At 60.4% G+C, this 115,343-nt stretch carries 100 protein-coding genes, 9 tRNA genes and 1 pseudogene (2 of these 110 running past the window's edge); 57 read left to right on the forward strand and 53 right to left on the reverse strand.

The annotated features are described in order from the left end of the window. A protein-coding gene (locus BN1137_RS15465; RefSeq protein ID WP_050719458.1) for a LysR family transcriptional regulator crosses the window boundary here: on the reverse strand, positions 1-655 show its 5' portion. Its footprint begins 254 nt before the window's first position; the window shows 655 of its 909 coding nt (coding positions 1-655); its start codon is at positions 653-655; the stop codon falls past the left edge of the window. A 169-nt stretch (positions 656-824) separates the two neighbouring features. On the opposite strand from BN1137_RS15465, the gene BN1137_RS15470 reads away from it, so the two are divergent. From BN1137_RS15470 to ygjK, 4 genes are all read left to right on the forward strand, one after another. Next, on the forward strand, positions 825-2,081 hold the full coding sequence (locus BN1137_RS15470) for an adenylosuccinate synthetase (protein ID WP_050719459.1): 1,257 nt from the start codon (positions 825-827) through the stop codon (positions 2,079-2,081). A gap of 237 nt (positions 2,082-2,318) precedes the next feature. Beyond that, positions 2,319-2,864: a YbhB/YbcL family Raf kinase inhibitor-like protein gene (locus BN1137_RS15475; protein ID WP_050719460.1), complete on the forward strand. Its 546-nt coding sequence runs from the start codon at positions 2,319-2,321 to the stop codon at positions 2,862-2,864. A 4-nt stretch (positions 2,865-2,868) separates the two neighbouring features. After that, positions 2,869-3,672 (forward strand): helix-turn-helix transcriptional regulator, encoded by an 804-nt coding sequence (locus BN1137_RS15480; protein WP_050719461.1) that lies wholly within the window; start codon positions 2,869-2,871, stop codon positions 3,670-3,672. A 183-nt stretch (positions 3,673-3,855) separates the two neighbouring features. Continuing rightward, entirely contained in the window at positions 3,856-6,333 is a 2,478-nt protein-coding gene (gene ygjK / locus BN1137_RS15485; protein ID WP_050719462.1) for an alpha-glucosidase, read from the forward strand. A gap of 90 nt (positions 6,334-6,423) precedes the next feature. On the opposite strand, the gene tyrS is transcribed toward ygjK, so the two are convergent. Further along, the gene (gene tyrS / locus BN1137_RS15490) at positions 6,424-7,623 is read right to left on the reverse strand and encodes a tyrosine--tRNA ligase (RefSeq protein WP_050719463.1); all 1,200 of its coding nucleotides are present in this window, start codon (positions 7,621-7,623) and stop codon (positions 6,424-6,426) included. A gap of 113 nt (positions 7,624-7,736) precedes the next feature. Between tyrS and BN1137_RS15495 the strand changes: the two genes are divergently transcribed. Further along, on the forward strand, positions 7,737-9,044 hold the full coding sequence (locus tag BN1137_RS15495; protein WP_050719464.1) for a peptidoglycan DD-metalloendopeptidase family protein: 1,308 nt from the start codon (positions 7,737-7,739) through the stop codon (positions 9,042-9,044). Between the two features lie 139 nt (positions 9,045-9,183). Continuing rightward, positions 9,184-10,293: an anhydro-N-acetylmuramic acid kinase gene (locus BN1137_RS15500; RefSeq protein WP_050719465.1), complete on the forward strand. Its 1,110-nt coding sequence runs from the start codon at positions 9,184-9,186 to the stop codon at positions 10,291-10,293. A 224-nt stretch (positions 10,294-10,517) separates the two neighbouring features. On the opposite strand, the gene BN1137_RS15505 is transcribed toward BN1137_RS15500, so the two are convergent. From BN1137_RS15505 to BN1137_RS15520, 4 genes are all read right to left on the reverse strand, one after another. Continuing rightward, a complete protein-coding gene (locus tag BN1137_RS15505) occupies positions 10,518-10,925 on the reverse strand; it encodes a hypothetical protein (RefSeq protein ID WP_198150655.1) in 408 nt (135 codons plus the stop codon). Positions 10,926-11,337: 412 nt separating this feature from the next. Continuing rightward, a complete protein-coding gene (locus BN1137_RS15510) occupies positions 11,338-12,210 on the reverse strand; it encodes a hypothetical protein (protein ID WP_050719466.1) in 873 nt (290 codons plus the stop codon). 271 nt (positions 12,211-12,481) lie between these two features. Continuing rightward, positions 12,482-12,847: a hypothetical protein gene (locus tag BN1137_RS15515; RefSeq protein ID WP_050719467.1), complete on the reverse strand. Its 366-nt coding sequence runs from the start codon at positions 12,845-12,847 to the stop codon at positions 12,482-12,484. Between the two features lie 75 nt (positions 12,848-12,922). Next, positions 12,923-13,384, reverse strand: coding sequence for a GNAT family N-acetyltransferase (locus BN1137_RS15520; protein ID WP_050719468.1), 462 nt, complete (start codon positions 13,382-13,384; stop codon positions 12,923-12,925). Between the two features lie 864 nt (positions 13,385-14,248). Between BN1137_RS15520 and BN1137_RS15530 the strand changes: the two genes are divergently transcribed. Next, on the forward strand, positions 14,249-15,514 hold the full coding sequence (locus BN1137_RS15530) for a RidA family protein (RefSeq protein WP_050719470.1): 1,266 nt from the start codon (positions 14,249-14,251) through the stop codon (positions 15,512-15,514). Between the two features lie 194 nt (positions 15,515-15,708). Here the strand turns inward: BN1137_RS15530 and BN1137_RS22515 are convergent, their stop codons facing one another. Together BN1137_RS22515 and tkt are read right to left on the reverse strand one after the other, a co-directional pair. Next, positions 15,709-16,155, reverse strand: a complete 447-nt coding sequence (locus BN1137_RS22515; RefSeq protein ID WP_157433788.1) for a hypothetical protein — start codon at positions 16,153-16,155, stop codon at positions 15,709-15,711. 355 nt (positions 16,156-16,510) lie between these two features. Further along, complete coding sequence (gene tkt, locus BN1137_RS15535) at positions 16,511-18,502, reverse strand: transketolase (protein WP_050719471.1); 1,992 nt, start codon at positions 18,500-18,502, stop codon at positions 16,511-16,513. Between the two features lie 340 nt (positions 18,503-18,842). On the opposite strand from tkt, the gene metK reads away from it, so the two are divergent. The 7 genes from metK to ruvX all read left to right on the forward strand — a co-directional run bounded on the left by metK (position 18,843) and on the right by ruvX (position 24,665). Next, a complete protein-coding gene (gene metK / locus BN1137_RS15540; RefSeq protein WP_050719472.1) occupies positions 18,843-19,994 on the forward strand; it encodes a methionine adenosyltransferase in 1,152 nt (383 codons plus the stop codon). Positions 19,995-20,072: 78 nt separating this feature from the next. Beyond that, on the forward strand, positions 20,073-20,591 hold the full coding sequence (locus tag BN1137_RS15545) for a SprT family zinc-dependent metalloprotease (protein ID WP_050719473.1): 519 nt from the start codon (positions 20,073-20,075) through the stop codon (positions 20,589-20,591). A 73-nt stretch (positions 20,592-20,664) separates the two neighbouring features. Continuing rightward, a complete protein-coding gene (locus BN1137_RS15550) occupies positions 20,665-21,378 on the forward strand; it encodes an endonuclease (protein ID WP_050719474.1) in 714 nt (237 codons plus the stop codon). A 209-nt stretch (positions 21,379-21,587) separates the two neighbouring features. Further along, positions 21,588-22,319 carry a 16S rRNA (uracil(1498)-N(3))-methyltransferase gene (gene rsmE, locus BN1137_RS15555; RefSeq protein WP_050719475.1) on the forward strand — a complete coding sequence of 244 codons (732 nt, stop codon included), beginning with the start codon at positions 21,588-21,590 and terminating at the stop codon, positions 22,317-22,319. 115 nt (positions 22,320-22,434) lie between these two features. Beyond that, positions 22,435-23,385: a glutathione synthase gene (gene gshB, locus BN1137_RS15560; RefSeq protein ID WP_050719476.1), complete on the forward strand. Its 951-nt coding sequence runs from the start codon at positions 22,435-22,437 to the stop codon at positions 23,383-23,385. A 142-nt stretch (positions 23,386-23,527) separates the two neighbouring features. Then, on the forward strand, positions 23,528-24,082 hold the full coding sequence (locus BN1137_RS15565) for a YqgE/AlgH family protein (protein WP_050719477.1): 555 nt from the start codon (positions 23,528-23,530) through the stop codon (positions 24,080-24,082). 160 nt (positions 24,083-24,242) lie between these two features. After that, the gene (gene ruvX / locus BN1137_RS15570; RefSeq protein ID WP_050719478.1) at positions 24,243-24,665 is read left to right on the forward strand and encodes a Holliday junction resolvase RuvX; all 423 of its coding nucleotides are present in this window, start codon (positions 24,243-24,245) and stop codon (positions 24,663-24,665) included. Between the two features lie 81 nt (positions 24,666-24,746). Here ruvX and ampC read toward each other — a convergent pair whose 3' ends face one another. Further along, entirely contained in the window at positions 24,747-25,895 is a 1,149-nt protein-coding gene (ampC, locus tag BN1137_RS15575) for a class C beta-lactamase (RefSeq protein ID WP_050719479.1), read from the reverse strand. Between the two features lie 242 nt (positions 25,896-26,137). Next, positions 26,138-27,577: an alanine/glycine:cation symporter family protein gene (locus BN1137_RS15580; RefSeq protein ID WP_050719480.1), complete on the reverse strand. Its 1,440-nt coding sequence runs from the start codon at positions 27,575-27,577 to the stop codon at positions 26,138-26,140. A 725-nt stretch (positions 27,578-28,302) separates the two neighbouring features. Between BN1137_RS15580 and tal the strand changes: the two genes are divergently transcribed. Together tal and BN1137_RS15590 are read left to right on the forward strand one after the other, a co-directional pair. Further along, complete coding sequence (gene tal / locus BN1137_RS15585; protein WP_050719481.1) at positions 28,303-29,253, forward strand: transaldolase; 951 nt, start codon at positions 28,303-28,305, stop codon at positions 29,251-29,253. Positions 29,254-29,476: 223 nt separating this feature from the next. After that, complete coding sequence (locus BN1137_RS15590) at positions 29,477-29,656, forward strand: DUF3545 family protein (protein ID WP_050719482.1); 180 nt, start codon at positions 29,477-29,479, stop codon at positions 29,654-29,656. Positions 29,657-29,765: 109 nt separating this feature from the next. On the opposite strand, the gene BN1137_RS15595 is transcribed toward BN1137_RS15590, so the two are convergent. Next, positions 29,766-30,314 (reverse strand): hemerythrin domain-containing protein, encoded by a 549-nt coding sequence (locus BN1137_RS15595; RefSeq protein ID WP_050719483.1) that lies wholly within the window; start codon positions 30,312-30,314, stop codon positions 29,766-29,768. Positions 30,315-30,524: 210 nt separating this feature from the next. Then, positions 30,525-31,193 carry a uracil-DNA glycosylase gene (gene ung / locus BN1137_RS15600; protein ID WP_050719484.1) on the reverse strand — a complete coding sequence of 223 codons (669 nt, stop codon included), beginning with the start codon at positions 31,191-31,193 and terminating at the stop codon, positions 30,525-30,527. Between the two features lie 634 nt (positions 31,194-31,827). Here ung and grcA point away from each other — a divergent pair. Further along, a complete protein-coding gene (gene grcA, locus BN1137_RS15605; RefSeq protein ID WP_050719485.1) occupies positions 31,828-32,208 on the forward strand; it encodes an autonomous glycyl radical cofactor GrcA in 381 nt (126 codons plus the stop codon). Between the two features lie 100 nt (positions 32,209-32,308). On the opposite strand, the gene BN1137_RS15610 is transcribed toward grcA, so the two are convergent. The 7 genes from BN1137_RS15610 to hemA form a co-directional block, all read right to left on the reverse strand. Then, the gene (locus BN1137_RS15610) at positions 32,309-33,592 is read right to left on the reverse strand and encodes a dicarboxylate/amino acid:cation symporter (RefSeq protein ID WP_050719486.1); all 1,284 of its coding nucleotides are present in this window, start codon (positions 33,590-33,592) and stop codon (positions 32,309-32,311) included. A 301-nt stretch (positions 33,593-33,893) separates the two neighbouring features. Further along, complete coding sequence (gene kdsA / locus BN1137_RS15615) at positions 33,894-34,748, reverse strand: 3-deoxy-8-phosphooctulonate synthase (protein ID WP_050719487.1); 855 nt, start codon at positions 34,746-34,748, stop codon at positions 33,894-33,896. 169 nt (positions 34,749-34,917) lie between these two features. Next, complete coding sequence (locus BN1137_RS15620; RefSeq protein ID WP_050719488.1) at positions 34,918-35,718, reverse strand: SirB1 family protein; 801 nt, start codon at positions 35,716-35,718, stop codon at positions 34,918-34,920. Positions 35,719-35,729: 11 nt separating this feature from the next. After that, positions 35,730-36,113 (reverse strand): SirB2 family protein, encoded by a 384-nt coding sequence (locus BN1137_RS15625; protein WP_050719489.1) that lies wholly within the window; start codon positions 36,111-36,113, stop codon positions 35,730-35,732. Positions 36,114-36,156: 43 nt separating this feature from the next. Beyond that, positions 36,157-36,993, reverse strand: a complete 837-nt coding sequence (prmC, locus tag BN1137_RS15630) for a peptide chain release factor N(5)-glutamine methyltransferase (RefSeq protein ID WP_050719490.1) — start codon at positions 36,991-36,993, stop codon at positions 36,157-36,159. Positions 36,994-37,048: 55 nt separating this feature from the next. Beyond that, the gene (prfA, locus tag BN1137_RS15635; protein ID WP_050719491.1) at positions 37,049-38,137 is read right to left on the reverse strand and encodes a peptide chain release factor 1; all 1,089 of its coding nucleotides are present in this window, start codon (positions 38,135-38,137) and stop codon (positions 37,049-37,051) included. 51 nt (positions 38,138-38,188) lie between these two features. Beyond that, the gene (hemA, locus tag BN1137_RS15640; RefSeq protein WP_050719492.1) at positions 38,189-39,448 is read right to left on the reverse strand and encodes a glutamyl-tRNA reductase; all 1,260 of its coding nucleotides are present in this window, start codon (positions 39,446-39,448) and stop codon (positions 38,189-38,191) included. 125 nt (positions 39,449-39,573) lie between these two features. Here hemA and lolB point away from each other — a divergent pair, with 125 nt between their 5' ends. The 15 genes from lolB (at position 39,574) to BN1137_RS15715 (ending at position 47,678) form a co-directional block, all read left to right on the forward strand. Beyond that, positions 39,574-40,152: a lipoprotein insertase outer membrane protein LolB gene (lolB, locus tag BN1137_RS15645; RefSeq protein WP_050719493.1), complete on the forward strand. Its 579-nt coding sequence runs from the start codon at positions 39,574-39,576 to the stop codon at positions 40,150-40,152. 26 nt (positions 40,153-40,178) lie between these two features. Then, positions 40,179-41,066, forward strand: a complete 888-nt coding sequence (gene ispE / locus BN1137_RS22070) for a 4-(cytidine 5'-diphospho)-2-C-methyl-D-erythritol kinase (RefSeq protein WP_083443473.1) — start codon at positions 40,179-40,181, stop codon at positions 41,064-41,066. Next, positions 41,046-41,120, forward strand: a tRNA-Gln gene (locus BN1137_RS15655). The genes ispE and BN1137_RS15655 overlap by 21 nt, the downstream gene beginning before the upstream one ends. A gap of 276 nt (positions 41,121-41,396) precedes the next feature. Then, positions 41,397-42,344, forward strand: a complete 948-nt coding sequence (locus BN1137_RS15660; RefSeq protein ID WP_050719495.1) for a ribose-phosphate pyrophosphokinase — start codon at positions 41,397-41,399, stop codon at positions 42,342-42,344. Between the two features lie 93 nt (positions 42,345-42,437). Further along, positions 42,438-44,444 (forward strand): bifunctional metallophosphatase/5'-nucleotidase, encoded by a 2,007-nt coding sequence (locus BN1137_RS15665; RefSeq protein ID WP_050719496.1) that lies wholly within the window; start codon positions 42,438-42,440, stop codon positions 44,442-44,444. A 192-nt stretch (positions 44,445-44,636) separates the two neighbouring features. Continuing rightward, the gene (gene pth / locus BN1137_RS15670; RefSeq protein WP_050719497.1) at positions 44,637-45,233 is read left to right on the forward strand and encodes an aminoacyl-tRNA hydrolase; all 597 of its coding nucleotides are present in this window, start codon (positions 44,637-44,639) and stop codon (positions 45,231-45,233) included. A gap of 91 nt (positions 45,234-45,324) precedes the next feature. Next, positions 45,325-46,416: a redox-regulated ATPase YchF gene (ychF, locus tag BN1137_RS15675; RefSeq protein WP_050719498.1), complete on the forward strand. Its 1,092-nt coding sequence runs from the start codon at positions 45,325-45,327 to the stop codon at positions 46,414-46,416. Between the two features lie 235 nt (positions 46,417-46,651). Further along, positions 46,652-46,728, forward strand: a tRNA-Met gene (locus tag BN1137_RS15680). 15 nt (positions 46,729-46,743) lie between these two features. Beyond that, positions 46,744-46,818 (forward strand) — tRNA-Gln (locus tag BN1137_RS15685). Positions 46,819-46,969: 151 nt separating this feature from the next. Continuing rightward, positions 46,970-47,044: transfer RNA gene (locus tag BN1137_RS15690), tRNA-Gln, on the forward strand. A 35-nt stretch (positions 47,045-47,079) separates the two neighbouring features. Beyond that, positions 47,080-47,156, forward strand: a tRNA-Met gene (locus BN1137_RS15695). Positions 47,157-47,173: 17 nt separating this feature from the next. Then, positions 47,174-47,248: transfer RNA gene (locus BN1137_RS15700), tRNA-Gln, on the forward strand. A 151-nt stretch (positions 47,249-47,399) separates the two neighbouring features. Further along, positions 47,400-47,474 (forward strand) — tRNA-Gln (locus tag BN1137_RS15705). Between the two features lie 35 nt (positions 47,475-47,509). After that, positions 47,510-47,586: transfer RNA gene (locus tag BN1137_RS15710), tRNA-Met, on the forward strand. Positions 47,587-47,594: 8 nt separating this feature from the next. Further along, positions 47,595-47,678 (forward strand) — tRNA-Leu (locus BN1137_RS15715). Positions 47,679-47,863: 185 nt separating this feature from the next. Here BN1137_RS15715 and BN1137_RS15720 read toward each other — a convergent pair. Next, positions 47,864-49,696 carry an SLC13 family permease gene (locus BN1137_RS15720; protein ID WP_050719499.1) on the reverse strand — a complete coding sequence of 611 codons (1,833 nt, stop codon included), beginning with the start codon at positions 49,694-49,696 and terminating at the stop codon, positions 47,864-47,866. A 282-nt stretch (positions 49,697-49,978) separates the two neighbouring features. Between BN1137_RS15720 and pnuC the strand changes: the two genes are divergently transcribed. The 7 genes and pseudogenes from pnuC (at position 49,979) to nifJ (ending at position 57,935) form a co-directional block, all read left to right on the forward strand. Next, complete coding sequence (gene pnuC, locus BN1137_RS15725; RefSeq protein WP_050719500.1) at positions 49,979-50,701, forward strand: nicotinamide riboside transporter PnuC; 723 nt, start codon at positions 49,979-49,981, stop codon at positions 50,699-50,701. Next, the gene (locus BN1137_RS15730) at positions 50,698-51,423 is read left to right on the forward strand and encodes a nucleoside phosphorylase (RefSeq protein ID WP_050719501.1); all 726 of its coding nucleotides are present in this window, start codon (positions 50,698-50,700) and stop codon (positions 51,421-51,423) included. Before pnuC ends, BN1137_RS15730 begins: the two co-directional genes overlap by 4 nt. 134 nt (positions 51,424-51,557) lie before the next feature. Continuing rightward, positions 51,558-52,229 carry a Crp/Fnr family transcriptional regulator gene (locus BN1137_RS15735; protein WP_050719502.1) on the forward strand — a complete coding sequence of 224 codons (672 nt, stop codon included), beginning with the start codon at positions 51,558-51,560 and terminating at the stop codon, positions 52,227-52,229. A 38-nt stretch (positions 52,230-52,267) separates the two neighbouring features. Next, positions 52,268-52,588, forward strand: a complete 321-nt coding sequence (gene yqfB, locus BN1137_RS15740) for a N(4)-acetylcytidine aminohydrolase (protein ID WP_050719765.1) — start codon at positions 52,268-52,270, stop codon at positions 52,586-52,588. A 97-nt stretch (positions 52,589-52,685) separates the two neighbouring features. Then, positions 52,686-53,605, forward strand: a pseudogene (locus BN1137_RS15745) (alpha/beta hydrolase). A gap of 60 nt (positions 53,606-53,665) precedes the next feature. Then, positions 53,666-54,025, forward strand: a complete 360-nt coding sequence (locus tag BN1137_RS15750; RefSeq protein WP_050719503.1) for a DUF1622 domain-containing protein — start codon at positions 53,666-53,668, stop codon at positions 54,023-54,025. A gap of 364 nt (positions 54,026-54,389) precedes the next feature. Further along, positions 54,390-57,935, forward strand: a complete 3,546-nt coding sequence (gene nifJ, locus BN1137_RS15755) for a pyruvate:ferredoxin (flavodoxin) oxidoreductase (protein WP_050719504.1) — start codon at positions 54,390-54,392, stop codon at positions 57,933-57,935. An 80-nt stretch (positions 57,936-58,015) separates the two neighbouring features. Here nifJ and BN1137_RS15760 read toward each other — a convergent pair whose 3' ends face one another. Further along, entirely contained in the window at positions 58,016-59,380 is a 1,365-nt protein-coding gene (locus BN1137_RS15760) for an MDR family MFS transporter (RefSeq protein WP_050719505.1), read from the reverse strand. 176 nt (positions 59,381-59,556) lie between these two features. Between BN1137_RS15760 and BN1137_RS15765 the strand changes: the two genes are divergently transcribed. Beyond that, entirely contained in the window at positions 59,557-60,153 is a 597-nt protein-coding gene (locus BN1137_RS15765; RefSeq protein WP_050719506.1) for an HAD family hydrolase, read from the forward strand. 59 nt (positions 60,154-60,212) lie between these two features. Here BN1137_RS15765 and BN1137_RS15770 read toward each other — a convergent pair whose 3' ends face one another. The 18 genes from BN1137_RS15770 to tapM all read right to left on the reverse strand — a co-directional run bounded on the left by BN1137_RS15770 (position 60,213) and on the right by tapM (position 78,150). Continuing rightward, a complete protein-coding gene (locus tag BN1137_RS15770; RefSeq protein WP_050719507.1) occupies positions 60,213-61,010 on the reverse strand; it encodes a DUF1338 domain-containing protein in 798 nt (265 codons plus the stop codon). Positions 61,011-61,204: 194 nt separating this feature from the next. Then, positions 61,205-62,674, reverse strand: a complete 1,470-nt coding sequence (astD, locus tag BN1137_RS15775; protein ID WP_157433789.1) for a succinylglutamate-semialdehyde dehydrogenase — start codon at positions 62,672-62,674, stop codon at positions 61,205-61,207. A gap of 71 nt (positions 62,675-62,745) precedes the next feature. Then, positions 62,746-63,765: an arginine N-succinyltransferase gene (gene astA, locus BN1137_RS15780; RefSeq protein ID WP_050719509.1), complete on the reverse strand. Its 1,020-nt coding sequence runs from the start codon at positions 63,763-63,765 to the stop codon at positions 62,746-62,748. 89 nt (positions 63,766-63,854) lie between these two features. Further along, the gene (locus tag BN1137_RS15785) at positions 63,855-65,072 is read right to left on the reverse strand and encodes an aspartate aminotransferase family protein (RefSeq protein WP_050719510.1); all 1,218 of its coding nucleotides are present in this window, start codon (positions 65,070-65,072) and stop codon (positions 63,855-63,857) included. Between the two features lie 277 nt (positions 65,073-65,349). After that, positions 65,350-65,931 carry an aminodeoxychorismate synthase component II gene (locus tag BN1137_RS15790; RefSeq protein ID WP_050719511.1) on the reverse strand — a complete coding sequence of 194 codons (582 nt, stop codon included), beginning with the start codon at positions 65,929-65,931 and terminating at the stop codon, positions 65,350-65,352. A 24-nt stretch (positions 65,932-65,955) separates the two neighbouring features. After that, entirely contained in the window at positions 65,956-66,171 is a 216-nt protein-coding gene (locus BN1137_RS15795; RefSeq protein WP_050719512.1) for a hypothetical protein, read from the reverse strand. Between the two features lie 123 nt (positions 66,172-66,294). Further along, positions 66,295-67,299 (reverse strand): tryptophan--tRNA ligase, encoded by a 1,005-nt coding sequence (gene trpS / locus BN1137_RS15800; RefSeq protein ID WP_050719513.1) that lies wholly within the window; start codon positions 67,297-67,299, stop codon positions 66,295-66,297. 17 nt (positions 67,300-67,316) lie between these two features. Then, positions 67,317-67,985, reverse strand: a complete 669-nt coding sequence (locus BN1137_RS15805; RefSeq protein WP_050719514.1) for a phosphoglycolate phosphatase — start codon at positions 67,983-67,985, stop codon at positions 67,317-67,319. After that, entirely contained in the window at positions 67,972-68,646 is a 675-nt protein-coding gene (rpe, locus tag BN1137_RS15810; protein ID WP_050719515.1) for a ribulose-phosphate 3-epimerase, read from the reverse strand. The genes BN1137_RS15805 and rpe overlap by 14 nt, the downstream gene beginning before the upstream one ends. A 243-nt stretch (positions 68,647-68,889) precedes the next feature. Further along, positions 68,890-69,762 carry a Dam family site-specific DNA-(adenine-N6)-methyltransferase gene (locus BN1137_RS15815; RefSeq protein WP_050719516.1) on the reverse strand — a complete coding sequence of 291 codons (873 nt, stop codon included), beginning with the start codon at positions 69,760-69,762 and terminating at the stop codon, positions 68,890-68,892. Between the two features lie 70 nt (positions 69,763-69,832). After that, positions 69,833-71,392: an SPOR domain-containing protein gene (locus BN1137_RS15820; protein WP_050719517.1), complete on the reverse strand. Its 1,560-nt coding sequence runs from the start codon at positions 71,390-71,392 to the stop codon at positions 69,833-69,835. Next, the gene (gene aroB, locus BN1137_RS15825; RefSeq protein ID WP_050719518.1) at positions 71,382-72,464 is read right to left on the reverse strand and encodes a 3-dehydroquinate synthase; all 1,083 of its coding nucleotides are present in this window, start codon (positions 72,462-72,464) and stop codon (positions 71,382-71,384) included. Before aroB ends, BN1137_RS15820 begins: the two co-directional genes overlap by 11 nt. Before the next feature lie 16 nt (positions 72,465-72,480). Next, entirely contained in the window at positions 72,481-72,999 is a 519-nt protein-coding gene (gene aroK, locus BN1137_RS15830) for a shikimate kinase AroK (RefSeq protein ID WP_050719519.1), read from the reverse strand. 191 nt (positions 73,000-73,190) lie between these two features. Beyond that, a complete protein-coding gene (locus BN1137_RS15835; RefSeq protein WP_050719520.1) occupies positions 73,191-75,392 on the reverse strand; it encodes a type IV pilus secretin PilQ in 2,202 nt (733 codons plus the stop codon). 16 nt (positions 75,393-75,408) lie between these two features. After that, positions 75,409-75,936 carry a pilus assembly protein PilP gene (locus tag BN1137_RS15840; protein ID WP_050719521.1) on the reverse strand — a complete coding sequence of 176 codons (528 nt, stop codon included), beginning with the start codon at positions 75,934-75,936 and terminating at the stop codon, positions 75,409-75,411. Positions 75,937-75,938: 2 nt separating this feature from the next. Then, positions 75,939-76,538, reverse strand: coding sequence for a PilO family type IV pilus biogenesis protein TapO (gene tapO / locus BN1137_RS15845; RefSeq protein WP_050719522.1), 600 nt, complete (start codon positions 76,536-76,538; stop codon positions 75,939-75,941). Beyond that, on the reverse strand, positions 76,535-77,101 hold the full coding sequence (gene tapN, locus BN1137_RS15850) for a PilN family type IV pilus biogenesis protein TapN (RefSeq protein WP_050719523.1): 567 nt from the start codon (positions 77,099-77,101) through the stop codon (positions 76,535-76,537). The genes tapO and tapN overlap by 4 nt, the downstream gene beginning before the upstream one ends. After that, positions 77,089-78,150 carry a PilM family type IVa pilus assembly protein TapM gene (tapM, locus tag BN1137_RS15855; RefSeq protein ID WP_050719524.1) on the reverse strand — a complete coding sequence of 354 codons (1,062 nt, stop codon included), beginning with the start codon at positions 78,148-78,150 and terminating at the stop codon, positions 77,089-77,091. Before tapM ends, tapN begins: the two co-directional genes overlap by 13 nt. 297 nt (positions 78,151-78,447) lie before the next feature. On the opposite strand from tapM, the gene BN1137_RS15860 reads away from it, so the two are divergent. Next, a complete protein-coding gene (locus tag BN1137_RS15860; protein ID WP_050719525.1) occupies positions 78,448-80,937 on the forward strand; it encodes a penicillin-binding protein 1A in 2,490 nt (829 codons plus the stop codon). A 64-nt stretch (positions 80,938-81,001) separates the two neighbouring features. Here the strand turns inward: BN1137_RS15860 and oxyR are convergent, their stop codons facing one another. The 4 genes from oxyR to BN1137_RS15880 all read right to left on the reverse strand — a co-directional run bounded on the left by oxyR (position 81,002) and on the right by BN1137_RS15880 (position 85,433). Then, a complete protein-coding gene (gene oxyR, locus BN1137_RS15865) occupies positions 81,002-81,898 on the reverse strand; it encodes a DNA-binding transcriptional regulator OxyR (RefSeq protein WP_050719526.1) in 897 nt (298 codons plus the stop codon). Between the two features lie 154 nt (positions 81,899-82,052). After that, a complete protein-coding gene (locus BN1137_RS15870; protein WP_050719527.1) occupies positions 82,053-83,687 on the reverse strand; it encodes a methyl-accepting chemotaxis protein in 1,635 nt (544 codons plus the stop codon). A 175-nt stretch (positions 83,688-83,862) separates the two neighbouring features. Next, positions 83,863-84,501 carry a DsbA family protein gene (locus tag BN1137_RS15875; RefSeq protein WP_050719528.1) on the reverse strand — a complete coding sequence of 213 codons (639 nt, stop codon included), beginning with the start codon at positions 84,499-84,501 and terminating at the stop codon, positions 83,863-83,865. Positions 84,502-84,575: 74 nt separating this feature from the next. Continuing rightward, the gene (locus tag BN1137_RS15880; RefSeq protein WP_050719529.1) at positions 84,576-85,433 is read right to left on the reverse strand and encodes a Vmh family MBL fold metallo-hydrolase; all 858 of its coding nucleotides are present in this window, start codon (positions 85,431-85,433) and stop codon (positions 84,576-84,578) included. Between the two features lie 121 nt (positions 85,434-85,554). On the opposite strand from BN1137_RS15880, the gene BN1137_RS15885 reads away from it, so the two are divergent. After that, entirely contained in the window at positions 85,555-86,460 is a 906-nt protein-coding gene (locus BN1137_RS15885) for a LysR family transcriptional regulator (protein WP_050719530.1), read from the forward strand. A 47-nt stretch (positions 86,461-86,507) separates the two neighbouring features. On the opposite strand, the gene BN1137_RS15890 is transcribed toward BN1137_RS15885, so the two are convergent. From BN1137_RS15890 to BN1137_RS15915, 6 genes are all read right to left on the reverse strand, one after another. Further along, entirely contained in the window at positions 86,508-87,290 is a 783-nt protein-coding gene (locus tag BN1137_RS15890) for a BPSS1780 family membrane protein (protein WP_050719531.1), read from the reverse strand. Positions 87,291-87,324: 34 nt separating this feature from the next. Continuing rightward, positions 87,325-88,371 carry a fimbrial protein gene (locus BN1137_RS15895; RefSeq protein ID WP_050719532.1) on the reverse strand — a complete coding sequence of 349 codons (1,047 nt, stop codon included), beginning with the start codon at positions 88,369-88,371 and terminating at the stop codon, positions 87,325-87,327. Next, entirely contained in the window at positions 88,364-89,095 is a 732-nt protein-coding gene (locus tag BN1137_RS15900) for a fimbrial biogenesis chaperone (protein ID WP_232306952.1), read from the reverse strand. Before BN1137_RS15900 ends, BN1137_RS15895 begins: the two co-directional genes overlap by 8 nt. Beyond that, the gene (locus BN1137_RS15905) at positions 89,092-91,563 is read right to left on the reverse strand and encodes a fimbria/pilus outer membrane usher protein (RefSeq protein ID WP_232306953.1); all 2,472 of its coding nucleotides are present in this window, start codon (positions 91,561-91,563) and stop codon (positions 89,092-89,094) included. The genes BN1137_RS15900 and BN1137_RS15905 overlap by 4 nt, the downstream gene beginning before the upstream one ends. Before the next feature lie 189 nt (positions 91,564-91,752). Then, entirely contained in the window at positions 91,753-92,508 is a 756-nt protein-coding gene (locus tag BN1137_RS15910; RefSeq protein ID WP_232306954.1) for a fimbria/pilus periplasmic chaperone, read from the reverse strand. 10 nt (positions 92,509-92,518) lie between these two features. Continuing rightward, positions 92,519-93,061, reverse strand: a complete 543-nt coding sequence (locus tag BN1137_RS15915; RefSeq protein ID WP_050719534.1) for a fimbrial protein — start codon at positions 93,059-93,061, stop codon at positions 92,519-92,521. 255 nt (positions 93,062-93,316) lie between these two features. Between BN1137_RS15915 and BN1137_RS15920 the strand changes: the two genes are divergently transcribed. Next, positions 93,317-94,144 (forward strand): peptidoglycan DD-metalloendopeptidase family protein, encoded by an 828-nt coding sequence (locus BN1137_RS15920; RefSeq protein ID WP_050719535.1) that lies wholly within the window; start codon positions 93,317-93,319, stop codon positions 94,142-94,144. A gap of 98 nt (positions 94,145-94,242) precedes the next feature. On the opposite strand, the gene BN1137_RS15925 is transcribed toward BN1137_RS15920, so the two are convergent. Then, positions 94,243-95,580, reverse strand: coding sequence for an MATE family efflux transporter (locus BN1137_RS15925; RefSeq protein ID WP_050719536.1), 1,338 nt, complete (start codon positions 95,578-95,580; stop codon positions 94,243-94,245). Between the two features lie 155 nt (positions 95,581-95,735). Here BN1137_RS15925 and mscM point away from each other — a divergent pair, with 155 nt between their 5' ends. The 10 genes from mscM to BN1137_RS15975 all read left to right on the forward strand — a co-directional run bounded on the left by mscM (position 95,736) and on the right by BN1137_RS15975 (position 108,243). After that, positions 95,736-99,008, forward strand: coding sequence for a miniconductance mechanosensitive channel MscM (mscM, locus tag BN1137_RS15930; protein ID WP_050719537.1), 3,273 nt, complete (start codon positions 95,736-95,738; stop codon positions 99,006-99,008). 26 nt (positions 99,009-99,034) lie between these two features. Next, positions 99,035-99,712 carry a glycerophosphodiester phosphodiesterase gene (locus BN1137_RS15935; RefSeq protein WP_050719538.1) on the forward strand — a complete coding sequence of 226 codons (678 nt, stop codon included), beginning with the start codon at positions 99,035-99,037 and terminating at the stop codon, positions 99,710-99,712. Between the two features lie 158 nt (positions 99,713-99,870). Then, entirely contained in the window at positions 99,871-101,748 is a 1,878-nt protein-coding gene (locus BN1137_RS15940) for a methyl-accepting chemotaxis protein (RefSeq protein WP_050719539.1), read from the forward strand. A 515-nt stretch (positions 101,749-102,263) separates the two neighbouring features. Beyond that, positions 102,264-104,123 (forward strand): fumarate reductase (quinol) flavoprotein subunit, encoded by a 1,860-nt coding sequence (gene frdA, locus BN1137_RS15945; RefSeq protein ID WP_232306955.1) that lies wholly within the window; start codon positions 102,264-102,266, stop codon positions 104,121-104,123. Further along, positions 104,116-104,850, forward strand: a complete 735-nt coding sequence (locus BN1137_RS15950; protein WP_050719540.1) for a succinate dehydrogenase/fumarate reductase iron-sulfur subunit — start codon at positions 104,116-104,118, stop codon at positions 104,848-104,850. The genes frdA and BN1137_RS15950 overlap by 8 nt, the downstream gene beginning before the upstream one ends. Positions 104,851-104,866: 16 nt before the next feature. Beyond that, positions 104,867-105,265, forward strand: coding sequence for a fumarate reductase subunit C (locus BN1137_RS15955; RefSeq protein WP_042652718.1), 399 nt, complete (start codon positions 104,867-104,869; stop codon positions 105,263-105,265). A 10-nt stretch (positions 105,266-105,275) separates the two neighbouring features. Continuing rightward, the gene (gene frdD, locus BN1137_RS15960; RefSeq protein WP_050719541.1) at positions 105,276-105,632 is read left to right on the forward strand and encodes a fumarate reductase subunit FrdD; all 357 of its coding nucleotides are present in this window, start codon (positions 105,276-105,278) and stop codon (positions 105,630-105,632) included. Between the two features lie 260 nt (positions 105,633-105,892). After that, positions 105,893-106,615: a nucleoside recognition domain-containing protein gene (locus tag BN1137_RS15965; RefSeq protein WP_050719542.1), complete on the forward strand. Its 723-nt coding sequence runs from the start codon at positions 105,893-105,895 to the stop codon at positions 106,613-106,615. Further along, positions 106,612-107,079, forward strand: coding sequence for a YjiG family protein (locus BN1137_RS15970; RefSeq protein ID WP_050719543.1), 468 nt, complete (start codon positions 106,612-106,614; stop codon positions 107,077-107,079). The genes BN1137_RS15965 and BN1137_RS15970 overlap by 4 nt, the downstream gene beginning before the upstream one ends. 39 nt (positions 107,080-107,118) lie before the next feature. After that, the gene (locus tag BN1137_RS15975) at positions 107,119-108,243 is read left to right on the forward strand and encodes a M20 family metallopeptidase (protein ID WP_050719544.1); all 1,125 of its coding nucleotides are present in this window, start codon (positions 107,119-107,121) and stop codon (positions 108,241-108,243) included. Between the two features lie 54 nt (positions 108,244-108,297). Here BN1137_RS15975 and BN1137_RS15980 read toward each other — a convergent pair whose 3' ends face one another. Both BN1137_RS15980 and BN1137_RS15985 read right to left on the reverse strand, forming a co-directional pair. After that, positions 108,298-109,524 carry a winged helix-turn-helix domain-containing protein gene (locus BN1137_RS15980; protein WP_050719545.1) on the reverse strand — a complete coding sequence of 409 codons (1,227 nt, stop codon included), beginning with the start codon at positions 109,522-109,524 and terminating at the stop codon, positions 108,298-108,300. A 66-nt stretch (positions 109,525-109,590) separates the two neighbouring features. Beyond that, positions 109,591-110,232: a class I SAM-dependent methyltransferase gene (locus tag BN1137_RS15985; RefSeq protein ID WP_050719546.1), complete on the reverse strand. Its 642-nt coding sequence runs from the start codon at positions 110,230-110,232 to the stop codon at positions 109,591-109,593. Between the two features lie 240 nt (positions 110,233-110,472). Between BN1137_RS15985 and BN1137_RS15990 the strand changes: the two genes are divergently transcribed. The 3 genes from BN1137_RS15990 to BN1137_RS16000 all read left to right on the forward strand — a co-directional run bounded on the left by BN1137_RS15990 (position 110,473) and on the right by BN1137_RS16000 (position 113,524). Next, positions 110,473-111,291 (forward strand): SDR family oxidoreductase, encoded by an 819-nt coding sequence (locus BN1137_RS15990; protein WP_050719547.1) that lies wholly within the window; start codon positions 110,473-110,475, stop codon positions 111,289-111,291. 86 nt (positions 111,292-111,377) lie between these two features. Next, positions 111,378-112,070, forward strand: coding sequence for a response regulator (locus BN1137_RS15995; protein WP_050719548.1), 693 nt, complete (start codon positions 111,378-111,380; stop codon positions 112,068-112,070). Next, complete coding sequence (locus BN1137_RS16000; RefSeq protein ID WP_050719549.1) at positions 112,067-113,524, forward strand: ATP-binding protein; 1,458 nt, start codon at positions 112,067-112,069, stop codon at positions 113,522-113,524. Before BN1137_RS15995 ends, BN1137_RS16000 begins: the two co-directional genes overlap by 4 nt. A gap of 69 nt (positions 113,525-113,593) precedes the next feature. Here BN1137_RS16000 and rloA3 read toward each other — a convergent pair whose 3' ends face one another. Beyond that, complete coding sequence (gene rloA3 / locus BN1137_RS16005) at positions 113,594-114,094, reverse strand: retropepsin-like aspartic peptidase RloA3 (protein WP_408605551.1); 501 nt, start codon at positions 114,092-114,094, stop codon at positions 113,594-113,596. Between the two features lie 403 nt (positions 114,095-114,497). On the opposite strand from rloA3, the gene BN1137_RS16010 reads away from it, so the two are divergent. Next, positions 114,498-115,343: the 5' portion of a GMP reductase gene (locus BN1137_RS16010; protein WP_050719551.1), read on the forward strand. Its footprint extends 198 nt past the window's final position; only the first 846 of its 1,044 coding nucleotides appear in the window; the start codon lies at positions 114,498-114,500; the stop codon falls past the right edge of the window.

The raw sequence follows: 115,343 nt of genomic DNA on the forward strand, positions 1-115,343 counted from the left end.
TGATGCGGCAAGGCGGTAATCCCAGGAGCGGCAAGGAGGGGTCGATCAGCGCCCGGGTGCGGGTGTCATGACCCAGCAAGATGAGGGTGGGCTCATCGAGGGGATCGCTCTCTCCCGCCTTGTGACGCGCCTGCCAACGTGCCAGCCCGTGGCCGAGGGTGCACCAGGTCACCTGCTGCAACTCGGTGTAGGACAAGGGCTCACTGCGCTTTTGCGCCATCACGAAGCCCAGATCCGCCCGCCCCGTCTTGACCAGTTCAGCCGCCTGATCCGAGGTGGTGTTGAACAGGGTGAGATCGATGCCCGGAAAGGCCTGCTTGAAGCGCTGGAACGGCTGGATCAGCAAGAGGCGCGACAAAATGTCACTGGCGGCGATGGCCAGGGTGCCCTGACTGTGCTGGTTCAGCGCATTGAGATCGGACTGGCACAGCTGCAGCTCCGCGATGGCGCGCTCGGCGCTTTGCAGCAGCCGCTCGCCGGCCTGGGTGAGCCGAAACGGGCTGCGCTCGATGAGCTTGACCCGGGTCGCCTGCTCCAGGTTCTTGAGGTGCAGGCTGACATTGGGCTGGGTCATGTGCAGCTCGGTGGCGGTCTGGCCGAAGTGCTGCAAACGGGCCAGAGTGACGAAGGTGTTTAACCAGTGAATATCCAACATGGGGTAACTCTCAGCCGCGGCAGACGCGGTATGGCGCGCCTTGGCGGGGGATTGCCGATAAATTGGCCATGATTATATGACTTCCTTATCGGAATTATAAAGATAATTAATTTTTCTAATCCACCCCAGCCTCCTAGGATGAACGCCTAACGTCTTAGGAGAATGAGTCATGTCGTCTATCGTAGTCGTAGGTGCTAACTGGGGTGATGAAGGCAAAGGCCGCATCGTCGATTATCTGGCAGGTGAATCCGCCGCCAGCATCCGCTTCCAGGGCGGCAACAACGCCGGCCACACCGTGGTCAACGATCTCGGCACCTTCAAGCTGCACCAGCTGCCGAGCGGCGTGTTCAACCCGGATTGCCTGGTTGTACTCGGCCCTGGCATGGTCATCAGCCCCGAGCCCCTCACCAAAGAGCTGGCCGAAGTGAAAGCCGCTGGCGTGACTCCCAAGCTCGCCATCTCCGACCGTGCCACCTTCTGCCTGCCGATCCACGCGCTGGAAGATACCCTGGAAGAAGTCCGTCTAGGCGACGGTGCCTACGGCTCCACCCGTCAGGGCATTGCCCCGGCTTACGGTGATCGGGTCATGAAAAAGGCCATCCTGGTGGGCTGGCTGAAACAGCCGGACGTGCTGGTCGAGCGCATTCAGTTCTTCCTCGACTGGAAACTGCCGCAGCTCAAAGCCCTCTACCCGAGCTTCGAGTTCAGCCAGACCGCCCAGGAAATGGCCGACTGGCTGCTGGAAGTCTCCACCCCGTGGCGTGATGCCATCTGCAACGTCAGCGAGCCCCTCAAGGCCATCCAGGCCCAGGGCGGCACTCTGCTGTTCGAAGCCCAGCTCGGCGCTGGTCGTGACCTCATCTACGGTGAGTACCCCTGGGTGACCTCCTCCCACGTCTCTGGCGCCTACGCCGGGATCGGTGGCGGCCTGCCGGCCCTGCGCCCTGAGCGCGTCATCGCCGTGGCCAAGGCGTTCAGTACCTCTGTGGGTACCGGCACCCTGATCACCGCCATGGAGAACCAGGAAGAGTTCCGCAAGTTTGCCAACGAGTTCGGCGCCACCACCGGCCGTCCCCGTGACATCGGCTACTTCGATGCGGTCGCCACCAAACAGGGTCTGGAAATCCAGGCTGCCAACGAGATCGCCCTGACCAAGCTGGACTGCCTGTCTGGCATGCCGGACTTGAAGATCTGCGTGGCCTACGAAGGCGCCAACACCGAGAACCCGATCTGGCCGCAGACCGCCGGTCTCAAGCCGGTGTACGAGTCCATGGAAGCCTGGAGCGAAGAGATCTCCCACATCCGCAAGTTTGAAGACTTGCCGACCGCTGCACAGCACTATGTGCTGCGTATCGAAGCCCTGCTGGGTGTTCCTGTGCCCATGGTCTCCGTTGGCCCGGGCCGCGATCAGATGATCCTGCGCTAAGCAGCAGAATCTTCTCGCAGCAAGATGTCAGAACCGGCCTCCTCGAGGCCGGTTTTTTTATGGGCTCCCGGTTGATGGACGCCCGGTATGCTCATTGACCCTCTTCCCCCTTCCTCAATAAAGTAGATACCTATCTGCTCACCATTTACCGCTAATGGCACAAGGTTGAGCAGTACTGTGAATTCCTGCCTGACTCCTCTCGCTAGACTGATCCCTCATCCATCGAAGAGCACCACCATGAAGATTGCCACCCGATCCACCCTGACAGCCCTGCTGTGCGCGGCCGCCCTACCCGCCGGCGCCATGACCCTCAGCAGCACCGACATCCACGAAGGCCAGCTGATGGACAAGTCCCTCAGCTTTAACGGCTTTGGCTGCAAGGGGGGGAATCGCTCGCCCCAGCTGAGCTGGCGGGATCTGCCAGCCGGCACCCAGAGCGTGGCCATCACCGCCTATGATCCCGATGCCCCCACCGGCAGCGGTTGGTGGCACTGGCTGGTGGTCAACCTGCCCGTCAGCCAGAATTCCCTCGCCAGCAATGCCTCCGGCACGCTCAAGCAAGGGTTAGAACTTAGGACCGACTTTGGCAACCAGGGCTATGGCGGCCCCTGCCCACCCGCCGGCCACGGCATGCATCGCTACCAGTTCACCGCCTGGGCCCTGCCCGAGGCGACCCTGGCGGTCAAGGCAGACACCCCGCCCGCCATGGTAGGCTACATGCTCAACGCCACGGCGCTCGGCAAGGCGACCCTGACCGCCACCTTCGTCACCCCCAAGGAGTAAGCCGATGAGCACCCCGTTGCTGCAACAGAGCCGTTATCTCGGGATCCGCCAGCAACCTCTTCACCGGGTGCTCATCTATGCGCCGACCGTCATCTGGGTACAGCAAGGGTACAAGCAGCTGTGGTGGCAGGAGCGGCGCCTGTCGTTTGACAAGGAGAGCTGGTTGCTGATCCCTGCCGGCCACCAGCTCACCTTCGTCAACCAGCCAGAGCAGGGCAAGTTCAGCTCCCACGCCCTGACCCTGCTGGCCCCGCCGCCGGCTGAGTGGCTGGCGGATACCGGCGCGCCCCTGCTCCCTGAGCCCAGACAAAGGGTCACTCCAGGACTCGCCTACTGCCACGAGCTCATCTGCGCCATGGGAGAACGCCGCCTAAGTAGCGCCGCCCAGATCCAACTGCTGCACGGCTTCTATGCAGAGCTTCGAGCGGAAGGCGCCCTTGGCCTGTTGTTTCCCGCCAGCACCATGAGCCTGGGGGAGCGGCTAGCCCGTTTTCTCAGCGTGGAGCCCGGCGCCGATCACAGCCTGGAGCGGTTGGCCCCCCACTTTGCCATGAGCCGCGCCTCCCTGGTGCGCAAGCTGGCCGCCGAGGGGCGCAGCTTCCGGCAGCTGCTGACCCAGGTACGCATGAGCCATGCCCTCACCCTGCTGCAGCGAGGACTGAGCCCGCTGGAGGCCGCCCTTGCCTGCGGTTACGATGCCCCCAGCCGCTTCGCCGCCCGTTTCAAGCAGGAGTTCGGCCTGACCCCTCATCAGTATCTACGTACCTGCCCCACGTCCGAGCCATCCCCACAAGTAAATAGTTACTAAAAATATACTCTAAGTAACATCATGTAACCTGGTGATCCACCTCACACACTCCCGTCTGAAGACTGTGATTCAGCTCCAATCTTTCCTGTCTTCTTGCCATACAATGGCATCCGCAAACGTTTTCACTAAAAAACAGATAAAAAATACTTACCTCAACCTACAAAACAGTAATTGGAGCGAGACATGTTTCGTAAAAGTTTACTTTCCGTCGCCCTCGGCGTCGCCCTGTTTGGCCTGACCGCCTGCAACGGCAATGATTCCAGCGCCCCGACCACAGTCACCCCGACCCTGGCGAGCCAGTATCAAGACGTGATCGATCGCAGCGGCACCCCGCTCCAGTTCCGAGATTTTGACAGCTACTCCAATCTCAAATACAACCCACTGCTGGATCTCGGTGCCTGGCACGGCTTCCTGCTGCCCGCCAGCGAGCACGAATGGGGTGGTTTCACCGGCCCCATGGTGATCGCCGAGGAGTACAGCCTGTTCTTCGCAAGCGAGCTGGACAAGCTGACCCTGAGCGACGAGAGCGGCCGTCAATACCCGCTCACCGCCGCCAGCAAGCACGATATCCATGCCATCCCGGGTGCGCTCATTCAGCGCTTCGAGTTCGAACCCTTCACCCTGGAGCTGGAGCTGCGCTACGGCGATGCCCGCACGGCGCTGGTTCGCACCCGCCTCATCAACAACCAGGACGCACCGCTGACCTTGAACCTCAGCTGGCAAGGTGAGCTGCTCAAGCAGTGGGATGCCAAGAAAACGGTGGCCGAACAGTACCCGGATTGGACTCGCACCATCAGCCAGAACGAGCAGGGCATAGAATTCCAGTTCGGCGAGCTGCGCAGCACCTGGAACATCATGCAAGGCGGCAGCGCCCGTTATCGTATCGATCGCACTCTGCCAACCCGCACCACCCTGGATGAGAAGGCGCTCGGCTATCTGAGCGAGGCCAGCCTCACCCTGGCAGCCAAAGGCCAGCAGGATCTGTTCACCCTGCAGAGCTATGTGCACTCGAGCGATGAGGCGAGCCGCTTCGAGCAGAGCCGCCAGGCCCTGCTGGCCAATCCCGCCAGCTATTTCGATGACTCCATTCGCCGCTGGGAAGGGTACCTCGAGCGCGGTCTCTCCAATCAGGGGATCGGCGAATCCGAGCGGCGCATCGCGGTCAAGGCGATGGAGACCCTCAACGGCAACTGGCGCTCGCCGGCCGGCGCCATCCTGCACGACGGGGTGACCCCGTCCAACACCGCCCGCTGGTTCGACGGCGTCTGGGCCTGGGACAGCTGGAAGCACGCCTACGCCATGGCCCACTTCAACCCGGAAGTGGCCAAGAACAACGTGCGTGCCATGTATGACTACCAAATTCAGCCAGACGATCCGGTGCGCCCCCAGGACGCCGGCATGGTGATCGACGCAGTCTTCTACAACAAGCTGTCCGATCGGGGCGGTGATGGCGGCAACTGGAACGAGCGCGACACCAAGCCACCCCTCTCCGCCTGGGCCATCTGGGAAATTTACAGCGCGACCAAGGACAAGGCCTTCATCGCCGAGATGTATCCGAAACTCCAGGCCTACCACGACTGGTGGTACCGAGCGCGGGACAACAACCGCAACGGCATCATCGAATACGGCGCAACCAAGCACGTCGAGCACAATGACGAGTTGGGCAATATCACCTTCAAGGTGCAGTACGCCAGCGTGCCGGCCGGGCTCGATCTCTCCAGCTGCACCACCGAGGGGGATGGTTGGTACGCCTGCGCGGGCATGCCGCTCTACCAGCAGGTACTCACCGTCGGCGGTTACAGCGACATGGACATCGGTGCCCAGCACGGCGCCGGCTGGGAGTCCGGCATGGACAACGCCGCCCGCTTCGGCTTTATCGAGCAAGATCAGCTGCAGCGCTACGCCGACAAGACCTATGGCGGTGACATTGCCAAGGCGCGCCAGGACTGGAACGTCGCCTTCTTCGAGAACCACGAGGACGACGGCAGCCTCATCGGCTTCTCCATCGATCAGGAGTCGGTGGAGCTGAACGCCTTCCTCGCCAAGGAGAAGCGCATACTGGCGGACATGGCAGATCTGCTCGGCAAGCTCGATGAGGCGAGCCGCTATCGCGAGGGAGCCACCCAGCTCGCCGGTTACATCAATACCTGCCTGTTCGATGAGGCCTCCGGCTTCTATTACGATCGCCAGATCCATCAGGGAGACGTGGCGGACGGCAACGGCTGCGTCGGCAAGCTGCTGACCGCCCGTGGCCGTGGCCCGGAAGGCTGGAGCCCGCTCTGGGCCGAGGTGGCGGATAAAGAAAAGGCCGCGCGGGTGCGCGAGGTGATGTTGAGCAGTCAGGAGTTCAACACCAAGGTGCCGCTCGGCACGGCGGCCCTGACCAACCCGGCCTATGACCCCAACATCTACTGGCGCGGCCGGGTCTGGCTGGATCAGTTCTACTTCGGGGTGAAGGGGCTGGAGAACTACGGCTATCGCAGCGATGCCCAGATGCTGGTCAACAAGCTGTTTGCCAATGCCGAGGGGCTGGCGGGCAGTGGCCCCATCCGCGAGAACTACAACCCGGAAACCGGTGCCATGCAGGGGGCCAGCAATTTCAGCTGGAGCTCGGCCCACCTCTATATGCTCTATCGCAACTTCCTTAAAAAGGAGGGTTAACACCTTCTCAGCGGTGATGAGCCAACAAAAAGGCCTCCATGATGGAGGCCTTTTTTATCAGCAGGCTTTGGCTTACTTGACCGTTACTGCTTATTTAACTGTCACTCTGGCAAACTTGCGCTTGCCGACCTGATAGACGGCGGTACCGGCACCGATGAGTGCCTTGCCATCGTCCAGCTTGTCGCCGTCAACTTTGACCGCGCCCTGCTTGATCATGCGCAGCGCTTCTGAGGTGGTATCAACCAAGCCGGCATCTTTGAGCAGATTGGCAATGGGCAGGCCTTCCCCTTCCAGCGCCAGCTCGACTTCCGGCATCTCATCCGGGATGGCGTTCTTGGAGAAGCGCTGGGTGAAGTCTTCGTGGGCCGCCTCGGCCGCAGCTTCGTCGTGGTAGCGGGTGATGATCTCTTTGGCCAGCCAGATCTTCACGTCGCGCGGGTTCAGGGTACCGGCGGCAATGCCAGCCTTGAAGCCTTCGATCTCGCTGAGGGGGCGGAAGGAGAGCAGCTCGTAGTAGTTCCACATCAGGTCATCGGTGATGGACATGATCTTGCCGAACATCTCGCCCGGGGCATCGTGCACGCCGATGTAGTTGGCGGCAGACTTGGACATCTTCTTGACGCCGTCCAGACCCACCAGCAGCGGCATCATCAGCACACACTGGGTCGCCATGCCGGCATCTTTTTGCAGCTCACGGCCCATCAGCAGGTTGAACTTCTGATCGGTACCGCCGAGCTCCACGTCCGCCTTCAGCGCGACCGAGTCATAGCCTTGCAGCAGCGGGTAGAGGAATTCGTGAATGGCGATGGACTGGCCGCCGGAGTAGCGCTTCTTGAAGTCGTCGCGCTCCATCATGCGGGCCACGGTCTGCTTGGCCGCCAGCTTGATCATGCCGGTCGCGCCCAGCTCTTTGAGCCAGGTGGAGTTGTACTCGATGCGGGTCTTGGCGGGATCCAAAATCTTGAACGCCTGCTCCGCATAGGTGAGGGCGTTGTGCTTGATGGCCTCTTCGGAGAGCGGCGGACGGGTGGCGTTCTTGCCGGAGGGATCACCCACCATGGCGGTGAAGTCACCGATCAGCAGGATGATCTCGTGCCCCAAATCCTGGAAGGTCTTCAGCTTGTTGAGGATCACGGTGTGGCCGAGGTGAATGTCGGGAGCCGTCGGGTCCATCCCCAGCTTGATGCGCAGGGGGCGCCCTTCCTTCAACTTAGCGACAAGTTCTTCTTCCACCAGAATTTCTTCCGCTCCGCGCTTGATCTCGGCTAGCGCCACCTCGAGCTGGGACATTTTTTGACTCTCCAATCACGATTCCACAGGGCCAAACATATTACTGGAATGGCGGGCCAATTGGAAAGGCTGTAAAATCCGACGTTCTTTCTCCTCTCGACCCGTCTGCCTCGATGATTATTTGGAACGCCTTCAACTCTCTTCCTACCTGGCACCGCAAGATGGTGCTGATCTTGAGCATCATGGTGATGATGCTGGCAGCCTGGCCCAGCGAGCAGGCGGTGGCCACTCGGGTCAATGATGACGAGCCCCTCGCCGATGCCTCGCCCCTCGATGACGGTGAGGCGCAGCCTCAGGCCCTGGCACAGAAGTCCGCCAAGCCGAGCTATGTCACCAAGCAGGTGAAGGTGCGCGCGGGTGACAACATGCAGGTCATCTTCCAGCGCCTTGGCCTTAGCGCCAGCGATCTCTACCTCATCGCCCAGCTCGAGGCCACCAACCCGCTGCGTACCCTGCAGCCGGGCCAGGAGCTCACCTTCAAGCTCACCAAGAGCGGCGATCTGCAGAGCCTCTATTACCCTCACAGCCTGGAGCAGGCGCTGAAGGTGAGTCGCAAGGCCGAGGGCTTCGTCGCCAAACCGGTCAAACTCGAACTCGACACCCGTGAGCAGGTGGCCAAAGGCGAAATTCGCTCCAGCTTCTGGGGCGCCGCCGCCGAAGCGGGCATGACCGAGGATCAGATCATGGATCTCGCCGCCATCTTCGGCTGGGACATCGACTTCGCCCAGGACTTGCAACCGGGAGACAGCTTCCGGGTGGTCTATCAGGACAAATATCAGGATGACGAGCGGGTCGCCTCCGGCGACATCCTGGCCGCCGAGTTCATCAACCAGGGCGCCATCTACCGCGCCGTGCTGAACGAGGATGGCAACTACTACACGCCGGAGGGCAAGGCGATGCGCAAGAGCTTCCTGCGCGCGCCGGTCAACTTCAAATACATCAGCTCCAACTTCAACCCGCGTCGCCTGCACCCGGTCACCGGCAAGGTGCGCCCCCACAACGGCATCGACTACGTGGCGCCGGTGGGCACCCCCATCATGGCCGCGGGCGGCGGCAGCGTGGTGGCGGCCGGTTACAACCAGTTCAACGGCAACTACGTCTTCATCAAGCACGCCGGCAACTTTGTGACCAAGTACCTGCACCTCTCCAAGCGCACGGTGAACAAGGGCCAGCGGGTCAAGCAGGGTCAGACCATAGGTCTGCTGGGCGGCACCGGCCGGGTCACGGGCCCGCACCTGCACTATGAATTTGTGGTGGGCGGCGTGCACAAGAACCCGCGTACCCTCAATCTGCCTCAGGCGGAGACCCTGAGCGGACGGGAGCTGGCGAACTTCAGGGCCATGGCCATGCCGCAGCTCGCGAAGCTCGGCAGCAGCGAGCTGCAGCTGGCGCAGCATAAACAGGACGGTGGCAACATCTAACTCGCCACCAGGGAGTGGGGAATGAAGGAGCGTGATATCGAGCTGATATCGGGCACTGGCATATGCTCTGGTATCGATGCAGGCCTCCTGCCTCTACCCTTGGTTTCGCACGCATGTTCTCAACAAGCAGGGGCATATCATGACTGAGCGATATATCGGATTGATGTCGGGGACCAGCCTCGATGGCATAGACGCCGTGCTGATCGAAACGGACGGGGATACGCTGCGGGTCGAGGCGGCCCTCTGTCACCCCTGGCCGAGCGACACCGCCCGCGAGCTGCACGCCCTCTGCACCCCAGGTGAGAACGAAATCGATCGCATGGGCGTGGCCGACAACCTGGTGGCACGGGAATTTGCCGCCGCCACTCAGGCCCTGCTCACCAAGGCCGGGCTTGGCCCCGCCGACATTCGCGCCATCGGCTCCCACGGCCAGACCATCCGTCATCGCCCCCACTTGGGCTTCACCCTGCAAATAGGTAATGCCGCCCTCTTGGCGGCGCTCACCGGCATCGACGTGATAGCCGATTTTCGCACCGCTGACATGGCCCTCGGCGGCCAGGGTGCCCCCCTGGTACCCGCCTTCCATCAGGCGCTGTTCGCCAAGCCGGGCGCCCTGCGGGTGGTGCTGAACCTCGGCGGCATCGCCAATATCTCGGTGCTGCCGGGCCACTCAGCTGGGGTTTATGGCTTCGACACCGGCCCCGCCAACACCCTGCTCGACGGCTGGTATCGCCGTCATCACCCCCAAGGTGGCGACTATGATACGGGCGGCCGCTGGGCGGCCAGCGGCGCCCCTATCCCTGAACTGCTTGCCAGACTGCTGGCCCATCCCTACTTCGCCGCCCCCTGGCCCAAGAGTACCGGGCGGGAGATGTTTACCCTCGAATGGCTGGGCGGCGAGCTGGCGGACAGTGCCTATGCCCCGGTGGATGTGCAACGCACCCTGCAGGCGCTGACTTGCCACAGCGTCGCTCGCCAGTTGCCAGCGCTGGACAAGACCCATGGCCAGGCAGAGCTCTTTGTCTGTGGTGGCGGCGCCCATAACGCCCCCCTGCTGGCAGAACTCGCTACTCTGCTGCCCCAGTGGAATATCGCCAGCACGGCAGAGCTGGGGCTCGCCCCCGACTGGGTGGAAGGGGCCGCCTTCGCCTGGCTGGCGCAGCGCTTTATTCGGCATGAACCGGGCAACTTGCCTGCGGTCACGGGCGCCAGTCGCCCAGCGGTTCTGGGTGCTCTCTATCCCGCTTGAGCAATAACGACCGCTGTATTAAGCAAGAAGGGCAACCTGCCCTCCGATACAGCGGCGCCAGCCGCCCAGCGGTTCTCGGCGCCCTCTATCCCGCCTGACGATTATCGAGACCCTATAATAAAGCCCGATCAGGCTGTGCCTGCTCGGGCTTTATATTGATGGCGGAATAAATACCGAACATCATCAGGTACTATCCCTATTTCCTATGCCTTATTCACCACCAGCTACTGGATATATTCCCCAAGCTCGGCCGCCCGCTCTTTAAACATCGAATAATCCGCAGCATGCCGGCTTTTTGCCACCGTAATCCACTGCACACCGGTCTCATCGGTGTGAGCGAACTCGACACGGAACTCATATTTCGCACTCGATATCAGTGCCATCAAGGCCCCCGCCAGGAAGCCGACCATGGGTAGAAAGAAGACGAGAAGAGCACTTTTTGCCTGCTCTTCAGTGGGGATGAAATAGAACAACACGCTGGAGGTTACCAGGCCCAGCAACATCATCTTGCGCAGGTGATCTTTCCAGGTCAGCGCCCTCACCTCTACACCCTTTATTTTATTCAGGTCATAGTCGTCATTGTTTATCTGCAATCTGTTATCCGACGGCCGGATGGAAATAGCACACGCCATTCTAATTACCCCTGAGCGCTGAACGCGCACACCTCAATATGTCTCTTGTCACAAGATGCCCACCACGCAGGCGCTGATTAACATGGGATTAGTGAGCCGTCGTATCGGTACTGAGTCGACAATCATTACCCATACGAGTCACACAGAGCGGATAGTACCGAATGGCGCCAAATTACCAAGCAGATTGAAGGGAAAAAGCGACCTGGATCAGATTAGTGGCGCCGCCCCCATACTGGCTTATCTCGCCCATCCAAGCGCATTCGCTGCGCCATAGCTTTATAGCAGTGTCCGATATGAAAACGCCTCCCCATTCACTGGCGGGAGGCGCGTTCCGTTCATATGACGGATGGCAAGCGCTGATGGCAAACCAGAGAGGCGTCTTCAGGCAGACGCCTTATTTGCCGCAGCGCCCCTAAAATGCGCCTCTCAGGAAGCGGATCACCTGCCGCTTGACCGGCGCACACAGGGGCGGCTTGGGGGGCACCAGGTTGATCTGGGAACGACCGACCCGGGCTTCGCAGCGCAGCAGGATCTGGATGTAGTGGGCGTTGTGACGATGAATAAACTGGGAGGCCTGATAGGCCCATGGCTTGGGAATGCCCCAGAGGGTGCTGGCGACGGCCCCGACGATGCAGAAGAAGGCAGGCTCGCGAATGCCCATCTTGACCCCGTTCTCCAATGCTTCCTTGAAGGAGTGGGAGTGCGCCAGGCAGGTCATGACGTTGACCATAAAGGCCACATAATCGTCCTCCCCACCGGTGCCTTCCCGCGCCAACAGTTCGGCACCGGGTTGATACCCAAACTGGTAGCCGATGTTTTCCAGCACGGCGTTGCGCTGGCGGATCACCTTGGCATAGAACATCAGCATGGCGGTGCAATCGAGCACCCGGCAGAGCACCTCGTGGTGCGGGTGGGCCTTGGTGGGACGGGGTACGGTCAGCAGCGCTATCTCCTCCGAGATAGCGAGCAAGCCAATTGGCACTGCGGTGCTGATAAATGACAAATCCACCGACAGCTCGACATCCTGGCTGCTCTCCAGCTGGGCGATGATGACGTGTTCGGCGAACAGGCGGCGCTGGCGGTCGATAAAGGCGCCATAGACCAGATCCCTGAACCTCTTCTGCGGATAGGGGGTATCGAGCAGGCTCTCGATTGTTATGATGGCAGCGGAGGCGCGACCACGCAGTTGATATTCGGGGGAGATGGGAAAGTGTTTACCCAGCCGGGGCGGTGGCCGGTACGAACCCAATCGACAATACATATCACCCAGTACGAAACCCAGCATAGATCCTCCATGGTCAGCTCATGATGATCGCATCGCGATCCTGCTTGCCACCTCTGGGTCGATCTACACCGGTGCACTCAGGTTAGCCGGCAAGGGCCCCTGGCGGCACAACTAATATTATGATTAATAACGAATTAAAAAAGCGACTCAGCTCCCATTCAAGTTTTTTATTAACTTTTTAGTCAAAAAGTGTGAGCTGGGTAGGCCATGGGCTGCTCCCGGCGTAGGGATCCCGTGAACGGCGTGCAGGGCGGCTGTCATGGCGAGTACGTCATCGTCGCAATAGGCGGACGAGAAAATAGGCCACCGCGAGCAGCGGCCAGAGGGAGAACCACTGCCCTGGCAGCAGCCACAGCAAGGAGAGGGAGGCTATCGCGCCGGCCAACAGCCCCGCCAGCGACCAACGGATATGTCCGAGGGGGGCGCCCAGCCGAAAGTGGCGGTCGAGACGGGAGAGCGTCAGCAAGCCAAGGCCACCGAGTAGTATGGAGGTGCCCAGCAGCAGGGAGATGGCTCCTCCCTCGCTTCCCATGCCCATCAGGGCGGCCAGCCCCAGCAGCAGAAAGATCGGGCTGAGCAGGGCCGTCGGCAACAACACCGACCACCAGAGGAGGCCGTAGAGAAAGTGGTGGTTCATATTGCTCCCTCTATCCCCACCAGATAGACACACTGCCTGCCATTGTCATAACAGTAGATATGACACGTATAACTGTCATTGATCGATAGTTAGCACCATAAAGAGGCTATTGGGGTCGGCCCGGTAATCCCCGAATGGCTCGCAATCGATAAAGCCGTGCTTCTGATAGAGGCCGTGGGCCGGCGTGAAGAAGGCCGTGGCGCCGGTCTCCAGCTTCAGGTAGCGATAGCCCCTGCCCCGCGCGATGGCAATCAGGTGGCGCAAGATGGCCGAGCCCACCCCCTTGCCTCTGGCGGCGCCGTGTACCCGCATGGATTTGATCTCCCCGCCATCGGGTGCAAGCTCTTTGATGGCGCCGCAACCCACCAGGGTCTGCTCGTCGTAGGCGGACCAGAAGGTGATCGCCGGTGCCTTGAGCCCCTCGAGATCCAGCGCATGTTTGCTCTCTGGTGGCGAGACGGCGCGCATATCATCCAGATGCGCCTGCAAAAAAGCGGCGATCTCGGGGCCATCGAGGGGGTCGGTAACGATCTTCATAGGGTGATCTCCTTATCAAGTGGGGGCGCCAGCGCCTTGATCAGGCGGCCAAGGCGATTTGGCAAGGGCAAGATGCCAGCCCTCATTGATAGCCGATTGATACAGCCAGATCCAGTCATCCCCACCGCCTGGCCGACGATCTGGCCGCCAGTCCCTTGCCGCCGCGCCTCTGCTCGCCTCTGGGTCAGAAAATATATGCCGAATTTCATGCCCCCTATTACGCCCCTGCGCCGCCCCTAAGGGCCACTTATGCAAAAGTGTTGAATCATATTTCAGGCACGGTGTTATCAGCGCCAACAGGGGCATCGGCTAGCATATTTTCAGGCGGCGAGATAGCCCCGCAACGGGCCTAAAAATACATATCTATGCACAATAAAATCGATTAGCTGCAAGATGGTGCATAGTGTTAACGCTTTATTCACAGCGAGGCTCATGGCTGTCGAGACGAAACCCCAGCACTGGCGGCCTTGCTGCGTCGAACATGCTGCTTTAGCAGGGCAGAGCCCTCTTTTATCGTGAATCGAATGGCATTTTAGCTATATTTCAGAGCGTTGAGCCATCTCATAGAAATGAGATCCCGGTTTGCATCCCGCCCATCACCACTCCTAGAATCCTCCTGTCTGAAATGCTTAACCCAAACCAGACCTCTCTTATCCAATCCTCTTCTTATATGGATTGACACAATAACCGAGGCAGCGGTTGTCGTTTCCTGTTGCGCTTATTTCTGTGCACAGGCAATGGGCTGGCGATTGGTAAATAGAACTGCCAATCAGCCGGGCTATTTCGACAGCGGGTCGACCGTCGTGTGGCCAGGGTTAACTGTACCCATATCAATAATTACTATTAAGAAGAGGAGTAACCACCATGAGTGGCACTATTATCAAGTCCGCCAGAAATACCGAACATGCCCCCCAACAGCTGGGTCCTTATACCCAGACCGTGGCCTTCTCTCACTACAACAATATTTCAGCGCAACTGCCCGTCGATCCCAAGACCGGCAAGATGATCGGCGGTGATATCAAGGATCAGGCCAGACAGTGCCTCACCAATATCAAGGCCATCATCGAGAGCATCGGCCACGTGATGGACGACACCGTTAAAATCACCGTCTTCCTCAAAGAGATCGCCGATCTGGACGCGGTCAATGCCGTGTACGCGGAATTCTTCCCAGGCTATGTGCCGACCCGCACCGTGCTCGCCGTGGCTGCCCTGCCAATGCATGCCCTGGTGCAGATGGACGCCATCATCTCCAACGGCGAAGGCACCTTCCCGCAGGCTCCTTGCGCCCTGGTGAAACTCGCCCGCAATAGCGACAAGGCTCCCCAGAGTCCGCTCTATACCCAAACTGTCGCGTTTTCCCACTACAACAATATCGCGGCGCAGCTGCCCATCGATGTGGCATCTGGCAAGCTGGTCGAGGGCGGCATCAAGGCGCAGGCGGCCCAGTGCCTGACCCATATCAAGGCCGTGCTTGAAGGCATCGACGTGCCCTTCGATGACATCGTCAAGGTCACCATCTATCTGCAGAACCTCGCCGATATCGACGCCGTCAACGAGGTCTACCGCACCTTCTTCCCGGACTCTGCCATCGCCCGCGCAGTCGCCTACCTGCCGGCCCGCTCGGTGATTGCCGCTTCCGCCCTGCCCATGGGCGCCCTGGTGCAGATGGATGCGGTGGTCTCCCACGGTGACGGCACCCCGCCGCAACTGGTGGAAGACAGACACGGCCTGGTGATCAGCGCCCGCAATACCGACAAGGCGCCGCCCAGCGCACTGCACACCCAGACCGTTGCCTTCTCCCACTACAACCATATCGCGGGCCAGCTGCCGCTGGATCTGGCCACCGGCAAGATCCTGACCGGTTGCGTCAAGGAGCAGACCGCCCAGTGCCTCAGTCATATCAAGGCCATCGTCGAGAGCATCAACCATGTGATGGACGACATCGTCAAGGTCAATATCCAGGTGAAGAACATCGAGGATCTGGACGCGGTCAACGCCATCTATAGCCAGTACTTCCCGAGCTACCATCCCGCCCGCACCGTGATTGGCGTGAGCGAGCTGCCCGCCGGCGCTCTGGTACAGATGGATGCAGTGATGTCCAATGCGGAAAGCACCCCGCCGCAGGTTTAAGACATTGCTCTAGCAATAAAAAGACACCGGCTTAGGCCGGTGTCTTTTTACATAATTTGAAGAGACACTATTTCTTAAAATCATTATATAAAACAATTTAATATCCGACTTGGTAATGCAATTACGTTATCTTCACGAAAATCAAATCACTTCCCACCAACCCAAAACATTAACAATCTACTTTTAAAAACCGATCATGGTACGTCGATACAATGTAAAGTATTTGGATCGATGTATTTTGTTTGCGTGTTGTATTCAAACTTTAAAAACCTATCCCAACTTTCCATTTGTGAATTATCTCCGTATGACCAAGTGCATTGCTTAACACTTGTTCCATCACAGTCTAGCCTCCCCCTCCCTTGATCTTGAAGAGACCATGCTAGATAAGATGTGATAAAGTCACTAACTAATGTTAAATCGCCACCGCCATTATCACGATTATATTTTTTACCTGTCAATTCACAGGCCACTGACTTTTCAGGAATATGCATCGCTGAAATTTCCATTAGTGCTTGGAAGACCTCATGAGAATCAGACGAGATTGGTTGGTCATGCACTGACATCCTGGCCAATAAAACACCAATGATAATACCGCAGCCCAGAATGCACCCAGCACAAAGAGCTATAGGAATAGGTTTCATGATATCCACCGTATGTAATCTGTCTTTTCAATAATCGGCATGCCGTAGCCCTCACTTCCCATATCCAACACCGCTTAGAAATTTGACATATTTTTCCACTACGAACGGATGCACAAAACGAATCGTATCTTGGAAAAACAATGTTACATCACTTAGTTTTCAACGCTTTCCTTATTGTCAAAAAACGTTTAGTGACACCCAAAATGAAAAGTTAACACTGTCTTGAAAAAGCTGAGTCGTTCAGCTTTTTTCATTCAATCACATTCCTTCAACCAATAAAAAACGCCCCCCATCTTGCGATGGAGGGCGTTTTATCGTTCTGGCTATTGGGTCAAATTGACCCAACGTTCAGGAATTACAGGGATTCTGCGGTAGCAACCACGTTTTCCACGGTAAAGCCGAATTCCTTGAACAGCAGCTCGGCCGGTGCAGACTCACCGAAGGTGGTCATGCCGATGATCTTGCCGCCAAAGCCCACGTACTTGTACCAGTAGTCGGCGATGCCCGCTTCGATGGCGACACGCTTGGTCACGCTCATCGGCAGCACGGATTCCTTGTACTCGGCAGATTGTGCGTCGAACACGTCGGTAGCCGGCAGGGAAACCACACGCACGGCGCGGCCCTTGGCAGTCAGCTGCTCGTAAGCGGCCACAGCCAATTCCACTTCGGAACCGGTGGCGATCAGGATCAGCTCCGGGGTACCGGCGCAATCTTTGAGCACATAACCACCCTTGGCCACGTCGGCCAGTTGCTGGGCGGTGCGGTCCATTTGCGGCAGGTTCTGACGAGAGAAGATCAGCGCAGTCGGGCCGTCATTGCGCTCGATGGCGTGCTTCCAGGCGATGGCGGATTCTACCTGATCGCATGGGCGCCAGGTGCTCATGTTCGGGGTCAGACGCAGGGAAGCGATCTGCTCAACCGGCTGGTGAGTCGGGCCATCTTCACCCAGACCGATGGAGTCGTGGGTGTAAACGAAGATGGCCCGCTGCTTCATCAGGGCGGCCATGCGCAGGGCGTTACGGGCGTATTCCATGAACATCAGGAAGGTCGCGCCGTAAGGAATGAAACCACCGTGCAGGGCGATGCCGTTCATGATGGCGGACATGGCGAACTCGCGCACACCGTAGTGAATGTAGTTGCCGGAGGCATCTTCATTGGTCAGGGACTTGGAGCCGGACCACATGGTCAGGTTGGACGGTGCCAGATCCGCAGAGCCACCCATGAACTCGGGCAGCAGCTTGCCGAAGGCTTCCAGAGAGTTCTGGGATGCTTTACGGGTTGCGATCTTGGCCGGGTTCGCTTGCAGGGTTTCGATGATCTTGGCAGATTCAGCGGCCCAGTTAGCCGGCAGCTCACCGACGGTACGGCGCTTGAATTCGGCAGCCAGGGTCGGGTGCGCGGCTTCATAGGCGGCAAACTTGGCAGCCCAGTCGGCTTCCAGCTTGGTGCCTTTCTCTTGCGCATTCCACTCGGCGGCGATGTCAGACGGAATAACGAAGGGCGCGTGATCCCATTTCAGGAAGGCACGGGCGGCGGCGATCTCGTCGTTGCCCAGCGGTGAACCGTGGCAATCGTGGGAGCCGGACTTGTTCGGTGAACCGTAACCGATGATGGTGCGGCAGCAGATCAGGGTCGGCTTGCCGGTCTCGGCCTTGGCGGCTTCGATGGCAGCGTTGATGGCTTCCGGGCTGTGGCCGTCGACCGCAGGGATGACGTGCCAGCCGTAGGCTTCGAAACGCTTGGGGGTGTCATCGGTGAACCAGCCTTCGACGTGACCGTCGATGGAGATACCGTTGTCATCCCAGAACGCAATCAGTTTGCCCAGTTGCAGGGTACCGGCCAGAGAGCACGCCTCGTGGGAGATACCTTCCATCAGGCAGCCGTCGCCCATGAAGGCGTAGGTGTAGTGGTCAACGATGTCGTGACCCGGCTGGTTGAACTGCTCGCTCATGGCCTTCTCGGCGATCGCCATGCCTACGGCATTGGTGATGCCCTGACCCAGCGGGCCAGTGGTGGTCTCGATGCCTGGGGCATAACCGTACTCCGGGTGACCCGGGGTGCGAGAGTGCAGTTGACGGAAGTTCTTCAGGTCATCGATGGAGAGGTCGTAACCGGAGAGGTGCAGCAGGGAGTACAGCAGCATGGAGCCGTGGCCGTTAGACAGTACGAAACGGTCACGGTCGGCCCACTTGGGGTTGTTCGGGTTGTGCTTGAGGTGGCCACGCCACAGCACTTCGGCGATGTCTGCCATTCCCATGGGGGCGCCCGGGTGACCGGAGTTGGCTTTTTGAACGGCATCCATACTCAATGCGCGAATGGCATTGGCAAGCTCTTTACGAGAAGGCATCTGTATCTCCTGCGATTGCTTCATTTGATGGCCAAGATTAAGGCGCGTTATTGTCCCAGCAGGGCGGGCGCGGTGCAAATATTATCTGGGCGAATAAAGTGGCTTTGGGAGCACAATCGCTTTTCTTGCGAGGGAAAACGATTGAGCCTGGATCCCCTTGCCCCCCAAATGGGGTAATTGTGCCGCAGAGCTTGGCCCGAGCGGGTCCAGACCAAAATAGTGCTGGCAATCACCCTTTGGCCTAATTAAAATAGACGTCCAGATGTAGATACCTCTACAAAGAACCTGTCATTTTCCGGTTATGGCCGAGGCGATAACCCCACACGATTGAGAACCAAACATGGCAAAGCTGTTTACTTCCGAGTCGGTCTCCGAAGGCCATCCCGATAAAATCGCCGACCAGATCTCCGATGCGGTACTGGACGCCATCCTGGTGCAAGACACCAAGGCACGCGTCGCCTGCGAGACCCTGGTCAAGACCGGTATGGTCATGGTGGCCGGTGAAGTGACCACCTCTGCCTGGGTCGACATCGAGCAGATCGTGCGCGACACCGTGCGCGAAATCGGCTACACCCACTCCGACATGGGCTTCGATGCCGACTCCTGCGCCGTGCTCAACGCCATCGGCAAGCAGTCCCCCGACATCAACCAGGGTGTTGACCGTACCGATCCGTACGAGCAGGGCGCCGGTGACCAGGGCCTGATGTTTGGCTACGCCACCAACGAAACCGACGTGCTGATGCCAGCACCGATCACCTACTCTCACCTGCTGGTCAAACGCCAGGCCGAAGTGCGCAAGAACGGCACCCTGCCGTGGCTGCGCCCGGATGCCAAGAGCCAGCTGACCTTCGCCTACGACGACGCAGGCAAGATCCTGGGTGTGGATGCCGTGGTGCTCTCCACCCAGCATTGCGAGTCCGTCAGCCACAGCGATCTGGTGGAAGCGGTGCGCGAGGAGATCATCAAGCCGGTACTGCCGACCGAGTGGATCACCAAGGACACCAAGTTCTTCATCAACCCGACCGGCCGTTTCGTTATCGGCGGCCCCATGGGTGACTGCGGTCTGACCGGTCGCAAGATCATCGTCGACACCTACGGCGGCATGGCCCGTCACGGTGGTGGCGCCTTCTCCGGCAAGGATCCGTCCAAGGTGGATCGCTCCGCCGCCTACGCCGCCCGCTACGTGGCCAAGAACATCGTTGCCGCGGGTCTCGCGGATCGCTGTGAAGTGCAGGTCTCCTACGCCATCGGCGTGGCCGAGCCGACCTCCATCAGCGTCGAAACCTTCGGCACCGGCAAGGTTGCCGAGGAGCTGCTGGTGAAACTGGTACGCGAGCACTTCGAGCTGCGCCCGTACGGCCTCATCGAGATGCTGGATCTGAAACGCCCGATCTACCAGGCCACCGCCGCCTACGGTCACTTCGGTCGCGAAGAGTTCCCCTGGGAGAAGACCGACAAGGCCGCCCTGCTGCGCGGCGTCGCCGGTCTGTAATGTCCCAAGGCATGAGCCTGTGATAAAAGGGGAGCCTGGCTCCCCTTTTTGCTTATTCGCCGCTCGACAGGATTGCCCATGACTGCCCTCCCCTCCCCCGATACTCTGCTCGCCGCGCGAGTCGAGGCTTGCTTTTTGCAAGCCGAGGCACGCCTTGGCCGTCCCTTCCCGCGCCCGCGCATTTATCTGAACATGCGTGGCCGGGCGGCGGGGTCGGCGCGGCTGCAGACCTGGGAGCTGCGCTTCAACCCAGCGCTGTATGAAGCCAACCAGCAGGCCTTCATGGACGAGGTAGTGCCCCACGAGGTGGCGCACCTGCTGGTCTATGCGCTCTGGGGCGAGGGCCGCGGCAAGAATCGGGTGCTGCCCCACGGCAAGCAGTGGCAATCGGTGATGCGCGAGGTGTTCAACCTCGAACCCCGCACCACCCACAGCTTCGATCTCGCGGTGCTCGGCCAGCGCACCCTGCCCTATGCCTGCGCCTGCCAGCAGCATCAGCTCTCCGTTCGCCGTCACAACAAGGTGCAACGGGGTGAGGCGCGCTATCACTGCCGCCGCTGTCGCCAGCCGCTGGTGCACCAGCCTGAGACGCATTGAGCCAACGGGTGTCGCGTCCCTGTGTTAGGGTGCCCACCTTCTTCATCCACCTGTTTCATGTTCAAGGATCTTCATGTCTCGCCCTTCGCTCGCTTTCGGCCTTCCCCTGCTCTCCCTTGGCCTGACCCTGCTGGTCAGTGCGCCGCTCCAGGCACAGGAGGCCCAGACCTTCCGCGCCGCCAAGCAGGATCTCGTCAAGCTCTATCAGAGCCACCCCACCACCTTCTACTGCGGCTGCAACATCAAGTTCAGCGGCAAGAAGATGGCGCCGGACTGGGAGAGCTGCGGCTACCTGCCGCGCAAACAGGCCAATCGCGCCGCCCGCATCGAGTGGGAGCACGTGGTGCCCGCCTGGGAGTTCGGCCACCAGCTGCAGTGCTGGCAGGAAGGGGGTCGCAAGAACTGCGGCAAGAGCGATGAGTTCAACAAGATGGAGGGGGACATGCACAACCTCTTCCCCGCCATCGGCGAGGTGAACGGCGATCGCGCCAACTACCGCTTCTCCGACTGGAACGGCAAGCCGAACCAGTACGGCAAGTGCCAGATGCTGGTGGATTTCAAGGAGCGTCAGGTGCAGCCGCCCAAGGGGCCGGTCCGTGGCCAGATCGCCCGCGCCTACCTCTACATGGGGGAGCAGTACGGGCTGCGCCTGGCCGCCCAACAGCGTAAACTGTTCGAAGCCTGGGACAGGCAGTACCCGGCGGATCGCTGGGAGTGCGAGCGCAACCGCCGCATCGGCAAGCTGCAGGGCAATACCAATCCCTTTATTGAAAAGCAGTGCCAGTGACCCAATCTATCGGGGAAGGCAATAACGTCCTTCCCATGATATGAAGCGGTGCCAACTCGGTGCGACAAGCTGCCAGTGGGGCCATTTTTCGCATCCAAACCAAATTTAATCGCATTCAATAACGACTTTACGATGCAGATGGACCACAAAAAGACAGCCTGATAGCAGGTTGAACCACTTAAGCCTCAGAAAAGAGACAGATATACAGCATGCGCACTCCACGTATCTATGAGCCGGCCGCCCTGCAGGTTGGTCAGACCCTGGCCCTGTCGGAAGACGGTGCCAACCACATCGGCCGGGTGCTGCGCATGCAGCCGGGCCAGCCCCTCGAGCTGTTCAATGGCGACGGCAACCAATACCCTGCCACCATCGCCAGCGTCGACAAGAAAGCGGTGGAAGTGCACATCGATGGTTGCGATACCCAGTCGGTGGAATCGCCGCTCGCCATCCATCTCGGCCAGGTCATCAGCCGTGGCGACAAGATGGACTTCACCATCCAGAAATCGGTGGAGCTCGGCGTCACCTGCATCACCCCGTTGTTCTCCGAACGCTGCGGCGTCAAGCTGCCGGCCGACCGGCTGGAGAAAAAGCGCGAGCAGTGGCAGAAGGTGGTGATCAGCGCCTGCGAGCAGTGCGGCCGCAATGTGGTGCCAGAGGTGCGCATGCCGATGGAGCTGGATGCCTGGCTCGCGGAAGAGACCCAGGAGCTCAAGCTCAACCTGCACCCGCGCGCCGAATACAGCATCAACACCCTGCCGGTACCGGAGCACGGCGTGCGCCTGCTGATCGGCCCCGAAGGCGGCTTGTCTGCTGAGGAAATCGCCCGTACCGTGCAGGAAGAGTTCAAAGAGATGTTGCTCGGGCCGCGGGTGCTGCGCACCGAAACAGCCGCCCTGACCGCCATCTCGGCGTTGCAGTGCCGCTTTGGTGACTTAGCCTGATTGCCCGGTTCGATTCGCCGCGCGGCGGCCCATCGAACGATTGCAGCCTCACAGGGTCGATGGCACTGTGTTCATCGGCCCTAACAACCTCATCGAGCCACAGAAGGAATTTCGGATGACCATCAAACTCGGCATCGTGATGGACCCCATCTCGGCCATCAACATCAAGAAAGACTCCAGCTTCGCCATGCTGCTGGAAGCCCAACGTCGTGGCTATGAGCTGTTCTATCTGGAGATGGCGGATCTCTACATGGAGGCGGGTCGCGCCTTTGGCACCATGCGCCCGCTGCGCGTGGAGCAAAATCCGGCCAAGTGGTATGAGCTGGGCGAGGTGATCGATCAGCCGCTCTCCACACTGGATGTGATCCTGATGCGCAAGGATCCGCCCTTTGACACCGAATTTATCTACGCCACCTACATGCTGGAGCGGGCCGAGGATGAGGGCACCCTGATCGTCAACAAGCCCCAGAGCCTGCGTGACGCCAACGAGAAGCTCTACACCGCCTGGTTCGCCGAGCACACCCCGACCACGCTGGTGACCCGCCGCGCCGACAAGCTGCGCGCCTTCCACGCCGAGCACAAGGACGTGATCCTCAAACCCCTGGATGGCATGGGTGGCGCCTCCATCTTCCGCATGAAGGAGGATGATGCCAACGTCGGGGTCATCATCGAAACCCTGACCGAACATGGCAGTCAGTACTGCATGGCGCAGACCTATCTGCCTGCCATCAAGGACGGCGACAAGCGCGTGCTGGTGGTGGACGGTGAGCCCGTGCCCTACTGCCTGGCCCGCATTCCGGCGCAAGGAGAGACTCGTGGCAACCTGGCGGCCGGTGGTCGCGGTGAGGCGCGCCCCTTGAGCGAGGCCGATTGGGCTATCGCCCGCGCCGTCGGGCCGACCCTCAAGGCCAAGGGCCTGATTTTTGTGGGCCTCGACATCATCGGTGATCGACTGACCGAGATTAACGTCACCAGCCCGACCTGCATCCGCGAAATTGAGGCGGCCTTCGACGTCTCCATCACCGGCATGCTGATGGATGCCATCGAGCGTCGGCTGGGCAAGTAATTCCCATCGGGGGCCCTCGCGGCCCCCGCTACCTCCTTTGCGGATCCGTGCCCGACTTCGCGCCCCGGCCGCAAAAAGCGGTTTTGCCCGCCGCCACCAACTGCCATAATCACCCCAAACACCTTTGCACTATTTGGCCCCTATGCAAACACTGCAAAACCATTTTCTGCTCGCCATGCCGAGCCTGTCAGACCCCTATTTCGAGCGTTCCCTGGTCTACCTGTGCGAGCACAGCAGCGAGGGCGCCATGGGGTTGGTGGTCAATATCCCGCTCGACATGGAACTGGATGCCATGCTGGCCAAGCTCAAGCTGAGCCCGCCTGCCACCCCCGACATGAAGCAATCCGTGCTGCAAGGCGGCCCGGTGCATGCCGATCGCGGCTTCGTGCTGCACAGCTTCCGGCCCGGTTTCAAATCCACACTGCAGGTGAGCGACGAGATGATGGTCACCACCTCCAAGGACATCCTGGAGACGCTCGGTACCGACGAGGCGCCGAGTCACTGGCTGGTGGCACTCGGCTACGCCGGCTGGGGCGCCGGGCAGCTCGAGCAGGAGCTGGTGGCAGGATCCTGGCTGGTGATCCCGCCCAATGCGGATCTGGTGTTCAAGACCCCCATTCACCAGCGCTGGCAGCAGGCCGCCGCCAGCATCGGCGTCAATCCGCTGCACCTTTCCAGCCAGGTGGGACATAGCTAATGTGGTTCAACACGGCTCAATCCCACCAGCGCTGGCAGCAAGCCGCCGCCAGCATCGGCGTCAATCCGCTGCACCTCTCCAGCCAGGTGGGGCACAGTTAATTTCTTGCTAGGTGGGCTCTAGAGGCCCCCTTTTATCTACCCCAGTTTCGAGGAACTCCATGTCATCACGCAGCATCATGGGCTTTGACTACGGCACCAAGAGTATCGGCGTCGCCATCGGCCAGGAGCTCACGGGCACAGCCCAACCCCTTCGTTCCCTCAAGGCCAACGACGGCATTCCCAACTGGGACGAGATCGATAAATTGCTCAAGGAGTGGCAGCCGGATCTGCTCATTGTCGGCCTGCCGCTCAACATGGACGGCACCGATCAGGAGATCACTGTGCGCGCCCGCAAGTTTGGCAATCGCCTGCACGGCCGCTTCGGCAAGCCGGTGGAGTTCAAGGATGAGCGACTCACCACCACCGATGCCCGTGCCCGGCTGTTCGAGCGCGGTGGCTACAAGGCGCTGAGCAAGGACAGCGTGGACGGGGTCTCGGCCCTGCTGATCGTCGAAGCCTGGATGGAAGAGCAGTACGGCTGATCAGCCTTGCGCGGATACCATCTAACAAAACGCCGGAGCCTTGGGCTCCGGCGTTTTCATTTGGCTTGTCGACGGATCGACTTAATCGAGCTGCTGCAGGATCCGGTAGGCCGCCTCGATGCGCACCGCATTGGGGTAGTTGCGGTTCGCCAGCATGACGATGCCGATCCCCTTGGCAGGCACGAAGGCCACATAGGCACCAAAGCCATTGGTCGAGCCCGTCTTGTTAAAGAGGGTACTAGCCTTGGCCGGTGCGGGCTTGCTCAAGGGAGTCACTTGCCGGGGCTTGAGTACCATGTCGTTGCTGTTGCCGCTTTGCAGCGTCTCCAGGCTAAGGGGATAGTCATACATCTCCCAGCCCAGCCCCTGGGTCATAGGCCCCACCGAATAGGCCCCGGTGTGGGTCAGCGCTATCGCCGCCTGCAGCTGCTTGTCGCCTTGGGCGCTCATATTCGCCTCAACGAACTTGAGCAGATCCCGCGCCGAGGTCTTGATGCCGTACGCCTCGGCGGACAACATGCCGGGGTTGACCCGGATTGGCTTGTCGCCCTTGTCATAGCCAAAGGCATAGTGCGTCATGGCCGCCTCGGGCACCTTGATATAGGTGTGTTGCAGGCCGAGTTTGGGCAACAGGGTCTGCTCCATCAACTGCTCGAACGGCTGGCCCTGGCTGCGGGCCGCCAGATGGCCGAACAGGCCGATGCTGGGGTTCGAATACTGGCGATGGGTACCGGCCGGATAGGCGGGTGACCACTGCCGGTAGTAGGCCTGCATGCTGGCGGCGGAGTTCACCTCATCCGGGAACTGCAGGGGCAGGCCGCCGGCGCTGTAGGTCGCCAGCTGCCCCATGGTCACCTGGTCAAACGCACTGCCCTTGAGGGCGGGATCGCGCTTGCTCACCTTGTCATCGAGGCGAAAGTGACCGCCAGCGACCCCATAGGCCCCGAGCGTCGCAGTGAGTGTCTTGCTGACCGAACCAATCTCGAACAGAGTCTGATCGTCAACCTGAGGGCCCGCCTCCCGGTTGGCCAGCCCGTAATTGAAGAGGTGGGCCTTGCCATCTTTGAGCAGCGCCACCGCCATCCCCGGGATCTTGTGCTGGGTCATCACGGGTTTGATGGTCTCATCGACCAGTTGGCGCAGCGCCGCAGGCTCGGTGTCGGCCTGGGTCAGGCCGGCCCACAGCAGGGTCGTCACCGCCAACCAGTGGGTGCACTGTCGTGTTTGCATCGATTCATCCTCTCGTCTGTCTGAATTGCCGCATACGCGGCGAAAAAGTGACACCAGCTTAGCGCCGCTCCATGTGCCAGGTATGCGCTGGTGTGAAGTCTGGGTGAAGTCTTCAGCCTGGTCGCTGTCGCCACCACGGATCCGTCCCCGTGCCGCGCCTGCATTACCCACAAAAAAAGGGGAGCCAACGGCTCCCCTTTCTGAGGGCGACACTGTGATCGTCCACCCTGCCAAGCAAGGCCTTAGGCCTGCTTGCTCTTGGGCGGATTGTCCCAGATCCCCGCTTCCAGCTGGCTGCGAATTTCCGGGTACTTGTTGGCATCGAAGGTGGGCACCTTGCCCAGCTTGAGCTGATCGTTGTAATCCTTGGCCAGCTTGATGGCGACCCCGGACAGCAGCAGTATGGCCACCAGGTTGACGATGGCCATCATCCCCATGGAGACATCTGCCAGCGCCCACACGGTCGGCAGCTCGCCCACCGAGCCGAACATCACCATGCCCAGCACAAACATCCGAAACAGCATCAGGCCGCCCTTGTGGTTGTGCTCGAGGAACACCAGGTTGGTCTCGGCGTAGGAGTAGTTCGCCACTATGGAGGTGAAGGCGAAGAAGAAGATGGCCGCCGCGATGAAGATGTTGCCACCGCCACCGATCTGGGAGGAGAGCGCGCGCTGGGTCAGCTCCACACCGGTCACGCCTGAGCCTGGCTCAAACTGACCGGACATCAGGATGATGGCAGCGGTACAGGTACAGATGACGATGGTGTCGAGGAACACCCCCAGCATCTGTACATAACCCTGGGAAGCCGGGTGCGGCGGATAGGGGGTGGCGGTCGCGGCGGCGTTGGGCGCCGAGCCCATGCCCGCCTCGTTGGAGAACAGACCGCGCTTGATGCCGTTGATCATCGCCTGGGAAATCGCATAACCCATGGCACCGGAGCCAGCCTGCTCGATCCCAAACGCCGACTTGATGATGAGGGCGAACACCCCGGGCAGCTCGCTGATGTTCATGACCACCACGAACAGCGCCATCAGGATATAGGCCAGCGCCATGAAGGGCACCACCAGCTCGGCGAAGCGGGCGATGCCGCGAATGCCGCCGAAGATGATGAGGCCGGACAGCACCACCAGCGCCAGGCCACTGACCCAGTCAGGAATGCCGAAGGCCACGTTCATGGCCAGGCTGATGGAGTTGGCCTGCACCGCATTGAACACCAGACCGAATGCCAGCAACAGGCAGAGGGAGAAAACCACCCCCATCCAGCGCATGCCAAGACCACGCTCCATGTAATAGGCCGGACCGCCACGGTAGTTGCCGTCCTCATCCTTGACCTTGTAGAGCTGGGCCAGGGTGCTTTCCACGAAGGCGGTGGCCATGCCGATAAAGGCGATCAGCCACATCCAGAAGATGGCGCCAGGGCCCCCCAGATAGATGGCAACGGCGACGCCGGCCAGGTTGCCGGTCCCGACACGGGCCGCCAGACTGGTACACAGGGCCTGGAAGGAGGAGATGCCGGCGCTGTCGGATTTGCGGCTATTGCGCAGTACCGAGAACATGTGGCCGAAGTGGCGAACCTGGATAAACCCCAGGCGGAAAGTGAAAAAGATCCCGACCCCGATGAGCAGGTAGATGAGCACGGCTCCCCACATCAGGTCGTTAATCATTGCGATCAAGGTGTCCATAATTCTCTCGTTGTTATCACATCCATGGTCAGTCTGCGCTGACCGCTCTCTGTCCGTTTCCGAATTAGCAATGCGCTAAAGGGGCGGAATCTAGCATAGGGAGGGAGTTCAGAATAGTGATTCAGCTCACCGGAAAGACAAAAAACGAACAATCCGAGCCAATAAAGCTTCATTTAACACGCAAATTTTCAACAAAAATTGGCCCCATATCAATCGCACGACAAATTAGCCCCAAAAGAGAACTTTTTAGTCAGAGGGTGCCATGGCAGCAAATGAGGATGAAACCTCGGCGGGAGAGAGGCAAGCGTTTGCTCCGTAGCGAGCCTGAAAGCCCTGTCATGGCGCCAAACGTTTTACACGTAATAAAATTTCAAGTGGTTGACCAAGATATTTGTGTGAAGCTAATCACATAACGGAGAATCAACTAAAAAATTTGCTTTTATTCAGGCGCGGGGAAATCGTGCTGAAATCTGTAAAAGTTGTTTTTTATCAAATGCTTTCTCGCGATACCTCCCATCCGAAAAGGGGCTTGGGTGATAAGCAACCAGGCGCCCCTATTGCAGGACGCGCCACATCCGTATTAATTAGGCAGGCAATGATGATGGGCCCTGCCCATCGTGCTTTTCTGAGCCTGAGTCGCCGGGATTTTGTAATTTTATTTCAGAACTGTCTTCTCATGCCCGCAACCCCAGGGATTGCTCCCTCATATAGAGATGATATTTGCTATGGCCGATAAATTAACTCAGCTGAAAGCCCTGACCACTGTTGTTGCCGATACCGGCGACATCGAAGCCATCAAACGCTACCAGCCCATCGATGCCACCACCAACCCGTCCCTGGTGCTGAAGGCATCCGAGATCCCCGAATACGCGGCACTGATCGAAGACGCCATCAACTGGGCCAAAGCCCAGAGCCAGGACAAGGCACAGCAAATCATCGACGCGGGCGACAAGCTGGCAGTCAACATCGGTCTGGAAGTGCTGAAAATCGTTCCGGGCCGCATCTCCACCGAAGTGGATGCCCGTCTCTCCTTCGATACCGCCGCCAGCATCGCCAAGGCCCGCAAGCTGATCCGTCTCTATAACGAAGCCGGCATCGCTAATGATCGCATCCTGATCAAGCTGGCCTCCACCTGGGAAGGGATCCGCGCCGCCGAGGTGCTGGAGAAAGAAGGCATTCAGTGCAACCTGACCCTGCTGTTCTCCTTCGCCCAGGCCCGTGCCTGCGCCGAAGCCGGTGCCTTCCTGATCTCCCCGTTCGTGGGCCGTATCCTCGACTGGTACAAGGCCAAGCACAACCGTGACTACACCGCGAGCGAAGATCCGGGCGTGGTCTCCGTCACCGCCATCTACGACTACTACAAGCAGCACGACTACCAGACCGTGGTGATGGGTGCGAGCTTCCGCAACACCGGCGAGATCCTGGAACTGGCTGGCTGTGACCGCCTGACCATAGGCCCCGCTTTACTGGAAGAGCTGAGCAAGAGCGAAGGCGCCGTGGTGCGCAAGCTGAACTACACCGGCGAGCGCAAGGCCAAACCGGCTCCGATGACCGAAGCTGAGTTCCGCTGGGAACTGAACCAGGACGCCATGGCCGTCGAGAAGCTGGCCGAAGGCATTCGCATGTTTGCCGTCGATCAGGGCAAGCTGGAAGTCATGCTGGCCAGCCGCCTCTAAGGAGCGCCTCCCCTGACCCAGGCAGCGGCCTCTGACACGCAAGTGATGATGACCCACCGCCTCTGACAGGCTGCCAGCCCCGATAAAAACCGGACTCCCGCGAGGGCAGTCCGGTTTTTTTATGCGCCCTGCTCAATTGTCACGACTTCGTCACAAAAACGTTTTATTTTCAAATGCGTCGTGTTATACGAATGGTGAAAACCATAAAACCAAGGAGGGCGCCATGGAAATGTTCAGCTTCGATTTTGACGAGGTAGTTGAACTGGGTTCGCGTAGCCGCGGGACATCGGGAAAGAAACGTAAATGGCGTGAGATTGAGGCGTTGAAAGATAAACACCGCCTGCAGAAGGAGCTGCAATCCATCGATATCGCTTACGAAGGCGCGGACGAGCTGGAACTGTAATCAGACAACCGCAATTCCCCCCGCATCGCCTGCAAAAGCGCAGACGAGCTGGAACGATAAAAACAACGCCCCGGACCTGCCGGGGCGTTGTTTTTATGCAGGGTGAGCCTCAGGACGAGAGCGGCAAGGAGAGCTGCCTGGAGAGCGCCTGGAAGTGCTGGCTCACCTCGGCCCCGAACAGGGGATCGGTAATCGCCCGGTTCTGCCAGAGCTGCTCGAGGTGACGCCAGTCGTCCTCGGTCAGGGAGTCGCGCAGCTGGGGGAAGATAGTGCCCTCTTCATAGTTCATGTGCGCCTCCTGCAGCGCGATGAACTGCTCCAGCCGCGCCGTGAACTGATCCAGCGGGATGACCGCATCCAGCAGGATCATCTCCACCATCTCCTTGAGCTCGGTACCTGCCTCCAGCAGGCGGGCATGCTCCTCGTGCAGCCGGCTGGCCACCTCCCCCTCTACCACCCGATATTTCAGGTAGTAGTCATAAATCAGATCTTCCTTGGGATGGTGATACTTGTCGGACACCTCCCGCAGATAGTCCACCACATCCCGGATCAGGAAGTAGCTGATCGGCTGCTCACCGCGAATGGCGACGAGCTTGTATTTCAGCAATTGCAGCAGCTTGGTGATGTTGAGATGGTCCTGACGAAGACTGGATAACATGGGCACTCCTTGGCACGAAATGAAAAGATCCTGCCTCGAGTATACGGTCATTTAATGCGCTAACTTTGCACTCAATCAAATCTGACGCAGACAATGCCCTTCCCCAGCGATCACGCCCCGCCCCTCTTTATCGCCCCCAAAACGCCACAAAAAAACCCGCAGCGAGCCGGTGTCGGCTCGCTGCGGGTTGCTTGGGCAGCTATTTTGGCGTTATTCGCAGACCGAGAGCCAGTCGATGGGCGCCTTGCCCTGCGCCGTCAGCAGGCGGTTGGTCTCGGAGAAGTGACCGCAGCCGATAAAGCCACGGTGGGCGGAGAGCGGGCTCGGATGAGGGGCGCTCAGCACATGGTGGCGCTGCCTGTCGATAAAGCGTCCCTTCTTCTGGGCATGGGCGCCCCACAGCAAGAACACCACCCCCTCGCAGCTCGCGTTGATCTGCTCGATGACCCTGTCGGTGAAGGTCTCCCAGCCCAGATGGGCATGGGAATGCGCCATGCCCGCCTGCACCGTCAGCACGGTGTTGAGCAGCAAGACCCCTTGCTTGGCCCAAGACTCCAGAAAGCCGTGACTCGGGGTAACGAAGCCCGGCAGGTCCCGCAGCATCTCCTTATAGATGTTGACCAGCGAGGGAGGCGTGCGCACCCCTGGCAACACCGAGAAGCAGAGGCCGTGGGCCTGGCCCGGGCCGTGATAGGGATCCTGGCCCAGGATCACCACCTTGACCTGGTCCAGCTCGGTCAGCTTGAAGGCGTTGAATACCTCGGTCGCGGGGGGATAGATCACCTTGCCCGCCTCTCGTTCACTCCTGACGGTCGCCAGGGTGGTCTTGAAATAGTCCTGTTCCTTCTCGGATCCAATCACATCTGTCCAGGTCACCACGCCACTCTCCTCAAAAAATACCCATCTCGCAGCTCGTTGCTCGCGTCACCCGCATGTCGGCGCACTTGCGCCACGCGCGAGGCAATAAGGGGGCCAGAATAGGGGTCAAGGGCAGCGGACGCAACCGTAGCCCGGCCATTGATGCCCTGGCGGAGCCTCTGATGGAGGCTAGTCGGCACGTTTCGCTACGCGATAAACAGATATGTTTAGCCATATCCCATCTCTTTTATCGATAGATCTGACACCCGATCTCGCCTCCATCATTGCCGGATCTGGCCTGCACCATGCTTTTCATCACCTCAACCCCGGATCTCGGAAACAGAAAAACACCCAAAAGATGTAGTTAAATTACTAGATTTAATAAATATAAAATGCATAATTTATATATCTTACGAAATCATAAAAATGAGAGAATTTTGATTAAACTCAATAATTTAATCTATTGAGTTAGCGCCTATTCGCGTATTTTTTGATGTAGATCAATTTTCGTATTATTACCGCCGTGGTATATATGACCCCAACGAAGTAAAGGTGTAAGGCAAGCCCCCTTTAAATCACCCGTTCACCGAGGTGGTTTAAAAACATCAGGGAGATGTCCTTACCATTGAAATCCCTTCCTATGAGGAGTCATACCATGATCAAGGGCATCCAAATCACCCAGTCCGACAACGCCGCTCTGCTGAACTCTTTCTGGCTGCTGGACGAAGAAAAGCAACAGGCTCGTTGCATCTGCGCCAAGGGCGACAGCTTCGCCGCCGATCAAGAAGTCGCACTGTCTGATCTTGGCAAGTTCGAATACCGCGAACTGCCGGTGCAAAGCGAGCCAGTGGTCGAGGGTGGCCAACACCTGAACGTCAACGTGCTGAGCCGCGAGACCCTGGAAGAGGCCATCGCCAATCCGGAAAAGTACCCGCAGCTGACCATCCGTGTCTCCGGCTACGCCGTGCGTTTCAACGCCCTGACCCCAGAGCAGCAGCGTGACGTGATCACCCGCACCTTTACCAAGAGCCTGTAAGTCGCTCTGCGGTAACCTGCATCATGAAAAACGGCCCACTTGGGCCGTTTTTTTATGGCTGATGCACAGCGCTGCCGCGACATCGTCACGGCCCCGCCAGTTATCCCCGTTGATCCACCGTCTGCACCGTGGCCGGCTTGGCGAGCGCCTCCTGCATCTGCTGCTCGTCGAGTTGATCGCAGTAACGTGCCACCACCAGGGTCGCGACCCCGTTGCCGATGAGGTTGGTAAGAGCCCGTGCCTCCGACATGAAGCGATCGATCCCCAGGATCAATGCCAGCCCGGCCAGCGGCAGGTGCCCCACCGCCGAAATGGTGGCTGCCAGCACGATAAAGCCACTCCCCGTGACCCCTGCCGCCCCCTTGGAGGAGATGAGCAACACCACCAGCAGGGTGATCTGATGGAACAGATCCAGCGGCGTATTGGTCGCCTGGGCGATAAACACCGCGGCCATGGTCAGGTAGATGGAGGTGCCATCCAGGTTGAAGGAGTAACCGGTCGGGATAACCAGCCCCACCACGGATTTCTTGCAGCCAAGCGCCTCCATCTTCACCAGCATCCGTGGCAAGACGGATTCGGAAGAGGAAGTGCCCAGCACGATCAGCAGCTCTTCCTTGATATAGGCAATAAAGCGCAAGATGCTGAAACCATTCGCCTTGGCAATGCTGCCGAGTACCAGGAATATAAACAGCAGACAGGTCAGATAGAAACTGGCGATTAATTGGCCGAGCTGAACCAGCGAGCCAATGCCATATTTACCGATGGTGAATGCCATGGCGCCAAATGCCCCGACCGGTGCCAGCCGCATGATCATGTTGATGATGCCGAAAATAACCTGCGAGAAACTGTCGATCATATTGAACACCAGTTTTCCCTTCTCCCCGATATGATGCAGGGAGAAACCAAACAGTATCGCAAATAACAATACCTGCAGGATATTGCCGCTGGCAAAGGCGCCGATCACGCTGCCCGGGATCACGTCCAGCAGGAAGGCGACGATGCCCTGTGACTTGGCCTGCTCGGCATAGGCCGAGATGCTGCTGACATCCAGCGAGGCCGGGTCAACGTTCATGCCGACCCCAGGTTGCAGCAAGTTGACCACGCACAGGCCGATGAGCAGCGCCAGGGTGCTGACCACCTCGAAATAGATCAGGGCAATGGCGCCGGTCTTACCCACCGCCTTCATGCTCTCCATTCCCGCAATGCCGGTCACCACGGTGCAGAAAATAACGGGGGCGATGATCATCTTGATTAATTTTACGAAGCCATCACCCAAGGGTTTCATATCGGCGCCTAGGCTCGGATAGAAGTGCCCCAGTAATACCCCTATGGTGATGGCTAATATCACCTGGAAATAGAGGCTGCTTAATATTTTCTTGTGCATGCTCAACGTCCTGTTAATTAATTGACATGGGCGATGGCAAAAAATCTGTGCAAAGATCCGCAGCGAGATGTTTCACCATCTCACCCGGTTCATGCTATTTCGCCATTCCGACGGCTGCACTTTCACACGTTATAAGAATCAATTTAGCGACATCAATCACACAATATATTTAACATCATTAACACCACGGCAACTGTGATATAGTTGGTCGGTGATTTATTTAAGACCTTAATGAGAATATACGGATATAAAAATGCCCCGCATGGCGGGGCATTGTTCATCTCGGGATCCGGCGTGAGGATCAGGCCGAGGTGTCGAGCGGCTCAAAGCCCTTGATGAGGTCGTCGATGGCCTTCATCTGCTTGAGGAAGCCTTCCAGCTTGTCCAGCGGCAGGGCGCTCGGGCCGTCACAACGGGCCACCTTCGGATCCGGGTGGGATTCGATAAACAGACCGGCCAGGCCAACCGCCATGCCGGCACGGGCCAGCTCGGTGACCTGATCGCGACGACCACCGGAGGCCGCTCCCAGCGGATCGCGGCACTGCAGCGAATGGGTCACGTCGAAGATCACCGGATAACCGCCGGTGCTCTTCTTCATCACCCCAAGACCCAGCATGTCGACCACCAGGTTGTCATAACCGAAGTTGGCGCCGCGCTCGCACAGGATCAGGCGATCGTTGCCGCACTCCTCGAACTTGTCGGTGATGTTCTTCATCTGGCTGGGGCTCAGGAACTGCGGCTTCTTGATGTTGATGACGTTGCCGGTGCGGGCCATAGCCTCCACCAGATCGGTCTGGCGCGCCAGGAAGGCGGGCAGCTGGATCACGTCCACCACCTCGGCCACCGGCTTGGCCTGATGTACCTCGTGCAGATCAGAGATGACCGGCATGCCGAAGGTCGCTTTCAGCTCCTGGAAGATCTTCATCCCCTCTTCCAGACCCGGACCCCGGTAGGAGTGGATGGAGGAGCGGTTGGCCTTGTCCCAGCTCGCCTTGAACACGAACGGGATGCCGAGCTTGGTGGTCACTTCCACGTACTTCTCGCACACCGCCATCGCCATGTCGCGGGATTCCAGTACATTCATGCCACCAAACAACACGAATGGCTTGTCGTTGGCCACGTCGATGTCATTGACCTTGATATTCTTCTGTTCCATCTCGGCATCCTTAAGTGAAGGGGCTTAAATCCCAGTCAGTTCGCTGTGCCCTGGGCACAGCGACCACGATATTCTTCTGTTTCAATTCCCAGCCCCCCTTAAATAAAGGTGCTCTGTGAATCGAAATTAGTTCGCAGCACCTTGAGCACAGCGACTATTCCCAGCCCCCTTAATGGAGGGGCTTGGGGCTTAAATCCAGTGCGGCCAGTTGGGACTTCAGCACATCGGCCACCGGATCGTCCGGGCACTGTTCAATAAAGTATTCAAAGTCGTCGGCGGCGAAGCGGGGGCAGTCGAGCTGCTCGTAGATAAAGCCCCGATCCCGCGTCTCCTGCGGATCACCTGGCTTCATGCGCAGCAGCAACTCGCTGCAACGCAGCGCTTCTGTCATGCGCTCCTCGCGCAGCAGGGCGCCCTTGCTGACGTTCAGCAGCCGCTCGATGATTTCCCACTGGCCGGAGGGTTGCAACTGGTCATCGCTTAAGGTAGCCAGATTGCCGAGGGCACCGCGCAGCAGCAGCTCGATGCGGTGTCGGGTCAACTCATCACCGTTGAAAGGGTCCACATAGACCTCCCCCTCGCTGCCGGCGAAACTCACCAGGAAGTGGCCGGGGAAGCAGATCCCCTCCACATCCAGGCCTATCTTGCGGCCGAGCTGGATGATGAGGATGCCGAGGCTCACCGGAATGCCTTTCCTACGCGCCAGCACCTGGGCCAGATCGCAGTTGGCGCTGGTGAAGTAATCCTGCCAGTCACCGCGAAAGCCCAGGGTCTGGTAGAAACCGGCGAGCAGCTGGCGGCGTACCTCGTCACAGTTGCCTTCGGTAATAGCCTCGTCCAGCCAGGCATCCAGCTGGGTCAGCTCGGCCTCGCCAGCGCCATGGCGGCCCTGGATCTCGTTGCTGACGGAGAGCGCCAGCTCGGCCAGATCATGGGCTTCGAAGTCGGTCCATTCATCCACACGTATCATCGTCGTCATTCCTAACCGAACAGACTGGCCTGCTTTTGCAGCGCGAGTTTGGCGATAAAATAGACCCACCCCAGCACGCCAAGGAAGGCAAACCAGCGGATACCGTTGTTGCGCGCCAGGCGCAGCGCCATCATGGCCAGGAACGCCACCACCAGGATGGCGGTCAGCTTCTCGCTGAGCCAGGGGGCGGCATTGTTGAGCGGATTGAGATCCAGCACCATGCACAGCAGCACACCGGAGAGCACCACCAGGCCATTGAGCCAGCCACTCAGCTGCATGACGCCACGGCTGTAAGCGCGGCCGGCGCCAGTCTGCACCCAGTAAAAGCGCAGTATAAACATCAGCACCGCCGATGCGATCAGCATCAGATGCAGGTGCTTGAGAGCAACATACATAACCTGTCCTTGCACAATAAGGCAGGCCCTAGCCTGCCATCACTCATGGCTGAGCCAGGCACCCCAGGGTCACCCGCTCGTTATCCCCGTAATCGCGCACGGTTTCTACCTGGCGGTAGCCCTGTTGCAGCAGAAGTTGACGCACCATTTCCCCTTGCTCCCAGCCGTGCTCCAGCAACAGCCAGCCGCCGGGCGCCAGGTGCGCCGGTGCCTGCGCGACGATGAGCCGGATATCCGCCAGTCCCTGCTCGTCCGCCACCAGGGCGGAGCGCGGCTCGAAGCGCACGTCGCCCTCTGCCAGATGGGGATCCGCGCCGTCGATATAGGGCGGGTTGGAGACAATCATGTCAAAGCGCGGCGCGTCCGATAGTGGTGCAAACCAGCTGCCGTCACGCACGACTATGGGCAACCCCAGCGCCGCACTGTTGTGGCGCGCCAGCGCGGCCGCCTCCGGCATCCGGTCCACCGCCCACACCTCGGCCTCAGGCCGCTCGGATTTGAGCGCCAGCGCAATGGCGCCGGTACCGGTGCCGAGATCCAGCAGGGTGCAGGGACCGGCAGGCAGCCGCGCCAGCGCCTGCTCCACCAGCACTTCGGTGTCGGGGCGCGGGATCAGGGTCGCCGGGCTCACCTTCAGGGGCAGCGACCAGAACTCCCGCTCACCGACCAGATGGGCGATGGGCTCGCCATCGAGCCTACGGATGAGCCAGCCGTGCAGGGTGGCCTGCTGGGCGGCATCGAGCTCGCGCTCCGGCCAGATCATCAGGTAACTGCGCCGACAGCCCAGCAGATGACACAGCAGCGCATCGGCATCGGCGCGGGGGGATTCCCCCTCGGCCAATACCGTCATGATATGAGCGCGAGCCTGCTGGATCTGCATCAAGCGCACTCCATCGACATCGCTATGATGTGAGTTCGAACCCGGTGGAACTGCATCAGCCGTTATCTGCCAGAGAGGCGAGCTGATCGGCCTGGTATTCCTGCACCAGCGGGGTGATGACGCAGTCCAGATCCCCTTCCAGGATCTCCCCAAGCCGATAGAGGGTCAGGTTGATGCGGTGCTCGGACAGGCGCCCCTGGGGGTAGTTGTAGGTGCGGATACGCTCGGAGCGATCGCCCGACCCCACCAGGTTGCGGCGAGTGCTCTGCTCGGCGGCGCGGTGGCGCTCGTCCTCGGCCGCTTGCAAGCGGGCGGAGAGCACCGACATCGCCTTGGCGCGGTTCTTATGCTGGGAGCGCTCGTCCTGGCACTCCACCACTAGCCCGGTCGGCAGGTGGGTGATGCGGATGGCGGAATCGGTCTTGTTGACGTGCTGACCACCGGCCCCGGAGGCGCGGAAGGTATCTATCTTCAGGTCGTTCGCATTGATCTCGATCTGCTCGGCTTCCGGCACTTCCGGCAGCACGGCCACGGTACAGGCGGAGGTATGCACCCGGCCCTGGGATTCGGTCTCGGGCACCCGCTGCACACGGTGGCCGCCGGATTCGAACTTGAGGCGGCCGTAAACGCGCTCGCCGTCTACCTTGGCGATCACCTCCTTGTAGCCACCGTGCTCGCCGTCGTTGCAGCTGACGATGGAAATGCGCCAGCCCTGGCGTTCGGCATAGCGCGAATACATGCGGAACAGATCGCCGGCAAAAATAGCAGCCTCGTCACCACCGGCCCCGGCCCGGATCTCCAGATAGCAGTTGTTGTCATCCTTGGGATCCCGCGGCAGCAGCATCACCTGCAACGCCTGCTCCTGCTCCTCCAGCGCGGCCTTGACCAGCGGCAACTCCTCCTGCGCCATCTCGCGCAGGTCGGTGTCGGCATCCTCCAGCATCAGCTTGGTGGTCTCCAGATCCTCTTCGGCCTGGCGGAAGCGCTGGAAGGCATGAACGATATCTTCCAGCTGGGCATATTCCCGGGTCAGGGCACGGTATTTGTCCTGATCCGAGGCCACGCCGGGTTCGCCGAGCAGGGCCTGTACTTCTTCGTGGCGCTCGATGAGGCCTTCCAGCTTTCTGATCAATGACGGATTCATAAATCTTGTGTTCTCAATGGAGGAAGGGGCCGCCGGTTGGCCACCCCGGAACTATGACTCTTGTGACAACCCCAGCACCTGACGCAGCTGGGACAGTTTGTGGCTGTCTCCCTGGGCTGCGGCCTGGCGCAAGGCCTGGGTCGGTGCGTGGATCAACTTGTTGGTGAGGCGATGGGCCATGGCCTTGAGGGCCTGTTCGGCATCTTCGCCCTGCGCCAGGGCCAGCAAGGCGCGCTGCAGCTCTTCGTCGGCCACCTGTTGGGATTGGTGGCGATAATCGCGAATGAGATCGACCGAATGCTGGCTGCGATACCAGCCCATGAACTCATCGCGCTCTTCCTGCACGATGAGCTCGGCTTCGGCAGCGGCCTTCTTGCGGGTCTCGAGGTTCTGCTCGATGATGCCCTGCAAGTCGTCCACCGTGTAGAGATAGGCATCGGACAGCTCGTCCACCTCGGCCTCGATGTCCCGCGGCACCGCGATGTCCACCAGGAACATGGGCTTGCTGCGACGAGCCTTGAGGGCACGCTCCACCATGCCCTTGCCGATGATGGGTAGCGGGCTCGCGGTGGAGCTGATGACGATGTCCGCCTCGTGCAGATAATCCGGGATCTCCTCCAGGGTCATCACCTGGGCACCGAACTCCTCGGCCAGCAACTGGGCTCGCTGCAGGGTGCGGTTCGCCACCATCATGCGGGTGACGTTCTGTTCGCGCAGGTGGCGCGCCACCAGTTCGATGGTCTCGCCGGCGCCGACCAGCAGCACCTTGGTCTGGGAGAGATCGGAGAAGATGCGGCGGGCGAGGCTCACCGCGGCGAAGGCCACCGACACCGCACTGGCGCCGATCTCGGTGTCGGTGCGCACCCGTTTCGCCACCGAGAAGGATTTCTGGAACAGTCGCTCGAGCGATCCCTTCACCGCCTCGGATTGCTGGGCATGGGCGTAGGACTGCTTGATCTGCCCCAGGATCTGCGGCTCCCCCAACACCAGGGAGTCGAGGCCACAGGCGACCCGCATCAGGTGGCGCACCGCCTCTTCGTCTCTATGCTGGTAGATGGCAGAGACCACCTCGGCCGCATCCAGGCCATGGAAACGTTGCAACCAGTGCAGTACCTGCTCCCCTTCCCCCTGCTCCAGGCTGCAGTACAGCTCGGTACGGTTGCAGGTGGAGACGATCACCGCCTCGCTGACACCGGGCTGCGTCACCAGCTCACGCAAGGCGCGATCGATGCAGTCCGGGCCAAAGGCGACCCGTTCCCGCAAGGCGACACTGGCGGTGTTGTGGTTAATTCCGAGGGCAAGCAGACTCATGAGTGGGTGGCGATCGTTTCATGCACAGGGTGTAAAGGCTGCCAATTGTACGAGAAAGGGTAAGTCTTTAAAAGCGATACGGCCGCCCCTTATACTGTGGCAAATCTCATATTCGGAGCACGACCTTGTTCTTGCGTATTTTCTCCCTCATCGGCCTGCTGTTGCTGGCCGGCTGTACCACCACCTCGCCCCAGCGGGATCAGGTCAACTGGCAACAGGAACGTGCCCGTCTCGAGCAACTCACCCACTGGCAGTTGTCGGGCAAGATGGCCATCATCACCGCCCAGCAGAAGGGCAGTGCCCGCCTCAACTGGCAGCAAGATGGCGATGACTATCGTCTCAATCTCAGCAGCATCATTGGCACTCACATCCTGGAGCTCTCCCGCAACAAGGGCGAGGTGACCTTGATCGACAACGACGGCAAGCTGCACCAGAGCCAGGACGCCGAGGCGCTGATCTATCAACTCACCGGTTGGAACATTCCGGTGCAGGGACTGCCCGAATGGATCAAGGGGCTGCCGGGCCGGGCCGAGTTCGAGCTCAATCCCGACGCCAGCCTGGCCAGCGTGCGAGACGGCCAGTGGCAGATTGTCTATGGCGACTACCGGGATCAGGCGGGCTATCGCTTGCCCCACCTGCTGACCATGACCGGCCAGGGCAGCCGTCTCAAGCTGCAGATCAACCAATGGACCCTGGCTCCCTGATGGCCGCCGCTGACAAGCCGTCGCCGATGAGCGCGATCCGCTGGCCCGCTCCGGCCAAGTTGAACCTGTTTTTGCACATCAATGGCCGTCGCCCAGACGGTTATCACGAGCTGCAGACCCTGTTTATCTTCCTCAACCACGGCGACTGGCTGGAATTTAAGCCCCTCGACGATACCGACCTGCTCACCCTGAGCCCCGCCATCCCCGGCGTACCCGATGAGCAGAATCTGATCATCCGCGCCGCTCGCCTGTTGCAAGCCAGGTTGCCCAGCCCGCAAGGGGCCCACATCAAGCTGGAGAAGATCTTGCCCATGGGCGGCGGCATCGGCGGCGGCTCCTCGGACGCGGCCACCACCCTGGTAGCGCTCAATCATCTCTGGCAGGCAGGACTCAGCCAGGACGAGTTGGCCCAGCTTGGCGTGCAACTCGGCGCCGACGTGCCGGTGTTTGTGCGCGGGCGCGCCGCCTTTGCGGAAGGAGTCGGTGAGAAGCTGCAACCGGTCGAGCTGCCGAGTGCCTGGTATCTGGTACTCAAGCCCGATTGCCATGTGGCAACCGCCGCCGTATTCCAGGATCCTGACCTGCCCAGAGCCACTCCCAAGCTGACACTGCCCGATCTGCTGGATAAAAAGTGGCTGCTGGAGGCAGAGTGGAAAAACGATTGCGAATTGCTGGTGAAAAAGCGCCACCCCGAGGTTGCCAATGCGCTCGGCTGGTTGCTAGAATACGCGCCGTCAAGAATGACGGGCACTGGAGCCTGCGTCTTTGCTCAATTTGAAGACGAAGTGGCTGCTCGGAAGGTGTTGGCAGAAGTGCCGAAAGGCTGGGATGGGTTTGTCGCCAAGGGCGAGAACATATCACCACTCTTCGTCACTTTGCAACAAGTCAGTGATTGGGGTATCGCCAAGCGGTAAGGCAGCGGGTTTTGATCTCGCCATTCCTAGGTTCGAATCCTAGTACCCCAGCCATTCTCTTGGTGATTGAGATGGGCATATCGATGACGAGTCCGGGAGCGGTGAACAGAGTCATCTCGTTCATATGTCCGGGTCCACGCCAGATCCCCATCGCAATACACCGCAGACGGGTCAATGCTTATGCTGCGCCCTGCCGACTTGTGACATCGCCTGCCCGGTGGCAACCTAGGGTGGCCCGACCCGTCAACGCGACAAATCGTTTGCCCAAAGACGATACGAGTCTTGAGTCAGACTCTCCACATACTGGATGCAACCCCGAGGTTTCAAACCGTGCCTGACATGAAGCTGTTTGCTGGTAACGCAACGCCGGAACTAGCCCAGAAGATCGCAGATCGCCTGTTTATCAAACTCGGCAATGCTGCCGTAGGTCGCTTTAGCGACGGCGAGATCAGCGTACAGATCAATGAGAATGTACGTGGTGGCGATATCTTCATCATTCAATCCACCTGTGCCCCGACCAACGACAATTTGATGGAATTGATCGTCATGGTGGATGCACTGCGTCGTGCTTCAGCTGGCCGTATTACTGCCGTTATCCCCTACTTTGGTTATGCCCGTCAGGACCGCCGCGTCCGCTCCGCCCGTGTACCCATCACCGCCAAGGTTGTCGCCGACTTCCTCTCCAGCGTGGGTGTGGATCGCGTGCTGACCGTTGACCTGCATGCCGAGCAGATCCAGGGCTTCTTCGACGTCCCGGTAGACAACGTGTTCGGTAGCCCGGTGCTGCTGGAAGACATGCTGTCCAAGAACCTCGAATCCCCCGTGGTTGTATCGCCGGACATCGGCGGCGTGGTGCGTGCCCGTGCCATCGCCAAGCTGCTGGACGACACCGACATCGCCATCATCGACAAGCGTCGTCCCCGTCCGAACGTCTCCCAGGTCATGCACCTGATCGGTGACGTGGCCGGCCGCGATTGCGTCATCGTCGATGACATGATCGACACCGGTGGCACCCTGTGCAAGGCCGCAGAAGCCTTGAAAGAGCGCGGCGCCAAGCGCGTGTTCGCCTATGCGACTCACCCTGTCTTCTCCGGCACCGCCGTGGAAAACATCAAGAACTCGGTCATCGATGAGCTGATCATCACCGACTCCATCCCGCTCAGCGCGGAGATGAAAGCCATCGGCAAGGTCAAGCAACTGACCCTGTCCACCGTGCTGGCCGAAGCCATCCGTCGCATCAGCAACGAAGAGTCCATCTCTGCCATGTTTGAGCATTGATCACTCCCGTTGTAACAAAAACCGCCAATTGGCGGTTTTTGTTTTTCTAGCCTAGTTCGGCATTGCCCTGCCCCGGCAGGTTAAGGATTTACCATGAAGTGCTTGCGTCCCCTGCTGCTCCTCCCTCTCTGTTATCTGCTGTCAGCCTGTCTGCCCAGCACAGACAGTGCGCCCTTCACCCTGACCCTGGCGCACATGAACGACACCCACTCCCAGTTCGATCCGGTCAACGCCGAGCTGAAGGGAGCCATCTTTGGCAAGGAGAGTACGGATACCCTCTATACCCGCTTCGGTGGTTATCCCCGCCTGCTGACCATGGCGAAATCCTACCATGCGGAGGCGCTTGCCAAAAATCAGCCGCTGCTGTTGTTGCACGGCGGTGATGCCTGGCAGGGCAGCGGCTACTTCAAGCTCAACGAGGGGATGGCCAACGCCGAGCTGCTCAGCCAGTTCGGTTTCGATGCCATGGCCCTTGGCAACCACGAATTCGATCTCGACAATCACAAGCTGGCCCGCTTCATCGAGGGGGTGAACTTCCCGGTGCTGGCCGCCAACCTAGAGGTCGGTGCCGACCCGGATCTGAGCCAGGCCCGCAACCTCAAGCCGTTCGTCATCTATGCCTTCGATGGCAACCACAAGAGCCCGGTCCCCGACCTTGCCCATCTGCCCCAAGGCAAACAGCTGGTCGCCGTCATGGGGCTGGTGCTGGAAGACATGGCCAACATCTCCCCCAATGTCGGCAAGTTGCGCTTTCGCAAGGAGGTCGAGGCGGCCCAGGCCACGGTCGATCTGCTGCAAGCCAAGGGGATCAACCACATCATCGCCCTGACCCACATCGGTAACGCGCGGGATCTGGCGCTGGCGGCCGAGGTGAACGGGTTGGATGCCATCGTCGGCGGCCACTCCCACAGCCTGCTCGGCGACTTCAGCAACATCGGCTGGGGCAAGACCGGCGAATATGCGGCGCTTGTCACCAACCCGGACGGGGTCGGCCTGACCTGCGTGGTACAAGCCGGCTCCTACGCCCAGGCCATCGGCCTCGCCCGGGTTAGCTTCGACGCCCAGGGCCGGGTCATCGGCTGCAAGGGCCAGAACCGGCTGCTGGCCAGCCGCGACTTCTTCGCCGATCCTGCCCGCCAGCAAGCACTGGACAAGAGCCGTACCCAGCAGGCCGGCAAGTTTGTCGATGCCCAGTCCAATCTGGTGACGGTGGATGAAGATCCGCGCCTGCGAGGCATCATCGACAGCCACTACAAACCGGCGCTGGAGCAGGCCTTCGGCCCCGTCATCGCCACCCTGCCGGCGGCGCTGCACAATGCTCGTCGCCCTGGCGACAACGGCAGTGATAGCCACGGCTCCCAGGTCGCCCCTCTGGTGGCCGAGGGCCAGTACCATTGGGCCAATACCCCGGCGGTGCAGGCCCTGACCGGTGGCCCGGTCGATTTCGCTCTGCTGGCGGTGGGCGGCGTGCGCGCCGATCTGCCCGCCGGCGAGCTGCGTGAAGGGGATGCCGCCCTCACCCTGCTGCCGTTCAAGAACCAGCTCAGCGTACTGACCCTGACCGGCACCGATGTGCGCGCCCTGCTGACCGAGACCATCACCGCTACCCTGCCCGCCAGCGCCCATGCCGGCAAGTTCCCCTACGGCGGCCATCTACGCTACACCTTCACCGAAACCCTGGCAGGCAAGCAGGGCACCCTGAGCCAGCTGCAGTGGCAGACGAGCGACGGGCAATGGCTGGATCTGGTGGATAACCAGCGCTACCGGGTGGTGATGAATGCCTACAGTGCCAATGGCAACGATGGCTGGCAGGCGTTGGCCCGCGCCCAGGCGCAGCACGCCGAGCGGCAGGATCTCGCCTGGGTGGATGACAAGCTGACCGCCTTCCCGGTGCAGCAGGTGGTGCAACGGGGCGATCAATTGCTTGCCCGTTATGCCGAAGGACACCAGCTGGACTGCAAGGCCGAGGCCGTCAACTGCGGCACGGACGCGGCCTCCTTCGTGCAATATGTGCAAGCGCAGCGCCCTGACGTAGCGGGGCAGCCCCCCGTCCTGACCGCCCTGAGCGAACCCAGCGTCACCCTGCTGCGAGCTAAATAGCCCCCTTCGCCACGACAGCATGCAAAACGGGCCCTGACAGGGCCCGTTTTGGCTGACGTTGGCCACCTGATACACGGTTATTCCCCGCAGTTGCCGAGCTTTGGTTGAGTGATCGCCAGTCGGCGGCTAGAATATGCGTCCCATTGCCCTGGGCCATCTGCCCACGGCAACTAGCGAGTGAAGACATCAAGCGTGACAACTCAAATCAAACTGATTGTCGGGCTGGGTAATCCCGGCCCCGAATATGCCAAGACCCGCCACAATGCGGGCGCCTGGTATGTGGAGCAACTGGCCCGCTGGCACAATGTCAGCCTGCGCGAAGAACCCAAGTTCTTCGGCCACACCGCCCGCATGCTGGTGGAGGGGCAGGATGTTCGGCTGCTCATCCCGAACACTTTTATGAACCTCTCCGGCAAGGCCGTGGCGGCGCTGGCCCGGTTTTACCAGATAGCGCCGGAAGAGATGCTGGTGGCCCATGACGAACTGGACCTGCCCCCCGGCATCGCCAAGTTCAAACAGGGCGGTGGTCACGGTGGTCACAATGGCCTCAAAGACATCATCGCCAGGATGGGCAATAACAATAACTTCTTCCGGCTGCGGCTGGGGATAGGTCACCCCGGCGCCAAGGAGCTGGTGGCCGGCTTCGTGCTGACCAAGGCGCCCAGCAGTGAACAGAGCCTGATCGAGGCCGCATTGGATGAATCCCTGCGCGCCACCGACATCCTGTTCAAGCAAGACATGACCAAAGCCATGAACCGCTTGCACAGCTTCAAGGCCGAGAAAGTCTGAATACAGAGTCCTGGCAAGCGTCAGGGTCACACAATATGACAGGGCTGCCCGCGCGGCCCCTCACAGCATCCATCAAGTAAGGTAACAATCCATGGGTTTTAAATGCGGTATCGTGGGCCTGCCCAATGTAGGCAAATCCACCCTGTTCAATGCGCTGACCAAGGCTGGCATCGAAGCCGCCAACTTCCCGTTCTGCACCATTGAGCCGAACACGGGTGTGGTCCCCATGCCGGATCCGCGTCTCGACCAGCTGGCGGCCATCATCAATCCGCAGCGCGTGGTGCCGACCACCATGGAATTCGTGGACATCGCCGGTCTGGTGGCGGGTGCCTCCAAGGGTGAGGGTCTGGGTAACCAGTTCCTGGCCAACATCCGCGAAACCGAGGCCATCGGCCACGTGGTGCGCTGCTTCGAAGATGACAACATCATCCACGTGGCAGGCAAGGTCTCCCCGGCCGACGACATCGAGGTGATCAACACCGAGCTGGCACTGTCGGATCTGGACGCCTGCGAGCGCGCCATCCACCGCCAATCCAAGCGCGCCAAGGGCGGCGACAAGGATGCCAAGCTGGAAGTGGAAACCCTGGAGAAGATCCGGGTAGTGCTGGAAGACGGCCAGATGATCCGTGGCATGAAGCTGGATAAAGAGGAGCTGGCCGCCGTTGCCCACCTCAACTTCCTGACCTTGAAGCCCACCATGTACATCGCCAACGTGGCGGAAGACGGTTTTGACAACAACCCCTTCCTCGACAAGGTGCGTGAAATCGCTGCCGCCGAGAACGCCGTGGTGGTTGTGGTCTGCTGCGCCATCGAGGCGGACATCGCCGAGCTGGACGACGCCGACCGCGCCGAGTTCATGGCAGACCTTGGCATCGAGGAGCCGGGCCTGAACCGGGTGATCCGTTCCGGTTACGAGCTGCTGAACCTGCAGACCTACTTCACCGCCGGGGTGAAGGAAGTGCGCGCCTGGACCATACCAGTCGGCGCCACCGCCCCGCAAGCGGCAGGCAAGATCCACACCGACTTTGAAAAAGGCTTTATTCGCGCCCAGACCATCGCCTTCGACGACTTTATCACCTACAAGGGTGAGCAAGGCGCCAAGGAAGCGGGCAAGATGCGCGCCGAAGGGAAAGACTACATCGTCAAAGATGGCGATATCATGAACTTCTTGTTCAACGTCTAACCCCATGAGAGGCCAGCATTTGCTGGCCTCTTTGCTCTGTGCCCCTGTTGCAATTCTGCTGGCAAATGTCGCAAAAAAAACCAGATTGTTGGGCTTTTGTGCAACAGCGTCCAATAACTCGCCAAACGCACCCAAATTCGGTTTTTCTGGCAAAAAAAGGGTTGACGCCCCAGAGCCAGATACGCATAATTCCGGCCGCACAGTGACGAGGCAACGACTTACTGGAAGCAAGGTTGGCTATGTAGCTCAGTTGGTTAGAGCATCGCACTCATAATGCGAGGGTCACAGGTTCGAATCCCGTCATAGCCACCATTCAAGTTGTTCAGTTGGGGTATCGCCAAGCGGTAAGGCAGCGGGTTTTGATCTCGCCATCCCTAGGTTCGAATCCTAGTACCCCAGCCATTATTTTTAGTTATCGATGTTCATCCGTCGGTAGCATGCTGAGGAACGCATTGAGAGGTTTTGATCTCATCAATGTGCCCAGGTAAAAATCCTGGTGCCCCGGCAATTTTTGAAGTTTTTTGCCTGTCGCAAGGCAGTTGAAAGACATTGTTGGGGTATCGCCAAGCGGTAAGGCAGCGGGTTTTGATCTCGCCATCCCTAGGTTCGAATCCTAGTACCCCAGCCATTTTACCTTGTAAGCGACCTTGTCGAATACAAGACGGCTATGTAGCTCAGTTGGTTAGAGCATCGCACTCATAATGCGAGGGTCACAGGTTCGAATCCCGTCATAGCCACCATTTAGTAGTTGTTCAGTTGGGGTATCGCCAAGCGGTAAGGCAGCGGGTTTTGATCTCGCCATCCCTAGGTTCGAATCCTAGTACCCCAGCCATTATTTTTAGTTATCGATGTTCATCTATCGATAGCACGCTGAGGAACGCATTGAGGGGTTTTTAACTCGCCAATGTGACCAGGTAAAACCCTGGTACTTCAGCTATTTTTGAAGGTTTTTTACCTGTCGCAAGGCAGTTGAAAGACACTGTTGGGGTATCGCCAAGCGGTAAGGCAGCGGGTTTTGATCTCGCCATCCCTAGGTTCGAATCCTAGTACCCCAGCCATTTTGCCTTGTAAACGACCTTGTCGAATACAAGATGGCTATGTAGCTCAGTTGGTTAGAGCATCGCACTCATAATGCGAGGGTCACAGGTTCGAATCCCGTCATAGCCACCATTAATATTGCGGAAGTGGCGAAATTGGTAGACGCACCAGATTTAGGTTCTGGCGCCCTAGGCGTGAGAGTTCGAGTCTCTCCTTCCGCACCATTAATAGCAGTACCAAACAAACCAGCTTAGGCTGGTTTTTTTGTACCTGAATTTTGCCACTCCTCTGATTGCTATCCCCGTCTCTTCTACCCGAGTGTCTTCCTGCCGAGGCGATACCGTATTTCCCAACCTGATGAATACCAACAAAAAAGCGGCCCGCAGGCCGCTTGTCGCTTTCTCTCTGGTCAGAACGGGAAGAACCAGGGGATGGCGATGACGCTCACCACCAGTACTAGCAGGGTAAAGGGCACGCCAATGCGCATAAAGTCCACGAACTTGTAGTTGCCGGGGCCCAGCACCAGGGTGTTGACCGGTGACGAGACCGGCGTCATAAAGGCCGCAGAAGCCGCGATGGCGATGGTCATGGCAAACGGATAGGGCGATATCCCCATCTGCTGCGCCGTGCCAAGCGCAATCGGCGCCATCAGCACTGCAGTGGCGGTGTTGGAGATAAAGAGCCCGATCACCGCGCACAGCACGAACAGGCTGGCCAGCATGACTCTGGGGCCCATGTCCCCCACCGCGGCAATCAGACCGCCGACGATGAGATCCACCCCGCCGGTCTTTTGCAGCGCCAGGGCGAAGGGCAGCATGCCGACGATCAGGATCAGGGTCGGCCAGTGAATGGACTTGTAGGCGCTCTCCATGTCGATGCAGCGAAACTTGCCCATCAGCAGGCAGGCGATAAGCGCCGCGATGACGTTGGGCACCGGGTCGGTCACCATCAGGACAATCATGACGCCGAGGCAGATCAGGGCATGGATGGCCTGACTGCGGGCCGGCGCCATCTCATCCACTTCTGCCGGCAACCCAAGCAGCAGAAAATCTCGCACTTTTGCCTGTAATTGGCGAATAAGACTCCAGTTGCCCACCACCAGCAGGCAATCACCCATCTGCAACGGCTCATCCACCAGCTTGCCGGTCAACGCCTCGCCACCGCGCCGCAGCCCCACCACGCTCAGGCCGTAGTGGGAGCGAAACGCCACCTCGCGGATGCTCTTGCCGAGCAGGCGGGATTCGGGAATGAGCGACACCTCGGCCATCCCAACCTCCCGCGCCTGATCGGAGAAGTACTCCCCGCGCAAAATCATGGGCTCGAGCCGCGCCTCGCTGCAGAACTCGCGCACATCCACCTCGGGATCGGACATGTCGATGAGCAGCACGTCTTTCGCCTGGAACTCGGTGACACCGGAGACGGTCACCATCACCCGCCGAAACTTGCGCCAACGCTCCACCCCGATGACGTTGGCGCCGTAACGGGCGCGCAGCTGCAACTCGTCCAGGGTCTGACCGATGAGGGGCGAATCGGGGCGGATCGCCAGTCGGCGGGCACGACCGGCCAGCCGGTAATCGCGGATGAGGTCGCGCATGGTGCTGCGCCCCGTCTGCTTGCCTTTGCCTTCTTCTCCTTCGCGCACCAGGGAGCCCCGCATCAGCAGCATATAGAGGATCCCGAGCCCCAAAATCAGCACCCCCATGGGCGTGAAACTGAAGAAACCGAACCCCTGAATGCCATGGCGCATCAGTTCGCTGTTGACCACCATGTTGGGGGGCGTCGCCACCAGCGTCATCATGCCGCTGATGAGGCCGGCAAACCCGAGCGGCATCATCAGCCGTCCGGCCGGGATCCCCATCCGGTTCGCGACGCTCAGCACCACCGGGATGAAGATGGCCACCACCCCGGTGCTGCTCATCACCGCCCCCAGGGTCGCCACTGCCACCATCAGCAGCACCAGCATGCGGGTCTCGCTGCTGCCCGCGACCTTGACCAGCGCGTCCCCCACCTGATAGGCGATGCCGGTGCGCACCAGTCCCTCCCCCACCACGAACAGGGCGGCAATCAGGATGACGTTTGGATCGCTGAAGCCCGCCAGTGCCTCCGGCAACGTCAGGGTGCCGCTCAGCACGAACAGGATGACAATCCCCAAGGCCACCACGTCCATGCGCACCTTGTTGGTAATAAACAGATAGATGGCACCCACCAGCATGCAGAGGACCCAGATCAACTCGGAATTCACACTCGCTCCTTTCGTTTGTCGCGCCCCAAGTGCAGGGGGACACCTTCTCCATCAGACCACAGCTTGCGCCGCCCCGATTTGTTACATGTCAATAAAGGGGGGCTCCATCATCGCACATCCGAGCCCGCATGAGGCCTGCGAAAAAGCGCAGCACAAACGGCGCGGCCACAGTGTCATTCTTTGATGCCGCGCGGGCCATGGCGGACAAAAGTCCTGCGCCACCCTCGCTTTGGCCCATAAAATGGGCCCATCTCCCTTCGTCACCGTTCAAAGGAAATGACAATGAGCATATTCGAGTGGTTCAGTATCCATCACACCCTGGTCACCATACCGCTGGGCGGTGGTTACGCCATGTCGTGGATTGAAGCCGTCGGCACCCTGTTCGGGCTGGCCTGCATCTGGTGCGCCAGCCAGGAAAAAACCATCAACTACCTGTTCGGCCTCATCAACGTCAGCCTGTTTGCCATCATCTTCTTCCAGATCCAGCTCTACGGCCTGCTGATGCTGCAGCTGTTCTTCTTCTGCGCCAACCTCTACGGCTGGTACGCCTGGACCCGCCCCGCCAACGAGCAAGGGGACAGTTTGCAGATCCGCTGGCTGAGCCGACCCAAGCTGCTGCTGACGGCGCTGGTGAGCGTCGTCGCCATCGCCCTGCTGACTCGCTACATAGACCCGGTCTTCGCCACCCTGGCCCGCACCTCGGTCGCCCTGCTCAATCTGTTTGGCGCCAATCTCGCCATCCCCGAGCCCTCCCCCGACGCCTTCCCGTTCTGGGATGCCTGCATGACGGTGCTCTCCGTGGTGGCCCAGATCCTGATGACCCGCAAATACGTGGAGAACTGGATCCTCTGGGTGCTCATCAACCTCATCAGCATCGGCGTCTATGCCGCCCAGGGTGTCTACGCCATGTCCCTCGAGTACCTGATCCTGCTATTTATCGCCGCCAACGGCACCCGCCTCTGGATGCTGGCGGCCAAACGCCCGCAGCAGGGGGCAGCCGCATGAGCCTGCTGCCCCACCTGCAGTGTCGCCCCGACCAGATAGCCGAGCGAGTCATACTGTGTGGCGACCCTGCCAGAGTCGATCGCATCGCCAGCCAGCTTAAAAGCAGTGAATTACTTGGACAGAACCGGGAGTTTCGCCTTATCAACGGCCGTCATCGGGGATTATCCATCACCGTCTGCAGCACCGGCATCGGCGGCGCCTCCGCCATCATAGCGCTGGAGGAACTGGTACAGGCCGGCGCCCAAACGCTGGTGCGGGTCGGTTCGGCGGGGGCCTTGCAGCATGAGATAACGCTCGGGGATCTGATCGTGGTGGAAGGGGCCGTGCGCCACGATGGGGGCTCACTGGCCTATCTGCCCCCCGAGTACCCGGCCTGCGCCGATCTGCGCCTGCAACTGAGCTTGCTCGAGCAGATTGCCGCCAGCGGTCATCCTCACTGGCACGGGCTGGTGCGCTCCCACGACAGCTTCTATCGGGATGACGAACAGGCGGTGTGCCGCTACTGGCATGAGCGCGGCGTGCTCGGGGCGGACATGGAGACCGCCTCCCTGCTCACGGTCGGGCGCCTTCGCAAGGTGCGGGTCGCCGCCGTGCTCTGCAACGTGGTGGCGTTCGAGCAGGATGTGCAGCAAGGGGTGAGCGATTACGCCAAGAGCGAAGCCGCCATGATGGCAGGAGAGCGGCTGGCCATCGCCGCCGCACTCCATGCCCTGGTGCAATGAGGCAAGCCTTGGCGGGGAAAGCCCCGGCCGAGGCGTTTTGTCCTATTCATGAGTCACATTCGAAGGCTCGCGGGCTGGCATCCGGCCCGGGCTCTTGCTAGCCTCTGTGCCTTCAATGCCTCTTGCAGATACCCATGCAGCAACAACCCTATCCCCTAGGCCGTTTTCAAACCGAACTCCAGGCGCTCGAACCGCGCTTTGCCAGTGCCCTTGCGGCCTGTCGCCTGCACCTGCGCCGTTACCTGCCAGGGGAGCTCATCATGCGCCAGGGGGAGCAGAGCGACTGCCTCTATCTGGTCGAGAAGGGACGAGTCTCCCTCAACAGCGCCGTCAACTCCGGGCGCCTGTTCCAGCTCGGGGAGATAGCCTGCCAGTCCCAGATCTTCGGCGAGATGGAGTTCTTCGGCGCGGCGCCGGTGCAGTGGAACGTGGTGGCCGAGACCGAGCTCGATGCCTGCGTCATCTGCGCCCACAAGCTGGCCCAACGGCTGCTGGCCGAGCCCGAGCTGGTGCTCTTCTTCGCCGCGGCCCTGGCCTGCGACTATCTCGATACCCTGGACATCACCACCAGCCGCCTGCTGCACCCTATCGCCTACAACATCGCCTATGAGCTGTGGCGCGAGCGCCAGCGCACCCCCATGCTGGGTTCGCGCAAACGGGCCCTGGAGGCGGCGCGTTTTGGCACCACGGAGCGGGTCTATCGCCGCGCCCTCAAGGAGCTGATCGAACAGGGTATCGTCGGTGAGGGCATTGATGGCCCCGTCATCGCCGATCTCGCCAAGCTGCGTGCCTATCTCGCGCGCTGACACCTATTTTTTCCACCTTTATTGGAGACGTCATGTCGATGCCAGCCCCGCAATACCCCGAGTTCACCTTCTTCAGCCGCTTCGTCGATGACATCCGGGCGGGCCGCAAGACCATCACCATCCGCGACGAGAGCGAGGCCCACTGGCAACCCGGTCAGCGCCTCTCACTGTTCACCAACCCCGAGCATCAGCCCTTCGGCGAGATCGAGGTGCTGACGGTGGCGCCGGTGGCGTTCGATGCGCTCAGCGACGAGCACGCCAGCCAGGAGAACATGACACTGGCCGAGCTCAAACAGGTGATCCGGGACATCTATCCCGAGCTGCCGCCGCTCTATGTGATTGAATTCAAGCTGATCTAACCGCGAGTCTGTGAGCGCCCTCACGGCGAGTCTCTTGCCATGGGCGGCCAGAGGCGCATAATCACTGTTTTTATATACAGTTGTTATGGAGTTCCCCATGCAAACAGCTCTCGAACCCGCCATCGCCGAGATAGTCGACGGCTTTATCGCCGCCGGCCGCCCCAGAGCCAGTGAGCTGAGCTGGCAAGCCAGACGCGAAGGTTATCTCGCCTCGGCACAGCTCGGGGGTGAGCGGGAAGAAGTTGGGGCCATAGCGGAATGGTGCGAAGCTCAGTATGCCGTTCGCCTCTATCAGCCAGCACGGGAGGCTCAGTCTTCCCTCCCCGCCCTCATCTACTTTCATGGCGGCTGCTTCGTCAGCGGGGAGTTCGAGACCCACGACCGCCAGCTGCGCATGCTGTGCAACCGCGCCAATGCCCTGGTGTTTACGGTGCACACCCGCCTCGCCCCGGAATATGTCTATCCGGCTGCCCACGACGATGCCCTGGCGGCAACCCTGGCCATCATGGCGCGTCTCGCCGAGTGGGGCGGGCACAGCGAGCGTCTGATGCTGGCCGGTGACAGCGCCGGCGGTCATCTGGCCCTGGTCACGGCGCTGCGTCTCAAGGCCATGCAAGCGCCCCAGCCTGCGGCTCTGTGCCTTCTCTATCCCATGTTGGACGCCAGCGGTGCGAGCGACAGTTATCGCGCCTATGGCGAGGATTACCTCATCACCGCCGACATGCTGCTGAGCGGCTATCACGCCTATCTGGGGCCCTGCCCATCGATCACCCCGAGGCCAGCCCGCTTCACCCCCCAGATCTTGCCGGTCTGCCTCCCACCCATATCCTCACCGCCGAATACGATCCCCTGCGCGATGAGGGAGAGGCACTCTATCGCGCCCTGCTCGCGGCCGGGGTCCAGGCAAGCTGCCAGCGCCAGCTCGGCGTCATCCACGGTTTCTTCCAGCTCGCCAAAATAAGTCCGGCGGCGCGCCAGGCCATAAATCAGGTAGCGGATTGGTTGAGACGCCTCTGAGTTGGCCTTCCCCGGCGGTTGTGCTAATAGTGTCTCCTTTGAATCGATAAGGAGCCAAAAGTGCTTGAGATAACCAGTTTGCGAGAAGCCATGATGCACGGGGTAGAGCTGTTCCAGCTGCTGCTGGAGCTCATCTCTATCGCCTGCGTGGTGATTGGCCTTGGCAAGACACTCTGGCTGGCGGCGCGGGTGCGGGATCATGCCCCCGGCTTCCCCCGCATCCGGCTCTGTTTCGGCAGCTGGCTCATCCTGGCGCTGGAGTTCCAGCTCGCCGCCGATATCCTCGCGACCACGGTATCGCCGAGCAAGGAGGAGCTGATCCAGCTCGCCATCATCGCGGTGATCCGCACCTTCCTGAACTACTTCCTCGGCAAGGAGCTCGATGCCCAGACCGAGCGCCAGCAGGAAAAACCGGCATAACTTGCCGCCACACATCTGTGCTCGTGGCAGGGCTTATATCCCCTGTGGCCACGCCGATGGGGCGGGGCCACAGGCTGTGCTAGCCGGCGAATTTATGTGCTCCCGCAGCCAGGCCAAGCGCGGATCGGACATAAACGGCTACCAGAACCTGTATATCCACACCCTTTTCAGGGTGGAAAACCCACCCGCGCAACGATGAGTCATCATCACCAACCCATTGAAAATAAATGAGTAAACAATCAGGTCCGAGCTGATTATTTATCCCGTTTGATGCAGATCCTTCCCCCTCTTACTATGTGAGTGACCTATCCATGGCTGGCTGATCGTAGCTGGCCTTTACACTGGCATAGCAATTGGGCAATTCATGATCACCACAGACGGTAATAACGCGGTCGCCTCAGTGGCCTACCGCACCAGCGAAGTCATCGCCATCTACCCCATCACCCCGAGCTCCAGCATGGCGGAGCAGGCGTCGGCCTGGTCGAGCGATCGGGGCCTGAACCTGTGGGGTGACGTGCCTCGAGTTGTCGAGATGCAGTCGGAGGGCGGGGCCATCGCCACCGTTCACGGCGCCTTGCAGACGGGCGCGCTGGCGACTTCGTTTACCTCGTCCCAGGGCCTGCTGCTGATGATCCCCAACCTCTACAAGTTGGCAGGTCAGCTCATTCCCTTCGTACTCCATGTGGCGGCGCGAACCGTCGCGACCCATGCCCTGTCCATCTTCGGCGATCACTCGGACGTGATGGCGGTGCGCCAGACCGGCTGCGCCATGCTCTGCGCCAGCAACGTGCAGGAGGCGCAGGACTTCGCCCTGATCTCCCAAGTGGCCAGCCTCAACAGCCGGCTGCCCTTCATCCACTTCTTCGACGGCTTTCGCACCTCCCACGAGATAGCCAAGATAGTGCCACTGGCGGACGACACCCTGCGTGCCCTGCTGCCGGAGGCCGCCATCAGTGCCCACCGGGCCCGTGCTCTGAGCCCGGATAACCCGGTCATTCGTGGCACCGCCGCCAACCCGGACACCTATTTCCAGTGCCGGGAGGCCACCAACCCCTGGTATGACGACGCCTACCGTCACGTGAGCGAGGCGATGGACGCCTTCGGCGTACAGACCGGCCGCCACTACCAGCCGTTCGAATACGTGGGTCATCCAGAGGCCGAGCGGGTGCTGGTGCTGATGGGTTCCGCCATCGGCACCTGTGAGGAGGTGATAGCACGGCTGCTTGAGCAAGGGGAGAAGGTGGGACTGGTGAAGGTGCGCCTCTACCGCCCCTTCAGGGCAGAGCATCTGCTGGCGGTCATCCCTGAGAGCGCCCGCAAGATTGCGGTGCTGGATCGCACCAAGGAGCCGGGCGCCCAAGCCGAGCCGCTCTATCTGGACGTAATGAGCGCGCTGGCCGAGGCGGTCAGCCGAGGCGAGCGCGCCAGCCTGCCGCGGGTCATAGGCGGCCGCTACGGCCTCTCCTCCAAGGAGTTCAACCCCGCCTGCGTGCAGGCCATCTTCGATGAACTGGCACTGGATAATCCACGGCCACGCTTCACCGTCGGCATCTTCGACGACGTCACCGGCCTCTCCCTGCCGCTGCCGACCCTCGGCTATCCGAGCCCCGACCTTGGCAACCAGCACAAGCTGGAGGCGCTGTTCTACGGCCTTGGCAGCGACGGCACCGTCTCGGCGGCCAAGAACAGCATCAAGATCCTCGGCAACCACACCGAGCTCTATCCTCAGGGCTATTTCGTCTACGACTCCAAGAAGGCGGGCGGCCTCACCGTCTCCCACCTGAGGGTGAATGAGCGGCCGGTGCAATCGGCCTACCTGGTGGACGAGGCGGACTTCATCGGCTGTCACCAGTGGCAGTTCATCGACATGTACCAGATGGCGGAGCGGCTCAAGCCGAACGGCATCTTCCTGCTCAACAGCCCCTTCGATGCCAGTGAACTGTGGCAACGGCTGCCGCAAGAGGTACAGCAGGCACTGCGCGAGAAGCGCGCCCGTCTCTATAGCATCAACGCCGCCAAGATTGCCCGGGAATGCCAGCTCGGCAGCCGCATCAATACCGTGATGCAGATGGCCTTCTTCCAGCTGACCGCCATCATACCGCCAGCAGAAGCCACCGAGTTGCTCAAGCAAGCCATCGCCAAGAGCTATGGCAACAAGAGCAGCGAACTGGTCGAGCGCAACTGGCAGGCCCTGGCCGCCACCTGCGCGGCACTGATCCCGGTGCCACTGCAAGAACTCGATCCGAGCAGCCACCAGCGCCCCCCCGTGGTGTCGGCCAAGGCCCCCGACTTCGTGCAGACCGTCACCGCCGCCATGCTGGCGGGGCTCGGCGACAGCCTGCCGGTTTCTGCCTTCCCACCCGATGGCACCTGGCCGGTGGGCACCACCCGCTGGGAGAAGCGCAACATCGCCCAGGAGGTGCCGATCTGGCAGGCGGACTTGTGCACCCAATGCAACTACTGCGTGGCCGCCTGCCCCCACTCGGCCATCCGCGCCAAGGTGGTGGATAAAGAATCGCTTGCCGATGCCCCCGCGACCCTGGATGCGCTGGATGTGAAGGCCCGCGACATGCGCGGCCAGCAATATGTGCTGCAGGTGGCGCCGGAGGATTGCACCGGCTGCAACCTCTGCGTCGAGGTCTGCCCGGCCAAGGATCGCACCGATCCGAGCCGCAAGGCGATCAACATGGAATCACGGCTCGACCACCTCGAGGCCCAGAAGGCGAACTACGACTTCTTCCTCGACTTGCCGGAGCGTACGGCAGAGCAGCTGGAGCGCATCGACATTCGCACCTCCCAGCTCATCTCGCCGCTGTTCGAATACTCCGGCGCCTGCTCCGGCTGTGGCGAGACCCCCTACATCAAGCTGCTAACCCAGCTCTATGGAGACAGGCTGCTGATCGCCAACGCCACCGGCTGCTCGTCGATCTATGGCGGCAACCTGCCCACCACCCCCTACACCACCAACGCCGAGGGCCGTGGTCCGGCCTGGGCGAACTCCCTGTTCGAGGACAACGCCGAGTTTGGCTTGGGCTTCAGGCTCACCGTCGATCAGCATCGCGATCGGGTACGCCGCCTGATGGCGGGTCTGGGTGACGCCATCCCGGCCGAACTGCAACAGGCGCTGCAAGACGCCAGCCTGCCGGTCTCCGAGCAGCGGGCCCATATCCAGCAGCTGCGCAGCCTGCTGCAGGGGCGCAGCGAACCGGGCGCGGCTGAACTCGCGCGGGACGCGGATCACCTGGTGGACAAGTCGGTCTGGCTCATCGGCGGCGATGGCTGGGCCTATGACATCGGCTTCGGCGGCCTGGATCACGTGCTGAGTCTGGGGGAGAACATCAACGTGCTGGTGCTCGACACCCAGTGCTACTCCAACACCGGCGGCCAGCAGTCCAAGGCGACGCCGCTCGGCGCCATCACCAAGTTTGGCGAGCAGGGCAAGCGCAAGGCCCGCAAGGATCTCGGCGCCAGCGTCATGATGTATGGTCACGTCTATGTGGCGCAGATCTCCCTCGGCGCCCAGATGAACCAGACGGTGAAGGCCATTCAGGAGGCGGAAGCCTATCCGGGGCCGTCCCTCATCATCGCCTACAGCCCCTGCGAGGAGCATGGTTACGATCTGGCCCAGAGTCACGAGCAGATGAAGCAGCTGACCGCCACCGGTTTCTGGCCGCTCTACCGCTACGACCCCCGTCGCAGCGAAGAGGGCAAGGCGCCGCTGGCGCTGGATTCGCGGGCGCCGACGGCTTCTCTCGCCGAGACCCTGCAGCAGGAGCCTCGCTTCAAGCGCCTCGAGCGCCAGTTGCCGGAGATCGCCACCCAGCTCTACCGGGAGGCGGAGCTGGATGCGAACCGCCGATTCGCCTGGCTGAGCCAGCTCGCCGGCAAGGAGGCTCCCACTCAGGAATGAGTGACATCCGGGTCATGAGACACTGACTAAACAAAGAGGGCTCCCCATGGGGAGCCCTCTTGCTATCTGCGATACCGCCATCAGTCCGGCTTGCTGGCCAGCTCATGGCGCTTCAAGGCCAGCAAGGTGATGAGCAGGGCGGCACTTGCGATCAACGCCATGCCGACATAGGTGGCGCCAAAACCGGGTGCCAGCTCGGCCGGGCTGAGGCTCGCCAAATTGTGGCTGCTGCCCGCCGGCAGGGCGGAGTGGAACAGCATGGCGCAGATGGCGACCCCGACCGCGCCCCCCAGCTCACGGCCGAAGTTGAACAGGGACATGCCGATGCCGCGATCTTCCCGTGGCAGCGCATTCTGCACCACCACCGAGAGGGCCGGCAGCACCAGTCCTAGGCCAAGCCCCGCGAGCCCCAGCCCCACATTGGCCCATAGATCGAAGTGAATTTGCCACAGTGCCAGCGCCGCCAGGGCGAAGCCCGTCACCACGAAACGCCGGTAGTGGCCGCTACGGCCGATCAGCTTGCCGCCGACGAAGGCGCCCGCCGTGATGCAGACCATGAAGATCACCATGTAGAGCCCGCTCTCGCTGGCCCCCATCCCCTTCTGCCACTGCATCTGCAGCGGTAGATAGACCAGCACGGCGAACATCAGCAGTTGGGAGGCCAGCGCCAGCAGCACGCTCACCAGATAGCCGGGCAGCCGCACCAGGTGGGCCGGCAGTATGGGGTCGTGAGCGCGCCGCTCCACCAGGATCAGCAGCAACAGGGCCACCGCCAGCCCGGCCGCCAGCCCGAGGGCGGGCAGACTGGTCTCCGGCGAGAGCAGCAGCAAGGTGAGGGTGGTGACGGTAATCAGCAGCCCTGCCCCCTTCCAGTCGAAGCGGCTGTGGCGACGCACATTGAGGTGGCCGAGGTTGCGATTCACCAGCCAGAGCGCGAGCGCCCCGAGCGGCAGATTGATCCAGAAGATCCAGCGCCAGCTCAGCTGCTCGCTGAAATAGCCGCCAAGCAGGGGCCCGGCGATGCTGGAGACCGCATACACCGCCGAGATGTAGCCCTGATACTTGCCCACCTCCCGCGGCGGTATGCTGTCGGCAATCACGGTGAACGCCAGGGCGATGAGTCCCCCGCCCCCCAGCCCTTGCAACACCCGTGCTGCCAGCAGGGTCGGCAGATCCTGAGCAAGAGCGCAGGCCACCGAGCCCGCCAGAAACAAGCCGATGCCGATGTTGAGCATCCGTACCCGGCCAAACAGATCGCTCAGTTTGCCGTAGACAGGCAAGGCCGCGGTGGCGGCCAGCAGGTAGGCGGTGACCACCCAGGTGAGGGCGGCGCCAGCGTTCAGCTCGGCCCCAATGATGGGTAAGGGGGTGGTGACTATGCTCTTTTCCAGCGATCCCAGGGCGATCACCAGGGCCACACTCGCGAAGATGGTTTTGGGGGACATGTCGGGGACTCGCTCATGTAAAATGCCAACAACGGCGCTACAGGGCTCATTATTGTCTCATATATCGCATGCCGATGGTTAAAAGCACTGCCCATGCCGACAGACATGATCCGGGTCGCGGCATCCCGCCGGCAGATCTGATAGGGTGGGATCTTCGCCCAAAAGGAATCAGCCCCATGACCGAGCAGTACCGCTTTGAGCAATACGACGCCCTGATCTTCGATATGGATGGCACCCTGGTGGACTCCATGCCGCTACACCTGGATGCCTGGGAGATCACCAGCGCCGAGTTTGGCCTGCCCTTCGATCGGGCAGAACTCAATGAATACGGCGGCATTCCCACCCGCAAGATAGTGGCCATACTGGCCGAGCAGCATGGGCTGAACATCGATGTCGAGGCCTTCGCCCGCCGCAAGATTGCGCTCTATCTGGAGCAGATCGACAAGGCCCGGGTCTTCCCCCAGATGTGGGATCTGGTCAAGGCGCATCACGGCAAGGTGCCCATGGGCATAGGCACAGGCTCGCCGCGCAACCAGGCGGAGCAGATCCTCAAAAGCACCGGCCTCGATGCCTACATCTCTGTGGTGGTGAGTGCCGATGATGTGACCAACCACAAGCCCCATCCCGACACCTTCCTCAAGGTCGCCGAGCAGCTGGGGGCTAACCCCGCCAACTGCCTGGTGTTTGAAGACACCCAGATCGGCATCCAGGCCGGCAAGGCCGCCGGCATGGCGACCCTGCTCGCCACCGAGGGCGAGCTGCAACCCGCCTGATCCCGGTTTTTAGCCATAAAAAACGCCCCTTTCGGGGCGTTTTTTAATATAAACCACTGCTACATGGCGTTGGTGGATTCGAAAATCTTGTCTGCCGAGGCTTCGACGAAACCCGGGTAGAGCACACCGTCTGCCTGCAGGTAGCGCCGGGCGAACTCATAGAAGCAGCTCGGGATGGCGCGCACGCCGTCACTGAAGGCGACCTCCGCCTTGTCCGCCATGGTGGAGGATTGCTCCAGCATCACCAGGGGATCGCCCTTTATCTCACCGCCCACGCCGTTCAGCACGAAACCAGCGGCTTTTAGAGCCGCATTCACCTGTTGGATAGTTTCAAAGTCCGCCAAGCGGTTGATGTTGACCGTGAAGTGGTTGGCACGGTAGCCCCAGGCCGCCATCCAAGCCGCGTACTCACTCTCTGCCAGCAGGGTCTGGTAATCGGCCCAAGAGACCTGCCAGGGCGCGCCTGCGTAGAGGAAGGCCGGGGTATCGGTCAGGTGAGCCGGCACCTGAGCCACAAGCTTGTGGATGATGGCCTGGGCGGTCTCGGAGAGCTCTTCTACCTTCAGCTCGCTGATGAACACCTTGGGGGCATCCGGATCGGTGTGCTCGAAGTGCTTGGCATAGAGCTTCTTGGCCTTGAACACATACTCGCCCTTCTCCTCATACCCCAGGGCGCGGAAGTGAGCCGCCAGTGTCTCCAACCCGAGTTTAGGCAGGTTGTAGGTCCGAAACGCCACGTGATCGTTGATGATGGGGGCGCCGCCTCCCAGCAGTTGGTGAACCTTGTGGGCACTGGGGGTGACTTGAATGTAGTTGTCCCACAGATGGCCAAACAGGGTCTCGATATCCTTTTGCATCTCTCTTTCCTTTGATTGCGGGTACAGACAAGGGCACCCTTGGATGCCCCTATTGGTTGTTAGAAGGTCAGGCCGGGGGAGAGCTGATCCGGCGGCATGACCGCCTTGCTATCTTCCACCGAGGCAACCTGAGATATGACACAGTCGTCGGCGGCAATGGGCCATCTTGTCTGCATCCCTATCTCCATGAACGATTAAAACGTCAAACCAGGGGACAGCTGATCCGGCATGGCGGCCTTGCTGTCCTCGACGGAGGCGACCGGATACGCACAGTAGTCGGCGGCGTAGTAGGCGCTCGCCCTGTGGTTGCCGGAGGCTCCGATGCCACCGAACGGCGCGGCACTGGAGGCGCCGGTGATGGGCTTGTTCCAGTTGACGATACCGGCACGGATGCGCTTGAAGAAGTGCTGCCAGTCCGCCTCGTTGTCACCGAGCAGGCCGGCCGACAGGCCGAAACTGGTGGCGTTGCCCTGATCGATGGCGGCATCGAAATCGTCATAGCGAATGAGCTGCAGCAAGGGGCCGAAGTACTCCTCATCCGGCAACGCGCTCACGGCGGTCACATCGATAATGCCCGGGGAGACGAAGCCGGTACCGGTTTTCAGGTGCTCAAGTACCAGCAGGCTCTCGCCGCCGAGGCGCTGCAGGTTCGCCTGCGCCTCGACCATGCCGAGCGCCGCTCGTTCGCTGATCATGGCGCCCATAAAGGGCTGATCCGCGGCATCGTACAGACCGACCTTGATCTGGCCGACCACCTCCACCAAGCGCTTGACCAGGGCATCCCCCTTGGCGCCGCGCTCCACGAACAGGCGGCGCGAGCAGGTGCAGCGCTGACCCGAGGTGATAAAAGCGGACTGGACGATGGCATGGACGGCGCCGTCGATATCACTCACGTCTTTGACAATGAGCGGGTTGTTACCGCCCATCTCCAGCGCCAGGATCTTGCCCGGCTGACCGGCAAACTGCTGGTGCAGGAAGTGACCGGTACGGGACGAGCCGGTGAAGAACAGACCGTCGATGTCCGGGTTACCGGCCAGCGCCTTGCCGGTTTCGACCTCACCCTGCACCAGGTTCAGTACCCCCTTGGGCAGCCCCGCCTCCTGCCAGATCTTCAGCATGGCTTCGGCCACCATGGGGGTCAGCTCGGAAGGCTTGAACACCACGGTGTTACCGGCGATCAGGGCCGGTACTATGTGACCGTTCGGCAGGTGGCCCGGGAAGTTGTAAGGGCCAAACACCGCCACCACGCCGTGAGGCTTGTGACGCACGAACGCCTTGGCGCCGGGCATGGGGTTCTCGACGGTACCGGTGCGCTCGTCATGGGCGCGGATGGAGATGGCAATCTTGCCCTGCATGGCGGCAACCTCGGTGCGGGTCTCCCACAGCGGCTTGCCAGTCTCACGGGCTATGGTCAGCGCCAGCGCCTCCTTGTGCTCGCCGAGCAGATCGGCATAGCGGCGCACCACGGCGAGACGATCGTCGAGGCTTAAGTCCGACCAATGGTAGAAGGCGCTGCGGGCGGCCTTGACGGCAGCATCCACCTGGGCGGCGCTGGCGGCCCCTCCTTGCCAGATCACTTCATTCTTGGCCGGGTCTTTTGACTCGAACGCCTTGCCTTCACCGGCAAACCACTGACCATCGATAAGTTGCACTAAAGACATAATCCATTCACTCCCTGTGGTTCACAGGCAGCCGTGGCTGCCTGCTTCAGATGCTGCGGTATCAATCGGGCCAATTATTCCAGGTCGACGACCCGTACCATGTCGCCATTCGCCACCTTGATGGCGGCCGCCATCTTGGGCGGAATGATGGCTTCGTGCTTGTCCAGATCGACCCGGATGTTGCCGTAGCAGGCGCGGTACTGATCGAAGCGGGTGTTGCACAGCAGATAGGTATGACCGCCGATGGGCTCACCCACCAGTACCCGCAGCTTCTGGCTGCGGCGCACGCTGCGGATGTGCTTCACATCGCATTCGACCGTGGGGCCCGCATCGAAGATGTCGACATAGCCGCGGTTCACGAAGCCTTCGTCCTGCAGCATCTTGATGGCGGGACGGGTCTTCTCGTGGGTCTGGCCGATGACGGCCCGCGCCTCGTTGCTCAGCAAGTTGACGTAGATCGGGTACTTGGGCATCAGCTCGGCAATGAAGCGCTTCTTGCCGATGCCGGTGAGATAGTCGACGGTGGGAAAATCCATCGAGAAGAAATGCTTTTGCAGCCACTCATAAAACGGGCTGTGACCGTCGCCATCGGAGACGCCACGCATCTCGGCGAACACGGTCTCATCGAACAGCTCCGGGTGCTCGGCCATAAACAGGAAGCGATGCTTGGAGAGCAGCCGACCGTTGAGCCCCTCGCGGGCGCATTCACGCAAGAACAGGGTGCACAGCTCGGAGTTACCGGTGTAGTCGTTGGACAGGGTGAGCGTCTCGACCACGTTGTAGATGCCGAGCTTGGGGGATGAGTGCACTACCTTGCCGATGTGATAGTTGTAAAACGGCTGGGACAGGCCGACGGCCGCATCGATGGCGCAGGTACCGACCATTTCGCCGGTCTCCAGATCCTCGGCCACGAAGAAGTAGAGGCAGTCTCCCTTGCCCGCAGGCTTGTCCAGGAAGGTCTGGGTTGAGGCATCGATCTTGCGTTGCAGCAGCTCGTCGTTCACCGGCAATGAAGTCATGCCGGTGCCGGATTCGATGGCACAGGTTTTGAGGCCGGCGAAGTCGCGCTGCTCGATAGGACGGATAACCAACATAAATGACAACTCCCTTTCATTGACGACAGGTGGGGTCCCGGCTCCTGCCGGGAGGACTCCCCACCTCAACTAGGCTCAGGCAATCTGGATCAGGCGTTAACCACCTGAGCGACCGCTTTCTCGAACCGAGCCAGACCTTCTTTGATATCCGCCTCAGGGATCACCAGCGAGGGAGCGAAACGCACCACGTTGGTACCCGCTACCAGCGCCATCAGGCCCTGATCGATGGAGGCCAGCAAGAAGTCGCGGGAGCGGCCCTTGAAGTCATCGTTCAGCACGGCGCCGAGCAGCAGGCCCTGACCACGCACTTCGCTGAAGCAGTGGTACTTGGCGTTGATGGCTTCGATACCGGCGCGGAACAGCGCTTCACGTTGTTTGACACCCGCCAGCACGGCCGGGGTATTGATGACATCGATCACCGCCTCGGCCACGGCGCACGCCAGCGGGTTGCCGCCGTAGGTGGAGCCGTGAGTGCCCACTTTCAGGTGAGCCGCGATCTCGGTGGTGGTCAGCATGGCACCGATGGGGAAACCGCCGCCGAGCGCCTTGGCGCTGGTGAGGATGTCCGGCGTGACGCCCAGTCCCATGTAGGCAAACAGGTCACCGGTACGACCGACCCCGGATTGCACCTCGTCATAGACCAGCAGGGCATTGTGCTTGTCGCACAGCTCGCGCACACCCTTGGCAAACTCGTCGGTGGGACGAATGATGCCACCCTCCCCTTGCAGCGGCTCCATCACCACGGCGCAGGTATTGTCAGAGATGACGGAGGCCAGCTCGGCCAGATCGTTATAGGTGACGTGGGTGATATCGGCCGGCTTCGGACCGAAGCCATCGGAGTAGGCAGCCTGACCGCCGACGCTGACGGTGAAGAAGGTGCGACCGTGGAAGCCCTGATGGAAGGCGATGATCTGGGTCTTGTGGGCACCGAAGGTGTCGATGGCATAGCGGCGGGCCAGCTTCAAGGCGGCTTCGTTCGCTTCGGCACCGGAGTTGCAGAAGTAGACCTTGTCGGCGAAGGTGGCGGCGACCAGCTTCTTGGCCAGGCGCAGGGCCGGCTCGTTGGTCATCACGTTGGAGAGGTGCCACAGCTTCTCACCCTGGGTTTTCAGGGCCTCGACCAGCTTGGGATGGCAATGGCCGAGGCCATTGACCGCGATCCCGCCCGCGAAGTCGACATATTCACGACCTTCCTGATCCCAGACACGTGACCCTTCACCACGCACCGGGATGATCTTGGCGGGCGCATAGTTGGGAACCATCACTTCATCAAACACTTCACGTGTCACTGCCAACAACTCTGACATATTGCTCTCCTTCGATCTGGCGACAGAATAATCCACCGCTCAAAAGTTAAATCCATGTAAACACATCGGCATTGTCACAGAAAAAAAGCTAAAAGTCTGCAACAAGCCGAGTTACAGGGAACAATGTTCGATTGCCTGTGAGATTTTAGGCAACCGCATTGCATAACGGCTCAGGGGGTGTTGGCAAGAGATAATTTGGACAGGGGGAGAGGTGAATAAAGTGTCAGAGAAAATATTTTTGACCTCCTCCCGATTCTGGGATGAGCATCACGATTTTTCAGGAATGGGCTAAAAAGTTGGCCAGTAATTGGTGGCCCTGCTCGCTCAAAATGCTTTCCGGGTGGAACTGCACGCCTTCCAGCGCCAGTGTTTTATGGCGCAGACCCATGATCTCGTCGACACTGCCGTCGGCCTGTTCGCTCCAGGCGGTGACCTCGAAACAGTCGGGCAGGCTGCTCCGCTCCACCACCAGCGAGTGGTAGCGGGTGACCCGCAGCGGATTGTTCAATCCCTTGAACACCCCCTCACCCCGATGGCGGATGAGGGAGGTCTTGCCGTGCATCACCTGACGGGCACGCACCACCCGGCCGCCGAAGGCTTGGGCGAGAGATTGATGGCCAAGACAGACACCGAGGATGGGGAGTTGGCCCGCGAAATGGCGGATGGCGGCCAGGGAGATGCCCGCCTCGTTTGGCGTGCAGGGGCCGGGGGAGATCACCAGATAGCGGGGAGCCAGCTGCGCGATGGCATCCAGGCTCAGCTCGTCGTTGCGCTTGACCACCACCTCCTGCCCCAAGGCGCCAAAATATTGCACCAGGTTCCAGGTAAAGGAGTCGTAGTTATCTATGAGCAACAGCATGGGAGGGCAACCAAGGGCAGAGGATCAACGATCCAGGTAGCGGCCCTGCTCCATTTCACGCTCGCGCTGGCATTCGGCCAGATAGATGGCAGCGGCGATGGCCGGGGTCTTGTGGTGCTTGTCGATGGCATTGGAGACCATCAGTTGCAGGGTATTGAGGTTCTTGGCCTTGCGAAACTTGCGCAGCCAGTGACCCTTGTCACCCAGTTCTTCAATCACGGAATTTGGTTCGACAGACATGCTTTCTCTTGGGGCAAACACCCGCGTTTGACATTGGAAGAAGGAATAACGAACAAGGGGTCGGGTAAAACAAAGAAAGCCAGGCAAATACCCAGCTCTCTCCTACTACACCTTCCCAGTATGTCAGGCTCGAGGAACGAAGCCGACAACATCATATACGCTGGCCAGGGTTTTTTCAGCCCTTTCACGCGCCTTTTGCGCGCCTGCGGCCAAAATTGCCTGCAGATGGGTCTCATCCTGACGCAACTCACGGAAGCGTGCCTGGATGGGCTCCAGCAGGGCGACCACAGCATCGGCGGTCTCACCCTTGAGGTGACCGTACATCTTGCCTTCGAAGTGTTGCTCCAGCTCGGGGATGGAGCGCCCGGTCACCCCGGACATCAGGGTCAGCAGGTTGGAGACGCCGGGTTTGTTTTCCGGATCGAAACGCACCACCGCTGGCTCGTCAGAATCTGTCATCGCCCGCTTGATCTTCTTGATGATCTGCTTGGGATCTTCCAGCAGGCCGATGAAGTTTGCCTCGTTGTCGTCAGACTTGGACATCTTCTTGGTCGGATCCTGCAGGCTCATCACCCGCGCGCCATCGACCGGGATGAAGGGCTCCGGCAGGCTGAACACCTCGCCGTAGAGGTTGTTGAAACGGGTGCAGATGTCGCGAGTCAGCTCCAGATGCTGCTTCTGATCGTTGCCGACCGGCACCTGATTGGCCTGATAGAGCAGGATGTCGGCCGCCATCAGTACCGGATAGCCAAACAGGCCGACGTTGACGTTGTTCTCGAAACGGGCGGACTTGTCCTTGAACTGGGTCATCCGCGACAGCTCACCCATCTGGGTGTAGCAGTTCAGGATCCAGCCAAGCTCGGCGTGCTGCGGCACGTGAGACTGGATGAAGACGGTGCTCTTGGCGGGATCTATGCCTACCGCCAGATAGAGAGCCGCGGCATCCAGACAGGCCTTGCGCAGGGCACCCGGCTCCTGGCGAGTGGTGATGGCATGCAGATCGACGATGCAGTAGAGGCAGTCAAAATCATCCTGCATGTTGACCCACTGGCGCAGGGCGCCAAGGTAGTTGCCTATGGTCAACTGGCCCGACGGTTGGGCCCCGCTCAATACGATGGGTTTAGCCATGAGTGTTCTGATCCTTGTTATTCAACCAGCAGGGCATCGAGCTGAGCAAACTGCTCGCATACCCAGTCCGGGCGGGAATCTGCAATGGGGCGGCCATAGTTATAGCCGTAGGTAAGCCCCACTACCTTCATGCTGGCGGCCTGGGCGGCCAGCACGTCATTTTCGGAGTCGCCCACCATCAGGGTGCGAGCGGGGCTGACGCCCAGTGCCTGGCAAGCATGCAACAGCGGGGCCGGGCTCGGCTTCTTCGGTTCCACACAGTTGCCACCCAGCCAGAGTGCGAAGCAATCACTGATGCCGAGGGCATCGAGGATGGGTTGCACAAAGTGACTCGGCTTGTTGGTCACCACGGCTTGCCGGTAACCGAGTTGCTGCAGGCGGCGCAGGCTCTGCTCGACCCCCTCATACATGGTCAGCCCTTCCAGCAGGCAGGCCTGGTAATGGCTGTCGAACAGCGGGCGGGCCTTGGCAAACAACTCGGGAGCACCGCGGTAATCCAGCGCGCGCTGGATCAGCTTGTCGGCGCCATTGCCGACCCAGGTGCGCACCACGGCTTCCTCCGCCTCGGCCAGCCCCAGCTCGCTGAGGGTACGGTTGACCGCCAACGCCAGCTGGGAGGCGCTGTCAATCAGGGTGCCGTCCAGATCGAACAGCACCAGATCGAATTCACGCTCAGCGTTTGACATGGCTAAGCTCCGCGCGCATCTGATCGATGACCGCCTTGTAATCTGGCTGACTGAAGATGGCAGAGCCGGCCACAAACATGTCGGCACCGGCCGCTGCGATCTCGCGGATGTTGTCCACTTTGACTCCACCGTCAATCTCGAGGCGAATGTCACGGCCGCTCTCGTCGATCAGGCGGCGCACCTGGCGCAGCTTGTCGAGGGTGCCGGGGATAAAGCTCTGACCACCGAAGCCCGGGTTGACCGACATCAGCAGGATCACGTCCAGCTTATCCATCACGTACTCGAGGCAGGAGAGCGGGGTGGCCGGGTTCAGCACCAGACCGGCCTGGCAGCCCTGCTCCTTGATGAGACCCAGGGTGCGATCCACGTGATCGGAGGCTTCCGGGTGGAAGGTGATCAGATCGGCGCCCGCTTTGGCAAAATCAGGAACGATGCGATCAACCGGCTTGACCATCAGGTGCACATCGATGAGCGCCTTGATGCCATAGTCGCGCAGGGCCTGACAGACCATGGGGCCTATGGTCAGGTTGGGGACATAGTGGTTGTCCATCACATCGAAATGCACCACGTCGGCACCGGCGGCCAGCACCTTGGCGACATCCTCACCCAGACGGGCGAAGTCGGCGGAGAGGATCGAGGGGGCAATCAGAAAGTCTTTCATCAGCGTCATCCATTGGCAGCGTGGCAGAAAAAACGGCGCGATTTTACCGTAAAAGTCAGTCGAAAACGACATGAAAACGGGTAACCGAGTTTACCGCGCCCCTTCGCCGAAAACGACCGGCAAGCGGGCCAAACAGCATTTGGCATGCCGGACCCCATCTCAAACCCTGAAACCACCGTCAGCGGTCAGCAACAGGGTCACGGAGCGGAAACGGCGGCGGCACCCTGAGGTGCCGCCAGCAAACTAACCCAGGGAGACCAATTCGGTGTCGCTGGGGTAATAACCCTGCTCGGGCGCGATGCCGGGCGGATAGAGCGCCAGCAACTCGGCCACCTTGTTGCGACCGCTGCCGTTGCGACTGATGGTACGCTTGACCAGGATCTCGTCCAGTCTGGCGCCGCGATAAAGCTCACGGGTCAGCTCGATGTCGTGATTGCTGATAAGCACCGGCACCCCCTTGTGGGCGGCGGTGTGACGCGCGAGGCGCGCCAGCAGGGCCTGATCATCCAGGGTAAAGCCGCCAGCCGAGTAGCTGGTGAAGCTGGCCGTGGTGGAGAGCGGCGCATAGGGGGGATCGCAGTAGATCACCCAGTCTTCTTGCGCCCTGGCCATGGCATCGGCGTAGCTTTCGCAGATGAAGGTGGCCTTTTGCGCCTTCTCGGCGAAGGCCCACAGCTCCTTCTCCGGGAAATAGGGTTTCTTGTAAGAACCGAACGGCACATTGAAACCGCCCTTCTTGTTGTAACGGCACAAGCCGTTGAAGCCATGACGGTTCAAGAACAAGAACAGCTGGGCCCGCTCAAACCCGGCCTCGGTCTGGTTGAACTGGGTACGCAGCCGGTAGTAGGCGGTCTTGTGGTTATGTTCGGCCACAAACAGCTTGCGCGCCTCGCGGATGAAATTGTCCGGTTTCTGCTTGAGATGGTTATAGAGACCGATCAGATCCGGATTGATGTCGTTGAGCACGTAGGCATCGTAATTGGTGTTGAGAAACACGGAGCCAGCCCCGACGAAGGGCTCCAACAACACACGCCCGGCCGGCAACCGCTCGGCTATCTCTTCGGCCAGGGAGTATTTTCCCCCGGCCCATTTTAAAAACGCGCGTGTTTTTTTCATGGAAATCCGGTGTTAAGAAGGCATTGCCCAAAAAAGGGGGAAGATTCTACCCCCTTACTGGGCGCAATGGCTATTGCTTCAACTCTTTTTGTATCTGGGCAAAGGACTTGGGCCAGGGCTGTCCCTTGAGCAAGGCAGGAGACAGCTTGCGGATAGCGGCCTTAGCCTGGGTGCTGTTGGCATAATCACCCTGTATCACCACATACCAGGGACTGCCACGGAAGCGAGTCTTGTAGACCCAGATCTTGCCCGCCAAGCCGTTTTCGGCCACAAACTTGTCGACCGCCTGGGTATTGCTCGCCCCCATCAGCTGGATGCTGTAGTGGTTCCTGGCCTTCTTGTTCAGGGTCGCGGCCGGTGTCAGTGCCACCTTGGGCGCCGCAACGGCCATGGGCTCTGCCGTTGGTGTAGCTTTGACTGCCCCATTGGCCGCAGGCACGCCGCCGAGGGTCTTGGAAGAAGTAGCTGGTTGACTGGCTGGCGTCGCCATTTGAGTAGAGGCAGCCTGGGAACTAACTCCCGTCAGCTCATCCACCACCGCCGTGGGCAACGCGCCGCTGACGTTGGGCTGCTTCATCAGCTTCTCGACCACCTCGTCGGAGATGACCACCCGGCGCCCCTCGTAGTTGGTCGACTCGGTCGTCACCGTCTCGCTCTCAACCTTCTTGGGCAGCGGCTTGGCATCGGGTTGCCAGTCTCGCGCCAGCTGATTACTGCTCTGATTCGTCGATGTGGCTCCGTCAGTGGCCTGGGCGGTGCTGGTCGCGCCAGCGTTCAGTGGATCGCTGCTAACGGGATCAGGCAGCGTCATATCTTGGGACGAAGCCTGGGTGTCATTTTTGCCCTCGTTATCGAACAGGGGCAGATAGCTCAGGGCCAGCAGGCCAGCCGCAACCAGCGCCAACACTATCGCTATCTTCTTGACGGGCAACTCGGCCTGACGTTTCTTGGGCCTTCTGTCGGTCATGATATCCTCCAATGACTGCATGATGGCGGACGGATGTCCATTTGCCGCACTCAGAATCTCTTCAACTTTCAGCTTGGACAAGAGGGCCGTCGGGATCTTGAGCGCCTTGGCCTTCTCATACAAGAAGATGCGCTGCTCCGGCGCACTCAGTGGCGCGACTTCAAGCTCGAGCGCGGGCATGGCCCGCCCCTTGAGCTGCGGCTTCTGGCTGCGACACCAGGCGTCATTGCCCGACAGCAGGATTGCCAGCTTGTGGGGGGTATCGAGGGTATCGTTATGGCGGCACAGCGCCCACAGCTCTCCGACCAATTCGGCAGGTAGCTCGTCGGCGCGTTCAATGGCCAGCAGCAGGGTCGAGGATTTCCCCTCGAGCATGCGAAAGAAGCTGTCAGCCAGCGCATCCTGCGGATTGAACAGTGGCCTGGCCACCACCTGCTGCAACAACAACTGGCGCACATCCGCCATCTTCATGGCGGCGCTGCCAATGAGGCTCACTACCCGCACGCAGTCAGGCAACTGGCCCAACAAGGATTCGCACAGGGTGCCACGACCGCTGCCGGCTTTACCGGAGAGAAAAATAAAGGGGTGATTGAATTCAATCAGGTGCAGCAGCCGGTCAACCAGCTGCCGCTGGGAAGGAAGTTTAAGTAATTTATTCGTCACGACCAGACTCAATCACCGCCATTAATTGTGCATCTGTCACATCGGCTACTACTTGGGCATGGCCAATCCCGACCGGCAATACAAGTCGCAACTTGCCTTCCAGCACCTTCTTGTCACGGCGCATATGACGAATAAAGGCGGCAAAATTCATCTCGGGCGGTGCCTGAACCGGCAGATCCGCCGCTAGCAGCAGGTTGCGGATCCGAGCAACCTGAGCCGCATCCAGATCGCCACGGGCCTCGGCCGTTATCGCCGCCAACATCATGCCAGCCGCGACCGCCTCGCCATGCAGCCAGTTACCGTAGCCTTTCTCGGCTTCGATGGCATGGCCGAAGGTGTGACCCAGATTCAGCAAGGCACGCACACCCTGCTCGGTCTCATCCTGCGTCACCACATCGGCCTTGATCTCACAGCAACGGCGAATGGCATAAGAGAGTGCGGCAGTGTCAAGCTGCTGCAGACGCACCATGTTGGCTTCGAGCCAGATGAAGAATTCAACGTCCCAAATGATGCCATACTTGATCACCTCGGCCATGCCGGCGGCAAACTCACGCGCAGGCAGGGTCTTGAGGCAGTCGGTGTCGATGATGACATGCTTGGGCTGATAGAAGGCACCCACCATGTTTTTGCCAAGGGGGTGGTTGACGGCGGTTTTGCCGCCGACGGAGGAATCTACTTGGGAGAGCAGCGTGGTAGGCACTTGAATAAACGGAATGCCACGTTGATAGCTTGCCGCAGCGAAGCCGACAACGTCACCTATCACGCCGCCCCCCAGGGCGATGAGAGTGGTATCACGCCCATGGTTGGTTTCCAGCAGGGCGGACATGATCCGCTCGAAGGTTGCCAAGGTTTTATAGGCCTCGCCATCCGGCAGGATCAGGTGCTCGACCTGAAAACCGGACAACAGCTGAATGACCTGCTCAAGATACAAGGGGGCAACGACAGTGTTGGTCACTATCATGACCCGCTTGCCCTTGATCGACTGCGTCAGCACCTCGGGGTGTTGCAACAGACCTGCAGCTATCTCAATCGGGTAGCTGCGTTCACCCAGTTCGACCTTCAACCTTTCCATGGACGTCCTCTATTGATTACATGCCAATCAACTTAACAATCTGATTGGCAACAATTTTAGCGCTCTGATCATCCGTCTGGATGACAAAGTCAGCCACTTCTTCGTACAGTGCATTGCGCTCTTGCGCCAGACGCTCCAGCACCTCACGCGGGGGCTCTTCGGTTTGCAGCAGGGGACGACGCTTGTCCCGCTGGGTACGAGCCAGCTGCTTCTCAATGGTGGTTTCGAGGTAGACCACGATGCCGCGCGCAGAGAGTTTGTTGCGAGTTTCGCGACTCATGATGGCACCACCGCCCGTAGCCAGCACGATACCCTGCTGCTCGGCGAGGTCGCCTATCACTTTCTCTTCGCGGATCCGGAAACCCTCTTCGCCTTCAACATCGAACACCCAGCCGATATCGGCACCACTGCGGCGCTCAATCTCATGATCTGAGTCGAAAAACTCCATGTGCAGTTGTTCTGCCAGATGTCTACCTATGGTGCTCTTGCCCGCACCCATGGGACCTATCAGGAAAATATTGCGTTTCTCAGCCATGTCTTTTCGTTAGTAATTACAAACTGTATGGCCCCGGTAAACAGTCGACCGGGGTACCTATGAACCTTATCTTGCGATGGATCAGGAGGGGGATTATCTCAATAGAAATCAGGACTGGCAACCGCAGCCCTTACGCCCCAACCTCATTGGGGCGTAAGGTTATATGTGTTTTACCCTCATATGTAAAGCATTCAGAGGGTGTCTGTGACTATCCGCGGGGTCACGAAAATCAGCAGTTCACGCTTCTTGTTCTCGCTGGTGGTTTTCTTGAACAGGTAGCCAAGACCGGGAATATCTCCCAGCAGCGGCACCTTGGTCACGTCGCTCTTGATGGTCTGCTGATAGATGCCACCCAGCACCAGCGTCTCACCGTTATTGACCAGCACCTGAGTGGTGATCGACTGGGCGTTGATGGAAACCGCATCACCGGTACCGGTTGGCACGGTTTCCCCCTTGGTATCCTGGGTCACGGTCAGATCCAGAATGACTCTGTTGTCAGGGGTGATCTGCGGCGTGACCTTGAGACTCAGCACCGCCTTCTTGAAGGTGACAGAGGTCGCACCACTGGACGATGATTCCACATAGGGGATCTCGGTCCCCTGTTCAATCAGCGCCGGCTTCTGGTTGGCCGTGGTCACGCGAGGACTCGCGATGATCTCGGCCTTGCTCTCCTTCTCCAGCGCCGACAACTCAAGATCCAGCAAGGTACCATTGGCGAGACGGGCAACCTGGAAGGCGAGCGTGCCCGCCGCATTGGTCACCGGCAGATTGACGTTCAGTCGATCTTCAATTTCTGGGCGAGTATTTATGCCTGTACCATTACCTGACCCGTCATTACCCTCTATGCTGCCCGAGGTACTGTTGCCATGACCATCGTTCTTGGTGACCCCCCAGCGCACCCCCAGCGCCTCGTCGAAGCCATCATCGATGGTCACCATACGAGCCTCAATCACCACCTGTTTGACCGGAATATCGAGAATATCCAGCATCCGCTTGACGTTGCTGATGACGTCAGCAGTGTCCTTGATCACCAGCACGTTGGTCCGCTCATCCACACTCACCGCCCCTCTGGGGGAGAGCAACTTGGTACTCTCGGAGGAGAGCAACGCCGCCACTTCAGCCGCCTTGGCATAGTTGATTTGCAAATATTCGGTGTAGAGCTGCGCCAGATCGGCGACCTGGTTGCGACTCTCCATCTGCTGTTTCTCACGGGCGGCTATCTCGTCTGCCGGCGCCACCAGCAGGATGTTGTTATCCAGCCGTTTGTCCAATCCCCTGACCTTGAGGATGATGTCCAGCGCCTGCTCCCAGGGCACGCCATCGAGGCGCAGGGTAATATTGCCTGAGACCGAATCCGTGGTCACCAGATTGAGATTATTAAAATCAGCGATGATCTGCAGCACGGTTCTCACCGGAATATCCTGGAAGTTCAGTGAGATAGGTTTTCCCTGATACTGCTTGGCCGTGGTGGAGGCGACGCGCTTTTTCACCTCAATGATGAACATCTTGTCGGCCTGATCGTAGCGGTAGTCAAACTGGCCGTTGACCGAGAGTTCGAACAGGGTGTCGTTGCCTTGGCGGAAGACTTCGACCTGAGATACCGGGGTCGCGAAGTCTTGCACATTGATGAGATTGAGCTGATCATCCGGGACGCGAGTGCCATGGAATTTGGCCAGTACCTTCTGACCACGACTGCTGACATCCACCGCAGCCGAGCTGTTGTCCAGTGTCACCAGAAACTCCCCCTGCCCCTCCTTGCCACGGCGAAAATCCACCCCTTTGACCGAGTTGAAATAGGCGCCCCCCGTATTCGCCTGCAAAGCGGGCAATACCGGCTTGCTCGCCGCAACAGGCACGGGAGCCGAGACGGGTTGAGATTGATACTGGGGCTGGTTCTGGGCTATCCGTTGGGTATCGATGAGAGCCGACTGGACGGCCGGCTGGCTCTTGACCAGAGCCGACTGGCTTGTAACGGGAGATGTTGCTGTGGCCGCGACCGGCTGGCTGGCTTTTTCCCCCAGTGACACCAGCAATTTGTTGCCCTGCTGATGAACCTGATAAGGCGTTAGCTGATCGAGCGCTATCTTGATGTCCAGCCCCTCTCCCTTACCTTCAACCTTGATGCTGTCCACCCCTTGTTGCTTGATCGGCAATGGATTGACCGTCAATGCCCCTACCGCACCGGGCACATGCAGCAATAGCTGATTGGGTTCATAGGATAGCCTGTCGGTAAAGCCGCTCACCGGCTCACTGAAATTCAGCTCCAACAAGAGCTGATCGGCCAACAGTGGATTCACTTTGACCTCTTGCAACGTTGCCACCGCCCACACTTGGTTGCATACGCCCAGACACAGCAGCGCCACGCCGGTCATCCTGCTTATTGTTGTTCTCATCTCTGCTCATCCCTGATCATAGTTTTGCGTCGAGATTGGCCATGGCCAGCTGAGTTTCTCGAGTGACCCAGCATCCTTTGCCATCCGGTATCGTCTCCATCAAGTCAACATGGGTATTGGTGATCTTGATGATTCGTCCCTGATCCAGCCCCATATGTTGATTCAGTCCGACACGCACGGCTTGCCCATTTGGAGTTCTGATCAACGCCCATAATTGCCCCTGTTTACCAATTGAACCCTGCATGCTCAGGCTGGCCAGTGAATAGCGCTCCAGCACCTCCTTCTCTCGATTGGCCACTATCTGGGCACAGTCGGGTTGGACCTTGGCATCCACTTTGGAGCTGGTCTCGGGTTGGGGCTCAATGAAGGGGCTGCGTTCATCACTATGTCGATAAGCCATAGGCGCAAACGGCTTTATTTCCGGCAAGGGCTCGATAGGGGTGGGCTGTCTCGCCTTGGTCTGCTGCACATACTCATCCATGTCCTCCTGCCCACCGCAGGCCGATAACAGCAGCACCGGTAACAAGACGCAGAACGCTCTCATGCTCATGGTTGCTGCCCCACACCCTTGCCGTTGTATTTGTAGGTCTTGGCCAGCATGGACATGCTGATCATTTCCCCCTGCTCCTTGCTCTGATTGAGCGTGAATGACTCCAGAATCACGATCCGTGGCAAACCGGCCATGTCGGCGGTGAACTTGCCGAGCTCGTGGTAAGTCCCCACCACTTCGATGCGCATGGGGAGCTCGGTCGAGAACTCGTGCTGAACCTCGGCTTCCCAGTTGATCCGGTTTAATTTGAGCCCGTTATCGGTGGCGATGAAGCTGATGTCATCCAGCAACCCCGCGACTTCATGGGTATTGGGTAACTGCTTGAGCTGGGCATCGACCAGATGTTCCAGCTGCACCATCTGTTTCTTATATGCCCCGAGGTTGGCAGCCAGCATCGCCTTGCTCTCGAACTGAGCCTTCAGCTCAGTCTCTTTGCCTGTTTCCTGGCGCAATGTCGTCAGGGAGCTGGCGATCACATAGTAATAAATGGCGCCACCGAGCAAGGCACAACAGAACAGAATGAAGATCCCCTTGGCCACCTTGGGCCAGCGTGCTATTTCACTCAGATCCAGTTCATTGAGCTGCTGCAGATTCATTCTTGCTCCTTAGCCGCAAGGGTCAGCGTGGCAATCTGGAACATCATGGAGAACTGGCTGAGTGCAACGGGAGCCAGATCCGCCGTGAAGATGGTGCTGAGTTGAGATTGTCCTAGCCAGCCTGAACCATCGATACGCCGCATCATGCTGGCCACCCGGCCATAGGCTTCGGTCTTACCGTTGACATCGATGCGGTTGTCTTGCAGTGCAAGGGTGTTGAGATACACGCCGTTGGGTACTAGCACAGGCAACTGATTGAACAGGCGCACCGGTATATTGCGCCGCGCCTGCAGCAGCTCGATGAGCTGCATGCGATCGATAAGCTCCTTGCGCCGCTCCTTGAGCAACCGGATCTCGCCGAGCTGGGCATCGAGTATGGCCATCTCCTGCTGCAGCCGTTGATTGCGTTGTTGCTGATGGTCGATCTGCTGCGCCACCAGCCAGTCGACGGCAAACGCCAGGGACGCCGTCGCCGCCAGGAAAATACCGATCAAGGCACCAAATTGCTTCTTCTGACGCTGAGCCCTGGCCACTCGCCAAGGCAGGAGATTTATATTTGACATGGTGTGAAGCTCCGCAGTGCCAGACCCAGCGCGGCCATGTATTTGGCCCCATGAACGAGCCCCCCCTCACCCTTGGGTTTGCCGAGCAGCGCAAAGGGATCGGGATGAAATACCTCACAATGGAGCTCACTGCCGAGTTGTTCTACCAGACCTGGCAATAAGCTCCCGCCCCCCGTCAGCACCAGTCTGGGCAGTTCCTTGTTGCCCGATGAGCTGCAAAACAGCTGCACATTGCGTCGGACCTGCAGCATCAAGGTATTGAGATGAGGCATGAGCACCTCTTGCTCGTGATCGGCAGGCAGGGCGCCTTGCAGCTTGGCAAACTCGGCGTCTTCCAGAGTCATGCTGTAAAAAGAGGCCAGCGCCTGGCTGTATTGATCGCCGCCAAAGTTCTGCAAGCGGGAATAGATGACCTGTCCCCTGAGCAGGGCGGCAAACGTCATGGCGCTGGCGCCGATGTCGACGATCCCAACCGGTTTATCCGCGCTCTGCAGCTCGGGCAGGCAGGCCAGCACCGCGCGTCCCAGCGCGTGAGCCCCCACATCCACCACCTTGGTGATCATACCGGCTTCGGTCAGCGCACTGACCCGGCCATTGACGCTCTCGGTGCGAGCCGCACTGAGTAGCACCTCCTGGCGGCTCTCATCGGCCGTCAGACCGAGGATCTCAAAATCCAGGCTGACCTCATCGAGCGGGAACGGGATGATTTGCTCAGCTTCCAGCTGAACCTGGCTCTCGAGTTCGTTGTCGTTGATATTGGCATCGACCTGGATGACTTTGGTGATGACGTTGGCGCCGGTCACTGCGGTGGCGACGTGCTGACACTCCCCCTGAATAAGCCGTTTGAGTGACTTGAGGGACTGACTGACACGCTCTATGTCCTGCAGTTGATAATCGACCAGGGTGCCCTTGGGCATGGCGATCTCGGCGACGGACTCGAGATGCGGCTTGCCGGAGCGGCCACTGAGGGTGACGGCCTTGATGGTTTGACTACCAAAATCAATGCCCGCCAAGGAAAGAAGCGATCCTTTGCTAAATAGCCCAAACATATACACATCCATGCGTTATTGGGTTTTAGGACTTATTGTAGGCCACCCCATCGAGAAGATGGTGGCTTACCTCAATATAATGCTCTATCTATCAATGTCATAAAGTTTGTATCAAAAGTTGATGTAGCTCTCCTTTCCGCCCCGGCCAGCGACCCTTGGTAATTGCGTCATGGAATGCTACCCTCGCGCCTCTTCTCGAGGTCCAGGTCTGCGGACAGGAAAACCTCGAATCTGCGGGGGTAAAAAGGCTATACTCTGCGCCCGTTGGCTAATTTTAAGACGATTGGTAGTTCTTCCATGCTGAAATGGCTCGTTCGCCTGTTTATTGTGATGATGCTGGGTGCAGCGCTGGGTGTTGCCAGCCTCATCGGCATCTACTTCTACATCAAGCCCCAGTTGCCCGATGTGAGCGCACTGCGCGATATCAAGCTGGCCACCCCGATGAAGGTGTACAGCCGGGACGGGGAATTGATCTCCCAATTTGGCGAAATTCGTCGCATCCCGTTGCGTCTGGACGAAATTCCTCAGTCCATGATCGATGCGGTGCTCGCCACCGAAGATGCTCGCTTCTATGAGCATCCGGGGATCGACCCCATCGGTATCATCCGGGCCGCGACCGTCTGGGCCGTCTCCGGCCAAGCTCGCCAGGGTGCCAGTACCATCACCCAGCAGGTTGCGCGCAACTTCTTCCTGAGCAATGAAAAAACCCTGGTGCGCAAGGTCAAGGAAGTCTTCCTGGCTTGGCGCATCGAGCAGAATCTCTCCAAGGACGAGATCCTGACGCTCTATCTCAACAAGATCCCGCTCGGCTACCGGGCATTCGGGGTCGGTGCTGCCGCTCAGGTCTACTTTGGCAAAGATATCAAAGACTTGACCCTGGATCAGATCGCCATCATCGCCGGTCTGCCCAAGGCCCCCTCCATGCTCAACCCAATCCGTTCACCCGAGCGCGCCTTTGCTCGCCGCAACGTGGTGTTGGGACGGATGCTGGAGACCGGCAAGATAACGCAGGCTCAGTTTGACGAAGCCTCCAAGATGCCCGTCAAGGCCCGTTATCACGGTGCTGAGACCACCCTCAATGCTCCCTATCTGAGCGAGATGGTGCGCCAGAAGATGGTGGAGCAGTTTGGCGAAGACGCCTACACCATGGGGCTGCACGTCTATACCACCGTCACCGCCAAGCGCCAGCGCGCCGCCCATCAGGCGCTGCTGGACGGCGTGTTCGACTACGACACCCGTCATGGCTATCGCGGCCCGACCGCGCTGCTGTGGAAGGCCGGTGAGCCTGACTGGAATTACGAACAGATCATGGCTCACCTGGCCAAGCAACCCACTTACCAGCCGCTGATGGCGGCCGTGGTCACCAAGGTCGCTGACAAGAGCGCCACCTTGGTGCTCAAGAATGGCAAGCAAGCCGAGCTCGGCTGGAATGGCATCAAGTGGGCGCGTACCTTCATCACCGATGATCGTCAGAGCTATGCACCGAAATCGGCGCGAGACGTGCTGAAAGTCGGCGCCCAGATCTGGGTACGTGAGAAAGGCGAAGAGCTGCTGCTCTCCCAGATCCCTGACGTCAACGCGGCCCTGGTCGCCATGAATCCGCAGGACGGGGCCATAGAAGCGCTGGTCGGCGGTTTCAGCTTCGAGCTGTCCAAGTTCAACCGGGTCGATCAGGCGCGCCGTCAAGTCGGCTCCAACATCAAGCCCTTCCTCTATGCCACCGCGCTGGAGCAGGGTTACACCCTGGCGTCGCTGATCAACGATGCACCGATCAACCAGTGGGATCCGGCCAAGGGCCCCATGTGGCAGCCCAAGAACTCCCCGGCCATCTATGAAGGTCCCACCACCCTGCGCCTCGGCCTCGCCAAGTCCAAGAACGTGATGTCGGTGCGGCTGATGCGCGCCATCGGGCTCGATACCTACATCGACGGCCTGACCCGCTTCGGCTTCGCGCGGGATCACATCTCCGCCAACGAATCCCTGGCGCTGGGCGCTGCCGAGTTCACCCCGCTGGAAGTGGTGCGTGGCTATTCGGTGCTGGCCAACGGTGGCTTCCAGGTGACCCCTTACTTCATCACCGAAGTGACCGACAGCTTCGGCACACCGCTGTATCAGGCCAATCCGGCCGCCGCCTGCCGTGACTGCGGCGTGCTCGCCGCCGCCGGCCTCGACAGCGCCGATGCCTATGCCAATACCGTTGGTGACTGGAAAGCCCAGTGCCCGATCGATCCCGTGGTACCCAACAACATGGCGCCGCAGACCATCAGCGCCCAGAGTGCCTTCCTGGTGACCGACACCCTGACCACCGCCATCTGGGGTGGCAACGGCTGGCGTGGTACCGGCTGGCGCGCGGCCCGTGACCTCAAGCGTCACGACATTTCGGGCAAGACCGGGACCACCAACGAATCGCGGGATGCCTGGTTCTCCGGCTATACCCCGAACCTGGTCGCCACCTCCTGGATAGGGTTTGACAACCACCAGCGCGGCCTCGGCCGGGCCGAATTCGGGGGTGGCGCCGCCCAGCCCATCTGGATCGACTTCATGAAGACCGCCCTGCAACAGGTGCCTGAGCGCAAGATGCCGGTACCGGAGGGGATCATGCAGGTACGCATCGATCGCGAGACCGGCCTGCTGACCAATCGCACCGATGGCAGCACCATGGAGGAGTTCTTCAAGGAAGGCACTGAGCCGACGCGCTTCGCCAGCCAGATCTCCGATGGCAATCAGGTCTATGGCGGTGATGGCTCCAGCAGCGATGGCCCCGTCTCCACCGACGACATCTTCTAAGCAGCACCCGAAGACAAAAAAACCGGCGCCCAGGCGCCGGTTTTTTTATATGACCATCAGCACATCAAACCAGTAATGACTTAGTTAGCAGCGAGATACGAGCGGCCAGCTCATTAAAGCAGGGCCTTCGCACTGAGTAGTGGCGATAAAGCAGCGAGATGGTGCGACCCGGCACAGGGTCGACCACGGGTCGGTAGCTGACCCCCCTCTCTTCCGGATTGGCGGGCACGGCGAGCCGGGGAACCAGAGTCAGGCCACTGCCGGCCGCGACCATGTTGCGCAGCGTCTCGAGACTGGTGCCCTTGAAGCGTTGATCCTCGTCGATCCCGGCGGCAAAACAGAATCCCATCGCCTGCTCTCGCAGACAGTGGCCGTCGGCCAGCATCAGCAGTTTCTTGCCCTTGAGGTTGTGCAGCGGCACCGCCTTGGCCTGTGCCTCGGGATGGTGCTGGGGCACGGCGAGCCACATGGGCTCCTGATACAGCGGGATGGCGCCAAATCCGTCCATCCCGCCCAGCTCCGCCAAGATGATGCAATCCAGGGTCCCCTCCTCCAGCCGTTTCAGCAGCGCCTGGGTCTGCTCCTCATAGAGATAGAACTCCAACTTGGGGAAGTGCTCTCGCAAGTCCTGAATGATGTGGGGCAACAGATAGGGGCCGACGGTGGGAATGAAGCCGATGTGGATCTCGCCGGACATGGGCTCGGCAAAGTGCTGGCCTATGCTTTTCAGCTCGCGCACCTCCTTGAGCACCTTGCGGGCCTGCTGGGCCATGGCATCGCCGGCGGGGGTGAACAGCACCTTGCGGGAGGTACGCTCGATCAGGATCACTCCCAACTCATCTTCCAGCTTGCGCAGCTGACCACTTAAGGTCGGCTGGCTGACGAAACACCGCTCCGCCGCCTTGCGAAAGTGTTTCTCCTCTTCCAGCGCTACCAGGTACTCGAGATCGCGAAGGTTCATACATCCTGAATCCGGCCAACCAATGGGGCCATTAGCATGCCCAAGAACGACCGGAGGGACAAGGGATGTCCCATGGAGAAGTGATGGGGTGGATGAAAGGAAGCGGGCCTGAACGCTCGTCCAGGCCCGCTCAATGCTCCGCACAGGGATATAGTCACACCCTGAAGCGGCGCACCATCTCCTGCAGCTGGGTGGCCAGCTGATTGAGATCGTTGCAGGCTGCCGCCATCTGGGTCGCCCCGGCCACCACCTCCTCCGAGGCATGGCTGATGTTGACCACATTGCGATTGAGCTCCTCACTCACCGCCCCCTGCTCCTCGGTCGCCGTCGCTATCTGGATGTTCATCTGGGAGATGCTCTCGACCGAGCCGCTGATCTCGGTGATGGAGGCTCCCGCCTCCCGCGCCGTGCCCACGGTTGCCTGCATCAGCGCCTGACTCTGCTGCATGGTGCTGCCCGCCTGCTCCGCCCGTTGCTGAAGCTCGGAGATGATGGTGTTGATCTGGGCGGTGGAGTCCTGGGTTCGCTTCGCCAGCGTGCGTACCTCGTCCGCCACCACCGCGAATCCGCGGCCCTGCTCGCCAGCCCGGGCCGCTTCGATGGCGGCGTTGAGGGCCAGCAGGTTGGTCTGCTCGGCGATGCCGCGGATCACCTCCAGCACCATGCCGATGTTGCGGCTGTCGTCGCCTAACTGGCGGATAATCTCGGCGGTGCTCTCGATGGCGGATGCGACCTGCTCGACCCGCACGATGGAATCGTTGACGGTGTGGGCCCCCTGCTCGGCGGTGCCGCTCGCCTGAGTGGCCGCTTCCGCCGCCTCGTTGGTGTTGCGGGAGACCTCCTGTACCGTTGCCTGCATCTCGTTCATGGCCGTCGCCAGCTGATTCAGCTCATGCTGCTGACTGTTCATGCTGGTCGCCGACTGCCTGGCCACCACGCTTATCTCCTCGGCGGCCGAGCTGAGCTGCACTACCGAGCCAGACACCTCGCTGACCAGGCTGCGCAGGCGGTCCTGCATCTCGCCAAAGCCCTTGGCCAGTTGCCCCAGTTCGTCGTTGTTGAACAGGTTCAGATCGAGCCGGGTCGCCAGATCCCCGCCCGAGACCTTCTGGGTCTGGGCCAGCAACAGCATCACCGGGTTGCGGATGAGCCGCGTCAGCAGCCAGGCCACCACCACCACGAACACCACCGTGAAGAAGCCTATCAGGATGCTGAGCGTCCTGGAGTTTTCATATACCCCCTCGATGGTGGCTGTCATGTTGCGGGCAACCTTGTCGTTGATGTCCCGCAGCACCAGGGCCTGCTTGCTGACGGCGGCCAGCGCTGTCATGGTGACCCCTTCGCGCAGAGACATGACTCTGCCCATATCCCCTTGTTGCAGTGCGGCGGCAAGCTCGTCATGGGCATCGAAGTATTGCGCTGCCGCCGCCGTGAGCGCCTTGAACTCCTGCTCTTCCTGAGCCGACGTAAATGGCAGGGCCGCATAGGCCTGGGCGGAGGTGGCAAATTCCTGCTTGGCCGCCTGATAGACCTTGTCATAGCGCGCCACCCCCTCCTTATCTTCCCCGGAGATCACCATGTTCAGCTCGGCCCGACGCGAATTCAGCAGGGAGACCTCCATCTGGTTGGCGGCCTGCATGCTCGGGATCAGGTTGCCCGTGATCAGGGTCGTGTCACGAAAGAGCCCCGACAATTGCGACACCGAGAACCACGCCAGTGCGACCACCAGCACGGCCAGGGTGGCGAATCCACCGCTCAGCTTCTGACTAATTGACATGTTTTTGAACATGATGCGTATCCTTGGCGATCTGAGATGTATCTGGGTATTTCATACCCAAATGATGACTATTCACACGGAGATAAATCTAGCTGCATCTCCCTATATCGTCAGCCTAAGGCTAAGCATGAGTCCATATCGGCACGCAAAAGCACTGTTCAGACCAGATCACCTATTTATCTTATGGTTATACCTGCCTCAGCTGCGCAGCGAGATAATCGGTGAAGGCCGCGGGATCGCCCAGATAGGGAGACACGGGCAAGGAGACGAGGCGATCCCCCTGCATCAGCCCCAATGTGGGATAGCCCTGGCCGCCGAGACGACGCAGCCAGCCTTGGCTCTCGACCAGATGCTCATTCAGGTTCACCTGCTGATATGCCTGCTCGAACGCCGCGGCCGTGATGCCCTGCTCCTGTGCGAGTACCGTCAGATGAGCAAGGGAACCCACCCACAGACCGTCGCGGTAATGGGACTGCTGGATGCGATGCAGCATGGTCAAGCCATCCCCTCCCAGGGCACTCACCGCCAGGATGGCGCGAATGGGCGGCTCGGAGTCGAGCAGCAGGCCGTCCTTGAGCAGCAGTTCATCGAAGTAACGCTGCCCAAATGGCTGGCCGGTCAGGGCCTGGATCCGCTCATCGTGGGGCCGCACATAGTCGCGCAGCGCCGTCCCCATGGGCTGACGACGCTCGCCGAGCCAGAGGCCACCGGCATGCAGGGCAATCTTCAGCCCTGGGATCCGGGCCGCGGCCTCGAGCAGGGGGGCGGCGCCATAGCACCAGCCACAGAGGGGGTCATAGACGTAATGCAGGGTCGTCTCGTTCATGGGGTCACTCCAGAAAATCAAAAAGCCGGGCAACCACTGCCCGGCAAAAAAACACAGGGAACAGACTCAGGCTATTACCACTTCATCTCGCCGGTCGCGACCTTGGCTCCGATGGTCAGGCCATCGTCCAGCGGCAGCGCGGGATAGGCCTGCTTCAGTGCCTCAACCAGCTCGGCCGAGCCCTTGGCCTGGGCCAGTGCCTGCTCGAAGCGCAGAACATAGTCGCGGGTGAAGGTCACCGCCTCGGCGCCCTTGGGTTCGGTCCCGAGGAAGTGGCCAGGCACGACCCGCGCAGGTTTGAGTGCCAGTAGGTCGTTGAGAGTCTGCACCCACTGCGCCCGCGCCGCTGTCGTCTGGCTGTCCGCCATCCACACATGGGTGTTGCCATATACGGGCACGCCGCCCAGCGCCGTCTTGATGGAAGGCACCCACAGATAGGCGCTTGGGGTATTCATGGCTTTGATCTCAATCGTCTTGCCTTCCAGGGTCAGCTGGGAGGCCGTCATCACCTGGGGCACGATCAGCTGCTTGGGCGCCTGCTCGGCGAGGATGGGGCCCCAGTAGGCCAGCTTGGCATCCTTGGTCTGCTTGATATGGTCCACCACGTGTTGGCTTGCCAGGATCTTCACCTCGGGGAAGGCCGCCTTGATGGGTTCCAGGCCGAAGTAGTAGTCCGGATCCCCACCGCTGATGTAGACGGTGGTGAGCGTCTTGCCACTCTGCTTGATGAGATCAACCAGCGCCTTGCCATCATTGACCCCGAACTGGGCGTCGATGAGGATGGCCTCCTTGTCGCCGCTCACCAGCTCGGAGGAGACCGGGAAGATGGCCTTCTCGCCGGGGTTGTAAACGGTCACGGTCAGGGGTCCTGCCAGGGCGGCGCCGCTGAGCAGGGTGGTGGCCAGGGTCAGGGTACGCAGTGTGGTATTCATCGGGTGTGCCTCATTGGGTCGTTGTTCATCGAGTAAGGCTAGTTTATTGCAACCTTATCGGTACAAATACCGCATAATGAGCGCATAACTGTTGCATATATCGAGCATATTGGGGCAAAGAATGGATCGATTGACGGCATTGCGGGTATTCGTCTGCGTGGTCGAACAAGGCAGTCTGAGCGGCGCCGGGGAAAAACTGGAGATGTCGCGGGCCATGGTGTCGCGCTATCTGGCGGAGCTGGAGCGCTGGATGGGCGCTCGCCTGCTGCATCGCACCACCCGCAGGCTCAGCCTCACCGGGCCGGGGGAAGAGGCGCTGAACCGGGCAAGGGCCATGCTGACCCTGGGAGAGGAGATGGAGCAGCTCGCCAGCCGCAGTGACGAGGCCCCCAAGGGTCAGCTGCGCATCACCAGCAGCTACTCCATCTCGGAGGCCCTGCTGGTGCGAGCGGCCAACGACTACCTGGCCCGCTACCCCGGTACGGCCATCGATATCCTGCTGCTGGACAGAACCGTCAATCTGGTGGAGGAGCGCATCGATCTCGCCGTGCGCATCACCAACGATCTGGATCCCAACCTGGTGGCCCGCCGCCTCGGCACCTGTCATTCGGTGGTCTGTGCCAGCCCCGCCTATCTGGCGCGCCACGGTACCCCGCAGCAGGTGCAGGATCTGGCCCTGCACAACTGCCTCACCTACACCTATTTCGGCAAGAGCCTGTGGGAGTTTCAGGGCCCTCATGGCCCCGAGTCCGTGCCGGTGAGCGGCAACCTGAGCGCCAACATCTCCAACCTGTTGCTCAAGGCGACCCTGGATGGCGCCGGCATCAGCCTGCAGCCACGTTACTCGGTACAAGCGGAGCTCGCGAGCGGCGCCTTGGTGCCCTTGCTGACCCAGTGGCAACCCAAGCGGCTCGGCGTCTATGCCGTCTATGGCACCCGCAAGCAGATGTCTCCCCTGCTGCGCAGTTTCCTCGATTTTCTCATCGAGCGCATGGCCGGGGATCCCCTCTGGCAGGCCGATTCATAAACAGCAAAACGGGGCCAGCAGGCCCCGTTTTATGCACAGTGATTGGCTTATGCCTCGAAGCCAAACTCCTTGGCGGGAGGCGCCGGCTCTGTGATATCCGACTCCTCCAGATAGATGTCGCGATAGGCCGCGTAGATGGAGTAGTTGATGGCCGGCAGCACCACCAGCAGGCCGACCAGGAACAGCGCCGCCCCCAACAACAGCAGAGCAGCGCCAATCAGTCCCCACCAGAGGAAGGGCCACATGTTGCTCAGACAGCCCTTGAAGCTGAGCTTGGCCGCCTGCCAGACGCTCACATCATGGAAGAAGATGAGGGCCGGGGCGAAGGTGATGGCCATCAGCACGGGCACCATCAAGGCCAGCCCCAGCAGCAGGCAGAGCAGGAGTCCCTGCGCCTGTGCCACCGTCAGCGTCAGGGTTTCCGGATCCTGGGACAGCAAGCCGGTCAGATCCCACAGGTGGAGCACGGCAAAGCAGGCCAACAAGATCAGGCAGAACAGCGACAGTACCAGCAGCCCCCCCAATACCAGTGGCGTCAGCTTGTGGCGAAATCCGGCAAAGAAGTCGGCAAACTGAAGGGGCTGACCCGCATAGCCCCGCTGCGCCACCACCACCCAGCCAGCGCCCCACACCATGTACAGCAACTGAGAGATAAAACTGCCTGCCGGCAACTGCTCCAGCACAGTTCCCACCACAAACCAGAGCACTATCATGGCCACGCTGGCCCCCATGCCCTTGTTGAAGATGTCGAACCCGGTGCGGATCCAGACCCAACCCCGCCCGATGGAGTGGCGCTTGGGCTCTCGGCGCAGACTGTTGTCACTGTTCATCATCAACCTCATTGTAAAACGGACGGAAAACACCTCAGGGGACAGTCACGGTAACCATGATGGTGCCGGTATAGGTACCGGTACGAACCACCTGCCCCGGCAGCTTGGTCGGGTACAGCCTCACCTTGTAGTCGGTATTATGGGTGGCTGCAGCATAGGGTACAGCGATGGCGGTCGCGAATGGAATAGGGGTTAGAGTGCTCTGCTCCAGCATCCCCACCCCGACCCCGGCCAGGCTAGTGGTGATAAAACGATTCTGGCTGGTGAGCGCGCCTCCGAAGCTGTAGCTGAGCGGCACAGTGTAATCACTCGGGATCTGGCTGCAAGTTACACTCACATCCACAGTGGGGGGAGCATAGCCCTTGGGGACCTCGCCTTCGACGAAGGCGCTCTGGGCCACGGCACCGAGATTGATGGGGATATTGGTACCCGCCGGGAACTGGCAGGTCGGGGTCGAGGTGACGCTGATATTCATCGCCAATGTGCTGAAGGCATTGGCCGGGCTGGTATCGGGAGCACTCCCGCGACGCACAAAAAGATAAGCGACGTTACCGCTGAAGGTCTGGGTGCCCGTAACGCCTTTGAGTAGTTTGAGGGTATAGCGACCGCCGCTCACACTGATCCCACCCACCGTCAGATTGGCCACGTTGGGGATGCAGAGAGCCAGCACACCAAGAGAGGTATCGCTGAAGGGTATTGTCTGATAGCCTCCGGCTCCCGCATTGAACTCGGCTTTGAGTCCAAAATAGGTGTTGAGCTGGATGAGAGTCCCCAGAGGATCTGAGACGGTGGGCAGGCTGGTAGTGGCCTGATAATAGGTTGTCGCCAGCAACCCCACCGTGACCCCAGTACAGTTGCAAGTAGCCGAACTGGTGGTCAAGAAGGCGGTGGGGCCGCTGGTAGCTCCAGGCTGGTAGAGGGTGTTGGTGGTACTGATAGGGCCGGTAGCCACGAAGGCGCTGGTGCATTGACCATTGACGGCATGGGCTTTTGGCTGCCATAGCAGACACCCCAGCAGCAAGGCTCCCACCACCCAGAGGTTCGACCCGCCTAGCCCATCATGCCCCGCTTGTTCAGTCATGCGTGTTGCCTCCCTGCCTGCCTAGCACGAGTCCCTGCTCATGATAGAGTCCATCGTCGTCAATCCAGCGCACTCTTCCCTTATTGGCAGTCATTTCAACCAACGGAATTGGAATTTGTAGCATGCCATAGGGTGGGATCAGCCCCCCCTGTTGCCAGCTGACCTTTCTTGTCCCCGCCTCGAGCAGCACCTCGCTCAGGCTGATATGAAAGGGGCTCGGGTTGCTGACGCTGAGCCCTTGTGTCTGTGTCTGCCAACGAAGCCGGGTAACCGCCTCCGCCACCGACCCCTGCAAGCCGGGCGGGCGATAAAACAGCTTGATGCGAGTACGATAAGCGAGCTGTACTGTCCCTGCCGAGCCGGATGCCTTGGGTGGCAGCCCCAGTACATTGAGCCAGAACAAGGATTCCCGATCTCGAGGGAGCGCGCTCAGATCCGCCCCCAACACCCGCAACGCCTGCCCCTTTTCCGGCCCCAACCGCATCATGGGTGGCAGCACCAAAAAGGGTGTCGAGACCTCGGCCGGTCCCTGATTTTCATTCCCCCCATCGACCCAGGCCTGCAGCAGGCTGGGAGCCGCGCCCTGGTTGTGAACCATCACACTGACTTCGCGGGCGCCGCCATCATAGACAAGCCGGGTGCTCAGCAGGTTGAGCGCGGCCTCGCAATCTGGCCACCACAGCAGGGTGACCACGGCCAGAGAGGAAAGCAGTGAAGTTTTCATGAACCTGCTCCGGTGACCAGGCAGCGGGCGGCGACCTGCTGATAAGGTACGGCGGGATCGGGCTTGGGCACCCGATAATCCAGCCGGCAGTGCTGATCGCTCTCCTGCCCCCATTGGACATAGAGCACCGCCTGCTCACCGCGCACGAAGATAAGTCCCCCCTGGCCGACCACGGCGACCGAGCGACCGGCACCATCGACCACATCGGCCCCGAACGGCAGGACGCTGCCATCCGGCCGCGTCACCTTGAGCAGCAGCGGCTGACCGACATGGGTCTCATAGGCCAATTTGACGATGGCTCCCCGGCGCGGAGCAACCATCTGGGCGCTGCCATCTATCTCCACATCCAGCGGCAAGCCGCTCGGATCCAGGCCGATGATGTTGGTGCGATAAGGGTTGAGCCCGGCCAGCACGGCATAACCATCGGCATCCACTTCGCTGCCGATCCCGTGACTGACCCTGGCGCCCTCGGCGCCTTTGGCCTCGATCAATGCCATCGTCTCTCCTTGGGTCTGACCCAGCACCCAACCATCCTTGTGCACCAGCAGAGTGCCCTTGGCCGACGCTACATATTGGGAATAGCCCTCCCCCTGACTGGTTGAGAGGCCCAGCTGGGTTGCGGGCGTCTGATATTGCACATTGGCACCATAGCCCTGATAGCCGGCGCCACTGCCCTGGCTCTGACTGCCGTAGAGCCCATAGTAAAGCTGCCCGTCCCGGGAGCCGCCATTGAGATCCAGTCTGGCGCTGTAACCCTGCCCCTCCTGATAGGAGACGGTGCTGCTCAGACGAGGTGCACCGAGCCGATCGCCGATGGGAATACTGAGACTCAGCATATATTGATCGCCCACCCCGTCGTCCAGCGAATGGCTGGCCGAGAGCGTCAGATTACCCCAGTCAAAGCCCCGATTGTAGCCGAGCTGGAAGCTGCTGCTCTTGTCCTGGCCCCCCCAATAATCGCGACTGATGCCGTTGAAATAGAGATCCCCCCAGTCCCCTATGGGTTGATTGACGTTGAGCTGGAAGCGATTGCGCTCCTGCTGCACCTGATCGAACGTCTGCGCCTGCGCGGCGGCCACATCGCTGAGATCCAGATAACCCTCGCTGGAAAAACGGTAGGCCGCCAGGGTGAAGTAGGTCTGTGTTACATCCATCTGTTTGCTGTACGTCAGGCGATAGCTCTGCCCCGAGGACGACGGGGGCAAGTCGGAGATGGCGGGCAGATCCCGCGCCCAGGAGCCGGTGACATCGAGCGCCAGTGCGCCGTAGTCAGTGCCCACCGCGGCGCCCCCCAGCAGGGCGGCATAGTCTTCGGCGGCGATGGTGCCGCCGTACAGGGTCAGGGTGTTGGAGAAACCGCGTCTATAGGTGCCTTGCAGAAAATCCGGGCCATCGGGGCCAGCGTCATTGCGGTAACGGCCCAGGGTCAGGCTGAAGCGAGAGGTGTCATCCCGCAACATCTGCACCACGGAAGAGAACGGCAGGGTGAAGCTGCGGGTGCTGCCATCCGCCTCCGTGATGGTCACGTCCAGATCACCGGCGAAGCTGGTGGCATAGAGATCGTCGATGGCAAACGCACCGGGGGCGACCTGGGTTTCATAGATGAGGGTGCTGCCCTGACGGATGGTGACTCTGGCATTGCTCTGGGCCACGCCGCGCACCACGGGGGCAAAGCCTCGCTCGAAGTCCGGCAGCATGGCATCGTCGCTGGCCAGCTGCACGCCGGTGAAGGGCACACTGTCAAAGCTGTCTCCTGGGGTAAAATATTCCCCCAGGGTGAGCTGGGCAGTCTGCGAGGTAACATCCCGCTGGGCATAAGTGTTGAGCGTCTGGTAGCTGCCACCCTCACTGCCCTGCCATGAGCCGTTATGACGCAGGCGCCAGGCCCCCAGATTGATCCCCGTATTGAGGTTGACGCTGTTGCTGAACTGCTCGTCGGTGCCACTCTGCTTGCTGTAATAGAGGTTGGCATTGTAACCGACGAAGGCCGCATTGATCCCCTGCACCCACTGCTCCGGGCCAACATAGTCGCGCCTGACTTGACCGACGTAGGCCTGCGGCAGGCTGAGGGCACCGCTCAGGCTGGCCAGATCGAAGACGAAGCTTGCGCCCGGCACCAGAGACTCCACCTGTATGCAGTCTCTCTGGAGCTGACGCTTCACCGACTTCTGGTTTGGCAGCTTGTCCACCAGCAGTCCCCACTGTTTAGGCTGATCGGGCTGGAAGCAAAACAGCGGGATCTTGGGGTCGGGTCCGCCTCTCACCTCCACCTGCTGGCTGATCTTGTCCTTGCCATTGATGATGATGTCGAGCTGGTAATGGCCGAGCGGGATGAAATCAGCACGGGCGAAGCGAGCCAGATCGATGTTTACCCCCAGACTGTCGAGCAGTTGACTGTCAAATTCGACATCGGCAGGTGCGGTAGGTGTGGCAGCGGAAACGGCTGGCGCAGCCTCGTCAGCCAACACGATCGTTCCCCATAGCAGCAGAAACACCCATCCGCAGCCAGATCCCGCAATGCCTCTCGGATGCGAAGCTTTGACATAAGGCATTGAGTGCTGGGGATCACTGGCTATCAAGGCATCCCTCCCCTCAAGATTGGCAGAAACCCAGGGAGAGGATGAACGGCCATCCGGCTCCCGCGCCATGACACGGGATCAGTTGAACACGAATCGACCCGCTTCGCGGGCCCCATAATCATTGAGCCAGTAGAAGGTCACCGCCTTGGCATGCACAGTGCCCGACAAGCGGTCGACAGGAAAATCGAAGCTGCCTCCCGGCGCTACCATGCCACCGCTGAGATTGCTGTAAGACTTGGCCTCGGCGGTCTGCAACTCCAGATTGCTGATGCTGACGTGATAGAGACTCGGATTGCTGGCCCGCAGCGCATACCCCTCACCCTGCCTGACCAGACGCCAGTTCAGGTGATTGGCGGAGTGCTCGATGTTGCCGGCCAACCCTTCTGGCCGATAAAACAGCTTGATGCGTGAGCGAAAGGCAAGCTGAACCAGATTCTGACCCGCCTGAGTGGATTTCGCGCTAGGCGGAACTTCCAGCACATTCAGCCAGAATACCGACTCGCGATCTTGTGGCAGCCCCTGCCCGACATAAGAGAGACGCAGCGACTGGCCGCGCTGGGCCTCGATACGCGTGATGGGAGGGGTGATCAAGAAGGGAACCGCGTCGACGCCCGGGCGGATGCGGCGATCGCCGGCATCCAGCCACACCTGCACCAAGGAGGGGGTATTGCCCTTGTTGGTTAGCTCCAGAGTGACCTCACGGGCGGCGGCAGGGTAGATGACCCGGGTGCCGGAGATCTGGACGTAGCTGCTAGCCTGCCAGGAAACAAACAGCGCCATGCACCAAAGATAACGGCACAGTACTACTTGGCTAGGCCCCCAGAACCGGCTCACGGGGCGGATCTCAGTGGTAGTCCAGCGAATAGATGAGATCCGCCGAGACCAGACCTGCACCAACCGCGCCCGTGGCGACATACTGGGCGCTGTAATAGAGGGTGGCCGTCCCGGTACCGCTGAAATTGACCAGGGAGTTGTTGGTATTGGTGCGAAGGTCGATGGCCGTGCTGTTAGCCGACAGGATCTGCACCTCCACATTCTGGGCCGGGTTCTTGCCGCCCGCAGCGACCGCCTTGTTGGTCAGGTTGCCCGTGGCTTGGGCTACCCCGACATTCTCAAAGTAGGCTCGTACCGATCCCGTGACCGGGCAGCTGGTGAGCGCGAGGTTGAAGCCTGTCGCCCCTGCGGTCTGGCCTATGCTGGTCAACGCATTGGTACTGACGGTAGGCAGGGTCACGATAGCCGAGGCGCTACCACCATTGACGGCGATGGCGCAGGTACCGGCGGTCACTTCCCCGTTGATGGTAATGGTACCGTTGAAGGCCGCAACGGGGACCGATACTAGTCCGCCCATCGCGAGTGCAAGCATAACGAGAGCATTCGTCTTCATCACAACCTCCATTTACCCTGAGTGCCGCTGGCGACTGCCATGTCCCTGCCAGCGTTATATCCCTTCTCTTACAATGGGTTTCATTCAACAACCAACCACTAGTGATGTATTAGTAAATAGCACAGGCTAGTCAAACCTGCTCGCTGCCGGACAACATCTTTCTCCGACGCCCTTGTCCAGAGCGACGGACAGCCCGACGGGAATGTGGCATCATTTTCCCCCTAAAATCTCATCCACCTTCTCGATGGAGCCGCCATGCGCCGCTTGTTTTTCTTCGTTTTGCTGCTCGGCAGCACCCAGCTCTATGCCGAGCCCGGCTTCATCAGCCGGCTGCTCAATCACCCTGTGCCCGGTGGCGTGGCCGTGGTCTCGCTGGGGGATAGTGCCCAGGCCCCCAGCGCCCGTTATCAGGACAAGCCGGTGCTGGTGGTGCGGGAAGAGGGACGTCATTGGATAGCCATCGTCGGCATCCCGCTCAAGAGCGCGACCGGCCCCCATCAGCTGACGGTGAATGATGGCCGCAAGCTCAGCTTCCAGGTCGGCGACAAGCACTATCGCGAACAGCACATCAAGTTGAAGAACAGCCGTCAGGTCAATCCGCTGGCCGAGGACATGGTGCGCATCAATCGCGAACTGGCCGAACAGACCAAGGCCTATCAGACCTTCAGCCCCACCCAACCCAGCAACCTGCTGTTTGACAAACCGGTCAACGGCCCGCTCTCCAGCCCGTTTGGCCTGCGCCGCTTCTTCAACGGCGAGGAGCGCAACCCCCACTCGGGTCTGGACTTCGCGGTCGGCGCCGGCACCCCCATCAAGGCGCCGGCGGCGGGCAGGGTGATCCTGATCGGCAACTACTTCTTCAATGGCAACACGGTATTTGTTGACCACGGTCAGGGGCTGATCAGCATGTTCTGCCACATGTCCAAGATCGATGTGAAGCTGGGTCAGAGCCTGCTACGGGGCGGTATCGTCGGCCGGGTCGGTGCCACCGGTCGCGCCACTGGTCCCCACATGCACTGGAACGTCAGCCTCAACGATGCCCGTGTCGACCCCGCCATCTTTATCGGCGCCTTCAAGCCCTGATAAGACTCGCTCATGCATGCAGAAGAGGCAGCCTGGGCTGCCTCTTCTTGTTTGTTTGCGGAGTGGTCAACGCCGGCCAGCCATGGACCAAGCGCTATTTAGCTCGAACTGGCATGCAGACCCGCCTCCTTGCGCATGGCTCGCCACATCACCAGCACCAGCACTGTGCTGCAGGTCGGCAACGCCAGCCAGACTCCGGATACCCCCCACAGGGAGGAGAAGCCCCACAGGAAGCCACCGATCAACACCAGCTTGCCACCGGTGAGCAGGGAGGCGATGCGGGCCCGGTTGATGGCCTGGAAGTAAGTCGCCCCCACCAGCAGCAAACCTTCCATTGGCAGACCCCAGAAGTAGAGCCAGATGCCGAGGGTCGCCACCGGCAACAGGGCCGCGTTATCCCCTGCAAACAGATAAACCACTGCCTCAGGCCACAGATAGAGCGGGATCATGCCGCACAAGGCCACCACCATGGTTACTCCTAGCGCAAGGTTACGAATTCTCAGCACCCGCTGCCATTGCCCGGCCCCGGCGTTGAAGCTGGCGATGGGCTGGATGCCCATGGCGATCCCCTCGAAGATGAGGTAGAAGAAGGCCTCGCTGTAGCTGATGACCCCATAGGCGGCCACGTGCAGCGAACTGCCGACCGATAGCAGCGCCTTGTTGTGCAGCGCCAGCACCACCGAGAGGTAGAGGTACATCAGGAAGCTCGACACCCCGAGTCGCAGGGTCTCACCCATCAATCGCCAGTCCGGCACCAGCGTATCCCAGCGAATGCGCAACTGGCTGCGGGGGGTGAAGAAGTGCCACAGGCAGAGCCCGCCGGTCACCGCCTGGGAGAGCATGGTGGCAATGGCCGCCCCCGCCAGCCCCCAGGGGATCACCACCATCAGCAGGTAGTCGAGCAAGACGTTGAGCACGCCGCCCCCGACCAGGATCCAAGTCGTCAGACCGGGTCGTCCATCGTTGCGCAGCAGGGCAGTGAACGCCATGGAGAGCACCGCGAAGGTTCCGAGCCAGGAGTACCACTGCAGGTAGGCGAAGCCGGCATCGAAGATAACCCCCTCGGCCCCCATCCAGGCCAGCATGGCGGCGCCATAGCGGATGCCGATAAAGGCGAGCACGGCAGACGCTATCAACACCATCACCAGTGCATTGCCGACGATATGGCGTGCCTTTGCCTGCTCCCCTTTGCCGAGATAGAAGGACGCCAGCGACGAGGAGCCCATGCCAATCAAGGCCCCCACCGCGTAGAGCACGGCGCAGATGGGATAGGCCAGCATCATGCCCGCCAGCCCGTCTTGCCCCAGAATATGACCGACGAAGATGCCATCTATGGTGACATAGACGCCGGTGACCAGCATGGCGGCCACCGTCGGCGTGACATAACGCAGGAAGAGGCGAGAAAGGGGCGCCGTGCCCAGATCGAGGGTGGACATAAGATGCTCTGCAGCAGGGGAAATGAGCGGGATAATAGCCAAACAAGGCCCTGTTAGCCCGTTATTTATGTTGCGAATCATTAATATGGAAGACTTTACCCGCCCAGGCCCCTGCTTTAGGCTAGGGCGACTTCTCATGAACGGAAACGTGCGCCATGTTGCAACGCCTGCTCTGTCTGATGCTCTGTCTCAGCCTGCTCCCCTTTTTCGCCCAGGCCGATGATGCCATCACTCAGGTTGAGGAACTGCTGCAGAGCGTGCCCAAGGCCGATGCTCCTGAAAACCAGAAACTGCGGGAGAGCTACCAGCAGGCGCTGCAGTATGCCCGGGATGCCCAGCGTTACCGGGAACAGGCCAAGGCCTATCAGCAGCTCCTCATCGACTACCCCAAGGAGTCGGCTCGCCTCAAGGAGAGCCTGCACAACTACCAGCCCCAGTCCCGTCCTCCGCTCTCCTCCCTGAAAGAAGAGGCGCTGAGCCAGGCCATCAGCCTGAGCAGCAACCGCCAACTCAACCTGCGCAAGGAGCGCCAGGCAGTCACCGACGGCCTCAATCAGCTGGAGAGCACCGGCCAGGAGTATCACCTGCGGGTCGATGAGCTGCGCAAGCAGCTGCAACAGACCCGTGCCCTGCTCGATCGCCTGAGCTTTAGCAGCGAATCGGATCGTCTGCAGGAGGCCCAGCAGCTGGCGGCCAGGCTCAAGGAGCAGAGCCTGTCTGACCGGATCCAGATGCTGGAGCTGGAGCAGCTCTCCGCCCAGCAACGCAACGATCTCGGCAAGCTGAAGCTGCAAGAGCTCAACCTCGCCATCACCGATGAGGATGAGTGGCAAGCCAGCCTGCTGACCCAGCAGAACCAGTTGCGGCGGGAGAAAACCGAGCAGGCACTGGCCGAGAGCGAGCGACTGCGCAAGCAGCTCACCTCGGACTTGCCCCTGCTGCAGGAGCAGCAACAGCAGAACCAGGCGCTCTCCATCCAGCTCGGTGCGCTGGAGGATCAGATTGAGCGGGTGCAGGACGAACAGCGCGGCATCGATCAATCTCTGTCCGGCCTGAACGATCTGGTCAATTCGGTGCGCGAACAACTGGAGTGGTTGCAGATCAGCAACGCCTATGGCGAGAACCTGCGCAGCAAGCTGGCCGATCTGCCCGCCTACTTCCCGCTGGATATGCTGGAATCCGCCATCGTCAAGGCGCGCATGGCCAAGTATCAGTACGAGACCGAGCAGGATGCGCTCAAGGATCCGGCCCAGGTGCGCAACAACCTGCTCGGCAACGACGGGGTGACCCTTGACAGAGCCCAGCGCTCGGTGCTCGACAACCTGCTCAAGGCCAGACGGCAACTGCTGACTCGCCTCAACGAGGCCTCCGATACCCTGATCCAGGAGCAGACTCGCCTCAAGCTGCTCTACAGTCGCCAGAACAGCAAGATCGACGAGATCCGCGAGATCAGCGCCAGCCACCTGTTCTGGATGCCGGATGTGCGCCCCTTGAGCCCGGCCGTGCTGCTCGGCATCCCCGCCGCACTGGGACTGGCACTCGATCCCGCCAACTGGCTGCAACTGCCAAGAGCCATCGCCGACAACAGCCCCATGAGTCTGACCCTGGCCGGGATAGGTCTGCTGGTACTGGCCTGGTGCTGGGTGAAACTGGCCCGTCACCTGACCCAATACAGCCAGTACATAGCCCCGCGTATCGGCAAGGTGACCCAGGACAAATTCAGTCTCACCAGCCGGCTGCTGATGCGCTCCCTGCTCGCCGCCCTGCCCCTGCCCGCTATGGTCGTGATGGTGCACGGTCTGCTGGACAGTGCCTGGCAATATCCGTTCGCGGTGGCGGTGGCCCGCGGCCTCGGCGAGATCTGGTTCCTGCTGCTGGCATTGCTGGTCGCCCGTCATCTCACCCTGGACAACGGGATCCTGATCCTGCATTTTCGCTGGCAAAAAGAGCGGGTACAGCGGGTATGGGGCCAGTTCCGCACCCTGCTGCTGGTGCTGATCCCCTGTTTCTTCGTGCAGGGCATGGCGAGCAGCTATCAGGAGCATGCCTTCTACGACACCCTGGGTCGACTGGCCTTCACCGTCGGCGCGCTCTGGCTCTTGCTGTTCTTCGCTCGCCTCAATCGGGAGAAGCTGCCGCTCACCTGGGGCCAGGCCGACATGAGCAAGCCGCACCTGTTGCACCACTTCATCTGGAACGGCCTGATGCTGGCCCCGCTGCTGGCGGTGCTCGGCTCCCTGTTTGGCTACTTCTATACCTCCCGCATCCTGCTGCGCCAGCTCGAGCTGAGCCTGCTGATGGGGCTGGGTTGCCTGCTCGCCTACTACCTGGCCCATCGCTGGATGCTGATCCAGCGCCGCCGCCTCGCCTTCGATCGCGCCAAGCACAAGCGGGCCGAGATCCTGGCCCAGCGGGAGCGGGATGAGGATGATTTGAGCTCCGAGATCCCCGATGCGGTGGAAGAACCGGAGCTGGACTTGGACATCATCAGCGCCCAGTCGTTGGGGCTGGTGCGGACCCTGCTGATGCTGGGTTTCACCATGCTGGTGGTGGTGCAATGGTCCGATCTCAACTCGGCCTTCAGCTTCCTGAGCAACATCGAGGTGTGGCAGGTGAGTAGCAAGGTGGCCGGCATCGAGCAGCTCTCCGCCATCACCCTGCAGGATCTGATGCTGACCGCCTTCGTCTTCATCCTGACCGTGGTCACCGCCCGCAACCTGCCGGGGCTGATGGAGCTCAGCCTGCTCCAGCACCTGAGTCTCTCCCCTGGCACCGGCTTCGCCCTGACCACGGTCAGCAAGTATCTGGTGCTGCTGATTGGGGCCCTCACCGGCTTCTCCATGCTCGGCATCGACTGGTCCAAGACCCAGTGGCTGGTGGCGGCACTCTCGGTGGGACTTGGCTTCGGCCTGCAGGAAATCTTCGCGAACTTCGTCTCCGGCCTCATCATCCTGTTCGAGAAACCGATCCGGCTCGGCGACACCGTCACCATTCGCGATCTGACCGGGACAGTCACCAAGATCAAGACCCGCGCCACCACGATCGTGGACTGGGATCGAAAGGAGATCATCGTCCCCAACAAGGCCTTCATCACCGAGCAGTTCATCAACTGGTCTCTGTCTGATGCCATCACCCGGGTCAAGTTGCGCATCCGCATCGGCCTGACCCAGGAGCCCAAGCGGGTGCAGCAACTGCTGGAGCAGTGCGTGCGTGAATCCACCCTGGTGCTGGATACCCCGACCCCTGAGGTATTCCTCATCGAATTCACCGACTCGGCCCTCATCTACGAGATCCGGCTCTACGTCAACAACATGGATCACCGGATGCCGATCACCCATGAGGTCCATTCGCTGATCCTGGAAAAACTACATCAGCTGGGCATGCACCTGCCACACCAGCAGATCGATATCAGGATGAGTCGGGGCTGAGCCCAGGCAACAACAGGAGCCATACCATGCAGATCATTGCCCACAGGGGCGCCAGCGGACTGGCGCCGGAGAACACCCTCAGGGCGATGGCCCTGGCCATCGAACTCGGCGCCAGCGCCATCGAACTCGATGTACAGTGGGCCGACGGCGAGTTGTGGGTCTTCCACGACAGGCGCCTTGAGCGTTGTACCAATGGCCACGGCGTGCTCAGCGCACAGTCCCGCGCCTATTTGAGTAGCCTGGATGCCGGTCAGGGGGAGCAGATCCCGACCCTGTGGCAAGTGATGGCCCTGATTGCTGGGCGCTGCGAGCTGCACATCGAACTCAAGGGCCCCCAGACCGCCGAGCCGGTAGCGGCGCTGACCCGCCGCGCCGAGTCAGAACTTGGTTTTCGTCCGGCCCAGTGGGTCATCTCCTCCTTCCATCACCCTGAGCTGGCACACTTTGCCCAACTGCGGCCAGAGCTGCGCCTCGGCGCATTGACCGCCAACTTGCCGTTGCAGCATGCCCAGTTTGCCGAGCAGTTGGGCGCCTGGTCGCTCAATTGCGATGTGGATTTTGTCGATGCGGAGCTGGTGGCGGATGCCCACCGACGAGGGTTAAGGGTTCTGGTCTATACCGTCGATGAGGTGACCGACCGGGACACACTCGCAGCCATGGGTGTCGATGGCATCTTTACCAACCGACCAGATCGATTCAGCTGAGTATCGGCGCGGCCTGGCGGGCCATTGGGAGGTGAAAAAAAACATAAAATTCGTGCGCATCGGGATATATAAAGTGCCAGTTCGGCCGATACATAATTGGCCCATAACAATAACAGACACCACACAGATCTCAGATTGACGCTCACAAGGATGTACACATGAATCTATCCATCAAGAACAAACTGGTCCTCGCCATCGGGGCCATCATTCTGGTCATCACCGGCCTGCAGGTCTGGTACAACACCTCCCAACTGCGCAGCGAGACCCAACGGCTGATCTGGAGCTTCATCGACGACAGCTCCGCCGCCAACGTGAAGGGGATCTCCCGCTGGCTGGATGCCCGCGTCAGCATGGTGACCTCCACCAAGGAAGCCTTCGCCAAGGAAGACGAACCCATCAGCCATCTGGCCCAGTCCATGAACGCAGGCAACTTCGATCTGGTCTATGTGGGCACCAAGGATGGCAAGATGATCCAGGGCAAGCCGACCGACTTGCCGGCTGGCTATGATCCGCGCCAGCGCCCCTGGTACAAGGACGCCATGGCGGCCGGCAAGCTCGCCATCACTCCCCCCTACGCCGACGCGGCCTCGGGCAACCTCATCATCACCATCGCCGAGCCCTTCAGCCGGGGTAACACCCAGGGGGTGATCGCCGGTGACGTCTCCATCGATGGGCTGGTGCGCGATGTGCTGGCCATGAACTCCGAGGGCACCTACGCCATCCTGGTGGACAGCAATGGCACCATCATCGCCCACCCTGACAAGGCGCTGACCCTCAAGCCGGCCACCGCCCTCTCCCCCGAGCTGACGGCGGCCAAGGTCAACGAACTGGCCCATGACCACACCATCTCCGAGATGGCGATCAGCGGCAAAGCCAGCGTGTTCGATCTCACCGAGATCCCCAACACCAATTGGTACTTCGGCATCGTCGTTGACGAGGCGGTGGCCTACCAGTCCGTGTCGCGCATGGTCACCTCCGCCCTGTTGCAGGGGCTGCTGACCATCCTCATCGTCGCGGGTTTCTCCTACGTGGCCATCAACAGTTCCCTGGCACCGCTGAAAACCCTGGGAGATGCCATCGCGGATCTCTCCCGTGGCAATGGCGACTTGACCCGCCGCATCAAGATCGAGCGTGAAGACGAGGTCGGCACCGTCGCCAAGCACGTCAACACCTTCATCGAACGCATCCACGTGATGGTGCAGGACATCTCCAACTCCTCAGGTCAGCTGAACCAGCAGGCCAGGTCGTCCCACGACATGGCGGAGAAATCTAACCAGGGGCTGGCCCGCCAGCAGAACGAGATCTCCCAGATAGCGACCGCGGTGCACGAGATGTCCGCCACCGCGGTGGAAGTGGCCAGCAACGCCGAGCAGACCGCCGATGCGGCGCGCAGCAGCTCCAGCAGTTGTGAACACGGCAAGCAGGTGATCGCCCGCAACCAGCGTTCCATCACGGATCTCGCCACCCAGGTCAAGCAGGCCTCCGGCATCATCCAGGAGCTGGAGAAGAACGCGCAGGAGATCAACACCATCCTCTCCACCATCCAGGGCATCGCCGAGCAGACCAACCTGCTGGCACTGAACGCCGCCATCGAGGCGGCCCGGGCCGGTGAACAGGGTCGCGGCTTTGCTGTGGTAGCCGACGAGGTGCGGGTACTGTCCCAGCGTACCCACAGCTCCACCGTCGAGATCCGCAGCATGATAGAGACCCTGCAGCGCAATACCCAGGGCGCGGTCAGCACCATGCACGAGGGTCAGCTACTGGCGCAAAACAGCGTGGAAGATGCGAACGATGCCACCCAGGCGCTGGAGCAGATCACTACCTCCATCAACCAGATCTCCGACATGGCGACCCAGATCTCCAGTGCCGCCGAGGAGCAGCGGGCGGTGACCGACGAGGTCAGCCGCAACATCCAGGCGGTCAAGGACGTGTCTGACGAGCTGGCGGTGGATGCTGACAGCTCCCGCAATCTGTCGGCCCAGCTTAAAAATATTTCAGGTGAACTGAACAACCAGGTCGGCATGTTCCGCATCTGATCGGGTTACGAAACAAAGGGGCCATCCAGGCCCCTTTTTTCAATAAAACCTTTTTGTTTCAGTGGTTATAATCATCTTTCAACCCCCGCCCTGCTGTGATCCCGCTCTCCATTCAGGTAACATTCAGACGCATACGAGTCCCTCTCCAGTTATATTCGCATTACTTTTTTGAAGCCTTTGTGGCACAAGCACCATGCGAATAATTATTATTAAATATTTTTGATAAAAAACTTAAAAACTTTATGGGTAATACCTAAAAAGAGAGGCATTTCTCATTTTTTTGAAAGAAAACTACGTACAATCTTGGAGTTAAAACAATCAGAGCAATGATTACGGCTGATCCTGATCACTGATGGATGGCGATAATGACGGCATTTTTATCCAAGGAATGGGGTAGTTGTAATAAAAACTACCGTTGCCAAGCACTAAAACAAACCAGTTTGACTTGCATCAAGCCTGAATTTTTTTCATAGAGCAAAATCGTGCCCAGCAAATCTATCCCTAAGGAGGCAGATGTGGATATTATCAAGACCGATGTCGCCATCATCGGTGCCGGTGGTGGTGGCCTGCGTGCCGCTATCGCCATAGCAGAGGCTCACCCCGATCTGGAGATCGCCCTGATCTCCAAGGTCTATCCGATGCGCAGCCACACCGTGGCCGCAGAAGGTGGTGCCGCCGGTGTCGTCCGCGACGATGATTCCCTCGAAAACCACTTCAACGACACCGTATCCGGTGGCGACTGGTTGTGTGAGCAAGACGTCGTGGACTACTTCGTCAACAATGCCACCAACGAGATGATCCAGCTGGAGCACTGGGGTTGCCCCTGGAGCCGCAAGCCGGATGGCAAGGCGAACGTGCGCCGCTTCGGCGGGATGAAGATCCCCCGCACCTGGTTTGCCGCTGACAAATCCGGTTTCCACATTCTGCACACCCTGTTCCAGACCTCCATCAAGTACCCGAGCATCAAGCGCTTCGACGAGCACTTCTGCATGGACTTGATCGTGGAAGACGGCCGCGTGCAGGGCGTCCTGACCTTCGATATCCAGAATGGCATCACCCGCTTCATCCAGGCCAAGTCTGTCATTCTGGCCACCGGTGGCGCCGGCCGCGTGTATCGCTACAACACCAACGGTGGCATCGTCACCGGTGACGGCATGGCGCTGGCCTACCGCCACGGTGTGCCGCTGCGCGACATGGAGTTCGTCCAGTATCACCCGACCGGTCTGCCGGGCACCGGCATCCTGATGACCGAAGGTTGTCGTGGTGAGGGTGGCATCCTGGTCAACAAGGATGGCTACCGCTACCTGCAAGACTATGGCTTGGGCCCGGAGACCCCGGTCGGCCAGCCGAAGAACAAGCACATGGAGCTGGGTCCGCGCGATCGTCTCTCCCAGGCATTCTGGCAAGAGCAGCAGAAAGGCCGCGTGATCCAGGGCCCCATGGGCGACGTGGTTCACCTCGACCTGCGCCACCTCGGCGAGAAGTACCTGAAAGAGCGTCTGCCTTTCATCTGCGAACTGGCCAAGGCCTACGTGGGTGTGGATCCGGTCAAAGAGCCGATCCCGGTACGTCCGACCGCCCACTACACCATGGGTGGCATCGAGACCAACGGCCAATGCGCAACCCGCATGCCGGGTCTGTATGCCCTGGGCGAGTGTGCCTCCGTCGGTCTGCACGGCGCCAACCGCCTAGGCTCCAACTCCCTGTCCGAGATAGTGGTATTCGGCAAGGTGGCCGGTGAGCACGCCGGTGAGTTTGCCAAGACGCAAACCCACGGCAACACCCAGGCGCTGGCGGCCAAGGCCGAGCAACTGATCAAGCAACACCTCTCCTTGATGGACATCGACGGCACCGAAAACCCGGCCGATATCCGCAACGAGTTGGGTCTGTCCATGGAAGCCGGGGTCGGTATCTACCGTACCGAAGAGCTGATGCAAGGCACCATCGACAAGATCAACGAGCTGAAGGCCCGTTACAAAAAGGTCAAGATCAACGACAAGTCCTCGGTCTTCAACACCGATCTGCTGTACGCCATTGAACTCGGCTACATGCTGGACGTGGCCGAAGCCATGGCCCATTCCGCCATCAACCGCAAAGAGTCTCGTGGATCCCACCAGCGTCTTGACGGTTACGAAGAGCGGGATGACGTGAACTACCTCAAGCACTCCCTCTCCTTCTACAACCAGGAAGGCGCCCCGACCATCGATTACTCCGATGTGAAGATCACTAAATCCCAACCGGCTAAACGTGTCTATGGCTCCGAGGGTGAGCAACAAGACAAGGCTAAACTGGCAGCGGGCACTGAGTCCCAACCGGTTAAACCAGTACACGGTTCCGAGGGTGAGAAACAAGACGAGGCTAAGAAGAATGGCTGAGATGATCGAAATTGAGATCCTGCGCTACCGCCCGGAGCAGGACAACGAGCCCTGGATGCAGACCTTCCAGGTGCCTTACCTGAAAGAGATGTCCCTGCTGGACGCCCTGCAGTACATCAAGGATCAGCTGGACTCCACCCTGAGCTTCCGCTGGTCCTGCCGGATGGCGATCTGCGGCTCCTGCGGCATGATGGTCAACGGTATTCCGAAGCTGGGTTGCAAGACCTTCCTGCGGGATTACCTGCCGGGCAAGATGAAGATCGAGCCGCTCAACAACTTCCCGATCGAGCGCGATCTGGTAGTCGACATGTCCGACTTCATCGAGAAGCTGGAGAGCATCAAGCCCTACATCATCCCGTCTGAGCCGCGCAACCTGTGCGATGGAGAGTACATCCAGACCCCGGCTGACATGGCGAAGTATCACCAGTTCTCCATGTGTATCAACTGTGGTCTGTGCTACGCCGCCTGCCCGCAGTACGGCATCAACAAGAAGTTCACCGGTCCCGCAGCCCTGGCCTTGGCCTATCGCTACAACGTCGACAACCGCGACGGCGCGTCCAAAGAGCGGATGAAGATCATCAGCCAGGACGAGGGCGTCTGGGGCTGTACCTTCGTGGGTTACTGTTCCGATGTCTGTCCGAAGGGCGTGGATCCGGCCGCCGCCATCCAGCTTGGCAAGGTCGAGAGCGCCAAGGACTACATGATCGCCATGTTCAAGCCGGATTGAGACCAGGAGTGAGACCATGAACAACACCAATAGCAAACGTAAGCCCTACGTGCGCGAAATGAAGAAAGACTGGTGGCTGAAGAACGCCTTCTACACCGGTTACATGATCCGCGAAGGCACCAGTATCTTCGTCTCCATCTACGCCGTGGTGCTGATGTGGGGTCTGCTGCGACTGGTTCAGGGTCAGGAAGCGTTCAACGGCTGGCTGGAATCCCTGCAAAGCCCGATCGCCATCCTGTTCCACGTCATCGCGCTGGCAGCCTGCCTGTTCCACGCCAAGACCTGGTTCGCCCTGGCCCCCAAGGCCATGCGTATCTTCCGCGGTGAAGACCTGGTGCCGGAGAAGCCGATTGTCATCGTCCAGTATGTGGCGCTGGCGGTGGTATCCCTGCTTGTTCTGATCATCGTGGCCTGAGGAGAAAATCATGAGACGTTCTGACGAACCGATTTACTGGGGACTCTTTGGTGCAGGTGGCATGGTCGTTGCCATGCTGCTGCCGGTGATGGTGCTCATCACAGGTCTGCTGGTGCCCATGGGCATCATGGACGTGGAGACCATGAGCTACGAGCGCGTGCTCGCCTTCGCCAGCTCCTGGTGGGGTGCCTGTATCCTGCTGGTGATCATCGCCCTGCCCATCTGGCACGGCATGCACCGGATCTACCACGGTCTGCACGACCTGGGGATCCACACCACCAAGCTGCACCACTATGTGTTCTATGGCTTCGCCTTCCTGGTGTCTGCCATCACCGTCGGTCTGCTGATGGTACTGGTGTTCCAGTAATCCCATCGACCGCATCGAAAACCGGGCTCAGCGCCCGGTTTTTTTATGGCCGCCATTTAGCTGCCGCCGCCGACCTTCCCTCCTGCCTGCAAATACGCCCCAGCTGACAAATTAATATTCTAATTAGTAACAGATCAGCATCACAAAACACTGATAATTATGTCATTTTCAGAACCCTATCTTGACCCCCATCAAGTTCGCAGCACCTCGCTCCACCATAATCACCAACGATTAAATATTTTCTCATATGGAGCTATAAAATGACTGACAAGAAACGCTCGGTGACCCTGGGCAGTTATCTGGCACTGGCCTTTGCCATTGTCTTTTTTTCTGGATTATTACAATCCAATCAATGGTATGGCGTCTTTGACTTCACCACCTTGAACGGCTCGTTCGGCACAGTGGTGCAGAGTGTCAGTGACAATGGTGACGGCATCAAAACCACCATGGCCGATATCCGGGGCAAGGGGGGCAACGGCGCCCGCGACGGCTTCCTGTTCGCTCTGACCCTGATCCCCACCGTGATGTTCGCCCTCGGCATGATCAACGTGCTGGAGCACTATGGCGCGCTGGAGGCCGCCCGCAAGCTGCTGACCCCCTTGCTACGCCCGCTGATGGGGGTGCCGGGCAACACCGGCCTCGCCCTCATCGCCTCCCTGCAGAGCACCGATGCCGGCGCCGCCATGACCCGTCAGCTCAAGGATGAGCAACTAATCACTCAGCGCGAGACCGATGTGTTCACCATGTTCCAGTTCTCCGCCGGCGCCACCATAGTCAACTTCTTCTCCTCCGGCGCCGTGCTCTTCACCCTGACCCTGGCGGACGGATCTCCGGCGGTCAGCTCCTCCATCGGCCTCGCGGTGGTGGTGATGTTTGCCTTCAAGTTCGTCGGCGCCAACCTGTTTCGCCTCTATCTCAACCTGACCGAAGGCAAGTCAGACGAGCGCACCACCACTTCATCCGTCCAGGAGCAAGCCAAATGAGCCAGGCCAACGTCAAGAAACCCATCGTCACCGACATCTTCGTCGAAGGGGCCAAGAAGGGCTGGGTGATCGCCACCACCTCCACCGTGCCCAACGTGCTGATGGCCTTCGTCATCATCAAGGCGCTGCAGATCACCGGCGCCCTGGGTGCCATGGGCACCCTCTTCGCCCCCATCATGGCCGTCTTCGGCCTGCCGGGTGAAGCCGCCGCCGTACTGATCGGCGCCTGGATGTCCATGGGCGGCGCGGTTGGCGTGGTGATCACCCTGTTCGATCAGGGCATCCTGAGCGGCACCCAGATCGCCATCCTGGCGCCGGCCATCTACCTGATGGGCTCCCAGGTGCAGTACGTGGGCCGCATCCTCGGCTGCATCGGCACCGAGGGACGCTACATCCCCATCATGATCGCCATCTCGGTGTTCAATGCCCTGGGCGCCATGCTGGTGATGAACCTCATCCTCTGACCCATTCAGCCAATGGCGCTACGGCGCCTGGAGTAGCCAATGACTTTTTCTCTTAATGACTACCTGGCCGAGCTGGCCCCCCTCATCAACCTGGATTGCGGCTCCTTGCACAAGCCCGGCATCACCCGGGTCGCCGAGCTGATGGCGGCCAAATATGAAGCCATGGGTGGCTGGCACATCAAGCGGGTCGACTGCGGTGTCGCGGGCCCGGGGCTGGAGATCCGCAACCAACCGGATGCTGCGCACATCGATGTGATGCTGATAGGCCACATGGACACCGTCTTCCCCCTCGGCACCGCCGCGGCCCGTCCCATGACGAGCGATGGCGAACGGGCCTATGGCCCGGGCGTTTCCGACATGAAGTCCGGCCTGCTCAACATCGTCTATGCCCTGCGTACCCTGCCCCCTGCGGTGCGGGATCGCCTCAGCATCTGCGTCTGCATGAACCCGGACGAGGAGATTGGCTCCCTTCACTCCAGCGACTGGCTGGCGGGGGTAGCCCGCCAGGCTCGCCACGCGCTGGTGGCCGAGGCGGCTCGCGCCGATGGCTCCCTGGTTAAGGCCCGCAAGGGGATGGCGCGCTATCGCATCGATTTTAGCGGCAAGGCGGCCCACGCTGGCAACGAGCCCGAGAAGGGGCGCAGCGCCATCTCGGAGCTGGGTCACTGGATCCTGGCCATCAACGCCCTCACCGACTTTGAGAGTGGCACCACCCTCAACGTCGGCATGGTGCAGGGAGGCAATGGCGCCAACATAGTGCCGGCCGAGGCCAGTGCCGTGGTGGACGTGCGCTTCTGGGACAATCAGGCCTACCAGCAGATAGACGATCGGTTGCAAACCCTGAGTGCCCGCCCCCACCTCGATGGCGTCAGCATCAGTCTGACCCGGGAGGCCCACAAGCCCGCCATGGTGCCGTCGGAAGGCACCATGGCACTGATGGCCCTGGTGGAGGAGTGTGGTGATGAGCTGGGCTTGCCCATTCGCTGGCAAGCGGTCGGCGGTGGCTCGGATGCCAACCTGACCGCTTCTCTCGGCATCCCCACCCTGGATGGACTTGGCCCCATCGGCGCCGGTTTCCACAGCGAGGAGGAGTATCTGGATCTGGCTAGCATTGAACCCCGCATAGCCTTGCTGCAGCGGCTGCTGACCCGGTTGGCGGGCTGAACCTACGCCCCTTGATAACAAGCCAGCCGGTTCGCACCGACTGGCTTTTGTCGTTTAGGCGGGCCGGCGTGAGGCCTGCCACTGCGCCTGCAGGGGCGCCGGGATGGCACCAAAGCGCAGGTTCGGGGTCTGGTGCCAGTCGGCGAGCTTCTGGATAGCCTTGAAGAGATCCAGGGCCAGGCTCTGACTCACCTTCACCCCGTCCTCCAGATAGAGGCTCTTGATCTCGAACACCCCCTCCTTGCGGTGGGCCTTGGCATCGAGGCGGCCCACCAGCTTGCCACGGCGCAGCAGGGGCAGCACGAAGTAGCCGTATTGGCGCTTGGGGGCCGGGGTGTAGCACTCGATCCGATAGTCAAAGTTGAACAGCTCACTGACCCGTTTGCGATCCCACACCAGAGGATCGAAGGGGGACAACACGGCGCTGTGGGTCGCCTTGAGCGATCCCGCTTGGGCCAGCGCCAATGCGTCCGCCAGTGAGGCGTGCACGAAGGCGCCATGCTGCCACCCCTCCACCCGCACCGGCAGCAGCTCCCCCTCGTCCGCCAGCCGATGGAGCAAGGCATCGTACTTGCCACGGCGCAGCCGATAGTAATCCGCAACCCAGCCGGTCTTGACCAGCCCCAGCGCCCGGCAACTGGCACGCACCATGTCTCGCTGCACCTGCGCCTGGCTCGGCAAGTCCCGCCTATCGTCCCAGTCCGGCCGTACCCGCTCGGCGAGATCGTAGATGCGCTGGAAGTTGTGGCGCTCGCTCACCATCAGCTGGCCCGCGGTGAACAGCACCTCGAGGTGGCGTTTCTCGGGTTTCCAGTCCCACCAGCCGTTGCCCTTCTGCCCTTTGCGCTCAAAATCGCTGGCCCGCACCGGCCCATCCTGGCGCACCCGCGCGAGGATCTGCCCTATCTCGTCTTTATGGGTCTCGAGCCACTGGGCGGAGAACTTCCAGCCCATGGCAGCGGGATCCAGCATGCGGTGGCGCAGCAACCGGTAATCCTCCCGCGGCACGAAGCAGGCCTCGTGGGCCCAGTATTCGAAGATCTCCCCTTGCGCCAACAAGCCATCCAGCCAGCTCGGCTCGTACTGACCGAGCCGACTGAACAGCACCAGATAGGGGCTGCGCGCCACCACCTGGATGGTGTCTATCTGCAATAGCGCCATCTGGCGAATGCAGGCCAGCACGTCGGCGGGGACCGCCTTGCGTTTGGGGGGAGTGAGCAGCCCTTGCGCCGCGAGCTGCAGGTGACGGGCGTCTTGCAGTGAAAGGTGGGGGATGGACATGGGCACCGGCTCCTTGGTAACAAGGCTCCCAGCATGCCCAACTCATCACCAAATGAAAACAGGTACTCAGGGCTTGGTCAGCACCACCACATCCGCATGGGGGAAGCTTATTCCGGCCTGCCAGCGAGTCGCCAGGGCGCGAAACGAGGCCTCGGCAAAGAACACGATATGAGTGGGATCGTGGCGATATCGCCACTGCCTGAAGCGCTCATCCTCCAGCACCCGCTGGGTCTGCAACACCAGCAGGCCGCCGGGCTTGAGGCAGTCCCAGAGCCTGTCCAGCACCGCCCTGGGATCGGCGATATGCTCGATCACCTCGGTGCTGGTGATGAAGTCATACTGTCTCGTCAACAACTCAGGCTCGTCGGCGTAAAACTTGTCATAGCCCGCCATCCGATAACCCGCCTCCCGCCCCATGGCAATAAGCGCAGGGCCGGGGCCACAACCAAAATCGAGGCCCTGTGCCGGGGGCGGCACCCGGGCCAGCACCTCCCCGAAGGCGCGCATCAGGAAGGCTCGGTAGCGAGGATCATCCACCTGGTTGTCGTGACCGTCATACACCGCCTTCTCCGCCGCCGGGTCCAGATGGCACGCCGGATCCAGCCACACCAACTCGCAGCCGAGACAGCGATGATAATCCTTGCCGGCAACGGGCAACGGATAGCTCAGAGGATGGGTGCAAAGCGGGCAACAGGGTGAGGATGGCATGGGGGATCTCGCGGTGGACGACTGCCCGGCAGGGTGCCTGCCCCCCGCGCCCCTGACAAGCAATTTTGTCGCATCCCCCTCGCTGCCAGCGCCTCATTATGAGGCGTTATCAATATCTTAAGAGTTCCTTAAGCCTGGTGTTTTATCCTTCGCAGTAACAGGCGCGAAACCGGCACTCGCCATGCTTAGGCTGGCTCGAACCTTATCTCAGCGGGCACCCTCACCGACGGACACCTCATCATGAAACTGCAAGGAAAACTCGTGCTGCTCACCGGCGCCAGCGGCGGCATCGGCGAAGCACTGGCGCAGGAGCTGGCGGCGCAGGGTGCGCATCTGCTGCTGCAGGGGCGCAAGGCGGCCGCCCTCGAGCGACTGCGCAGAGAGTTGTCCCACCCCGAACGCCATCAGATAGCCATCGCCGATCTCGGTTCGGCGTCCGATCGGGCTCGCCTGCTGCAACACCCGGCACTCGATGAGGGGCTGGATGTGTTGATCAACAACGCCGGTAACAGCCAGTTCGCCTGGCTGGAGGATCAGAGTGCGGAGCAGGTGGAGCGCCAGCTGCGGCTCAACATCGAGGCTCCCATCCAGCTCACCCGCGCCCTGCTACCGCGGATGCGCAAACCCGCACTCATCATGAACATGGGCGCCCATCTGGGAGCCGTCGGCCATGCCGGTTACAGCGCCTATTGCGCCAGCAAATTCGCCCTGCACGGCTTTAGCGAGGCATTGGGCCGTGAACTGGAGGGCTCCGGCATCCGGGTGCTCCACTTCGCCCCGCGCACCACCCGCACCCGACTGGACTCCGAGGCCGCCTACGCCATGAATGTGGCCCTCGGCACCCCCATAGACAGCCCCTTTGACGTGGCCGAACACGCCGTCATCGCCTTGTGCAACGAGACTCGCCGCAGCTGGCTTGGCTGGCCGCAGGCCATGCTGGTGCGCCTCAACGCCCTCTGTCCCTGGCTGGTCGACCGTTTGCTGGCCCGCCAGCACGCGGTCATCGAGCGCTATGCCCGCCATGGGCTGATACGCCCCACCGAACACAACGCCAAGTGATCTGAGTCCCACCATCGCACCCGATGATGTAGACTGGAGCCGCCGACCCGCACAGTGGCGGCCTTGATGGATGGAGAGAAGCAAACATGCGGATCCTGCTGGTAGAAGATGATGTGATGTTGGGGGATGGCATGCAGGATGCCCTTCGCCACAGTGGTTACACGGTGGACTGGCTGCAACAGGGCTTGCCGACGCTCGCCGCCCTCAAGAGCGATGAATTTGCCGCCATGATCCTGGATCTCAACCTGCCGGATATCGATGGCATCAGCCTGCTGCGCAAGCTGCGCCGGGAGGGGCATCAGTTGCCCGTGTTGATCCTCACCGCCCGCGATGCCCTCGACGATCGGGTGGTCGGCCTGGATGCCGGCTCCGACGACTACATGGTCAAACCCTTCGCCCTGCAGGAACTCAATGCCCGTCTGCGCGCTTTGGTGCGGCGCAGCAAGGGCCAGGCTCAGGCCTCCCTCGAGTATGGCGATATCCTGATCCAGCCCGATGCCCAGCAGGTCACCTATCAGGGCGAGCTCGTCAGGCTCACCCCTCACGAATACAAGCTGTTGCTGGAGCTGGTCACCCAGTGCGGCCGGGTGCTGAGCAAGGAGCAACTGCAACAGAGCCTCTACGGTTGGGATGAGGGCGCCGAGAGCAACGCGGTGGAAGTCCACATCCACCACCTGCGCAAGAAGTTCTACTCCGAGCTCATTCGCAACATTCGCGGGGTGGGCTACATAGTGCCGCAGCTGGATGTTCCGGCCCCCAAGGGAACCCAGCGCTCATGAGTCGTGTCCGCTCAATTCGCCGCTTCCTGCTCTCGGGCATACTGGCCCTGGTCAGCGTCAGCCTGGCGGTCAGCGGCCTCATCGGCTATCTGGAAGCCAACCACGAGATGGAGGAGCTGTTTGATGCCCGTCTCGCCCAATCCGCCCGCATCACCAACCAGCTGTTGCTGGGCTACATGGAACAACACCAGCGCCTGCCTGCAGACGGTGCCATCTATGAGGAGTGGGAGCAGAGCGCCCCAGAGCAATATCAAAAAGATCCCAGCCTCAATTTGCTGGCGCGGGACCGGGAGTTCACCCCCTACGGCCACGAGTTTGAACGCAACCTCTACTTCCAGCTGCTGAGCGAGCAGGGTGCCATACTGCTGCGCTCCCCCAGTGCGCCGCGCCAGCCGCTGACCACCCTGGAGCGCGGCTTCAACAGCGAGACCAAGGATCACCACGAGTGGCGTACCTTCACCCTCTACAACGAGGAGCAGCGCACCTGGCTCATCGTCGCGGAGCGGGACGACGAGCGCGGTGAGCTGGCCAGCACCATGGCCACCCTGACCATGCTGCCGCTGTTCATCACCCTGCCCTTCCTGCTCGGCCTGCTGTGGTGGCTCGTCTCGGCGGGTCTCTCTCCACTGCGCCAGGTGGCGCAAGCCATCAGCGAACGCCATCCCGCCAACCTGAGTCCGCTCAATCTGACCATCAAGGCCGAGGAGCTGGCGCCCCTCGTCAACGAGATCAACCGGTTGATGCACACCCTGGCCGACACCATAGAGCGGGAGAAACAGTTCACTAACGAGGCTGCCCATGAGCTGCGCACCCCGCTGGCGGTACTGCGCATCCACAGTGAGAACGTGATGGCGGCCGAAGACGATACCAGCCGCGAGCAGGCATTGGCCAAGATGCTGCTGGCGCTCGATCGCAGCGATCGCCTGATCCGTCAGCTGCTGACCCAGGCCCGCATCGACAACCAACAGGCACCGGCGCTAAACAAGCTGGATCTGAGCCCGCTGTTGCAGAGCACCCTGGCCAACCTGGCCCCGCTCGCCCTGAAGAAGGGGCAGCAGCTCTCGCTGGAAGGGGCCGAGCACTTGCAGGTGATGGGACAGGCCGTGCTGCTGGATCTGATGTTCAGCAACCTCATCGACAACGCACTGCGCTACACCCCGGATAACGGCGAGATTGCGGTGGTGATAGAGGCGGAAGGAAACAGGGTCAGGGTGGATGTCAGAGACAGCGGCCCGGGCATTCCGACCGCCGCCCTCTCGCGCCTGTGCGAGCGCTTCTATCGGGTCAATCCCCAGCAGGGGGACGGGGTCGGTCTCGGCATGGCCATAGTCCGGCGCATCGCCGAGCTGCATGGCGCGGATCTCGATATACACAACCGGCCTCATGGAGGACTGGAAGTGAGCATCTGGCTGCCCATTCCCCATCCCATCGATGCGCCGCCTGCCCATTCCTGAATGCAAAACGGCCCTTCCAGGGCCGTTTTGCATCAACAAGAGAGCAACTCTTCGCCGGCAATTCGGCCGCTAATCGCAGCTGGGCTGCACTGTGAAGGTACGGCTGGAATCCACCGGCCCCAATTCCGCCAGCAGACGGCGGCCCAATAGCACGGGATAGTTCATGTCGCTACGATCTCGCAGGGTGAACCACTCCTTGTAGACCTTGTCGCCAAGGCAGATGGACATGGTCACCGTCGGCCTCTCCTCCATGCCACCGGCGCCACGTACCGTCACCGTGCGTTCCACCTGCCGCTCCAGAGTCTGGCTCACTTCCTTGTCCGTGTTGGCATCGGTCAGCACCAGGGTGAAGCGCACCCAGGGTTTGCCCTCGCGCTTGAAGTGCTGCAAGGAGCGCGCATCCATCGAGGAGGTCAGGGCGCCGGTATCGAGTTTCATCTTCACCGCCACTCCCGTCGGCATGATCAACCCCTTCTCGACCCAGCCATACACGGTTGGGGCCGCCCAGGCACCCTGTGACAAGCAGAGACTGGCCAGTAACAACCAGCGAAATTTATGTGATCCGGGCACGGCATCTTCCTCGTCAGGGCGGACCGGCAATGGCCCGCCCTGCCAGAGTGGCAGAGCCATGGTAACTGTCAACTGGCAAAAAACAGGGGGACAGAGAAAGTCGGGAGGCCAGATGCCGCTTGGGCTAGCGGCGCGACAACGGTTGACCATAAGGGACTTGGGACGGGAATGAGACGGGGATGTGGCATCAGCGAAGAGGTGCTGGATGACCCCCACCACCACGCTCAGGTTGTGACGCCAAAGGCTACCACAATGATGATTCAATTATCAGTCTTGTTCTGACGGGATTTTTCCCTAGACTGTTGTAAACCGGAGGCCTTGAAAACCTGCGGTTTTTTTGTGCCTGCCGAAAATTTGCCCACTGCAAAAGTGACTTTCAACAAGGCTCAATAAGGAATTCGTCATGCGTATCGAAGAAGACTTGAAGCTGGGTTTCAAGGATGTACTGTTCCGCCCCAAGCGCTCTACCCTCAAGAGCCGCTCCCAAGTCAGCCTGACCCGTCAGTTCACCTTCAAGCACAGCCAGACCCAGTGGCAGGGCGTCCCCGTCATCGCCGCCAACATGGATACCGTCGGTAGTTTCGCCATGGCCAGAACCCTGGCTGGCTTCGAGATGATGACGGCGGTGCACAAGCATTACAGCCTCGCGCAGTGGCAAGCCTTCGTCAACGAGACCGATCCGGCCCTGCTCGGCCATGTGATGGTATCGACCGGCACCTCGGAAGAGGATTTCATCAAGACCCGCCAGATCCTAGCCATGTCACCGGCCCTGCGCTTCATCTGCCTCGACGTGGCCAACGGCTACTCCCAGCACTTCGTCGAGTTCCTGCGTAAAACCCGTGACGCCTGCCCGAACCACGTCATCCTGGCAGGCAACGTGGTCACCGGCGAGATGGTGGAGGAGCTGATCCTCTCCGGCGCCGACATCGTCAAGGTTGGCATAGGCCCGGGCTCGGTCTGCACTACTCGAGTCAAGACCGGGGTCGGCTACCCGCAGCTCTCCGCCATCATCGAATGCGCGGATGCAGCCCACGGCCTCGGTGGCCAGATAGTCGGTGACGGCGGCTGCACCTGCCCGGGGGACGTGTCGAAAGCCTTCGGCGGCGGCGCCGACTTCGTGATGCTGGGGGGTATGCTGGCGGCCCACGAGGAGTGCGGTGGCGAGGTGGTGGAGGTTGATGGCTCCCCCTTCATGAAGTTCTACGGCATGAGCTCATCGAGCGCCATGGACAAGCACGCCGGCGGCGTC

Source organism: Aeromonas tecta (assembly GCF_000820185.1).
GTDB lineage: Bacteria > Pseudomonadota > Gammaproteobacteria > Enterobacterales > Aeromonadaceae > Aeromonas > Aeromonas tecta.

What these genes read in the sequence shown, in the direction of transcription:
- yqfB (WP_050719765.1), top strand. Translation starts at nt 52,268, where the DNA reads ATGCCAGCCCCGCAATACCCCGAGTTCACCTTCTTCAGCCGCTTCGTC.
- BN1137_RS16000 (WP_050719549.1), top strand. Translation starts at nt 112,067, where the DNA reads ATGAGTCGTGTCCGCTCAATTCGCCGCTTCCTGCTCTCGGGCATACTG.
- BN1137_RS15610 (WP_050719486.1), bottom strand. Translation starts at nt 33,592, where the DNA reads ATGCACAAGAAAATATTAAGCAGCCTCTATTTCCAGGTGATATTAGCC.
- BN1137_RS15790 (WP_050719511.1), bottom strand. Translation starts at nt 65,931, where the DNA reads ATGCTGTTGCTCATAGATAACTACGACTCCTTTACCTGGAACCTGGTG.
- aroB (WP_050719518.1), bottom strand. Translation starts at nt 72,464, where the DNA reads ATGGAAAGGTTGAAGGTCGAACTGGGTGAACGCAGCTACCCGATTGAG.
- BN1137_RS15545 (WP_050719473.1), top strand. Translation starts at nt 20,073, where the DNA reads ATGACTGCCCTCCCCTCCCCCGATACTCTGCTCGCCGCGCGAGTCGAG.
- BN1137_RS22515 (WP_157433788.1), bottom strand. Translation starts at nt 16,155, where the DNA reads ATGAAACCTATTCCTATAGCTCTTTGTGCTGGGTGCATTCTGGGCTGC.
- BN1137_RS15470 (WP_050719459.1), top strand. Translation starts at nt 825, where the DNA reads ATGTCGTCTATCGTAGTCGTAGGTGCTAACTGGGGTGATGAAGGCAAA.
- frdD (WP_050719541.1), top strand. Translation starts at nt 105,276, where the DNA reads ATGAGACGTTCTGACGAACCGATTTACTGGGGACTCTTTGGTGCAGGT.
- ruvX (WP_050719478.1), top strand. Translation starts at nt 24,243, where the DNA reads ATGTCATCACGCAGCATCATGGGCTTTGACTACGGCACCAAGAGTATC.
- BN1137_RS15840 (WP_050719521.1), bottom strand. Translation starts at nt 75,936, where the DNA reads ATGAGAGCGTTCTGCGTCTTGTTACCGGTGCTGCTGTTATCGGCCTGC.
- BN1137_RS15765 (WP_050719506.1), top strand. Translation starts at nt 59,557, where the DNA reads ATGACCGAGCAGTACCGCTTTGAGCAATACGACGCCCTGATCTTCGAT.
- BN1137_RS15770 (WP_050719507.1), bottom strand. Translation starts at nt 61,010, where the DNA reads ATGCAAAAGGATATCGAGACCCTGTTTGGCCATCTGTGGGACAACTAC.
- BN1137_RS15530 (WP_050719470.1), top strand. Translation starts at nt 14,249, where the DNA reads ATGAGTGGCACTATTATCAAGTCCGCCAGAAATACCGAACATGCCCCC.
- BN1137_RS15860 (WP_050719525.1), top strand. Translation starts at nt 78,448, where the DNA reads ATGCTGAAATGGCTCGTTCGCCTGTTTATTGTGATGATGCTGGGTGCA.
- BN1137_RS15870 (WP_050719527.1), bottom strand. Translation starts at nt 83,687, where the DNA reads ATGTTCAAAAACATGTCAATTAGTCAGAAGCTGAGCGGTGGATTCGCC.
- BN1137_RS15620 (WP_050719488.1), bottom strand. Translation starts at nt 35,718, where the DNA reads ATGATACGTGTGGATGAATGGACCGACTTCGAAGCCCATGATCTGGCC.
- gshB (WP_050719476.1), top strand. Translation starts at nt 22,435, where the DNA reads ATGACCATCAAACTCGGCATCGTGATGGACCCCATCTCGGCCATCAAC.
- nifJ (WP_050719504.1), top strand. Translation starts at nt 54,390, where the DNA reads ATGATCACCACAGACGGTAATAACGCGGTCGCCTCAGTGGCCTACCGC.
- BN1137_RS15885 (WP_050719530.1), top strand. Translation starts at nt 85,555, where the DNA reads ATGGATCGATTGACGGCATTGCGGGTATTCGTCTGCGTGGTCGAACAA.
- BN1137_RS15925 (WP_050719536.1), bottom strand. Translation starts at nt 95,580, where the DNA reads ATGTCCACCCTCGATCTGGGCACGGCGCCCCTTTCTCGCCTCTTCCTG.
- ychF (WP_050719498.1), top strand. Translation starts at nt 45,325, where the DNA reads ATGGGTTTTAAATGCGGTATCGTGGGCCTGCCCAATGTAGGCAAATCC.
- BN1137_RS15495 (WP_050719464.1), top strand. Translation starts at nt 7,737, where the DNA reads ATGATTATTTGGAACGCCTTCAACTCTCTTCCTACCTGGCACCGCAAG.
- BN1137_RS15595 (WP_050719483.1), bottom strand. Translation starts at nt 30,314, where the DNA reads ATGTTATCCAGTCTTCGTCAGGACCATCTCAACATCACCAAGCTGCTG.
- ampC (WP_050719479.1), bottom strand. Translation starts at nt 25,895, where the DNA reads ATGCAAACACGACAGTGCACCCACTGGTTGGCGGTGACGACCCTGCTG.
- BN1137_RS15900 (WP_232306952.1), bottom strand. Translation starts at nt 89,095, where the DNA reads ATGAAAACTTCACTGCTTTCCTCTCTGGCCGTGGTCACCCTGCTGTGG.
- BN1137_RS15985 (WP_050719546.1), bottom strand. Translation starts at nt 110,232, where the DNA reads ATGCCATCCTCACCCTGTTGCCCGCTTTGCACCCATCCTCTGAGCTAT.
- BN1137_RS15795 (WP_050719512.1), bottom strand. Translation starts at nt 66,171, where the DNA reads ATGTCTGTCGAACCAAATTCCGTGATTGAAGAACTGGGTGACAAGGGT.
- BN1137_RS15995 (WP_050719548.1), top strand. Translation starts at nt 111,378, where the DNA reads ATGCGGATCCTGCTGGTAGAAGATGATGTGATGTTGGGGGATGGCATG.
- BN1137_RS15735 (WP_050719502.1), top strand. Translation starts at nt 51,558, where the DNA reads ATGCAGCAACAACCCTATCCCCTAGGCCGTTTTCAAACCGAACTCCAG.
- tkt (WP_050719471.1), bottom strand. Translation starts at nt 18,502, where the DNA reads ATGCCTTCTCGTAAAGAGCTTGCCAATGCCATTCGCGCATTGAGTATG.
- tapM (WP_050719524.1), bottom strand. Translation starts at nt 78,150, where the DNA reads ATGTTTGGGCTATTTAGCAAAGGATCGCTTCTTTCCTTGGCGGGCATT.
- BN1137_RS15520 (WP_050719468.1), bottom strand. Translation starts at nt 13,384, where the DNA reads ATGAAGATCGTTACCGACCCCCTCGATGGCCCCGAGATCGCCGCTTTT.
- BN1137_RS15480 (WP_050719461.1), top strand. Translation starts at nt 2,869, where the DNA reads ATGAGCACCCCGTTGCTGCAACAGAGCCGTTATCTCGGGATCCGCCAG.
- BN1137_RS15940 (WP_050719539.1), top strand. Translation starts at nt 99,871, where the DNA reads ATGAATCTATCCATCAAGAACAAACTGGTCCTCGCCATCGGGGCCATC.
- BN1137_RS15730 (WP_050719501.1), top strand. Translation starts at nt 50,698, where the DNA reads ATGAGCCTGCTGCCCCACCTGCAGTGTCGCCCCGACCAGATAGCCGAG.
- BN1137_RS15915 (WP_050719534.1), bottom strand. Translation starts at nt 93,061, where the DNA reads ATGAAGACGAATGCTCTCGTTATGCTTGCACTCGCGATGGGCGGACTA.
- BN1137_RS15785 (WP_050719510.1), bottom strand. Translation starts at nt 65,072, where the DNA reads ATGTCAGAGTTGTTGGCAGTGACACGTGAAGTGTTTGATGAAGTGATG.
- BN1137_RS15580 (WP_050719480.1), bottom strand. Translation starts at nt 27,577, where the DNA reads ATGGACACCTTGATCGCAATGATTAACGACCTGATGTGGGGAGCCGTG.
- trpS (WP_050719513.1), bottom strand. Translation starts at nt 67,299, where the DNA reads ATGGCTAAACCCATCGTATTGAGCGGGGCCCAACCGTCGGGCCAGTTG.
- BN1137_RS15975 (WP_050719544.1), top strand. Translation starts at nt 107,119, where the DNA reads ATGACTTTTTCTCTTAATGACTACCTGGCCGAGCTGGCCCCCCTCATC.
- ygjK (WP_050719462.1), top strand. Translation starts at nt 3,856, where the DNA reads ATGTTTCGTAAAAGTTTACTTTCCGTCGCCCTCGGCGTCGCCCTGTTT.
- BN1137_RS15950 (WP_050719540.1), top strand. Translation starts at nt 104,116, where the DNA reads ATGGCTGAGATGATCGAAATTGAGATCCTGCGCTACCGCCCGGAGCAG.
- prfA (WP_050719491.1), bottom strand. Translation starts at nt 38,137, where the DNA reads ATGAATCCGTCATTGATCAGAAAGCTGGAAGGCCTCATCGAGCGCCAC.
- tal (WP_050719481.1), top strand. Translation starts at nt 28,303, where the DNA reads ATGGCCGATAAATTAACTCAGCTGAAAGCCCTGACCACTGTTGTTGCC.
- BN1137_RS15625 (WP_050719489.1), bottom strand. Translation starts at nt 36,113, where the DNA reads ATGTATGTTGCTCTCAAGCACCTGCATCTGATGCTGATCGCATCGGCG.
- BN1137_RS15665 (WP_050719496.1), top strand. Translation starts at nt 42,438, where the DNA reads ATGAAGTGCTTGCGTCCCCTGCTGCTCCTCCCTCTCTGTTATCTGCTG.
- BN1137_RS15505 (WP_198150655.1), bottom strand. Translation starts at nt 10,925, where the DNA reads ATGGCGTGTGCTATTTCCATCCGGCCGTCGGATAACAGATTGCAGATA.
- mscM (WP_050719537.1), top strand. Translation starts at nt 95,736, where the DNA reads ATGTTGCAACGCCTGCTCTGTCTGATGCTCTGTCTCAGCCTGCTCCCC.
- BN1137_RS15955 (WP_042652718.1), top strand. Translation starts at nt 104,867, where the DNA reads ATGAACAACACCAATAGCAAACGTAAGCCCTACGTGCGCGAAATGAAG.
- BN1137_RS15970 (WP_050719543.1), top strand. Translation starts at nt 106,612, where the DNA reads ATGAGCCAGGCCAACGTCAAGAAACCCATCGTCACCGACATCTTCGTC.
- BN1137_RS15500 (WP_050719465.1), top strand. Translation starts at nt 9,184, where the DNA reads ATGACTGAGCGATATATCGGATTGATGTCGGGGACCAGCCTCGATGGC.
- BN1137_RS15760 (WP_050719505.1), bottom strand. Translation starts at nt 59,380, where the DNA reads ATGTCCCCCAAAACCATCTTCGCGAGTGTGGCCCTGGTGATCGCCCTG.
- hemA (WP_050719492.1), bottom strand. Translation starts at nt 39,448, where the DNA reads ATGAGTCTGCTTGCCCTCGGAATTAACCACAACACCGCCAGTGTCGCC.
- metK (WP_050719472.1), top strand. Translation starts at nt 18,843, where the DNA reads ATGGCAAAGCTGTTTACTTCCGAGTCGGTCTCCGAAGGCCATCCCGAT.
- oxyR (WP_050719526.1), bottom strand. Translation starts at nt 81,898, where the DNA reads ATGAACCTTCGCGATCTCGAGTACCTGGTAGCGCTGGAAGAGGAGAAA.
- tapO (WP_050719522.1), bottom strand. Translation starts at nt 76,538, where the DNA reads ATGAATCTGCAGCAGCTCAATGAACTGGATCTGAGTGAAATAGCACGC.
- aroK (WP_050719519.1), bottom strand. Translation starts at nt 72,999, where the DNA reads ATGGCTGAGAAACGCAATATTTTCCTGATAGGTCCCATGGGTGCGGGC.
- BN1137_RS15980 (WP_050719545.1), bottom strand. Translation starts at nt 109,524, where the DNA reads ATGTCCATCCCCCACCTTTCACTGCAAGACGCCCGTCACCTGCAGCTC.
- rpe (WP_050719515.1), bottom strand. Translation starts at nt 68,646, where the DNA reads ATGAAAGACTTTCTGATTGCCCCCTCGATCCTCTCCGCCGACTTCGCC.
- rsmE (WP_050719475.1), top strand. Translation starts at nt 21,588, where the DNA reads ATGCGCACTCCACGTATCTATGAGCCGGCCGCCCTGCAGGTTGGTCAG.
- BN1137_RS15880 (WP_050719529.1), bottom strand. Translation starts at nt 85,433, where the DNA reads ATGAATACCACACTGCGTACCCTGACCCTGGCCACCACCCTGCTCAGC.
- BN1137_RS15875 (WP_050719528.1), bottom strand. Translation starts at nt 84,501, where the DNA reads ATGAACGAGACGACCCTGCATTACGTCTATGACCCCCTCTGTGGCTGG.
- kdsA (WP_050719487.1), bottom strand. Translation starts at nt 34,748, where the DNA reads ATGGAACAGAAGAATATCAAGGTCAATGACATCGACGTGGCCAACGAC.
- BN1137_RS15550 (WP_050719474.1), top strand. Translation starts at nt 20,665, where the DNA reads ATGTCTCGCCCTTCGCTCGCTTTCGGCCTTCCCCTGCTCTCCCTTGGC.
- BN1137_RS15895 (WP_050719532.1), bottom strand. Translation starts at nt 88,371, where the DNA reads ATGACTGAACAAGCGGGGCATGATGGGCTAGGCGGGTCGAACCTCTGG.
- prmC (WP_050719490.1), bottom strand. Translation starts at nt 36,993, where the DNA reads ATGCAGATCCAGCAGGCTCGCGCTCATATCATGACGGTATTGGCCGAG.
- BN1137_RS15565 (WP_050719477.1), top strand. Translation starts at nt 23,528, where the DNA reads ATGCAAACACTGCAAAACCATTTTCTGCTCGCCATGCCGAGCCTGTCA.
- astA (WP_050719509.1), bottom strand. Translation starts at nt 63,765, where the DNA reads ATGTTGGTTATCCGTCCTATCGAGCAGCGCGACTTCGCCGGCCTCAAA.
- BN1137_RS15590 (WP_050719482.1), top strand. Translation starts at nt 29,477, where the DNA reads ATGGAAATGTTCAGCTTCGATTTTGACGAGGTAGTTGAACTGGGTTCG.
- BN1137_RS15890 (WP_050719531.1), bottom strand. Translation starts at nt 87,290, where the DNA reads ATGAACAGTGACAACAGTCTGCGCCGAGAGCCCAAGCGCCACTCCATC.
- ispE (WP_083443473.1), top strand. Translation starts at nt 40,179, where the DNA reads ATGAGCGCGATCCGCTGGCCCGCTCCGGCCAAGTTGAACCTGTTTTTG.
- BN1137_RS15965 (WP_050719542.1), top strand. Translation starts at nt 105,893, where the DNA reads ATGACTGACAAGAAACGCTCGGTGACCCTGGGCAGTTATCTGGCACTG.
- tyrS (WP_050719463.1), bottom strand. Translation starts at nt 7,623, where the DNA reads ATGTCCCAGCTCGAGGTGGCGCTAGCCGAGATCAAGCGCGGAGCGGAA.
- BN1137_RS15510 (WP_050719466.1), bottom strand. Translation starts at nt 12,210, where the DNA reads ATGCTGGGTTTCGTACTGGGTGATATGTATTGTCGATTGGGTTCGTAC.
- BN1137_RS15805 (WP_050719514.1), bottom strand. Translation starts at nt 67,985, where the DNA reads ATGTCAAACGCTGAGCGTGAATTCGATCTGGTGCTGTTCGATCTGGAC.
- grcA (WP_050719485.1), top strand. Translation starts at nt 31,828, where the DNA reads ATGATCAAGGGCATCCAAATCACCCAGTCCGACAACGCCGCTCTGCTG.
- BN1137_RS15515 (WP_050719467.1), bottom strand. Translation starts at nt 12,847, where the DNA reads ATGAACCACCACTTTCTCTACGGCCTCCTCTGGTGGTCGGTGTTGTTG.
- pnuC (WP_050719500.1), top strand. Translation starts at nt 49,979, where the DNA reads ATGAGCATATTCGAGTGGTTCAGTATCCATCACACCCTGGTCACCATA.
- BN1137_RS15990 (WP_050719547.1), top strand. Translation starts at nt 110,473, where the DNA reads ATGAAACTGCAAGGAAAACTCGTGCTGCTCACCGGCGCCAGCGGCGGC.
- BN1137_RS15815 (WP_050719516.1), bottom strand. Translation starts at nt 69,762, where the DNA reads ATGAAAAAAACACGCGCGTTTTTAAAATGGGCCGGGGGAAAATACTCC.
- BN1137_RS15935 (WP_050719538.1), top strand. Translation starts at nt 99,035, where the DNA reads ATGCAGATCATTGCCCACAGGGGCGCCAGCGGACTGGCGCCGGAGAAC.
- BN1137_RS15920 (WP_050719535.1), top strand. Translation starts at nt 93,317, where the DNA reads ATGCGCCGCTTGTTTTTCTTCGTTTTGCTGCTCGGCAGCACCCAGCTC.
- tapN (WP_050719523.1), bottom strand. Translation starts at nt 77,101, where the DNA reads ATGTCAAATATAAATCTCCTGCCTTGGCGAGTGGCCAGGGCTCAGCGT.
- BN1137_RS15475 (WP_050719460.1), top strand. Translation starts at nt 2,319, where the DNA reads ATGAAGATTGCCACCCGATCCACCCTGACAGCCCTGCTGTGCGCGGCC.
- BN1137_RS15835 (WP_050719520.1), bottom strand. Translation starts at nt 75,392, where the DNA reads ATGAGAACAACAATAAGCAGGATGACCGGCGTGGCGCTGCTGTGTCTG.